This is a genomic window from Paenibacillus sp. FSL K6-1122 (assembly GCF_037977015.1).
Classification (GTDB): Bacteria; Bacillota; Bacilli; order Paenibacillales; family Paenibacillaceae; genus Paenibacillus; species Paenibacillus amylolyticus.
Map to the genome: position 1 here is coordinate 3682336 of NZ_CP150272.1, position 115343 is coordinate 3797678.

General features: G+C 44.0%; 91 protein-coding genes (2 of these 91 only partly in view). 68 read left to right on the top strand and 23 right to left on the bottom strand.

Annotated elements, in window-relative coordinates; translation table 11 throughout:
- The 5 genes from NSQ20_RS16730 to NSQ20_RS16750 form a co-directional block, all read left to right on the top strand.
- Positions 1-397 carry the end of an ABC transporter permease subunit gene (locus NSQ20_RS16730; RefSeq protein ID WP_036616097.1) on the top strand. Its footprint begins 488 nt before the window's first position, so 397 of the gene's 885 nt are visible here — the last part of the coding sequence; its start codon lies off the left edge, out of view; its stop codon occupies positions 395-397.
- Between the two features lie 18 nt (positions 398-415).
- Positions 416-1285, top strand: coding sequence for a carbohydrate ABC transporter permease (locus NSQ20_RS16735; RefSeq protein ID WP_017688372.1), 870 nt, complete (start codon positions 416-418; stop codon positions 1283-1285).
- 49 nt (positions 1286-1334) lie between these two features.
- Positions 1335-3020: a hypothetical protein gene (locus NSQ20_RS16740; RefSeq protein WP_340020418.1), complete on the top strand. Its 1686-nt coding sequence runs from the start codon at positions 1335-1337 to the stop codon at positions 3018-3020.
- Positions 3021-3091: 71 nt separating this feature from the next.
- Positions 3092-4810, top strand: coding sequence for a discoidin domain-containing protein (locus tag NSQ20_RS16745; RefSeq protein ID WP_340030370.1), 1719 nt, complete (start codon positions 3092-3094; stop codon positions 4808-4810).
- A 30-nt stretch (positions 4811-4840) separates the two neighbouring features.
- Entirely contained in the window at positions 4841-5782 is a 942-nt protein-coding gene (locus NSQ20_RS16750) for a family 43 glycosylhydrolase (RefSeq protein WP_340030371.1), read from the top strand.
- 78 nt (positions 5783-5860) lie between these two features.
- Here NSQ20_RS16750 and NSQ20_RS16755 read toward each other — a convergent pair whose 3' ends face one another.
- The 3 genes from NSQ20_RS16755 to NSQ20_RS16765 all read right to left on the bottom strand — a co-directional run bounded on the left by NSQ20_RS16755 (position 5861) and on the right by NSQ20_RS16765 (position 10106).
- Entirely contained in the window at positions 5861-6388 is a 528-nt protein-coding gene (locus NSQ20_RS16755) for a DinB family protein (RefSeq protein WP_340030372.1), read from the bottom strand.
- 146 nt (positions 6389-6534) lie between these two features.
- Entirely contained in the window at positions 6535-8556 is a 2022-nt protein-coding gene (locus NSQ20_RS16760) for an ATP-dependent DNA helicase (RefSeq protein WP_340030373.1), read from the bottom strand.
- A 59-nt stretch (positions 8557-8615) separates the two neighbouring features.
- Positions 8616-10106, bottom strand: a complete 1491-nt coding sequence (locus NSQ20_RS16765; RefSeq protein ID WP_340030374.1) for a PLP-dependent aminotransferase family protein — start codon at positions 10104-10106, stop codon at positions 8616-8618.
- 147 nt (positions 10107-10253) lie between these two features.
- On the opposite strand from NSQ20_RS16765, the gene pdxS reads away from it, so the two are divergent.
- The 4 genes from pdxS to NSQ20_RS16785 all read left to right on the top strand — a co-directional run bounded on the left by pdxS (position 10254) and on the right by NSQ20_RS16785 (position 14457).
- A complete protein-coding gene (gene pdxS / locus NSQ20_RS16770; RefSeq protein WP_200869424.1) occupies positions 10254-11138 on the top strand; it encodes a pyridoxal 5'-phosphate synthase lyase subunit PdxS in 885 nt (294 codons plus the stop codon).
- A 243-nt stretch (positions 11139-11381) separates the two neighbouring features.
- Positions 11382-12452, top strand: coding sequence for an ABC transporter substrate-binding protein (locus tag NSQ20_RS16775; protein ID WP_340030375.1), 1071 nt, complete (start codon positions 11382-11384; stop codon positions 12450-12452).
- Positions 12453-12664: 212 nt separating this feature from the next.
- Positions 12665-13324, top strand: a complete 660-nt coding sequence (locus NSQ20_RS16780) for a TetR/AcrR family transcriptional regulator (protein WP_339187214.1) — start codon at positions 12665-12667, stop codon at positions 13322-13324.
- Positions 13321-14457 carry a choline esterase gene (locus NSQ20_RS16785; RefSeq protein ID WP_340030376.1) on the top strand — a complete coding sequence of 379 codons (1137 nt, stop codon included), beginning with the start codon at positions 13321-13323 and terminating at the stop codon, positions 14455-14457. Before NSQ20_RS16780 ends, NSQ20_RS16785 begins: the two co-directional genes overlap by 4 nt.
- A gap of 144 nt (positions 14458-14601) precedes the next feature.
- Here the strand turns inward: NSQ20_RS16785 and NSQ20_RS16790 are convergent, their stop codons facing one another.
- Together NSQ20_RS16790 and NSQ20_RS16795 are read right to left on the bottom strand one after the other, a co-directional pair.
- The gene (locus NSQ20_RS16790) at positions 14602-14940 is read right to left on the bottom strand and encodes a cupin domain-containing protein (protein WP_074095159.1); all 339 of its coding nucleotides are present in this window, start codon (positions 14938-14940) and stop codon (positions 14602-14604) included.
- A 79-nt stretch (positions 14941-15019) separates the two neighbouring features.
- Positions 15020-15847: an AraC family transcriptional regulator gene (locus tag NSQ20_RS16795; RefSeq protein ID WP_307412605.1), complete on the bottom strand. Its 828-nt coding sequence runs from the start codon at positions 15845-15847 to the stop codon at positions 15020-15022.
- A gap of 203 nt (positions 15848-16050) precedes the next feature.
- Here NSQ20_RS16795 and NSQ20_RS16800 point away from each other — a divergent pair, with 203 nt between their 5' ends.
- From NSQ20_RS16800 to NSQ20_RS16825, 6 genes are all read left to right on the top strand, one after another.
- A complete protein-coding gene (locus NSQ20_RS16800) occupies positions 16051-17520 on the top strand; it encodes a HAMP domain-containing sensor histidine kinase (RefSeq protein WP_036671294.1) in 1470 nt (489 codons plus the stop codon).
- 6 nt (positions 17521-17526) lie between these two features.
- Entirely contained in the window at positions 17527-18219 is a 693-nt protein-coding gene (locus tag NSQ20_RS16805) for a response regulator transcription factor (RefSeq protein WP_036671296.1), read from the top strand.
- Between the two features lie 119 nt (positions 18220-18338).
- Positions 18339-19847 carry an S-layer homology domain-containing protein gene (locus NSQ20_RS16810; protein WP_340030377.1) on the top strand — a complete coding sequence of 503 codons (1509 nt, stop codon included), beginning with the start codon at positions 18339-18341 and terminating at the stop codon, positions 19845-19847.
- A 10-nt stretch (positions 19848-19857) separates the two neighbouring features.
- Complete coding sequence (locus tag NSQ20_RS16815; RefSeq protein WP_340030378.1) at positions 19858-20562, top strand: ankyrin repeat domain-containing protein; 705 nt, start codon at positions 19858-19860, stop codon at positions 20560-20562.
- Between the two features lie 312 nt (positions 20563-20874).
- Positions 20875-21588, top strand: a complete 714-nt coding sequence (locus NSQ20_RS16820; RefSeq protein ID WP_340033035.1) for a glycoside hydrolase family 16 protein — start codon at positions 20875-20877, stop codon at positions 21586-21588.
- 188 nt (positions 21589-21776) lie between these two features.
- The gene (locus tag NSQ20_RS16825; protein ID WP_340030380.1) at positions 21777-23462 is read left to right on the top strand and encodes an extracellular solute-binding protein; all 1686 of its coding nucleotides are present in this window, start codon (positions 21777-21779) and stop codon (positions 23460-23462) included.
- A gap of 156 nt (positions 23463-23618) precedes the next feature.
- Here the strand turns inward: NSQ20_RS16825 and NSQ20_RS16830 are convergent, their stop codons facing one another.
- Together NSQ20_RS16830 and NSQ20_RS16835 are read right to left on the bottom strand one after the other, a co-directional pair.
- Positions 23619-25259 carry a response regulator gene (locus NSQ20_RS16830; RefSeq protein ID WP_340030381.1) on the bottom strand — a complete coding sequence of 547 codons (1641 nt, stop codon included), beginning with the start codon at positions 25257-25259 and terminating at the stop codon, positions 23619-23621.
- An 11-nt stretch (positions 25260-25270) separates the two neighbouring features.
- On the bottom strand, positions 25271-26980 hold the full coding sequence (locus NSQ20_RS16835) for a sensor histidine kinase (protein WP_036615626.1): 1710 nt from the start codon (positions 26978-26980) through the stop codon (positions 25271-25273).
- A gap of 212 nt (positions 26981-27192) precedes the next feature.
- On the opposite strand from NSQ20_RS16835, the gene NSQ20_RS16840 reads away from it, so the two are divergent.
- From NSQ20_RS16840 to NSQ20_RS16875, 8 genes are all read left to right on the top strand, one after another.
- Entirely contained in the window at positions 27193-28077 is an 885-nt protein-coding gene (locus tag NSQ20_RS16840; protein WP_100527900.1) for an ABC transporter permease subunit, read from the top strand.
- A gap of 15 nt (positions 28078-28092) precedes the next feature.
- Positions 28093-28971 carry a carbohydrate ABC transporter permease gene (locus NSQ20_RS16845; protein WP_017688354.1) on the top strand — a complete coding sequence of 293 codons (879 nt, stop codon included), beginning with the start codon at positions 28093-28095 and terminating at the stop codon, positions 28969-28971.
- Positions 28972-29014: 43 nt separating this feature from the next.
- Complete coding sequence (locus NSQ20_RS16850) at positions 29015-33472, top strand: carbohydrate binding domain-containing protein (RefSeq protein ID WP_340030382.1); 4458 nt, start codon at positions 29015-29017, stop codon at positions 33470-33472.
- Positions 33473-33995: 523 nt separating this feature from the next.
- Positions 33996-35294 carry an NCS2 family permease gene (locus NSQ20_RS16855; protein ID WP_017688352.1) on the top strand — a complete coding sequence of 433 codons (1299 nt, stop codon included), beginning with the start codon at positions 33996-33998 and terminating at the stop codon, positions 35292-35294.
- A 165-nt stretch (positions 35295-35459) separates the two neighbouring features.
- A complete protein-coding gene (locus NSQ20_RS16860) occupies positions 35460-36437 on the top strand; it encodes an alpha/beta hydrolase (RefSeq protein ID WP_036671311.1) in 978 nt (325 codons plus the stop codon).
- Positions 36438-36578: 141 nt separating this feature from the next.
- Entirely contained in the window at positions 36579-37346 is a 768-nt protein-coding gene (locus NSQ20_RS16865; RefSeq protein WP_340030383.1) for a MerR family transcriptional regulator, read from the top strand.
- Between the two features lie 13 nt (positions 37347-37359).
- On the top strand, positions 37360-38004 hold the full coding sequence (locus tag NSQ20_RS16870; protein WP_339287002.1) for a GNAT family N-acetyltransferase: 645 nt from the start codon (positions 37360-37362) through the stop codon (positions 38002-38004).
- Positions 37997-39013 carry an alpha/beta hydrolase gene (locus NSQ20_RS16875; RefSeq protein WP_340030384.1) on the top strand — a complete coding sequence of 339 codons (1017 nt, stop codon included), beginning with the start codon at positions 37997-37999 and terminating at the stop codon, positions 39011-39013. Before NSQ20_RS16870 ends, NSQ20_RS16875 begins: the two co-directional genes overlap by 8 nt.
- A 110-nt stretch (positions 39014-39123) precedes the next feature.
- Here NSQ20_RS16875 and NSQ20_RS16880 read toward each other — a convergent pair whose 3' ends face one another.
- Positions 39124-40476, bottom strand: a complete 1353-nt coding sequence (locus tag NSQ20_RS16880; protein WP_340030385.1) for an MATE family efflux transporter — start codon at positions 40474-40476, stop codon at positions 39124-39126.
- A gap of 136 nt (positions 40477-40612) precedes the next feature.
- Between NSQ20_RS16880 and NSQ20_RS16885 the strand changes: the two genes are divergently transcribed.
- Complete coding sequence (locus NSQ20_RS16885) at positions 40613-41296, top strand: TetR/AcrR family transcriptional regulator C-terminal domain-containing protein (protein WP_340030387.1); 684 nt, start codon at positions 40613-40615, stop codon at positions 41294-41296.
- Between the two features lie 46 nt (positions 41297-41342).
- Here the strand turns inward: NSQ20_RS16885 and NSQ20_RS16890 are convergent, their stop codons facing one another.
- Positions 41343-42230 (bottom strand): LysR family transcriptional regulator, encoded by an 888-nt coding sequence (locus NSQ20_RS16890; protein WP_036615607.1) that lies wholly within the window; start codon positions 42228-42230, stop codon positions 41343-41345.
- Between the two features lie 139 nt (positions 42231-42369).
- On the opposite strand from NSQ20_RS16890, the gene NSQ20_RS16895 reads away from it, so the two are divergent.
- Both NSQ20_RS16895 and NSQ20_RS16900 read left to right on the top strand, forming a co-directional pair.
- Positions 42370-42738 (top strand): SDR family NAD(P)-dependent oxidoreductase, encoded by a 369-nt coding sequence (locus NSQ20_RS16895; RefSeq protein ID WP_340030388.1) that lies wholly within the window; start codon positions 42370-42372, stop codon positions 42736-42738.
- Positions 42728-43906 carry an MFS transporter gene (locus NSQ20_RS16900; RefSeq protein WP_076317832.1) on the top strand — a complete coding sequence of 393 codons (1179 nt, stop codon included), beginning with the start codon at positions 42728-42730 and terminating at the stop codon, positions 43904-43906. Before NSQ20_RS16895 ends, NSQ20_RS16900 begins: the two co-directional genes overlap by 11 nt.
- Positions 43907-43935: 29 nt before the next feature.
- On the opposite strand, the gene NSQ20_RS16905 is transcribed toward NSQ20_RS16900, so the two are convergent.
- Complete coding sequence (locus tag NSQ20_RS16905; protein ID WP_307536333.1) at positions 43936-44337, bottom strand: extradiol dioxygenase; 402 nt, start codon at positions 44335-44337, stop codon at positions 43936-43938.
- A gap of 200 nt (positions 44338-44537) precedes the next feature.
- A complete protein-coding gene (locus NSQ20_RS16910) occupies positions 44538-45197 on the bottom strand; it encodes a metalloregulator ArsR/SmtB family transcription factor (RefSeq protein WP_036671328.1) in 660 nt (219 codons plus the stop codon).
- Between the two features lie 165 nt (positions 45198-45362).
- Here NSQ20_RS16910 and NSQ20_RS16915 point away from each other — a divergent pair, with 165 nt between their 5' ends.
- From NSQ20_RS16915 to NSQ20_RS16940, 6 genes are all read left to right on the top strand, one after another.
- The gene (locus NSQ20_RS16915; RefSeq protein WP_340030390.1) at positions 45363-46721 is read left to right on the top strand and encodes an MFS transporter; all 1359 of its coding nucleotides are present in this window, start codon (positions 45363-45365) and stop codon (positions 46719-46721) included.
- A gap of 349 nt (positions 46722-47070) precedes the next feature.
- Positions 47071-47430 carry an iron-sulfur cluster assembly accessory protein gene (locus NSQ20_RS16920; RefSeq protein WP_017688344.1) on the top strand — a complete coding sequence of 120 codons (360 nt, stop codon included), beginning with the start codon at positions 47071-47073 and terminating at the stop codon, positions 47428-47430.
- Positions 47431-47453: 23 nt separating this feature from the next.
- Positions 47454-47741, top strand: coding sequence for a hypothetical protein (locus NSQ20_RS16925; RefSeq protein ID WP_076327548.1), 288 nt, complete (start codon positions 47454-47456; stop codon positions 47739-47741).
- Positions 47742-47937: 196 nt separating this feature from the next.
- Complete coding sequence (locus NSQ20_RS16930) at positions 47938-49302, top strand: MFS transporter (protein WP_076327547.1); 1365 nt, start codon at positions 47938-47940, stop codon at positions 49300-49302.
- A gap of 70 nt (positions 49303-49372) precedes the next feature.
- Entirely contained in the window at positions 49373-50593 is a 1221-nt protein-coding gene (locus NSQ20_RS16935) for a macrolide family glycosyltransferase (RefSeq protein WP_340030391.1), read from the top strand.
- A gap of 138 nt (positions 50594-50731) precedes the next feature.
- Complete coding sequence (locus NSQ20_RS16940) at positions 50732-51961, top strand: multidrug effflux MFS transporter (protein WP_036615585.1); 1230 nt, start codon at positions 50732-50734, stop codon at positions 51959-51961.
- A 167-nt stretch (positions 51962-52128) separates the two neighbouring features.
- Here the strand turns inward: NSQ20_RS16940 and NSQ20_RS16945 are convergent, their stop codons facing one another.
- Positions 52129-53103 carry an HTH domain-containing protein gene (locus NSQ20_RS16945; protein WP_340030392.1) on the bottom strand — a complete coding sequence of 325 codons (975 nt, stop codon included), beginning with the start codon at positions 53101-53103 and terminating at the stop codon, positions 52129-52131.
- A gap of 105 nt (positions 53104-53208) precedes the next feature.
- On the opposite strand from NSQ20_RS16945, the gene NSQ20_RS16950 reads away from it, so the two are divergent.
- From NSQ20_RS16950 to cls, 4 genes are all read left to right on the top strand, one after another.
- On the top strand, positions 53209-53688 hold the full coding sequence (locus NSQ20_RS16950; RefSeq protein WP_127548714.1) for a GyrI-like domain-containing protein: 480 nt from the start codon (positions 53209-53211) through the stop codon (positions 53686-53688).
- A gap of 177 nt (positions 53689-53865) precedes the next feature.
- Positions 53866-54213, top strand: a complete 348-nt coding sequence (locus NSQ20_RS16955) for an S-Ena type endospore appendage (RefSeq protein WP_076327543.1) — start codon at positions 53866-53868, stop codon at positions 54211-54213.
- A gap of 84 nt (positions 54214-54297) precedes the next feature.
- Entirely contained in the window at positions 54298-54642 is a 345-nt protein-coding gene (locus NSQ20_RS16960) for an S-Ena type endospore appendage (protein WP_339199872.1), read from the top strand.
- Positions 54643-54853: 211 nt separating this feature from the next.
- The gene (gene cls, locus NSQ20_RS16965; protein WP_282321342.1) at positions 54854-56293 is read left to right on the top strand and encodes a cardiolipin synthase; all 1440 of its coding nucleotides are present in this window, start codon (positions 54854-54856) and stop codon (positions 56291-56293) included.
- A 164-nt stretch (positions 56294-56457) separates the two neighbouring features.
- Here the strand turns inward: cls and NSQ20_RS16970 are convergent, their stop codons facing one another.
- The 3 genes from NSQ20_RS16970 to NSQ20_RS16980 are packed head-to-tail and all read right to left on the bottom strand — an operon-like array spanning position 56458 to position 60120.
- A complete protein-coding gene (locus tag NSQ20_RS16970; protein WP_340030393.1) occupies positions 56458-57579 on the bottom strand; it encodes a Ger(x)C family spore germination protein in 1122 nt (373 codons plus the stop codon).
- Positions 57576-58664, bottom strand: a complete 1089-nt coding sequence (locus NSQ20_RS16975; protein WP_340030394.1) for an endospore germination permease — start codon at positions 58662-58664, stop codon at positions 57576-57578. The genes NSQ20_RS16970 and NSQ20_RS16975 overlap by 4 nt, the downstream gene beginning before the upstream one ends.
- Positions 58657-60120: a spore germination protein gene (locus tag NSQ20_RS16980; RefSeq protein ID WP_340030395.1), complete on the bottom strand. Its 1464-nt coding sequence runs from the start codon at positions 60118-60120 to the stop codon at positions 58657-58659. The genes NSQ20_RS16975 and NSQ20_RS16980 overlap by 8 nt, the downstream gene beginning before the upstream one ends.
- Positions 60121-60352: 232 nt before the next feature.
- Here NSQ20_RS16980 and NSQ20_RS16985 point away from each other — a divergent pair, with 232 nt between their 5' ends.
- From NSQ20_RS16985 to NSQ20_RS17040, 12 genes are all read left to right on the top strand, one after another.
- Positions 60353-62653, top strand: coding sequence for a stalk domain-containing protein (locus NSQ20_RS16985; RefSeq protein WP_340017482.1), 2301 nt, complete (start codon positions 60353-60355; stop codon positions 62651-62653).
- A gap of 116 nt (positions 62654-62769) precedes the next feature.
- A complete protein-coding gene (locus NSQ20_RS16990) occupies positions 62770-65055 on the top strand; it encodes a DEAD/DEAH box helicase (protein WP_076317815.1) in 2286 nt (761 codons plus the stop codon).
- Between the two features lie 20 nt (positions 65056-65075).
- On the top strand, positions 65076-65831 hold the full coding sequence (locus NSQ20_RS16995) for a class I SAM-dependent methyltransferase (RefSeq protein ID WP_076317814.1): 756 nt from the start codon (positions 65076-65078) through the stop codon (positions 65829-65831).
- 200 nt (positions 65832-66031) lie between these two features.
- Positions 66032-66979 carry an ABC transporter permease subunit gene (locus tag NSQ20_RS17000; protein WP_036671347.1) on the top strand — a complete coding sequence of 316 codons (948 nt, stop codon included), beginning with the start codon at positions 66032-66034 and terminating at the stop codon, positions 66977-66979.
- A 13-nt stretch (positions 66980-66992) separates the two neighbouring features.
- Positions 66993-67862: a carbohydrate ABC transporter permease gene (locus tag NSQ20_RS17005; RefSeq protein ID WP_076210617.1), complete on the top strand. Its 870-nt coding sequence runs from the start codon at positions 66993-66995 to the stop codon at positions 67860-67862.
- 65 nt (positions 67863-67927) lie between these two features.
- Positions 67928-69514 (top strand): extracellular solute-binding protein, encoded by a 1587-nt coding sequence (locus NSQ20_RS17010; RefSeq protein ID WP_036671349.1) that lies wholly within the window; start codon positions 67928-67930, stop codon positions 69512-69514.
- 93 nt (positions 69515-69607) lie between these two features.
- A complete protein-coding gene (locus NSQ20_RS17015) occupies positions 69608-71347 on the top strand; it encodes a histidine kinase (RefSeq protein ID WP_076327535.1) in 1740 nt (579 codons plus the stop codon).
- On the top strand, positions 71347-72957 hold the full coding sequence (locus NSQ20_RS17020) for a response regulator (RefSeq protein WP_340030396.1): 1611 nt from the start codon (positions 71347-71349) through the stop codon (positions 72955-72957). The genes NSQ20_RS17015 and NSQ20_RS17020 overlap by 1 nt, the downstream gene beginning before the upstream one ends.
- A gap of 97 nt (positions 72958-73054) precedes the next feature.
- Positions 73055-75286, top strand: coding sequence for an FAD-dependent oxidoreductase (locus tag NSQ20_RS17025; RefSeq protein WP_340030397.1), 2232 nt, complete (start codon positions 73055-73057; stop codon positions 75284-75286).
- 17 nt (positions 75287-75303) lie between these two features.
- Positions 75304-76512 carry an SGNH/GDSL hydrolase family protein gene (locus NSQ20_RS17030; protein WP_076317810.1) on the top strand — a complete coding sequence of 403 codons (1209 nt, stop codon included), beginning with the start codon at positions 75304-75306 and terminating at the stop codon, positions 76510-76512.
- Between the two features lie 270 nt (positions 76513-76782).
- Complete coding sequence (locus tag NSQ20_RS17035; RefSeq protein ID WP_076327532.1) at positions 76783-81855, top strand: hypothetical protein; 5073 nt, start codon at positions 76783-76785, stop codon at positions 81853-81855.
- A gap of 329 nt (positions 81856-82184) precedes the next feature.
- Positions 82185-83072: a cation diffusion facilitator family transporter gene (locus NSQ20_RS17040; RefSeq protein WP_340030398.1), complete on the top strand. Its 888-nt coding sequence runs from the start codon at positions 82185-82187 to the stop codon at positions 83070-83072.
- A gap of 126 nt (positions 83073-83198) precedes the next feature.
- Here the strand turns inward: NSQ20_RS17040 and NSQ20_RS17045 are convergent, their stop codons facing one another.
- The 4 genes from NSQ20_RS17045 to NSQ20_RS17060 all read right to left on the bottom strand — a co-directional run bounded on the left by NSQ20_RS17045 (position 83199) and on the right by NSQ20_RS17060 (position 86966).
- Entirely contained in the window at positions 83199-83669 is a 471-nt protein-coding gene (locus NSQ20_RS17045; protein WP_036671366.1) for a ferritin-like domain-containing protein, read from the bottom strand.
- A gap of 106 nt (positions 83670-83775) precedes the next feature.
- Positions 83776-84216: a CBO0543 family protein gene (locus NSQ20_RS17050; RefSeq protein WP_036671368.1), complete on the bottom strand. Its 441-nt coding sequence runs from the start codon at positions 84214-84216 to the stop codon at positions 83776-83778.
- 250 nt (positions 84217-84466) lie between these two features.
- Positions 84467-85843 carry an MmgE/PrpD family protein gene (locus NSQ20_RS17055; RefSeq protein ID WP_179086460.1) on the bottom strand — a complete coding sequence of 459 codons (1377 nt, stop codon included), beginning with the start codon at positions 85841-85843 and terminating at the stop codon, positions 84467-84469.
- Between the two features lie 163 nt (positions 85844-86006).
- Entirely contained in the window at positions 86007-86966 is a 960-nt protein-coding gene (locus NSQ20_RS17060) for a LysR family transcriptional regulator (RefSeq protein WP_076327529.1), read from the bottom strand.
- 232 nt (positions 86967-87198) lie between these two features.
- Between NSQ20_RS17060 and NSQ20_RS17065 the strand changes: the two genes are divergently transcribed.
- From NSQ20_RS17065 to NSQ20_RS17080, 4 genes are read left to right on the top strand one after another with little or no spacing between them, the layout of a single operon-like run.
- Positions 87199-87756 (top strand): DJ-1 family glyoxalase III, encoded by a 558-nt coding sequence (locus NSQ20_RS17065; RefSeq protein ID WP_076327528.1) that lies wholly within the window; start codon positions 87199-87201, stop codon positions 87754-87756.
- Between the two features lie 12 nt (positions 87757-87768).
- Positions 87769-88323 carry a DJ-1 family glyoxalase III gene (locus NSQ20_RS17070; protein WP_076327527.1) on the top strand — a complete coding sequence of 185 codons (555 nt, stop codon included), beginning with the start codon at positions 87769-87771 and terminating at the stop codon, positions 88321-88323.
- 27 nt (positions 88324-88350) lie between these two features.
- Complete coding sequence (locus NSQ20_RS17075; protein ID WP_076327526.1) at positions 88351-90252, top strand: glucose PTS transporter subunit IIA; 1902 nt, start codon at positions 88351-88353, stop codon at positions 90250-90252.
- Between the two features lie 11 nt (positions 90253-90263).
- Complete coding sequence (locus NSQ20_RS17080) at positions 90264-91679, top strand: 6-phospho-beta-glucosidase (protein WP_076327525.1); 1416 nt, start codon at positions 90264-90266, stop codon at positions 91677-91679.
- A 114-nt stretch (positions 91680-91793) separates the two neighbouring features.
- Here NSQ20_RS17080 and NSQ20_RS17085 read toward each other — a convergent pair whose 3' ends face one another.
- Positions 91794-93155, bottom strand: a complete 1362-nt coding sequence (locus NSQ20_RS17085; protein ID WP_340033036.1) for an alkaline phosphatase — start codon at positions 93153-93155, stop codon at positions 91794-91796.
- Between the two features lie 354 nt (positions 93156-93509).
- On the opposite strand from NSQ20_RS17085, the gene NSQ20_RS17090 reads away from it, so the two are divergent.
- From NSQ20_RS17090 to NSQ20_RS17130, 9 genes are all read left to right on the top strand, one after another.
- Entirely contained in the window at positions 93510-95324 is a 1815-nt protein-coding gene (locus tag NSQ20_RS17090; RefSeq protein ID WP_340030399.1) for a family 43 glycosylhydrolase, read from the top strand.
- A 231-nt stretch (positions 95325-95555) separates the two neighbouring features.
- Positions 95556-95870, top strand: coding sequence for a metalloregulator ArsR/SmtB family transcription factor (locus NSQ20_RS17095; protein ID WP_036615511.1), 315 nt, complete (start codon positions 95556-95558; stop codon positions 95868-95870).
- The gene (locus NSQ20_RS17100; protein WP_340030400.1) at positions 95867-98323 is read left to right on the top strand and encodes an FAD-dependent oxidoreductase; all 2457 of its coding nucleotides are present in this window, start codon (positions 95867-95869) and stop codon (positions 98321-98323) included. Before NSQ20_RS17095 ends, NSQ20_RS17100 begins: the two co-directional genes overlap by 4 nt.
- 254 nt (positions 98324-98577) lie before the next feature.
- Entirely contained in the window at positions 98578-99396 is an 819-nt protein-coding gene (locus NSQ20_RS17105; protein ID WP_036616076.1) for a helix-turn-helix domain-containing protein, read from the top strand.
- Positions 99397-99420: 24 nt separating this feature from the next.
- Positions 99421-100593, top strand: coding sequence for an MFS transporter (locus NSQ20_RS17110; RefSeq protein ID WP_338706086.1), 1173 nt, complete (start codon positions 99421-99423; stop codon positions 100591-100593).
- A gap of 226 nt (positions 100594-100819) precedes the next feature.
- Positions 100820-101404 (top strand): TetR/AcrR family transcriptional regulator, encoded by a 585-nt coding sequence (locus NSQ20_RS17115; protein ID WP_235200832.1) that lies wholly within the window; start codon positions 100820-100822, stop codon positions 101402-101404.
- A 159-nt stretch (positions 101405-101563) separates the two neighbouring features.
- Positions 101564-102433 (top strand): NAD(P)-dependent oxidoreductase, encoded by an 870-nt coding sequence (locus tag NSQ20_RS17120; RefSeq protein WP_076317796.1) that lies wholly within the window; start codon positions 101564-101566, stop codon positions 102431-102433.
- 28 nt (positions 102434-102461) lie between these two features.
- Positions 102462-103514 carry an LLM class flavin-dependent oxidoreductase gene (locus tag NSQ20_RS17125; protein WP_036671403.1) on the top strand — a complete coding sequence of 351 codons (1053 nt, stop codon included), beginning with the start codon at positions 102462-102464 and terminating at the stop codon, positions 103512-103514.
- Positions 103515-103570: 56 nt separating this feature from the next.
- Complete coding sequence (locus NSQ20_RS17130) at positions 103571-104524, top strand: alpha/beta hydrolase (protein ID WP_338706087.1); 954 nt, start codon at positions 103571-103573, stop codon at positions 104522-104524.
- 139 nt (positions 104525-104663) lie between these two features.
- Here NSQ20_RS17130 and NSQ20_RS17135 read toward each other — a convergent pair whose 3' ends face one another.
- Entirely contained in the window at positions 104664-104816 is a 153-nt protein-coding gene (locus NSQ20_RS17135; protein ID WP_340033074.1) for a hypothetical protein, read from the bottom strand.
- Here NSQ20_RS17135 and NSQ20_RS17140 point away from each other — a divergent pair.
- Entirely contained in the window at positions 104745-104924 is a 180-nt protein-coding gene (locus NSQ20_RS17140) for an ROK family protein (protein ID WP_338708959.1), read from the top strand. The genes NSQ20_RS17135 and NSQ20_RS17140 overlap by 72 nt on opposite strands.
- Positions 104925-105119: 195 nt before the next feature.
- Here NSQ20_RS17140 and NSQ20_RS17145 read toward each other — a convergent pair whose 3' ends face one another.
- A complete protein-coding gene (locus NSQ20_RS17145) occupies positions 105120-105929 on the bottom strand; it encodes an AraC family transcriptional regulator (RefSeq protein ID WP_340030401.1) in 810 nt (269 codons plus the stop codon).
- 135 nt (positions 105930-106064) lie between these two features.
- Here NSQ20_RS17145 and NSQ20_RS17150 point away from each other — a divergent pair, with 135 nt between their 5' ends.
- Positions 106065-107486 (top strand): family 43 glycosylhydrolase, encoded by a 1422-nt coding sequence (locus NSQ20_RS17150; protein WP_340030402.1) that lies wholly within the window; start codon positions 106065-106067, stop codon positions 107484-107486.
- 122 nt (positions 107487-107608) lie between these two features.
- Here NSQ20_RS17150 and NSQ20_RS17155 read toward each other — a convergent pair whose 3' ends face one another.
- A complete protein-coding gene (locus tag NSQ20_RS17155) occupies positions 107609-108523 on the bottom strand; it encodes an AraC family transcriptional regulator (protein WP_036671411.1) in 915 nt (304 codons plus the stop codon).
- 216 nt (positions 108524-108739) lie between these two features.
- Between NSQ20_RS17155 and NSQ20_RS17160 the strand changes: the two genes are divergently transcribed.
- The 5 genes from NSQ20_RS17160 to NSQ20_RS17180 all read left to right on the top strand — a co-directional run.
- A complete protein-coding gene (locus NSQ20_RS17160; RefSeq protein WP_036671413.1) occupies positions 108740-109615 on the top strand; it encodes a fumarylacetoacetate hydrolase family protein in 876 nt (291 codons plus the stop codon).
- Positions 109616-109636: 21 nt separating this feature from the next.
- The gene (gucD, locus tag NSQ20_RS17165) at positions 109637-111103 is read left to right on the top strand and encodes an alpha-ketoglutaric semialdehyde dehydrogenase GucD (RefSeq protein ID WP_036671416.1); all 1467 of its coding nucleotides are present in this window, start codon (positions 109637-109639) and stop codon (positions 111101-111103) included.
- A 16-nt stretch (positions 111104-111119) separates the two neighbouring features.
- Positions 111120-113096 (top strand): YjhG/YagF family D-xylonate dehydratase, encoded by a 1977-nt coding sequence (locus NSQ20_RS17170; protein ID WP_036671418.1) that lies wholly within the window; start codon positions 111120-111122, stop codon positions 113094-113096.
- A gap of 62 nt (positions 113097-113158) precedes the next feature.
- Positions 113159-114775 (top strand): glycoside hydrolase family 43 protein, encoded by a 1617-nt coding sequence (locus tag NSQ20_RS17175; RefSeq protein ID WP_340030403.1) that lies wholly within the window; start codon positions 113159-113161, stop codon positions 114773-114775.
- A gap of 272 nt (positions 114776-115047) precedes the next feature.
- On the top strand, positions 115048-115343 hold the 5' end (the start) of the coding sequence (locus NSQ20_RS17180; RefSeq protein WP_036671421.1) for a sensor histidine kinase. Its footprint extends 928 nt past the window's final position; the window shows 296 of its 1224 coding nt (coding positions 1-296); its start codon is at positions 115048-115050; its stop codon lies beyond the right edge, outside the window.

Below are 115343 nucleotides of genomic sequence, written 5' to 3' on the forward strand. Positions count from 1 at the left end.
GTGGAAGAGCTTTGGCTTTGGCATGATTGTTTATCTGGCGACCATTGCGGGAATTAATCCATCTTATTACGAAGCGGCCGAGATCGATGGTGCCACACGCCGGCAGCAAATTCGATACGTAACTTTGCCTAGCATGTTGCCCATGATTATCGTCATTTCTACGCTGAGTCTGGGCAATATTCTGGACGCGGGCTTTGATCAGGTTTTCAATCTGTACAATCCGCTTGTCTACAGTACGGGAGATATCATTGACACCTATGTCTACCGTTCATCCTTGTTAAACGGGCAATACGGCTTCGGGACCGCTGTAGGACTGTTCAAATCGGGAATTAGCTTGATCTTGATCGTTGTCTCTTACAGGCTGGCCTATAAGTATGCCAATTACAAAATATTCTAACAAGGAGGGAGAGGGATCATGTACCATAAAACGACAGGTTATAGAGTATTCTCCTATTTTAATTACGCGTTCATGATACTGGCGGGTCTGGCGTGTTTTCTTCCACTGCTTCATCTGTTGGCGCAATCTCTAAGCAGCAAAGCGGCCATTAGCGGTAATATGGTTTCATTTTGGCCGGTGGGGTTCAACGTGGACGCCTATGTAAAAACGTTCAACAATTCTAATTTCAACGGTGCCATGCTAACATCCATCACTCGAACCGTATTGGGTACAACCATCAGCATGTTTATTCTTACCTGTGCAGGATATGCCCTGTCCAAGGAATTCCGGGGACGCAACGTGCTCATGTGGTTTTTTATCTTTACCATGCTCTTCTCGGGGGGATTGATACCTTCTTACATATTGATCACAGCCCTTGGATTAAAGGACACGATATGGGCTCTTGTGTTACCGGGCGCTTTTGGTGCTTATAATTTGATTCTTCTCGTCAATTTTTTCAAAACGATTCCCAAAGCCTTGGAAGAAGCAGCTTTCATTGACGGAGCGTCCTTTTTCGTAATTCTCAGCAAAATATATTTACCATTATCTCTGCCTGGCATAGCGACCGTATCCTTGTTCATTATGGTGGGGCACTGGAACTCCTGGTTTGACGGGATATTGTACATGTCGGATGCAAGTAAGTATCCGCTGGCTTCGTTCTTACAGACCGTTGTCGTGCAGAGCAATATGCAAAATATGGCGATGAGCCAGTCCGAGGTTGCCGCAATGTCCGAACAGAGCATCAAGGCAGCCCAAATTTTCGTAAGCACGCTTCCGATCATTTTGGTCTATCCTTTTTTACAACGATATTTCGTGAAGGGAATTGTACTAGGAGCCGTCAAAGAATAGTTGGTGTGACGACAAACAAATTGAGTATGAGTGAAGGGGGCATGTTTCCATGAAGAAAAGAACTGATTTATGGAAAATGGTAAGTATGGTTATGCTGTCGGCTGTTCTTATGGCTGGCTGTAGCAAAGGGGAGAGTGCTTCCGAGACCGCACCGGCATCGGTGCTTAAAGACGGAAAATATGATCCACCGTTTACAATCACCATCGCCAAACAACAGGATGAAAATGCTGGAAAGTACATCAACGGTGAGACGTTGAATGACAATGTATTGACTCGCTGGGGCGAACAAAATCTGGGTATCAAAATCCAAACCACCCTGCTGGGAGGTGATGCTTCACAATATAATACCAAGCTGCGGCTGGCGTTGACGGGTTCCGAGAAACTACCAGACGTTCTGCCTGTCTATGATACCATGCTGGTCAATGATCTGATCGAGTCGGGGCAGGTCAAGGAGATTACAGAAGACATCTCAACCTACATGCCTGACCGGATAAAAGAAATATACAAACAATACCCAACCACCTTCAATCCAGTGGTTAGGGAGGGTAAGGTCTACGGGATGGCGATTGCGCCGAATCTGACGGAAGGCGAAGTCATGTTGATCCGCCAGGACTGGTTGGACAGGTTGAATTTGAAAGCGCCAACAACGATTGATGAGTTTGAACAAGTCATCGCGGCGTTCACCAATGAGGACCCAGATGGGAACGGCAAGAAAGACACATACGGCTTTACTTTTTCAGGTAAAGATTCCTACAATACGGGCTGGGTCAGCGATCCGGTCATGATTTTCAGCGCATACACGGGCAAACATCTTCCAAGGCAATGGCATAACGACAATGGCAAACTCACCTATGGATCTGTGGCTCCTGGCAACAAAGAGGCACTTGCCAAGTTACGCGATTGGTATGTAAAAGGGTACTTGAACAAAGAATTGGCCACCCAAGGGGCCTGGGATGCTCTGTCCGATTTTACGGAGGGGAAAGCTGGTATCATCATTGGTCGTCCTTGGCTTTACGACAGTGTGAAGGACGTGGAGAAAAATGTGGAGGGTGCAAAAATTAGTGCTTATCCGACCATTCAAGGCGTGAACGGTGATAAGACCTATCAATCCGCCCAGTTGAACGATGGTGTGTTCATGTTTAACAAGGATTTTCAGAACATGGAAGCCTTCTTCTTGTACTACGATAAAATGTACGATGCGGCGTTCAGCACCGGGGATTTCAAGTACGGGTACGCTCAAGGATACGATTACGATATCGTTAACGATGAAGTCACTTTTGATCCAACGAAATTCAATGCACCATTAGAGGCTGTACAAGGCGTTGGAAAAATGGCATTTACCAAAAATACACCGAGTGTTGATGGTCCCGGCCAATCCTACTACGATCTGGCGAATGGAGTTAAAGCCGACACGGGTGTCCTCATTCAGAGCGCCTCGAAGGATCAAACAACACAGGATGGATATCGGATTTCGTATGAAAACAGAGATGTTTTACTGCCAAATGAGTTTAACGGTCCGCCAACGCCAACGATGCAAAATGTGTGGGAACAGTTGACCACCATGGAACAGGAGACGTTCACCAAAATCATATATGGCAATGAGCCACTTGAAGCATTTGATACCTTTGTGAAACAGTGGCATGAAAAAGGCGGAGACACCGTGATCGAAGAAGTTAACGAATGGTACAACCAAGCCAGCGAGACGGATGTAATGACACTGATGAATTTGAAATAAAGTCAAGTTTCACCTGGATCAGCCTTCCTACAACAGGAAGGTTGGTCTTCTAAAAAAGGAGATGATGAGACATGATCAAAGGTAAATCGTGGATGGCTATCGTCATTGCATTGATGTTGTTAACAGTGCATTTAACGTCCTCAGCTCAAACCGTTCACGCTGCTGCTGGTGAAGAGACCCATATTGCTGCAACACTGTTTGTGCTGAAGAATGAATCCGAAGTATCCAATGCCAAAATCCATTGGGCACCTGTCCAGGGAGCGACTGCATACGAGTTGTATAGATCCGAGAACGATGAACCCTATCAGTTATTACAGACCTTAACAGGTACAACGACGGATGATTATGACCTCAACATAGGTAACACATACAAGTATCAAGTGAAGGCATATGACGGAACTTCCTTGTTAACCTCCGCTGTCTCGCCAGAATATACCCCTTACAGCCTACCAGAGAACCTCACAACTTTTGATAATACAACGCAATCAACGCTTATGCTCCCGAATGAACTTAAAGTTGGAGACACCTACTACAGATTTAATTTCGTGCAAAAGTCATCAGGCGGTTTTGGCGAAATGATTCAACAGACATCAACGGATGACATCACCTACGGTAACGACAAAGTGGTCCTTTCCTACACGGATCATCCCGATCTGGCGAATTCTAAATTTGAGGGGATTAATATCCTCTACCATGCGCCTACGAACAAATTTGTTTTTTGGGCTCACTATGAAAACAGTACAGACTACACACTTGCCAGAGTATCGGTGGCTTCAGCCACGCCTGGAGAAGACTTTACATTTCACAAAAGCTTTCGACCGGAAGGGAACCAATCCCGGGATATCTCCATTTTCAAAGATGATGATGATTCGGCATATCTGATCTCTACGGCCAATAATAATTCGGACACCATCTTATATAAGTTAACCTCCGATTGGTTGGATGTGGATCATCAAGTTTCTGTTATCTATCAAAATCAACACAGGGAACTGCCCAAGATGATCAAAAAAGATGGCATTTATTATTTGTTCTCTTCCCAAGCGGCAGGTTGGTACCCAAGTATCCCCCTGTATTCATCAGCAACAAGCATAGACGGAGATTGGTCTGAATTGCGGACGATTGGCAACACGTCAACCTTCTCGGCGCAGTCGGGTTCCGTCATGCGGGTGAAGCCAGATACGGGCAACAACGTGGTTATGGTTGCGTATCGCTGGATGTTCGGCTGGGCAGGTACGCAAAATGGAACAACAGAGGAACGACTGCTTCCCGTTTGGTTCTCTGATGGTTACGCATTTTATGATTATTTTGATCAAGTCCTTTATAACACAAGCGATGATGTTGTCGTTCCCGTTCAGAATGGAAAACTGCTGTCACAAGGTAAACCGGCAACAGCCCAAACGGTTACTGGAACAAATCCGGCAAGTTATGCTAATGATGGCAACTATCAAACCGAATGGGTAGGCACAGGCAGTTCCTGGCCACATTGGTGGAAGGTCGACCTCGGCTCTGTTCAGCAATTGAATAATGTGCAAATCTCCTGGTGGATGCAAAAAGGCTCCGAAGGTTTTTACAAATACAAAATCGAGACCAGTACGGATAATGTAAACTGGACCGTGGCATTGGATCGAACCAATAATACATCTTACGGTTTCACATCAGATACGCTATCGAGCACTGCTGCCAGGTATGTACGAATTAATATACAAAATGCTGCACTTCATAACAATCCCAACAATTGGTACACGCCAAGACTATGGGAAGTGAAGGTATTTGGATCGGACACCAATTAATGTTGTTCTTAAAAGAAGAGAGGTAACGGTGTGAATAATCAATTAACAAATGGTGGCATCTGGAATGATTCAAGCGCTCAGCCGATCCATGCCCATGGTGGACATATGTTATTCCATGACGACTATTATTACTGGTATGGCGAAGATCGGAGGGACGATATATATGTTAATTGTTACCGCTCCAAAGATCTATTCAACTGGGAGTTTCGAAACCATATCTTGACGACCTCTACGCCAGCTGCACCCATTCGAGTTCGGACGAATCTGGCATTAGTGAACGATAAAGGTGGAAAGGTAAATCTCGAACGGCCTAAAGTACTTTTCAACGCGGTGACAAAGAAGTTCGTCCTTTGGGTTCACTATGAGAATGGTGAGAATTATAACGATGCCGCATGCGCCATTGCCACATCTGATTATCCGGATAGTCATTTCGTGTATCATGGCAGCTTTAATCCGTACGGGTATATGTCGCGTGACTGCACGCTCTTTCAGGACGAAGACGGGGCAGCGTATTTTATTTCGGCTGCCAGAGACAATGCGGACCTGCACATCTATCGTCTGCAGGAAGATTACCTTAATGTCGAAAGTCTTGTCGGAAAGCTGTGGCAGGGGGAATATCGGGAGGCGCCAGCCGTCTTCAAACGGAAAGGGAAGTATTATATGGTGACCTCATTTTGCACGGGTTGGGCTCCAAATCAAGGGAAATACGCGATGGCTAATACGATGGATGGACCATGGGGGATGCTCAGCGATTTTGGCGATGAAACGACGTACCAAACGCAACCAGCGTTTGTGCTGAAACGATCAGCGGAGGAGTATCTGTATTTTGCAGATCGCTGGAACGGATCGGATTATTTTCAGTCCAGCTATGTGGTACTGCCCATTGAATTCAATGGGGACATTCCGATTCTAAATGATTATTCCACATTATCTTTGCGAGAGGACGCACATCGGATTCATTTTGAACGATAATTTGAACGATAAAACGACTGATGAGAAAAGACTTTGATCCTACAGCGAATGCAGGTTCAAAGTCTTTTTGAATGAATTTTATAATTTCAAATCCAACGAATAACGATCGCGAAGTACTGAACAATGGTGGAGCTCATGCCCAGCCATAACAAATGCAATCGATCGAGCTGAAGCAGTGTTATCACTGACGATCCCTCTACAGAGCCATGCTTCCGGGGTGAGGCGACGAAGCATAAGAATGGTTGAGCGGCGTGTGACGGCATATTCTTCGCTCAAATCGGCCAGGGTATACGCATTAAAAGGGTGGGTCTGCATAAGCACGTCCTGATCGTAGCCGGGATGATTCGCTTGGTCACCTCTGGCGATGCGAAGCAATCGGCTGCTCATGATGCGTTCATTATCCAAAAGGTGTCCGATGACCTCTTTAACACTCCATTTGCCTTCGGCGTAACGATAATTTGCTTGCTCTTCTGTTAATGAAGAGAGCAAAGTTGGTACGATGTTGGCTTGCAGCTCTAAGCGTTCGATGATGTTCCCTTCAGGAACAAGCTGGATGTACCCTTCATAATAAGCTGCATATTCCTCTGTAGTTGGTCTTTCAACCATGGTAATGCCTCCTTTGTGATCATAGATCTGGAATATATTGTAGCATAAATCTTACTTCCAGCATCGAAATTGGCCCTTCCGCTTGATAGGTGGAAGGGCTGCTTCATGTAATTGGAACAGTCTTATAGCGTTTGGGTGTACCACTTCTAATCCGTACGTCGTATCCTTTTATTTTGAACAAATCTCTCTAAAACCTCAAAATCCTCCGTCACTTTTTTGAAAGGCAACGTGTCCAACACCTGTTCCCGGTAACTCTTTTTAGCCGTTGCGCTGAGACGGGAGTCAAGTATGCTGAGTATGCCAAGGTCCGTTTCACTGCGGATCAAGCGTCCAGTTCCTTGCCGTAATCGAAGAAGCATGTCCGGTACAAACACCTCCATGAACGGATTCTCTGTTACAGATGCCTTATATTCATAAACAGGATCCGATGGAACAGGGAAGGGCAGCCGGAAAATAATGACCTGTGACAGGTCAGACCCCTCGATATTCACACCTTCCCAGAATACACCAGTACCCAGGAGGACACCTTTGCTTTTCCTGAAATCGGCGATGACACTGTCCTGTGATGATCCCTCTTTTTGAACATGGAGTGCCCATGTGTATTCATTAGCCTTTGAGATCAACTTTTTGTGAATGTATTTCATGTCCTCTTTTGCTGAAAAAAGAACGATTGTTCTTCCCTGAGTTAGATTACAGAGTTGAACCACTTCGTTGTACGCTGCTTCAAGATAGTTTTCGCGCTGATCGTGGTGGTAATAGGGAACTTTGTTCGAAATATACATCATGGCATGGTTGGTGTAGTCAAAAGGGGAGGGTTGGCGCTCTAAGAAACCTCCCTTATAACCAAGGGAGTGCGTCATATAAGAATATTGTTCCTCCAGCGTATCCCCGCCTTGGCACAGCGTTGCTGATGTTAGGATTACAGGTACCTTACCATTAAATAAAGCGTATTTCAGAAATTGGCTTATATCTTTGGGACAGATGCTGATTGTGGTTACTCTAAGGGGACTGCTTGCCCATAAGAGACAGTTGTCCTCTATTTCAGATAAGACACTAATAAGGGTAATTAGCCCGTTGATGGCTTCAAAAGCGTCATCGATCTCCCGCTCGTGGCGTGAGGTCAAAATGGAAAGGCGCAGACTGAGATCTTTTAAATTGTTTAAGACTTGGTTTAACGGTATTCCTTTGATCTCCGACACTTTGATTCGGTCGTTATCCTGCTTGGCATGGTGGAGCAGATCCGCGTTTACCTGTTTGAAGATGCGCTCAGCGCAGTTTTTGATGAACTTGGATTGTGAGAAGAGACTTTTATCCCCGGACTGCTTCGTTAGAAGCTGCACCGTGGTATCCAGAATGCGGCAAATTCCCCGATAAGTGAACTCAAGTGTTCTGGCATCCCGAACTTTTGCTTCCAGATTATGCGCTTCATCAATGACGATCAGAGCAGGCTGTTCTGAGATGATGCTCTTGGTTCCTTCTTTTTTCTTCATCAGATCCCGTATGAGCAAGTCCTGGTTCACGATAATAAAATCAATCTCGTGAGCTTTTGCATTCAATTTCGCTCTCATATCGTAAAACAAACATGCAGTTTTGTGATGACAACGTTCAAATTTGCAATCATTCACGGAAACGTGGGACCATTCGGCATCACTAACTCCAGCTTTAATATCGGCTCTTTCATCAATTTCATAATCTAATATGCGCTGTGCGAGGGTAGATACGGAGGAGTTTGCATCATCAAGATTGATCCATTCCGCTGCTCTACTTCGGCAGGCATACTGCCCCATGCCTTTTCCCACCACGGAGCGAACCGTTGAGAATCCCAACCGGCTACCAATAATCCTTAAATCTTTATGTATCTGTTCCGAGAGCTGAATGGAGGATGTCGCTATAATGACTGGTTTCTGAGACATTTGATTCGTGAGCAGACTTGGGATCAGGTACGCAAAAGACTTACCGATTCCGACACCAGCTTCAATCATGGCATTATGCCCATGGATATAAGCATCGGCGATATCGAGAGACATTTCTTGCTGTCCAATTCGCTCTCTAAGGCCAATTCGGGGGAACCGGTCATATATTCGGAAGATGGCGTTAACCAAAGAACGTTCGATTTCCTTGTCCGGTTCCTGTTTATTAATTTTGTAGAGTTCATTTAACCAATTCATAACGATCGCCCCTCTTCCGAATGATGATCTTCTTGTACTCACTTTGGAGACGATTTACCTCACAATGCAGTTGTAACGGCATTTTTCAATCTGGATACGCCTTCCTGTAATTGTTCATCTGACAAATGTGCAAAAGACAAATAGATACCATACTTCATACCAACAGCCGTTGAACTGCTGACTTCTGAGTATACCACACCTTGTGACCGAGCTGATTCCCTAAAGGCCTCATAAGTGGTCACATTACCTCGCCACCAACCAAACACGTGTAGACCCGCTTCATTCTCCACCCAATCAAACCATGTAGAGAGCTGCTTGTTCAAAAGTTTGAGTAACAGATGGAATTTCCGACTGTATAATCGATTCATTCTGCGCAGATGACGTTCATATTGACCGCTTGTCATGAATGCAGCTAATGCCCGTTGTTCGATCAGGTTGACGGGTCTTGGCTCGTATAATGCTTGTGCCTTTCTAAAGGTGTCAGCCAAGGTAGGGGGAAGAACCACATAACCAAGTCGTACTTCTAAAGGCAAGGTTTTGGTAAAGCTACCCAGGTAGATTACACGTCCTGCTTTATCGAGTGTTTTCAGTGGTTCAACATGCATTCCGCGATATCGGAATTCACTATCATAATCATCCTCAACAATCATGGCATCATTTCGCTGTGCCCAGTCCAGCAAGGTTTGTCTGCGTTCCAGACTGAGCATTTCACCAGTAGGAAATTGTCGTGACGGCGTGACAAACAACATACGTGCTTCCCAGTCCTGGGGCACAACGCCCTGACCATCGAGATTAGCTTCAATCAACTTTGCACCCGCAGCCAATATGGCTTTAGAAATCCCGACATAACAAGGACTTTCTGTCACGACATAATCCCCAGGATCTGCAAGTAATTGAGTGAGTAGAGCTATAGCTTGCATGGAGCCTGCAGTTACTGCAATATGATCCGGATCAACTTGAATGCCCCGCATCCTACGCAGATAGGCAGCAATGGCTTCTCTCAATTTTGGATCCCCGGTTGAACTAACCATGGCAGAGGTTGTTTTCAGGTGATGCTCACGCTGCCTTATCTCTGCATACAATCGATTATTCCATTCATCGTAAGGAAACTTGGAGAAATCAGGTTGATATTTGCTAAAGTCGATCACTTCGTCGCTATTCATTCTGGAATCATGTGTATGAGCATTGGCTGGTGTATTTCTTTGAATCGACTGCTGTTCAAACTGCTGAATACGATTCCCCCAGGCGGATAAGTGATGGGTACAAGCTTTCTCGGTGGACGCATTATTGTTCAAATCCAACTGGTAAGCAACAAAGGTTCCTCTTCCATGCTCTGAATGAATGTAACCTTGTGCAGTCAACGTATCATAGACCTGATTCACGGTTCCTCTGGAAATGTGATACGTCGCGGCTAACTCTCGAGTAGAGGGTAATTTCTCGCCATGTATAAGATTACCTTCATGAATTGCATCACGAATGGCATGATAGAGAGCCTTCATCTTCGTATATTTTCGGTTCAAATATGAACTGTAAGCTACATGAAATTGCATAGGACCTCCAGATTTATAAATGAAGTGGTACAATAAAAACCAAAAATATTGGATCTTTTTATATGACCATTCTCATTCTATACTAAATCATAGATTAGAGCGATGCCTTTATTGAAAATCACCCAAAAGTTAATTAGGAGGACTACAATCATGCAAACAGGTACAGATCGTGTAAAAAGAGGAATGGCTGAAATGCAAAAAGGTGGCGTCATCATGGACGTTATGAATGCAGAGCAAGCTAAAATCGCTGAGGCGGCAGGGGCAACAGCTGTTATGGCTCTTGAACGGGTACCTTCCGATATTCGCGCTGCTGGCGGTGTAGCTCGTATGGCAGATCCAACCATCGTTGAAGAGGTTATGAAGGTTGTATCTATCCCAGTTATGGCCAAAGCACGTATCGGTCATTACATAGAAGCCAAAGTGCTTGAATCCCTAGGTGTGGACTATCTCGATGAAAGTGAAGTTCTTACGCCTGCAGACGAAGTGTTCCATATCGATAAACATGAGTTTACTGTACCATTTGTATGTGGAGCCAAAGATTTGGGAGAAGCTCTTCGCCGTATTGGTGAGGGTGCATCGATGATTCGTACAAAAGGTGAGCCTGGAACGGGCAACATTGTTGAGGCAGTTCGTCATATGCGTCTAATTAACAGCCAGCTCCGTAAAGTGCAAAACATGTCCAAAGACGAGCTGTACGCTGAAGCCAAAAATCTAGGTGTAGCTTATGAGTTGCTGCGCGAAGTTCATGAAAACGGAAAACTTCCTGTCGTTAACTTTGCAGCAGGCGGTGTAGCTACTCCGGCGGACGCAGCATTAATGATGCACCTGGGAGCAGACGGTGTGTTTGTAGGATCAGGTATTTTCAAATCCGATAGCCCTGAGAAATTCGCTCGTGCAATCGTTGAAGCTACAACACATTACACCGATTACAAACTGATTGCTGAAGTATCCAAAAACTTGGGCGCCCCGATGAAAGGGATCGAAATTTCTAAATTGGCTCCAGAAGAGCGCATGTCCAACCGCGGTTGGTAAGAGCAGATAGAACAACTGGAGTATGAATAGTGTCAAGCAAAGCCGATCATAAATTGGATCGGCTTTTTTGTTATTGTTGACGAAAGCACAAGAAAAAAACGGAGAGGAGAATGTCCTTTTTTTCATCAATTGAGAATGATTATAATTATCATTTACGAGATTCGACATTTGCTGTATACTGACAATAACTATTTTACATAATGCATAAATAGAAAATTAAGGATTCAAAAGGGAGAGAATTAAATGTCTACACGCTTTAAAAAAGGAATGTTATTTTGTTTTATTGCTGCACTTGTTGTTGTACTTGTAGCCTGCTCCAATAATAGTGATGTTAGCGATCAGGCAAACAATAGCTCGCAGCAAGCAGCGAAAAATGTTGCAACAGATGAGAAGACATCGGATGCAGAGACTTCAGCACCTGCTGAAACAACTTACCCGGTAACCGTTTCAAACTATACAACAGAGAACGGCACATGGGTGAAGAAGGATCAAACGTTTGACAAGGCACCTGAACGAGTAGTTGCCAATACCCAAGGTGCAGCCGAGCTGATGATTCGCCTTGGTTTGACAGACAAACTTGTAGGTGTAGCTGCGTTGTTTGGTAGTGTACCTGAAGATATTGCGGACGAGTTTAAACAAATTCCTGTGCTAGCTGAAGGCTATGTAGGCAAGGAAGTGACAATAGGGGCTACGCCTGACCTGGTTGTTGGTCGTGGTGGATTGTTTGAGGATGCGGACTGGGGTGTTGGTACAGTAAGCAGCTTGAATGATATGGGGATCAAAACATATGTACAAAGCACCAGTGTTCCTGATGCATCGTTAGATAGTCTGTATCAGGATATTACTGAATTAGGTGAGATATTCAACGTACAAGCCAATGCAGCGGCATATATTGAGACGCTTAAAGCACGCGAGAATGCCTTGTCAGCCCGAGCTAGCGCTGAAACGATTAACTATGTATCATTTTCGGATAATGGTGATGGAACCATTGGAATTTACAACGGAAATGGTGATACGTTTATTGAAAGTGCAATGTCATTAATCAATATGCATAATATGCTGATTAATGAAACTGGCACACTCAGTCTGGAGAAGTTAATCGAGATTAATCCGGATGCAATGATTATTTCGAGGTATGCAGGTGGTATTGATCCTGAGCAGACGATTGAAAAGCTGCTTGCCAACAAACAGGTACAAAACATTAACGCAGTTAAAAACAAAAAAATCTACATTATTGATTTCAACAACTTCTGGGGTTACGGGGATTCCATCTTCACAGGTGTTGAAGGACTCGCTGATGATGTGGGGTTGTAATGAAACCAAGGACAAAAACATAGTACCATTAAAAGTCGCTATTTTAGCGGCTTTTTTTGTTATCAGGGACCAAATTCCTGTCTAAAGCTGTTCCCGGTCAGCCTGAATGATAGCGAGAATGGAGTGAACACTCTATTTTAATACGATTTGACTTGTGAATGTATTATCGGTATAGTGTGAATCAGTTCACACTTCAAATTAAGGAGTAATCTATGCCAAAAAATACTTTCTTTCGTTTAGACGAAACAAGGCGCGAGGAAATATCTAGTAGCGCAATGCATCTTTTTGTTGATAATCTTTACGAGGATATAACTATGAAGATGGTTTTGGATAGTTTGTCCATGCACCCCGGAACATTTTATCGGTATTTTGAAGACAAAGATGACCTTTATTGTCACTTAATACGTAATGTGACCCAGAAAAGAGCTGCATACTTCAGTAACAGTAATGAAGATTCCCTTTACAGCTATTTCCTTACTGGCTTATTTGGTAACGTTAATGGCATGGTGACCGAGCCACTGAATGAGTTGGAAATCAAACTGACTAAAACATTTTCATATATTCCTGAGGACATTTTGCTGAAAGTATATGTGAATGTGTTAAAGGGCGAGTCATTCCCCATGATCAAGGACATTTTACGCCGAATGAGGGTTGATGGATATCTCCGACCGGATGTTGACGACGACCTGATTTCTTTTATGTTTGAGTCAATGCAGCTTAATTTAATCTTGTTTTTTAGGGAATTCGATATTAAGGACTCTGAGCTGCAACATAAGATCAGCAAGTACTTTGCTGAATTTATGGGTCATGGGCTGCTTGAAGATCATAAATATTCTGAAATGGTTAGCGATCTCAAGGGGGAAAGAAAATGAAAACCTATAATGCATTTCCAGAACCAATTGGTGGCTATACTGTCGGTCGAACCCAGATGGATTTTGAGTACACGGCATCAGATTACTCCAAAAGAGAACTGACCGCTTTTGTGTACTATCCGTCTGACAGTAGCGAAGGTAAGACTACATCAACGTACATGTTTCCTGAAGTCTACGAGATGTTTAATGAGCAGCCACTTGTCACTGCGTTGAAAGATGTTTTCTCTATAGATATCAAGACCCAGTGTTACGACGACCTTGCTCTTTCCGGGAAGGAAAAGCGCTATCCAGTGTTATTCTATGTTTGCGGCGGGGGCGGATCTCCAGAATGGGGTACAGTGCTCTGTACAGACTTGGCAAGCATGGGGTATGTTGTGGTAAGCATCGGCCATCAGAATAGCACGATGTATAAACGTAAAGATGGGCGCCTGTTTAATGTATCAAAGGACTTTTCGGATGTCATTACAGCCTTTGGTGAAGATCCGCAGATGCTGGCGTTGGCTGGTAAGATGGAGATGCGGCCTGACGATGAAACTGCCATTGAGATGTGCCGTAACGTGCTTGCACTGCCGATACTTTCCAAGATAACAGAGTATAGTGAATCACAGGCAGAAGATGTAAGGTATGTAGCCGATTATCTTTACAAACTGGACTCTGGAGAGCTGAATTCCATCTTTAAGGGCAGATTGTTGCTTGACATCGGCATGGGTATAGTCGGACATTCCTATGGAGGGCCTACGACGGCGATGGTTTGCCGGGATGACGACCGGTTCGCCTGCGGGATTGGCTTGGATAGCGGTGCGTTTGGACTTCTTGATAGCGATCTTAAGAAACCTTTCTTGTTCCTGTTTTGTGAACCTAACTATAATATGAATGCGGTTATTGGCGCTAACAATAGCATGGAAACCTATTATTTCTCAGTTGATCGTGTTGCACATTTGGATTACTGTGACATCGTGTTTACCAGTGTTAATGAGGAACTCAGAGGTGAACGGGATGTTATGGAGATGCGAAATCTTGTTACAGACTATGCGAAGAACTTTTTTGATCATTACATACTGCAGAAGGCAACAAGTGTGGAAAGCCTGGCATACGATGGTGTGGAATTGATCAAGAAGACCAGCAACAAGTGACATAACCGAGAGTTTGCTGATTAATATATGTCAATTAATGCATGTCGAAGAGCTAGCCGTACAGACGCAGAGCCGATAACCCTGTTACTGGGTTATCGGCTCTCTGATATTACAAATTAACTTCCTGGTTCCAATAATTGACGATTATTCCGCCTTAGTCCCGCCAGTGTTTACTTCGCTTCCAGGCTCCATCAACATGATATGACATTCCTTTTCAGCGGAAGGTTTGATCTCGACTCCTTTAGGCACAATATACATCTCGCCCTTGGAAATTTTCACTTGCCCATCACGAAAATCAATTATCATTTCCCCTTCGAGCACAAAAAATAACTTGTCAGTCTCCTCATGAACATGCCACTCAAAATCTCCAGCAATCTTAACGATCTTAAATTGATAGTCATTCATTTCACCAATAAGTTTCGGAGACCAAAGATCGTTTAATTTCGAAAATTCCTCATTTAATTTAATAGCTTGATAGTGCATCGTCATTCCTCCTGTGTATTAATCCTATATGTTCAGTATACTGATCTAAGCTTTGGTATAACATGGATGCCTATTGAAATCAGGATGGATTATTGATGAACTTCAGACGATACTCCGTAGGAGAAATACCACATTGTTTCTTAAACACTCTGCTAAAATAAAAGGGGTCAGCAATGCCAACGGTCTCGGCAATCTGTTGTACAGACGCATCACTTGCCAATAACATTTGCTGTGCCATGTTTATACGATATTTCAATACATATTCTGCTGGACCCATACCTGCATGTCTTCTAAACACGTAGGAAAGTCGATTTCGATTAACATTATTTTGTTCTGCAAGTGATGCGACAGTCAGATTTTGATCATAATATTCTTGGATATAGGTAGAGACCCGTTCGAATAAAACATCTGATTCACAACTATTTTGCCTATGATCAACACATATTAAGGTCTCATTCAGTACATCGCGAAACAACATCTCGGTCTGAAACTTTGAAATACCTCCGTGCTGATTATACACATGCCAAAGACGCGTGATTAATTCGATCAGACGTGGGGACTGACCCGTTGATAATTCAAAATGCTGATGGGAAAAGCTTGTCTCTTCGAGGTCCGAACTACATATCCGGTATAAAACGAGGATATATTCCCAGTCCGTTCTATGAAACACGGTTTGATCCAGTTTCATTTTCGCGCCCCCATGTACAACTTTTCCTGGTGAAAAAATATAGGGTGTACCATCAAATTGAAATTGTATTTTTCCTGTAAGAGGAAATACAAATCCAGGAAAAGAATCGGTATAGTCAGCCTGGGGAACCCCTGGATTTCTAGCATATCGATATACTCCTTCAACTTGAAAAGGAATGTGTGCAAAATGCGCTGCTAACTGATTAACGTCTACTTTCACATTACGTACCTCATTTCAAAAGTGTTTGCCGGTCATTCTAAGATAAATCGTTATGCACCTTACTCCAACATTATTGATAACGATTATCACTGTCAACATATATAATGAAAAAGAAAGCTCTTTTTTACATATGGGCAATAGAATCCATCTTGTGTTAACATGTGCACTAACTAATCCAATTGTTTGCTTGAGAAGGGGAACCCATGTCAATTCGAATAAAAATGCTGCTGTCCTTCACGGGCATGCTTGTTATAAGTCTACTGTTCATCCTGCTTACGGCAAGTCTGTATACGATTGCGGCTACGGGGGATCTACAGAGTTTCCGTGATATATACAAGGTACATTATCAGATCAACCCCCTGACTGAGCAGGGAGAATCGATCTTTCAAGAAATGAAGTTCCTGGCCAAAAATGACCCCGACGACCTGCAGAACAAGGTTTTGCTGCGTGAATATGACATGAAGCTTCGAGCTGAGAAGTCAGGGCTCTACATCAGACGAGAGAATAGTCAGATCTTCGAATCACTGACCTTCAACCAGCCAGAACTGAAGCAAGCACTTCCTGCCTATGATCTTAACAATTATCAGATTCGGAGCACCTTCAATATTGGTGAGCGATTTTACGCGTATGCAAAATTTGATTTTCAATATTCAGACGGGGAACGGGGGAGTATCTTTGTCATTCGTGAGAGAAGTCCCTTTGCGGAGCTTACTCGCAAGTTGCTGCCTGTGATGTCATTCCTGCTTATTGGCGTCCTCATCATTGCAAATCTGCTCTTGTTCCGCTGGATCACGCGCAGCTTCATTAAACCATTGAATCAACTACGAAGTTCAGCCGAACATATTAAGGATGGCAATCTATCCTTTAAACTTCAGCTAAACTCCAATGACGAGGTTGGTCAACTCAGCGAAGCGTTTGAGAGCATGCGGAATCAATTACAGCTCTCTTATGCGTTACGTCAGCAGGACGAAGTGAACCGCAAAGAGCTTATCTCCAACATTTCGCATGATCTCCGTACGCCGATTACCAATATCAAAGGCTATATTGAGGGTATTCGTGACGGTGTCGCTAATACTCCGGAGAAAATGGAGAGTTATGTTAATATCATTCACTCCAAAGCAGTTAGCATGGATAAGCTGGTGGATGAACTGTTTTTGTATTCCAAGCTCGACTTGAACCAAGAGCCTTTCCTGTTCAAGACAGTTGATCTCGCTGATTTCCTTGAAGATAGCATTGAAGAGCTGAGATATGATCTGGAGGATAAAGGTGTTGCCCTGGATTGGAATAACCAGGTGTCTGGTCCCGCTATGGCTGCTGTGGATCCGGAGAAGTTAAAACGTACCGTTGTTAATGTGGTGGATAATGCACTCAAATACATGGAGAATGAACATAAACGATTCGAGATTACACTTCAAGCTGATGAGAACTGGATTACGATGGCGTTTAAAGATAATGGCAGGGGAATACCTGAAGAGGCACTGCCTTATATATTTGAACGCTTCTATCGTGCAGAACAATCTCGGAATTCCTCAACGGGCGGAAGTGGGCTCGGGCTAGCAATTGCCCGCCAAATCATTGATGGACATGGGGGCTTTATCTGGGCAGAAAGCCAGCCCAATGATGGCACGAGCATATATATCAAGCTGAAACGGCTGAATGAAGAGAGGAACTAATGAGTAATGGCAAACATTTTGATCATTGAAGACGAAACAACGATTGCGGAACTGGAACGGGATTATTTTGAGCTCAACGGATTTTCCGTGGATCTCTGCCATACTGGAGATGATGGTCTGAAGCAGGCACTGGAGGGGGACTATAAACTGATCATTGTTGATCTGATGCTTCCGGGACTCGACGGCTTCGAATGTTGCAGGCGTATTCGCGAGGTAAAAGAGGTGCCCATCCTTGTCGTTTCCGCAAAAAAGGAAGAAATCGATAAGATCCGGACATTTAATCTGGGAGTGGATGATTTTATTACAAAACCGTTTAGCCCAAGTGAGTTGGTTGCACGAGCAAAGGCTCATTTGACCCGATACGAGAGACTACTTGGCAAAAACAAACCAGCTGAGCAGGATGAAATCCACATTCGCGGGCTTCACATTGATAAAGGATCACGGCGCGTTTTTGTTAATGGAGAAGAGGTGGCGATTACAACCAAGGAGTTCGAGTTACTTGTATTTCTTGCGAGTCATCCCAACCGTGTATTTAGCAAATCCGATCTGTTCGAGCGGATCTGGGGCATGGATTCCACCGGAGACATTGCAACGGTTACTGTCCATATTCGCAAACTGCGCGGCAAACTGGAGACAGACCCCAAAAATCCGGAGTATATTGAAACCGTCTGGGGTGCAGGCTACCGGTTTACTGCATAAGTTTCGTGAAAATTTAGAGCCAGTTTATATTTTGTTAATAACTTTAGCCTTGGGAGTTTCTTTTTGTCCTCTATTCTATAGATACAGGCAATTACAACCTATAGAGGAGGAATTCAACCATGAATTCTACAACCCGCAAAATCGCTACATTTCTAACCATAACTGCATTAGGTACAGCAGTGTTCCCGTTAACTGCGAATCAAGTACATGCAGCTACATACGTTACTAACATTGCGGCAACAACCACACAGCTTAATCAACAACAGATTGAAGCTGCTATCAAGGATCTGAATAGCTTGGGGATCATGAACGGGTATGCAGATCAATCTATGGGTGAACATCGAGCAATTACCCGTGCGGAGTTAGCTTCATTGGTTTTCAAAACGTTTAATTTGGAGAGCAAGACGGGAGAAACCGTAGAATTGACGGATGTGAATCCGAATGCATGGTATGCGCCATATGCGTCAAAGCTTGTTGAACTTGGCATCATGCAGGCTAACGATGGACAATTCAATCCGCAAACTCAAGTGTCGGATGCTGAACTCGAACAGGTCGTATCCAAAGCGATGCAACGTGATGTAAAGTCCGTTCACCATTGGATGAGCGAGTTCTACTCCGAGAACGGTACAGCAACGCGCGGCGAAACAGCAGTGCTGTTGCAAACTGCACACCAAGCTATTCCTTCGGAGCAAGCTCAAATCAAGAGCGTTAGATCACTGAATGCCATTACGTTAATTGTAACTTTTGACAAGCCGCTGACAGCAGCGAATGAAGCTTTTGCCAAGGCACAAACGGACTTTGCGTTTAGTGGCGGGTTGACGTTAACCAATATGCCCCGTTTGAAAACAGGGTCAATTGCGACTTACATCGTTCCAACGTCCGTACAAGATGCTGGTGAAGTGTACAACCTGACTTACAAAGGCCAAGACGCTGGTTCCTTTGAAGGCAGTGGTACGAAAATAAACATGACAACGGCTAATCAAGTAACGAATGATACATTCGAGATTGAAGCATTGCAAGTCAACAGTGTCGTGGATTATGGTTACATCATTTCAGCTTACAGTGGTGGTCGAGGAGCTAATGCATTTGTGCTGAATGATCAAGAGCAAGCAGGAGGCAAAACGTATCAAATCATCTCTTCCATGCAGGCAAGACAAGTTGTAATTACGCCAGAAGGTGGCGAGCCTATCGTTGCCAGATATGTTCCGTTCACGCAATCCACAGACGGTAAACAAGAACCGAAGTTCCGTTTGCCTGAGGGACAAACGCTGAAATCAGGTGTCACATATACGGTTTCTTCGGATTGGGCCAACATCGAAAATGCTTCATTTACGGCGAAATCGTTTGATCCACTAGTGGTTGCAAGTGCTCAAGCAGTGAGCGAAACCTCCATTGAAGTTACACTTGACCAGGACCCTGGAGATGAACTGTTCTCTGGTCGAAGTGTAACGTTAACTTCACCTAGCGGGGATGTTCTGACGGCCACTTATAAATATTCAAGTCGAAAAGGTGCGACGGGTGTATTCGACCTAACAAATGATGGAAAGTTGACTCCGGGTACTACGTATACAATAAACCCAGTTGGGGATTGGAGTATCGCTTCTTCGGTCACCTTGACACTGGAGTAAAGGAGGCAGTATGAGTAAAACGCTGATTATCGTTGTCCTGATAAGCAGTATGTTAATCGTTCAAGGCTGCGTGCCTGAAATGGGAAACGACTCTAACGTGGAGGAAAAGGCCATGACTTCAGCAGATGAACAGCTGTTCAAGGCAGTAGAGGACAGCGATACTGAACGCATCGATCAAATGATTCAAGCAGGTGCCAATATCAATGCTCAAGATCAGAGTGGACGAACCGCTACAATGATTGCAACCTACAATAATGATCCAACATCGGCTAAAGTGTTAATTAAAGCGGGGGCAGATGTGAATATACAGGACGATATGAAAAATACCCCGTTTCTGTATGCTGGCGCTGAAGGATACTTGGATATTTTGAAGCTGACAATCGAGGCGGGAGCGGACCCAGCGATAACGAATCGATATGGAGGGACAGCACTTATTCCAGCTTCGGAGCATGGATATGTGGATGTAGTGCAAGAACTACTGACTCAAACTTCGGTGGATGTGGACCATGTGAATCAATTGGGATGGACAGCACTACTCGAAGCGATCATTCTTAACGATGGCAATGCTCGGCAGCAGGAGACGATACAATTACTCATTGACCACGGAGCAGACGTAAACATATCGGACCGTGATGGGGTGTCACCACTCAGTCATGCGAAGAATAATGGCTTCAAAGAAATTGAAGACATTTTGGTACGAGCTGGTGCGAAATAGAACCCTTTTAGGGTGAATAAAGAAACAAACATGTTGAGATATATGTAAAAATGGTTTTCATGGAGCGCCTGATTCCTTCTATGCTGAAGGGCAGGCGCTTCATTCAATCCATCTTATGTGTATGAAACTGGCATAGTCTTAACATAACATGATTAGATACAAGAACGAAGATCTTAAAAATTGAATATCTCTGCTTTAAAGTTTGCTATAGTTTACCACCATGCTTCCGGATAAAATGGAAATACCAACCATGTAAGCGCTATCTATTATTGCGCTGATTATACATGTTGGAATCATTCATGGAGGTGTATGATGAAGAGGAAGTCTTGGTATACTTTGGCGGTAACTGGTGTCATCTCTTTGTTTTTTTCGGTAAGCGCTTTCGCGGGTTATGTGTTCTGGGAACCTCTAACCTATTTTAACGCAAGTACGTGGCAAAAAGCGGATGGGTATTCCAATGGGAACATGTTTAACTGTACGTGGAGGGCTAACAATGTTAATTTCACAAGTGACGGCAAGCTTAAGCTTGGTTTGACCAGCTCTGCACAGAACAAGTTTGATTGCGGAGAGTATCGTACCACGAATACGTATGGGTACGGCTTGTATGAAGTCAGTATGAAACCTGCCAAGAACACAGGTGTAGTTTCCTCATTTTTCACATACACAGGCCCTGCACATGGCACCCAATGGGATGAGATTGATATCGAATTTTTAGGAAAAGACACAACCAAAGTGCAGTTTAATTATTATACCAATGGGGTTGGTAATCATGAGAAGATTATCAATCTAGGGTTTGATGCATCCCAGGGCTTCCATACGTACGCATTTGACTGGCAGCCGGGACATATCAAATGGTATGTTGATGGTGTATTGAAACATACGGCAACCAGCAATATTCCTAAAACACCCGGAAAAATCATGATGAACCTGTGGAATGGAACAGGAGTAGATAGCTGGCTCGGTCCTTATAATGGGGCTAATCCGATCTATGCAGAGTACGATTGGGTTAAATATACGAGTAATTAAGCAGACTGAAGCAGCCGTTAGCGGCTGCTTTTTTCTATATTCAGGCATTGTATTTATTCAATATATGTATTCAATATCCAATATCCTAAATTAATGCAATAAATGTTGCAATATTAGTATGGGCATAAATATCAAAAATTCATTATGATTAACCTGTAAGCAACATTACATAGACTGGGGGAACGAAGTTGGACACAAGTAAAAAGAGACGAGTAGGCAGTTTGGTCATGATCGGAGTATTGGCCCTATCTGCAGCCCTGAGTGGGTGTAGTAACGGGAACGAAAAGAAAACTGAATCAAGTACACCAGCGACAACGTTGGAGCTCAAAAATGGGAAGTATGATCCACCAGTATCCATTACGTATTTACGACCATGGGGTCCAGACGTGAAGTTTAAGTCAGGCGAGGATCAGGATAACAACGTCCATACAAAATGGGCCAAGGAGAAACTCGGAATTGAGTTGAAAAACCAGTGGATATCTCCATCCACCAATAATGCATTTGAGACAAAACTGCGTCTATCGCTTGCTTCCAATGCGGACATGCCGGACATTATTTCGTATCGCGGCGAATTCAATCTGGTGCGTGAATTGATTGAGTCCGGAAAATTTGTCGATGCGGGCGAGTTGTTTGACAAATATGCCAGCGACACATGGAAAGCAGCCGTAAACGAAGATCCTTCCGTATGGTATCCATACATGCAAGATGGCAAAAAGATCGGTATTCCGATTCTGGACTATTCCTATAATGGTGATCCTGTCATGTGGATCCGTGAAGACTGGATGAAGAAATTCAATCTGGAAGCACCTAAAACGATAGATGATCTTGAAGTCATTATGGAAACGTTTACGAATCAAGATCCGGATGGCAATGGGAAGCAGGACACTTACGGACTCACCATTGGCTTCAAGAACTGGCTGAACACATGGATGTCTGAAGCTGGGTGGGTATTTGGCGCTTATGGTACAATGCCAAACCAATGGAATCTGACGGCAGACGGAAAACTTGAATACGGTTCCGTTACACCTGGTGCAAAACAGGCTTTGGCCAAATTACAGAGCTGGATGAGCAAAGGGTATATCCCAGAAGAAGCCGGCGTGTATGACGAGACAAAAGCAGCTGAAGAATTTACTGCCGGAAAAGCAGGTATTGTGGTTGGTCCTCACTGGATGCCATCCTGGCCGCTGGAGGATGTGAAGAAAAACAATCCTGAGGCTGAATACAAGGCGTATCCAATTCCTTCTGGTCCAAATGGTCAAGCAGGAAGACATGGTACGTCAAACGGAAATGGCGTAGTTCTAATTAACAAAGACATGAAAAATCCGGAAGCCTTTTTCACCTATCAGAACTATCTCTTTGATCACTATGCAAATCCTAAAGAGGGCGATGAGTTTGAGCATGGATTTGCGGAAGGATACGATTGGGTTATGGTAGATGGGAAACCATCAACCGATGCAAGTCTTACGGGTGGTTATGCTCCAGAGAAGTACACCTTAACGTTTGATGGAGCGCGTATTCCAAATCTAAGCATGACAACACTTGCCAAGCTCGCGAGCGGTGAAGAAGCAACTACACCATTTGAGAAGAAAATCAAATCAGGTGTACCAGTACCTATGCTTGATGCAGCCAAGATTGTTTTGGATCAAAAGGATATCGTGTTCAATCAAATGTTTACCGGTGCACCTTCAATGACGATGCAGATGAACAATGACATTTTGACAAAGATGGAGAAAGACACCTTCTCTCAAATTGTGTATGGCAAAACCTCTGTGGACGCGTTCGACTCATTTGTTGAGAAGTGGAAGTCTTCAGGTGGAGATCAGATTACGAAAGAAGTTAACGAGTGGTATGATTCCGTGAAAAACGGAAAATAGGATGACGCAGGGCTGGCTGAATTGAATCATCGCGGCCACATAAGCACCAAAAAGGCATTGCAGGAGAAGATCTCCGGCAATGCCTTTTTGTATTTGATATGGAGAAGGGGAAACCGGAGAGATTACTAGAACGTCAAGTCTGGTCTGTGTACTCTCTTAAACCGGCAGATTTTCCCGATATTCCTGCGGTGTAAGATCATAAAATTTCTTGAAAACTCGGATGAAATATGCGGTATTGTTGTAACCGACAAGTTCTGCAATCTCAAACACTTTGGCGGTTGATGTTCGCAAATGATAGGCTGCTTTCTCCATTCTTAACCGGTACACATAGGCAGTAAGTGCTTCACCTGTCTCCGCCTTGTATACCTTGGACAAGTAGACTGGGTGCAGATGCACATGGTCGGCAATTGCAGGCAGTGATACATCTCCAGCCAGATGAAGGTCGACAAAACTTTTGACGCTGCGCACAATGGTGCTGTGATTGTCTCTAAGCTCTTGTTCAGCATCATCTCGTATGTAATGAAGTGTACGCACGGACCAGTCCTGTAGCTGCTGCGCAGTGGAATAGCTGGGAGCTTGAAAGTAACGATAGGAATCTGCTGGTATCAAAGAAGAGATTTGTTTGCCATTTTTATGAATGATGTACGCAAACGCGCCCGCAATAGCAAAATACACCTCAAAAGTTGACTCAGCAATATCATGATGTTCATTGGAATGCAGCAGTTCCTCAAAAATGTGCTCGATTTTCTGTTCCACATCCTCAAAGCGACCAGCTTCGAGCAGGCTAATCAACGTTGGTGGCTGATACAGCGACCTGATCGTATGTAGAGGGTTGGCATCCGTTTCATCGGAAGCGGTGACAAACAAACCTTGCACCTGACCCATCCGTTTACGCATGGACATAACCGTTCGCTCATAGAGTTCTCCAATTTCATGGGGAAACTTGCCCCAACTGGAGACGGAAATGGAGATTGCACCTTTCAGGTATAACTGAACATTGGTTTGAATCTGGGCAGCATACTGCTCAAGCAATGTCTGAGGCGTCTCACTCCTGCTATAACTCATCGTTGTGGAATGTTTCATGCTTACCAGAACAACAATGTAATCATGAACGTCTCGTGTGTGCCAGATATGAAAATGATTATGCATCACTTCACTTATGATATTACATATCGCATATTCCATTAGGGCCAGGTCGCCGTGTGCCATATCGGATAGATGTTTCTCCATACGGATAATCAACATGCCGAGATCTTCTCCTACGGAGTAGGGAAGCTCCAGCAGATCAAGCTTGTCTGCCAGCGTCTTCTGATCATAGACTTTTCCAGTCAGCAACTCATGCAGCATCGTGGATTGAAGCAATGGCAGATGATCCTGAAAGGCGTGTAAGGCTCTTTGATGAGATGCTGCGGTTTCCCACTTTTCTTTAATTCGATGAACAAGACGTTGCACGGATTCGATCAGATCTTCATCACTAACGGGTTTCAGTAAGTAGTCAAAGCTTTCCTGCGCAATGGCCTGTTTCGCATATTCAAAGTCGGCGTGACCTGATAACAGAATCGTCTGCACATGAGGCCACTTTTCATGAATCGCTGTAATCAGTGCAATGCCTGACATTTCGGGCATACGTATATCCGTAATTACAATGTCAATGTCGTGGTTGTCCATAATTTCCAGCGCTACTGCACCGGATAATGCTTCATGAACTGTACCGATCCCGCAGCTTTCCCACGGAATGGTCTCTGCCAGCGTTTCCACGACGGAACGTTCATCGTCAACTAATAATATTTGCAGCATGGGTCGTTCACCTACTTGTCTGTATTGTCGTGCCACGTGATGTTAACTTTAATCCCACCCATTGAAGAATGATCATAAGATAGTCCAGATCCTTCACCGTACAGAAAAGATAAACGCTGATGGACATTCCATGTACCACATCCCATATTCTCATCCAGCGGTTTAAGAAGATTATCTCTCAGATGATCAAGTTGTTTCTCAGACATGCCAAGCCCGCTGTCCTCCACGATAATTGTGTACACATCATCCTCGCAGTCCGCATAGATTTTAATCTCACCATCTACCGATTTGGGCTCCAGACCATGAATAATAGCGTTCTCAATAATAGGCTGGAGGGTTAGTCTGGGAACTGTTTTATCTAAAATATCATGGGGCACGTCGATTGTAAAATGCATTCGTTCCAGACGAAGTGACTGGATTTCCAAATAATTTTTGACCATCGTCAGTTCTTCACGAAGCGTGGCTTGATCCTTTTCGGACCTGGTTATGTATCGGTAATACTCCCCCAGATTCAGTGCCATGGCTACCACGGCCTTTTCATTTTTCATTCGGGCCATGTTCTTGATATAGAACAGGCAGTTATATAGAAAATGCGGATTAATCTGCGATTGCAACTGTTTGAGCGTGGCTTCCCGACTTCTTAATTTCTCCTCATATACATTCTCGATTAATTCTTGAATTCGTTGAGCCATGATGTTGAAACGTGCAAATAACAGGCTGAACTCATTGCGTGCAGAATGATGCAGCCGAACGGAAAAGTCCCCGGTGGACAAGCGATTCGTCCCTTTCACCAACTGTAAGAGTGGAAGCTGCACACTTCGGTAGAGTGTATATAATACAACAACGCTCATCACGATCAGAACGGCAATTGAAGCGTAAAAAAGATTCCGGCTGCTCGTAATCGGTTTCAAAATTTGCTGCATAGGCACATAGTCAATATAATACCAGCCAAGGCTCTTGGATTGAATGTAGGAGACGTAATATTCCGTTTTGTTCAACGTTGTACTGAAGCCACCGCTGGCCTGCAGTTTTGCTTCTTTCAGGGAAGGCAGGATTGCGTTCAAGGTCTCCTTTCCAGAACTATTGCTGATTAATCCATAATCGGGATGGAACATGAACGGGTCGCCTTTATTATTTAACTTGTTTTGATTAAGAAGTGCAGTTAAGTGATGAACTGGAAAACTGATTTTGGTAATCAATCTGGCTTTGCCAGGTCTCGCCATCGCTGTCGTTGGATCGGTAGTGTACCAGATAAACTGATTGTCGGCATAGGTCCAGGATTGCGAGAGAGGCTCCTTAAATTCATCATCCCTGTACGGAATGTAAGCATAATAATCCGTTGATATCACTTTTTGCATCCTTGGGAAGTATAGTGTGATGGTCGAATGCCATTTGCTTGCTGCGTTGTACAGATTCATTTTCTCCAGAATGGCGCTTCCAACTTTCACACGTTCATAGGGAATGTCCTTATAGTCGGGACGTTGATATTCCTGAATACTCGAATCTTGCCCAATAGACATCCCATACAATGACAGTTGGTAAATATTGGATTCTACTGAATCAGCAAATGTCGAGAGATGATTCATCGTATTGTTCTGAATCTCGTGTTCGATAACACGCACGCTTTCCCGGTTCGAATATGTATAGAGAAACAGCACCAGAATAAGCAGCATCACAAACAACAGTGTAATTTTGGTAAAGACATTCAAGCGTGTGAACAAAGTCCAACCTCCTTAATCTTATTAAAATATTGATATCGTTGTTGCAATATTAGGATATAGATCACAAATTTCCATTGCTATAATTTTAATATACAAGTTCACGATGACTTGTAAAATACAAAATTTAGAACATGGGGGATGCAGGAGTGAAGGAACATACGTTAGAAACGCCGCATAAACGGCGCTCCACCAGGGTTAAACAGCGCTGGAATATGCAACGGAACTGGACCTTGCATATGATGCTCATTCCAGCTGTATTGCTGGCACTGGTGTTTCAGTACATACCGATGGGCGGCATTGTAATTGCTTTTCAGGATTTCAAACCATACTTGGGATTTTCTGAATCCAAATGGGTGGGTTGGGACAATTTCCGATATTTATTCTTATATCCGGACGTAGGTCAGGTGATCTGGAATACGCTGGTCATTGCATTTTTCAAAATCATCGCAGGACTATTCGCTCCATTCCTGTTTGCCATTTTGCTCAATGAAGTACGCTTGACGGCATTCAAGAGAGTAAGTCAAACGCTTGTGTATCTACCGCATTTCCTATCATGGGTTATTCTCGGTGGTATTCTGCTCGATATCCTGTCTCCTCAGGGCGGCATGGTCAACCAGCTTGTCGTAGCCTTTGGAGGAGAACCGATCTTCTTCCTGGGAGACGGTACATGGTTCCGAATAACGCTGATCCTCAGTGATGTGTGGAAAGAATTTGGTTTTGGTACGATCGTATTTCTGGCTTCTCTCTCAGGAATTAATCCTGCGCTCTACGAGGCTGCCGAGGTGGATGGGGCCAACCGATTTAAACAGACGCTGCACATTACGATTCCGGCATTAATGCCGATTACAATCGTACTGATGACACTCTCTATCGGCAATATCCTGAACGCCGGTTTTGATCAGGTGTTCAACTTGTACAATCCGCTTGTGTATGACAAAGGCGACATCATTGACACCTTTGTATATCGACTCGGGATTCTGAACGGGAAGATGAGTTTTGCCACAGCAGTAGGGTTGTTCAAATCTGTGGTTGCTACCATTTTGATAGTTATATCTTACAGAATGGCTTACAAACTAGCTAATTATCGAGTTTTCTAGAGAGGAGAAAAGGGCTTGTATTATAAAACAAAAGGATACCGCATATTCAGCATCGCTAACTATACTTTTCTTGGGATATTATCGATACTCTGCATTTTACCAATTATTCATATATTGGCTGTTTCATTCAGCAGTATGGCGCCAGCATCATCAAACCTGGTTACCTTCTGGCCCATCGGGTTCACAACCGACGCATATGTAAAAACATTCGGGAATTCAAACTTCATCAACTCCTTGATCGTGTCACTTAAGAGAACTGTAATTGCGACGATCATCGGTATGGTCATCATGCTCTTAACCGCATTTCCGTTGTCGAAGGAAGATATCAGTTTTAAAGGTCGCTCCTTATATACGTGGTTTTTCGTATTTACCATTTTGTTCAGCGGCGGTTTGATTCCAAGTTACATTCTGATCCAGAAGCTTGGCTTGATGAATACAATCTGGGCGCTTATTCTGCCTGGCGCACTGTCCGTGTGGAACGTTATTCTCATGATGAACTTCTTCCGCGGTCTGCCCAAAGAACTTGAGGAAGCAGCTTATTTGGATGGAGCAGGTCATATCAAAACGTTGATTCTGGTCTACGTACCGCTTTCACTTCCAGCTATCGCAACCTTGTCCTTATTTACGATGGTGTATCAGTGGAACTCCTGGTTCGACGGCATGATCTATATGTCTGATATTAAAAATTATCCACTTGCTTCTCTGTTACAGACCATTATCGTTCAGCAAGATCTCAGCAAAATCAACGTCGATCCTTCCATGTTGGAGAATATCTCGCAGCGAACTGTACGCGCAGCACAGATCTTTATCGGCGCGCTTCCGATCCTGATGGTATACCCGTTTTTACAACGTTTCTTCGTTAAGGGGATCGTTATTGGAGCAGTCAAGGAATAGGCTATGCAAATGCAAGGATAACTGAGCTGAGGGAGGAAGAAGGATGAGAAAAGGACTGGCATGTATGGTGGCATGGAGTTTAATGGCTTCTCTCGTTTATCCAGCAACTGCTGGAGCAGAAAGTGTACAGGGTCAAGCGGAGGTGGGAAATGTGCAGGCAAAAAGCCTGCACTTCTCTGTTCCCTATACAGACCTGACGGGGCATTGGTCACAATCTGCAGTTACACGTTTGCAAGACTTGAATTTATTGAAAGGTTATACGGACGGTACGTTCAAGCCCAGTCAGGTCATTAGCCGAGCTGAATTCGTCATGATTCTGGATCGGGCCTTTGGTTTCACCGGTAATGCGGCGACTGGTTCATATGCGGATATGACTTCAGACGATTGGTACTATGACGTGATGGTACGAGCGAATGGTTCTGGCATCATCGAAGGGACAGACCGTGAACATCTGTCACCACAACAACCGATTACACGCCAAGATGCAGCGGTTATGGTAGATCGAGCTTTTCAACTTTCAGCGGTTACAAATGAAGATAGTGAACAATTGAAATTTCAGGATGCAGATGATATTTCCGGTTATGCAAAGAAAGCGCTTACCTATCTGGTGAACGAAAATATTCTTAAAGGTTTCCAAGGCAAATTAAATCCCAAAGCCCCGATTACACGAGCGGAGACGGCAGAGTTACTGTCAGCGATGATTGCAGATGTAAAAAGCACTCCTGGAACATATGAGTCCCGGGTAGATGGCAACTTGATTATTAAATCGACGGATGTCACGTTGAAAAATATGATTGTTAATGGAAATCTGCTGCTGGCAGAAGGCATAGGCGAGGGATCTGTTGTTCTTCAGGGCGTAACTGTTACAGGAAGTGTCATCATTAAAGGCGGAGGCAGTCATTCCATCAACATTAACAACTCCAAGCTGAAGCGAGTAGTCGTTGACAAACGTGGGGAACCCGTCAGAATTGCCATTACGGAAGAAAGCAACATTCAGGAGATGCATGTAAAGCAGAAATCCATTCTGGAGATCTCTTCAAATAGCCTGATTGATTCCATGAATATTCATGCAGAAGCGAGTCAGACTCGAATGGACACCAAAGGTACGATCCAAAAATTGAGTGTAGATGCCGATGATGTTGTGATCAACGGAGAGAAAGTAAAACAAGGATTGCGCACATCCATGGTGGGTGAAACCCAACAACCTGCTTCATCGCAGCCTGGTGGTTCAACAAATGTGACAAGTACACCCACACCATCTTCTCCAGACGGGCAATCACCGTCTACACCATCAACACCAAGCAATCCTGCGGGCGAAAAACCGGTTCCAGCAACAACGATTCCGCATGATCAATGGGAGCTGGTCTGGAATGATGAGTTTAACGGCCCTTCGATTGATGCTTCCAAATGGAGCGTGCAGGATACAGGACTCGTTTATAACAATGAAATGCAATATTATAGCCCCGATAACACTCGCATTACAAAAGATCAGAATCGAAGCGTGTTGCAGATTGAAGCAAAAAAGGGTCCGAAAAACGGTAAAGATTACAGCTCTGGCAAACTGATCTCCATGGGAAAAGGCGACTGGACCTACGGTAAAGTAGTTGTACGTGCGAAGCTTCCGATTGAAGAAGGCATGTGGCCTGCCATATGGATGATGCCAACAGATGAAGCACATTATGGTGGATGGCCTGCCTCTGGAGAAATCGATATTATGGAGCTAATTGGTGGCAAAGAGAGTAATAACCAGGTATATAGCACATTGCATTATGACAGTGTGAAGCCTGACGGTTCCCATGGACATGATCAGGGAAGCCTTACTCTTCCGAAGGGAGAAACTTTTGCTGACGATTATCATGATTTCCAGGTGGAATGGTTGCCGGGTATGATTCGTTTCTATGTGGATGGAAAGCTACATCATGAAGTGACCAACTGGCAAACGAAGGCCGCGGGCCAACCCGAGTATTATACGTTCCCTGCACCATTTGATCGTCCATTCTATCTGATTCTGAATCTGGCAGTTGGAGGAGACTGGCCGGGGGCACCTGAAAGCAACTTCACTTCCGAAAAGATGAATGTTGACTTTGTGCGAGTATATTCTTACAAAAATCTAGACACGTGGCCTGATGTAACAACAAATCCCATCGAGCCTGCACAACAACGTGACCCACAAGCCGATGGCAATCAAATCTACAATGATCGTTTTTCGGAAGGGTCTGCAGACAATGGAGTTCCTCTTCAGTGGAAATTCATCACAAATGCTGATGGAGCTGGCAGTGTCAAAGTTGTAACGGATGAGCAGAAAGGGAAGGCAGCAGAAGTTACCATTGATGCATCGGGTACTGAAAACTACTCGGTTCAACTCACTCAGATGCCGATGTACATCAAGAAAAACAAAAAGTACAAGATACAATTTGATGCGAAAGCATCTGCTAACCGTACGATCATGTCCAAACTGAACCAATTTGAAAAAAGTTGGACCAATTATTCGGGTGATAACACCTTTGCACTCACGACAGATTGGCAATCCTATGACTATACCTTCAATATGCGGGATGGCACGGATAACAATGCCAGATTCGAATTTAATCTGGGGTTGGATGATACAACCGTTTGGTTTGCCAATGTCAGACTGATCGAGGTGGGTGAAGCTGATCCGTTAACTGTCGAACGAAACGCGCTACCTGATGGCAACTTTATTTACAATGGCACATTCGATCAAGGCAAGGAGCGTCTTGGATTCTGGTCAAGCAGCATTCAGGACAGTGCGGCAGCCAATATAAGTGTAAATAACTTTTCGAAATTCCCAATTATGGAGCGTCAACTGGTTGTTGAGGTTACTCAAACGAATAATGACCCACAACAAGTTTCGGTGAACCAACCGGATTTGAAACTGGAAGCGAATACAACGTATGGTTTCTCCTTAGATGCCAAGGCAGACACACCGCGAAGTATCGACATTGATGTTGTCAGCAGTAATGGGCATACAGTACAGGTTCATCAAGGGCAAAACCTCTCCTTGAACCAAGAAATGAAAACATTCACTGGTGAAATCATCATTGGAGATGGAGCATCAATCGCACAATCCGAGCTAAGAATGTTATTCGGCAGTTCTGAAGGTAAGGTATATGTGGACAATGTTCGTCTGACGAAACGCGGAAAACCTCAGTCAGTGAATGGCTACGCACATGTTCCTGCAACCGAAGCCTGGATGATGCAGGGCTTACAACTGGAGGACTCCGTAGAAGGAGGCAAACATGTCAGTTACATGGATCAGGGAGATCTGCTGCAATATAAAATCGATGTAGCTCACGACGGAGTATATGTTCTGTCTGCCCGAATGGCCAGTGGAAAAAGTGATTCCAAGGTTCAGTTCAGCATTCAGGATGAACAAGGTACAACCGTTGCACAATCAGACCTGAGTCTCGGAGACACGGGTGGATGGCAAGCATATCAAACGGTGTATTTCCCAGGGGTCAACTTGACAGCAGGCAAACCCTATTATGTGAATTTTGAAGGAGCAGATTATAATACACGTTGGGTGGATATTTCACAAAACAAAATTCAGAACAGTGAGCTAACAGCTGATCTGAATCATTGGGAGCTAACTCCTAATGATCTGACAGCCTCACATGAAGAGGGCGCAGGATTAACGATTAAATTGCCTGGTACAAGTGAACATTGGTGGGATGCTTTGTTGCAACAAGGTCAGATCAAACTTGATGCAAACAAAACGTACCGACTTACCTTCGAGGGATCTGCTTCCAGTCCTAAATCCATGCAAGCGGTTCTTTCTCAGAATGCAGGGGATTTTGTGAAGTATTTTGAAGAAGAAGTGGAATTAACCGCGGATCAAAAGTCGTATACTTACACCTTCACTATGGGGGATACCTCCGATTCGGCAGCCATGCTTGCATTTGGATTAGGATATCCGCTCTCTACAGGTGAACACTCGATTCACATCCATAACGTGCAGTTATATGAAGTTAATCCGAATGCAGATCAAGGAGGGCAGCCTGCTCATGTTAATCTTATTCCTAATGGAGACTTCTCCAAAGGTAAGGAAGGTTGGTTTACCCATGCGGACGGTAATGCAGCGGACCTTGAGATGCAAGTTAGCAATCAACAGCTTCAAGCCAAGATTGGTCATGCAGGACAGCATCCATGGGATCGTCAAGTCATCAATGAAGGATTCGGCATACAGCAAGGTTTTAAATATAAATTAACGTTTAAAGCCAAAGCGGAGAAGTCCAGGAAATTGGGTTTGGGGATTGGATGGGTCGATGCAGCTGCCAACTATGAATGGCATGGGTTTTTTGGGGCACGAGTTGATTTGACCCCAGAAGAACAGGAGTTCACGTTTACATTTGATGCAACAGAAGACAGCTATGCGAATACTCGAATTTCATTTGATCTGGGTAACATTGATGGTGAGCAAGATGGCAACACAACCGTCTCATTATCCGAGGTCAGCTTGATTAATCTGGGTCCTGCCAATTAACTTCTGAATTCTCTATAATTTGTCTTATATGCTTGCCTAATTCTCTTATTACCTATGCATACAGATAAAGTTGTCCAGGAATGACATCATCCCCATGGCAAAATCAAATCGCTTAAAGAATTATCCAGCGAATATGAAGAGAAACCTACTACGAATTAAGCAAGAGACTGTCAGTGAACATTGCTGGCAGTCTTTTCTTCATATATCGCAGACATTGAGCGATACGTACTTACTCTATTCTAAAAACGAATGAACACAAGATATAATGTCTGTATAGTTCGTAAATAACTGTGAACAAATCGTTAATTCATTGACATTGCATGTAATTTTAATTAAAATACGAAATGGACTTCAGGTTGAAAACAGATATGAGTATCTTTATGTTTAGTTTAGAGCTTAGCTGTTGAATCTTTAAATCCTAACAACGAATATAGGAGCGACAATATTACAATCCTATATGAAGATTAGGATTTTTTGTTTTTAGCTTTGGAGTATAATTTGAAAGTTGGAGGCTGGCTTTACCATGGACAAATGGTTCAAACTTAAAGAACGAGGCACGACTATCCCCACAGAAATTATTGCAGGGGTTACAACATTTTTCACAATGGTATACATAGTTATCGTAAACCCAGGAATACTCAGCAGCACAGGCATGGACTTTAACGGAGTATTCATAGCAACGGTACTTGCAAGTATTGTGGGAACTCTGATTATGGGAATATGGTCCAATTATCCAATCGTCATTGCGCCGGGTATGGGCCTGAATGCATTCTTTGCCTATAGCGTAGTTGCCGGGTATGGCGTATCTTGGCAGGTTGCATTGGGAGCCGTATTTATAGCAGGGATTTTGTTTATTATTTTATCACTGACTTCATTCCGTTACATGTTGCTAGATGCAATTCCTGCTAGCTTAAAACATGCCATAACCGCAGGGATCGGATTGTTTATTACAACGGTAGGTTTGCAAAATGCCGGGATTATTGCCGATTCAGAATCGAATTTGATTACGATCGGAAACTTGGCTGAGCCAATGGCTTATCTGACCATTATCGGATTGATTATTACCGTTGTGCTGATGGCTTATAATGTGAAAGGTTACCTGTTCATCGGAATGGTGGTAACAGCGATACTTGCCTGGATCATGGGACTATTCCAAATGCCGGAATCGATTGTATCCATGCCGCAAGGCCTCGCGTCAACGGCTTTGCAACTGGATCTGGCAGGTGTATTCTCGAATGGTTTATATACAATCATATTTACCTTCTTGTTGATCACGCTGTTTGATACGACAGGCACGATGCTCGGCGTTGCTGAACAAGCAGGATTGCTTAAGGATGGTAAATTCCCACGCTCGCGTGGCGCATTATTGGCAGATGCCGTAGGAACAACCTCAGGTGCTTTGCTCGGAACAAGTCCAACATCGGCTTACATCGAATCCAGCACAGGGGTAGCTGCAGGAGGAAGAACGGGACTGACAGCGGTAACGGTAAGTGTGCTGCTTGCGCTGACCTTGTTCTTCACACCAATCGTAAGTGTAATATCAAGCATTCCGGCGATTACTTCTCCGGCACTGATTATTGTTGGATACTTTATGATTAACGTTATCAGCAAAATCAAATGGGATGATCTCGAAGAAGCATTTCCTGCCTTCCTGATTATCATTCTTACTCCATTGACGCATAGTATTGCAACAGGCATCGGCGTAGGTTTCATCTTTTATCCGGTACTCAAGCTGCTTCGTGGAAAAGGTAAAGATGTTCATCCAATCTTCTACATTTTTGCGGTATTGTTCTTCATTCAGCTTGTGTTCCTGGACCACTAAAACTGTCTTATCCTATGGAGAACTGCTCTCAACAAGCAGCTCTCTTTTTTTATGTAGTTCATACTCCGTTCATATTCCCGTCACGAAGGGGACATCTTCCATGGTTACACTATACCTATGTCGCAAGAGCGGCTCTACAGATATAAACGACAGGAGAAGATGGAAATGGCAGAAGCAGTGGATGTAACAACAACGGGGACTAAGGGCCGTAAAAAACGGTACTTATGGTTGAAAATAATAGGTGGTATTGTCGGCGCGCTGGTGCTGTTCATGGGCATCACGTTTGTCGTTCATACGATAAGTAATGGGGCCGAGAAAAAGAAAATCGAATCGTACGGCCAACATGTCAATGTTGATGGGAAGAATATGAATGTATCCATTCAAGGTAGCGGCGAACAAACCATCGTGTTACTTCCCGGACAAGGAACACCGTCACCAGTACTTGATTTCAAATTGTTAATCGATGAATTAACTTCCGATTACAAAGTTGTGGCGATTGAGCCTTTCGGTTATGGGTTAAGTGACCAAACCGAAACGGAGAGAACCACCGAGAATATTGTTAGTGAAATTCATGAAGCTGTACAGCAGCTCGGTATAGATCGTTATATTCTGATGGGGCATTCCATCACGGGACTGTACGCGGCGACTTATGTGAACACGTATCCGGATGAAGTCTCTGCTTTTGTCGGGATCGATAGCAGTGTCCCGAATCAACCTGGCATGGATGTTAAATTACCTTTGAACTTAATGAAATTCTTTCAAAAATCAGGCTTAATGAGAGTACTCAATAAAGTGAGTGGTGATTCATATGCATCACTTGACTATGATGAACATACCAAAGAACAGATGAAGTTGATTTCGAATCAAGTCTCAACAAATCCGACATTAGTAAATGAGCTTAAACATCTGGGTTCCAATTTCAAAAATGGAGAAAAACTCACGTATCCTAGTGATCTGCCAGTGCTTCTCTTTGTTCAATCCAATAACGAGAAAAACCCGCAGTGGATTCCGTTACATGAAGCACAAGCCAAACAATCCGCGCAGGGCAAAATGATCCCAATGGAAGGTTCACATTACCTGCATCATACGAAATACAAAGAAATTGCCGAGGAATTCAAATCTTACATGAAACAAATCCAATAGGATGATTGATTAATAAACTGCGGTACCGAATCTGGTGCCGTGGTTTTTTGTTATCAGGAGAGGCTAAAATAAAGACTTGACCTTAGGTCAGACCTAAGGTTTATGCTTGTAATGTGAAAAACAGCAAAGGTGGTGAATTGGTTGAGTGATGAAATTACGATTAGTGAGCTGGCAAAGCTGATGAAAGTCTCTGTACATCAAATTCGATACTTCGAAGAAAAAGGGGTGTTACACCCTGCTTATATAGCAGAAAACCAATACAGGATGTATGGGGTAGATGAAATTTACCGTCTATCTCATATTTTGTTGCTTCGCAAAATGGGACTGTCTGTTCAAATGATCAAGGAATGTTTGAGTAATCTGACAACCATTCAAATCACATCATTATTTCGCCAAGCGTTAGCAGACACGGAAGCAGCCATCACTCAGCTTCAGCAAACAAAGCACCTTATCAGCAAGTTGCTGCAGGAGAAAGATCATATTCCACGTGATGAAGAACAAGTAACTTATTCTATTGTTACTCGTGAGGAGGTTCACTTATCCCTGTGGTTCCATATGGAAGCGCAAGGATATTTGCATGCAAGGAGACTGATCCAACACAACGGAAATATTCCCGATTTATTTGAAGCCGACATCCTTTATGCGTACGATGAGACGGACACCCTAGGAATTTATACACAAAAGGAGGGAGCGAACGATTTAGTTTTGCCTAGAGGAAAATATCTTTCTCGTCATGTATATGTACAAACTGAAGCTGAACTCAAAGAACATATCAACGAATTCTATGCTTATGCAGAACACCAGGGCTATCCGTATCACGGTCCACTTATTATGGTAGAAAAATCTTATTTATCTTTATTCACACCAGAAAAGCTTCATTATGAGCTATTGTTACAAATGATCGAGTAGGGGGAGGCACACAGTGACAACTTCCATTCAGATAGAACCCGTTTGTCCCCAGTTTCATCAAGCTGTTGCTGAACTCATGGCTTATGGTTTTGGACACAAATTTCAAAAGATCACTTCATTGTCCATAACTGATCTGGCTTATGTATTTGAACAGTTGCTCAATCATCCGCCCATAGAACAGAGTACTCTTCGAGTCATTGCTCGTGAAAATGAGGAGATTGTTGGCACCATGTGCTTGAAATGGAAGGAAGCAGATAACAGAGTAGCAATAACAAGCGTTCGTGCCAATCCTCATTGGTGGAGCCAGTGCAATAGAGTTGGCATGTGGAAACTGCTTCAGTTAATAACTGGTTTACATCTGCTGAAGCATACTCCTACATTAGGCGAATGTTATGTGGAAGATCTGGTTGTACATCCACAGCACCAAGGCAAGGGAATTGGTACGCAGTTGCTTCAATGGGCACAGAAATATATGTTGCAATCCAAATCAATGTCATCTCTTAGCTTGCATGTGGCAAGTCAGAATCATCAAGCGATACAGTTATATGAACGCTATCAATTTCGCAAGCAGTATAGCACAAACAGCTTTCTGACCGGCCTGCTCTTAGGCGAAAACCAATGGCATTACATGATTTACAAAGGAGATAGTTATGTTTAATTGGAAAAAACGATACATCTCAGTTATTGTGGCAATCTTACTGATGGTTGGTGCAGGACTGTACATAGTCAATCAAAGTGATTTTGACATGGAGGAACAAACCATTGAAATTCAAGCTCCACAGGGTAAGTTAACAGGTACGCTCACTTTACCCAGATACCATTCAGGCAAGTTAGGTCTAGTACTGTTTATTCACGGTGACGGTCCGATAGACTCTACTCATGGTGAGGGATACAAACCGTTATGGGAGCGACTGGCATCGATTGGGTATGCATCCTTGTCGCTAGATAAACGGGGAATCGGGGGTTCAGAGGGAAACTGGCTAGATCAAAGCATGGATGATCGTGTTGTGGAGGCACAACACGCAATTGCATGGGCGAAAGAACAATCCATCATTGATGATTCCAAAATAGGCGTATGGGGTGCCAGCCAAGCAGGCTGGGTGATTCCTAAGCTTGCTGGGAAAGAACATCTCGCCTTCAGTATCTTGGTATCACCAGCGATAAACTGGTTGGAACAGGGAGAATACAACACACGTAGCCAAATGGCGAAAGACGGTCATTCCACGGAGGAGATTCAAAATCAGGTCGATTATGAAAACCAGATTAAAGAGATTTTAAAGAAACATGGCACATATGAAGAGTACACCAAGATTGCTCGAGAGCATGATCTGATTTCCAAAGAACGCTGGAACTTCATAAAGAAAAATTTTGCTTCAGATGCCACGGCGGATTTACATCATTTCAAAACCCCTGTACTCCTTCTGCTTGGAGAAGATGATGTGAATGTGGACATTGTTGATACAGAGCAAGCATACCGTAAAGGAATTCAGCCATCTTCCTTGCTTCATGTGAAAATATTCTCTAATACAGAACATTCGATGTTACCAACCTCTATTGCAGGCTCGGAATGGAAACAATCACTACGATTTCTGTTTGCTCCGAGAAGCATTACAGTGGATGGGTATATGGATGAAATAGAACATATGTTGACCACTTCTTCCTTATAAAAGACGGTTTACGATCTCTTCGTATCACCAGATAGATATTTGTCATTTCGAAATGAAAGAGCAGGGTCAGGGAGCGCCCTTATCCTGCCTTTTTGCGTGTTATACGTTAACTACTGTGCCAAATGTTCCAGATCCGGCTGCAATTTGGTCCGCAAAACATATAATATAATGGCCCCAACTAGGAACGCCACGGCATCCGCAATAACGAGCGACCAGATCACTCCATGAAAGCCATTCATTTGATTAGCGATATACAATACAGGAATTAGTGTAATCCCTTGAATTATGGACATAACAAACGCGGCGGTTCCTTGGGCTGTTGCTTGGAAGATCCCCATAAACAAAGAAGTCATTCCTGTAATAAACAAGGATAAGAAGGTTACATGAAGAATGTAGCTACCCATTTCAATTAATTGCGGGTCAGTCGTAAATAAACCAATCAAGTGGTCAGAGATCAGATAAACAATAACACCGAACATGACGGCTAAGCCCAAAATAGCTTTGATCGTGAATCCAATCGTTTGTTTCATACGTAATTTGTTCGCTGTGAATGAGAAGGCAATCAACGGCACAACTCCCTCGCACAAGCCCATCAGAATAAATTCAGGGAATTGCAGTAAACGTGATGAGATTCCATACCCCGCAACGGCCTGATCGCCATATTCAACAAGAAAAAGGTTAAGAATAAGTGACATTGCACCCAAGAAGACACTCATAACAAAGACGGGAACACCGATTTTGAACACATTGCTCAGGATGTCCTTGGTCACCTTGAACCATTTCAGGGAGACGGTTAAGAATTGACTCTTATAACTCATATGGTAAGCGTAAAATGCACTCGCAACCAAGTTGGAGATGACGGTAGCAGATGCAACGCCAATCACACCCCAATGGAAGACAAAAATGAATAGTGCATCGAGGATAATATTTATAACAACACTGAGAATCATACCGGTCATAGAAGTCATTGCTGAACCTTCTGAGCGCACGATATTCTCCAGGGTGAAGAATAAGATGACGAAGGGTGAACCCATAAGCATAATCGTGACATACTCTTTCGTAAATCCGAAGGACTCTGGCGTTGCCCCCAGCCCATGAACGATTGGTTCAATCAGCGGGAGCCCAACGGCCATCACAATAATTCCGAGAACTAAACTGCTGTAAAAGGCAAATGAAGATACATGCTTCAGATCATCTACTTTTTTCTCTCCCAGCAAACGGGAGATGAATGTGCCGCTGCCTATACCAATTAAATTACCAAGGGCCATGATAACCGCGAATAAAGGTAAAGTTAATGCGAGTGCGGTTAACATTGCCGTATTACCCAGTGTGCCAAGGAAATAGGCATTCAAGATGGAGTAAATAACACTCATTGACGTGCCTAGCATCATTGGGACAGCAAAATGAGCTACGGCTTTGGCGATTGGTGCTTTTTCAAAGTAATGGAGGTTTTCTGCATCCATGTGGGTCACTACTTTCTTCGTTAATATTGATCTAATCTAACACCGTTAGATTGAACCTTACAGTGTTAGATGTTATCATGAACTTATGAACCTGTAAAGCATAAACTTACACTGTTAGATTAAAGGGCGGATACCGATGAAAAAACAACAGCCTCAGATTTCGGAAGATAAGATTTTGGAAATTTCGTGGGAGCTTCTCGGGGAAGAGGGCATCGAGAAATTCAGCATGAGACGCTTGGCAGACAAGTTGGGGATTCAGGCTCCATCTCTTTACTGGTACTTCAAGAGCAAGCAGACGCTCTACCAGCGTCTGGCCAACCAGATATCGAAAATTATTCTGGACGAGTTTCATACTGAAGGGGACTGGAAGGAGCAGATGGAGGGGCTTGCGGTGACGGTACGGAGTGTGCTCAGCAGATACCCGTGCTCCACACAGCTCATGATGATGACGCTGCCCCATGAACCGGACATGATCCGCTTCACCAACCGCATGTTGCTCTGCATGGAATCAACACCGCTAGAGCAAGAGCAGAAATTACAGGCCGTTCTTACACTGGTCAACTATGTATTCTATTTCGTACTCGACGATTATCAGCATCAGCGCAATATCTCTGCTGTTATTAAGGACCAGGAAGCACTTCAGGGTGAAGAGATGATACATCTTCTGGATTCTATGAGTGAGAAGGAAGCTGGACTCTTTAGCAGGATGTATAAGAACGGTCTGTTTGAAGTGATGGGAACCGACGGAGCTTTCGAGTTCGGCTTGAAGCTTATTTTGCTCGGGATTGAACAGATCATAAAGAAACCCACCGAGAATTAAACTCCGGTGGGTTTCTTCTTATACTAACGTTAATCCCTTTATCAGTCTAAAATTTAGCCTGAATTTCTTTTAAAAACAAATCCGCAGCAGTCGAAAAGACCTGATGTTTTTTCCAAACGATATTTAACCCAGATTCAAGTCTTGGCTCTAGAGGTCTGAAACAAAGATCGCTTTCACTGGACGTATTCACTATTTTATCAAGTGTTAATGCATAACCAATGCCTTCTTCAACCATAATGGCAGCATTATATGCAAGATTGTATGTAGTTACGACGTTTAATTTGTCAAAATCTTCACCAAACCAATCCGCAAACTCATTTTTCGAAAATGTCTGCTTCATCGACTGTCGTGAACAGATCAGTGGAACATGTAATAAGTCTGTAGATCGAATCGTATCTTTGGAGGCGAGTGGACTTTCTTTTCTCATGACCACTCCCCAAACATCCTTGTCGGAGAAATTGATATAGTTATATTTGGAAACATCCGCTGGCTGGATTAGAATACCGAAATCAAGGAGTCCCTTGTCAAGCCGCTCAGTTACATCATCTTCGTTGCCGCTGTATAGGTGATAGCGTATATTGGGATACTTATTCTGAACTTCTTTTGCCACTCTTGCAATCTGTTTCATGGCTTCCGTTTCTCCACCGCCTATATAAATATCTCCACTTATGGTTTCTTCCATTGATTCAAATTCTGCCTCTAATTTATCGACCATACCCACAATTTCTTCAGCCCTATTTCTTAAAAGCATACCTTCATCTGTGAGAATAATACTGTAACTACTGCGAATAAATAATTTCTTTCCCAACTCTTGCTCGAGGTCTTTCAATTGTCTGGACAAGGTGGGCTGCGTAACATGCAAGAAATCAGCAGCGCGTGTAATACTTCCTTCTCTGGCGACCGTAAGAAAATAACGCAATACTCTAATCTCCATCGTAACTCCTCCTTTATCCTTTATATTCTACAATAAACCTTACAGAAATGCCTTTCAAGCATAACTTGTTATAAGATATGAGTATTTGCTATGTGGTGTATAAACGCTAAACTAAAAAGCAAGGCAACTGGAGAAGAAAATGAAAGGAATGAATGATATGGATAAGACAAAAGTATGGTTTATCACTGGCGCTGGTCGAGGTATGGGCACAACTATTGCTAAGGCTGCTTTAAATGCTAGACACAAGGTTGTTGCTACCGGCCGGAATCCCGATGCAGTGGTTCGCGCGATTGGTGATTCCGAGAATGTAATGGTTGTCCCATTAGATGTTTGCGAGAATGCTGATGCACATGCCGCAGTAAAGGCGGCAATTGACGAGGCCCAACCGCCGCAACGCTTCATTGCAGGAGCCGACGCGATAGACATTGCAGAGCAGAAAATTGCCAACCTTCAGTTAGAGATCAATGCTTACCGGGATCTCTCTAAATCCATGGCATATGACAACTAAACGAAATCAACTGCTTGTATTCATTCTGACCTTTGGTGTATTCAGTATTTTAAATACGGAGATGGGCGTAATCGGAATCTTGCCTTTGATTGCAGAACATTACGAGGTCAGTATCTCAACCGCTGGTTTGATCGTGAGTCTTTTTGCGCTTGCGGTTGCTATATCTGGCCCCATTTTGCCCTTATTATTTTCGGGCATGAACCGCAAGCATGTCATGTTGTTTGTACTTGGCATTTTTATTGTGGGCAGCCTGGTCTCCGCCATCACATCAAACTTTACGGTATTGGTCATTGCACGTGTCGTTCCGGCTTTTTTCCATCCGGTCTATTGCTCATTGGCATTTACGGTCGCAGCGGCGTCAGTCCCCAAGGAAGAAGCGCCGAAGGCAGTGGCTAAAGTATTTGTAGGCGTGTCGGCAGGGATGGTACTTGGAGTACCCCTTTCGAGCTTGATTGCCACCAGCACATCGTTGTTCTATGCGATGTTGTTCTTTGCCGCCGTAACGATCGTTGCATTTGTAGCAACACTTCTTTTTGTGCCCTCAATGCCAGTTACGAAAAGAATCTCTATGGGTACTCATCTGTATGTATTGAGAAGATCCGTGATGTGGCTATCCATTGCTGGCGTGATTTTCATGAACGGAGCTGTATTTGGGGTCTATAGTTACCTTGCCGAGTTTCTGAAAACCGTGACAAGATATGACTGGAACACCGTCAGTGTGTTGTTATTTCTATATGGCTTGGCCAATATGGTTGGGAACATGATAGCAGGGAAACTGCTCGCTAATTTCCCTTTAAGAACGATCAAGATGTATCCCATTGCATTAATAACGGTATACATCTTGTTGTTCACCTTCGGACAATTTAGTGTGCCAACAGCCTTCCTTATTTTCATCTGGGGGATCATAGGAGGCATAGGAGGCAATATCACTCAATATTGGGTGGTATCGGCAGCACCAGAGGCACCCGAATTGTCGAATGGGATCTTTCTAACCTCTTCCAACCTGGGAACAACACTTGGTGCTAGTGTATGTGGACTAATCGTAACTGGAATAAGTACACAATATATTGTAGTTGGAGGAATCGTGTTCCTTATCTTTAGTATTGTAACGAATTACTTCAGAATCTCCATGACTGGCCGATTCGAGGGCTCCAAAGTTGAAGGATAAGAGGCGGATGTAGTGATAGCCGTTATACATTACCGTTTCGGCATTTTGCTCTCATCCATATACAACAAGTTCCAGCGGTGACCGTCCAGGTCGGCAAATCCCGCGCCGTACATCCAGCCGTCTATTTCACCCGGCTTGCCAAAGATGGTTCCTCCAGCTAACTCGACTTTTTTAATAAAAGCATCAACTTCTTCTCTGCTGTCAGCACCAATGGAAAATATCACTTCTGCGCTATGGGAAGTATCTGCGGTTTTGGCACCTGTAAATTTCTCAAATGTTGCATCCGGAAACAGAAGAATCGTTGTTGAGCCTATGACAAGCTGGGCTCTCTCGCTGCCAACATTCTCCCCATGGAATCCAATCTCATTGAAAAAGGTAGTGGATTTCACAACATCTTTCACTGGAAGGTTCATCCAGATTTTTTGTGACATGGCTGTAGCCTCCTAGAGTATATTTTCAACACTCTTACTATACTCTACCTCAATTCAAAATTACATAATCGTGTACATACGATTATGTAAGAGTTAGAAATAACTAATATAATGAAGGATGATTTAAAGAAATCTGCATCTTTCTAATCAGTTCAAAACCCAAACCAAAAGAGCAATCTCCAATGAGGTTGCTCTTTTGGTCATGGCTTATTATGTCTAACGGTGTATACGCAGTTTCTTCCTCCGGCTAGAATGTATTCTCCCCGTTCAATATGAACATTATCGCCTAGAACTGTTTTGAATAAATGTAACTCATTCTTGCATAACCCGGTACATACCGCGGCCGCTTCACAGATCGGACAATGCTTCTCAATGAATAAGAGACTACCATCATCCTGCTCCTTAACCTCGGCCATATAACCTTCATTGGTGCGAATTTCGGCCAATTTCTCCAATCTCTCTCTAACTCCTGATGAATCGCCAAGATGCTGAAGATATTGTTCTTGCATATTTTTATTTCGAACATCCAGCAGCTTGTCCAGCCCTTCAGTACCAAAAGCCTCTTTCATCGAATTGATGAGGCTGACGGATAGATCCGAATATCCACTTGGAAAAAAACGATTAGCCGCGGGAGTTAATATCCATAACTTGGTGGGACGACCCATGGGACGGGCCTCTTCCACAGTGGTGACCAATCCTTCTCCTTTTAGCGCATTCAGATGTTGACGAATAGCCATTCCGGATAACGAAAACTGAGAGGAGAGAGTGACAACATCCATTCCCCCGCGCTCTTTTAACAGATTGATAATTGCTCTCCGGGTACTGGTCGAGACATCCTTTTTAGTTTGATTTCCGCTCATGGTGCACCTCCTTGTGACGAACTGAATCTACATGACTAACTACATTTTAAACAAAAATGTTGACAAAGTCAAAGCCGAACTGTAGCTTAGACATTATAAACAAAAATGTTTACTAAGTATCCGGATACGATGTATACATACCAATTTTCTTGGAGGTCACATTTCATGTCGTCTAATCATCAAAGTATTTTCAGCCCGCGTTATTTTGCACTAACCATAGGGATTATTTTGTCAGTGATGGCCGTTGGATTCGAAGGTTTATCCGTCACCACCATTGCTCCTTCAATTGCTGGAGACTTGAACGGCCTTAGCCTGTTCGGATGGATATTCAGTACCTATCTGCTTGCGCAGATTATCGGAACGCTGGTCGTCGGTCGAATCATTGATAAAAGAGGACCTGCAGCACCGTTCACTTTTGCACTTCTGTTGTTTATCCTAGGGCTGATCGCTGCCGCAACCGCAGGCGACATGTATACCATGATAGGATCACGGGCTCTACAGGGTTTGGGTGCCGGAGCTATGATGACTTGTGTGTATACAGCTATATCGTTAAGTTACCCGGATGAGTTACGTGCCAAAATTCTTGGAGCATTTGGTACTGCCTATGTTCTTCCGTCCATGCTCGGTCCATATGTAGCAGGAGTTATCGCAGATCAGTGGTCCTGGCGCTTTGTTTTCTGGGGGATCTTACCTGTGCTGGTGGTTTCAGCATTGCTTAGTTTACCTGCCTTTAGGAAATTGAAAGTGCAGAAGACGGGAGGGGATACCGGATCTTCATCCACTTGGATGGCGTTACTCTTAACGTTGGGTACAGGGATTTTCCTGGTTGGTCTAAGTAGGCTTCCGAGCATTATGGGATTTGTTTTAGTCATAATTGGCTTCGTATTGATGATATTTCCTCTCCGTAAATTGCTACCGAAGGGAACACTTACGTTGCGCAGAGGAATGCCAGCTATTTTGGCGACACGTGGATTGTTCTTCGCTGCCTATACTAGTACACAGAATTTCCTGGTATTGGCTCTAATCGATGTGAAAGGAATTACACCTTCTCAGGCCGGATTAATTGTGGCGAGTGCTGCATTAAGTTGGTGTATCATTGCGTATCTGCAAGGACGGTGGGATGCGGCAGATCAGGGCAGTGGACGTCATATGAGAATTATTCTTGGCGTATTGTTACTTGCCATAGGGATTGCCATCGTATTTTGGGTACCTGTTGTGACCGTTACCATTGCAGTTATTGGTCAGATCATTGCAGGAGTTGGTATTGGATTGGCGCATCCAATTAGTGGTGTTGTCGCATTTTCCCAAACGGGGGAAGAAGGCGTGGGCCAAACCTCGGCAAATCTGCAATTTGCAGATTCTTTTACACCTGGTGTAGTGATCGGCATTGGTGGTTCCATTCTTGTCGTGTGTCAGGCTGGCGGTATGTCACTTCAATCCGGCTTAATTGTAGCCATGGGTTTCCATCTCTTGTTGATCGTCACGAGTATCATTGCCAGCACTCGGATCTCACCACGAAGATGAATAAGGAAGTGGGTGTACAGACCATTGCTCACTGAGGATCCGAATAAACTATTTACAGCTTATCGCATCATCGGAACGAAATGGACGATCCATATTTTATGTGCTCTGTCTCAAGGCCCGAAGAGATTTGGTGAAATATTCGATAACATTCCTTCCATTTCCGAAATGATCCTCTCCAGACGTTTAAAGGGTCTTCAACATGATCATTTGGTCAAAAGAACAATACGGACACGCCCTACACAAATTATTTATGAACTTACGCCAAAAGGAGCTGCTCTTGCAGCATTCATACCCTGTCTAATGGACTGGGATACCGAATTTCAAAATGATACCACCGGGAGGAATAAAGATGATCATTGAGGTCAGTGATACAGCATCGGACAAAATCGTTGAGATCTTATCAAGTGCGGATATCCAAAATGCCTTTCTTAGAGTAGGCGTTGATGAAGGGGGATGCAGTGGTTTATCTTATACCCTTATCGTGGATGAACAGCAGGCAGAAGAAGACATTGTGTTAAATAAAAAGCAATTTAAGATATTGGTTCACGCGAACAGTATTCCATATATTGATGGTCTTGAGATTGACTATGAAGAGAGCGGAATGTTAGGCGGATTCACCATGAATAATCCAAATGCCAAAGTTTCGTGTGGATGCGGGGCCAGTTTCAGAATGGCCAATTATCGTGGCGAAGTGAAAAAATGTGACTGAACTGAAGGAAGGAGTGCAGAGCAATGATCTCATTTGTAATATCTGACCAAGCAATCGATTCATTTAAGAATGAATGGGAATTAGAAGAGGACCAATATGTAAGGATTTACGCAAAATATGTCGGAGGAGGCTCCGATGCTTTTACAATTGGCATAAATGCGAGTGCTACACCGGTCGATCCCGCTTTGGTTCAATCCATTGGAGGATTTCATTTCTTTGTTGAAAAAACAGATGCCTGGATCCTGGAGGATGAACTTCTCCAAATTGACTGTAATGAAGATGGCATATTTTCAAGCAAAATCTCCTATTGAACATGGGGCACCTATTCTAGACCATAATCTTACTTTTTAAACATTTAACTTTACAAAGTATAACACTTCATGTATATTCAGGAAGTAAAAAGGTTTATTTTACCATAATATCCATCAAATTATGGAGGTGTAGAAGACAAACAACAATCAGATTGGGATTTTTGATGCTCAGTACAGGGCGCCTACAATTGGGATTATGCTGGTTCTGGCAACCGTAGCTTTTGAAGGACTGGCTATCACAACGATTGCCGCGAAAATGGCACAAAGTTTAGATGGCATTCATTTATACGGTTGGATCTTCAGCGCATTTTTGTTATCTCAGCTTATTGGAACTTTGGTTATGGGTCAGCAGATTGACAAGCGCGGTGTTTTTACATCTATGCTGATATCTTTTAGTGTTTTTGTATTAGGAACTGTGGTCTCCGCTATTTCTTTCGATATGCACATGCTTATTGCCGGAAGAGCCCTTCAAGGTTTTGGAGCAGGGGCCCTGATCACATGCGTTTATACCTGTGTGACGTTACATTATCCAGATACACTTCGTACTCAAATCCTGGCCGCATTCTCTATGGCATTTGTCCTACCAACCTTAATCGGACCTTATGCAGCAGGCCTTATTGCTTCCTACATCTCGTGGCGATATGTTTTCTGGATCGTTTTACCGTTGATTGGAATAGCGTTGAGTCTCACATTCCGTTCTTTCCGTAATTTGCAGCTTCAGCAAGATCTGTCAGGTCCAGCGCGAGCAACTGACTCAAAGATTATGTATGCGATTCTGCTTGCGGTTGGAACGGGGCTGTTACTCACAGGACTTGGTATGATAACCGATTGGAAAGGCATAGTACTCACTTTGGCTGGATTAGTCATCATGATCCAACCAATGCGTAAATTGCTGCCAGTAGGGACTTTTTCGGTAAAAAAAGGATTGCCTGCTACTTTGGTATCGAGAGGGCTATATGTTGCTTGTTATTTTACAACGGAAAGTTTTGTGATCTTGGCGCTAACCGAAGTGAAGGGGTTATCAGCTGACCTTGCTGGCCTCATCGTAGCAGCAGGTTCTCTGAGCTGGTCCGCCGCAGCGTGGTTACAAGCCAAGCTTGATGCACGAGATCAAGGTCGTGCCCGAAAGGGTAGGGTCATGACGGGCATTGGGATTATGATCGTTGGAACTGCACTTGTGATCCTGGCTCTTATTTTGACGGACGGCGGGATTATACTCATCCTTCTCTCACAAATGATTACAGGGTTCGGTGTTGGATTGGCCAACCCTACAACAGCAGCCATTGCTTTACAACATGCCTTGCCCAGGAAAGAGGGAGAAATGTCTGCGAATCTGCAATTTGTGGATTCCTTCTATATGGGCGTAAGCATTGGCGTTGGTGGCGCTCTGATTGCCTTGTCCGAAACGTTACAGTGGGGCATATCGACAGGTGTTTTGATCGTGTTAACACTGCAATTATTATGGGTCTTGTTAAGTTTCTTAGCATCACTACGAATTACCAAACTCGTTCATCAAGAACATCATCCAATCAACCAAGTGAAGGACAACATCTCCATGTAACGGATGACGACCGCGTCGTTAAATACATCACGAAGAACGGGGGGACTAATTGCATTGGGAGGTGGGTAAGATGGCACGTGTATTAGTAGTCATTACTCCAGCTGAAGGACATGTGAATCCATCATTAGGATTAGTTACTCAGTTGATAGACAATGGTGAGGAAGTCATCTATGTGTGCACGGAGGAGTACCGTTCCCGAATTGAACAAACCGGTGCCCAGATCATTACCTATCCGTTTCCACAAGATGCCTTCTCTCATGATCCGGTGTTGAAACCCCAGGAATACAAGCATCCGTATCAGTTCATTTATATGATGGTAAGTATTATTCGGAGGATCATCCCCAATGTGCTACAGGTTATCGAGGATCAAAAGTTTGATTATATGATCTTTGATTCCCTGATGGGATGGGGAGGGACTATTCTTGCAGAAAAACTGGGAATTCCTGCGGTGTGCTCGATTGCGTCCTTTGCTTTTGTGGAGCCTCTGGGGTCTAGCTCAGTTCTGAATGAGACGGAGACGAAGGAGCTTTATGAGGCTACGATGAAGATCACAACGAAGTTAGCTGAAGAGCTTCAAGTGAGTATTCCAGCCATGGAAGAGATTCCGGCACATGTAGGTCAGTTAAAGCTCGTGTACACCAGCCGTTATTTTCAGCCGCAGGCAGAAAAGCTGGATGATCGTTTTATTTTCACGGGTCCTTCGATCATAACACGTCAAGATGCTCCGACCTTCTCGTTTGAGGTGCTTCGTGAACGGTACCCGCAAACCGTGTACATTGCTATGGGTACGATTTTAAATAAAAATTTGGATTTCTATCAGCTTTGTTTTGAAGCATTAGGGGATCTACCCGTGAATGTTGTTTTATCTTCAGGAAAATACACGGATATGGAGCCGCTGGATGATCAAATACCTCCTAATTTTATCGTCAAGCCATACATTGCCCAGTTGGACATGCTGCAGCATACCGATGTTTTTATTACACATGCTGGAATGAACAGCACAAGTGAGGCGTTATATTACAACGTTCCGATGGTGATGATTCCATTAACATCGGATCAGCCTCTTGTCGCCAATCGGGTACAGGAGTTGGGCGCGGGTATTACTTTAAATAAACATAACCTCAATGCAACTGATTTGAGAGAGGCATTAACAGAAGTACTACACAATTCACTTTATAGACGGCAGGCTTACCTCATTGGTGAATCTTTAAGGCAGGCAGGCGGTTACAAGCGAGCTGCCGAAATGATCATGAGTCATATGGGTTCAGGCCGGGGGAGTTACACAATTTAAATGGTTTTCCATTCAAAGTCGCTTAATAAGCGGCTTTTTTTGGTTTTAATAGTCTTAAGACTTGACCTACAGTTAACTCTATGTCTTATACTCGATTAGGCTTGCAAATTATATAAGGAATTGGAGATTTTATTTATTATGGCGAAGAGCACGAATTGGAATGTTTTTGGACTGGCAATACTACTAGGTTTATTTTCTACATTAGGTCCATTTACGATTGATATGTATTTACCGGCTTTTCCGGAGATTGCACAAAATATGAATACAACGGCATCACTTGTACAATTTAGCCTTACTGCTTGTTTATTAGGACTGGGTGTAGGACAACTCGTTATGGGTCCTTTGAGTGACGCGTACGGTAGACGTAGACCATTGTTGATCTGTATGGCAGCCTACATTATTTGTTCCTTGGCATGTGCTTTTGCTCCGAATATCGGACTATTGATTTTGTTTCGTTTCACGCAAGGATTTGCGGCTTCAGCTGGAATTGTCATTTCCCGTGCGATAGCTAGAGATCTGTATAGTGGACATGAACTCACTAAATTTTTCTCTTTGCTTTTGCTTGTAGGGAATTTGGGGCCTTTGGCAGCACCCATCGCGGGAAGTGGGGTTCTTTCATTCACAACCTGGATTGGCGTGTTTATCTGCCTTTCATTCTTGGGAATTTTCTTATTAATCATGACAAAGTGGAGCTTAAAAGAAACACACCCCGTCGAAAGACGTATAGTTCCTGACTTCAAACAGCAATTGGGTAATTACAGAATGCTTCTTCGTGACCGCAAGTTTGTTGGTTACATGCTGGCACAGGGAATCATGACGGCAGGGGTCTTTGCTTATGTGGCCGGAACCCCATTCATTTACCAAAATATATATGGAGTTACACCCACAGTATTTGCTATATTATTTGCTTCAAACGGCATCAGCTTGATCATCGGATCTCAAATCGTGGGTCGATTGGCCAAACGTATCCCTGAGCAGACGCTACTATTATCTGGTCTATGGCTTGCTATAATAGCAAGTGTGGCTGCTTTGGTCGTAACCCTGGCTCATGGTCCACTTTTCGCATTGGTGATTCCATTGTTCTTCTTCGTATGCTCGATCGGCATTACGTCTACAGCGGCATTCCCACTTGCCATGGAGAGTCAAGCTAAGATGGCCGGCAGTGCAGCAGCACTGCTCGGCGTTGTTCCTTTTCTTCTGGGTGCACTGGTTGCTCCTCTGGTCGGCATCGCGGGTGAGGACACTGCCGTCCCGTTAGGACTCACTTTATTAATGACCAGTATCATTGCGATTGTTACTTATTTCCTACTCGTTAAAAACGTCCCGCAGCATACACCTAATCATGCCCAGTCTAATGCTGACTTCTAGTATAGAAGGAACAGCTCGCCAAGCATTGGCGTGAGACATGAATGAATATGATTCCATCACAAGTCGCTGCAATAGCGGCTTTTTTTTGGTTTTCCGTACTGAACCCTCAGCCTGAATTCAGGTAAGGCATTGTTAGATAATGGAGAGGCTAGGTAGGAGGGGGCTGCTCACTGCTTCATTTGATATAAGCTTAATCTATCTTGTACAGCATTCAGGGCTTCTTTCGGAATTTCCTTCACCTTGATATCTTCTCCTAGAAAAAGCAACCAATTGGTGATTTCGGTTAACTCTTCTGAGTTATGAACATTCATAAATGCCTTTAGGAGAGCCGTAGTCTGGTATGGATTCGTATAGGCAATTGAAAACTTTAAAGGATGGTATTTTTTGAATTGCGCAATCGCCTTTGGGCCAAGTTCCAGGACAAGGTTGATAACTTCTTCCTGCGTATTTCGTTTGAGTTGTTCTACAATCTTTTTTGTACTCAGTCTTTTTTTCGCCGGGTATGCTTCGACATGGATGAGGTTGTCAACGGATACGATTCGTCTTTTTTCTTCCTCCAGGTCAAAACCTTCAATGATCCAATGGCCTTTTTGATGATGAAGGTGCAAGAGAACGATGGGATAGGACTTTGTTTTCTTCTCTTCTTGGACAGTAACTAACAAATAACGTTCTATAAGAAGAATTTGGATGAGTTTTTCCAAGGTAGGGTGAGGCAGGTCTGATAGATCAAGCAAGTCTGGATTATGGGGATTGGTCCCTTCAAAAAGCAATATTTGATTCAAATGTACAAGGTCATCTTGCTGGTTTTCTGAGATAAGGCCCAATAATTTTTCAGTTAAAGATTGACGACTCTTTAGATAAGGAAGCTGTTGATTTCTTGTCGCCATAAAAGCAATGAATAACGCTTTGATTTCATTATCGGTAAACCGTACCGTGGGCAGGAGGGAGTTGTTCATGACAAAATAACCCCCGTCCCGCCCAACTTCAGCGACAAGTGGCATTCCCATGGCTTCAATTTCTCTGATATCTCGAATGGCTGTTGAACGAGAAATATTAAATTCTCGCATGATTTCAGAGATGGTGAAGTGTGCACGGTTATTGATATACCGCGTGATGGTATTAATGCGTTCAACTTTTTTCATTGGGCCCCCTAAACAGTATCATATTCTGACATGATTTAAGGTTATTATAAACCTATCAAGTGAAAACACAAATCAATTGAAAATTCAAAGAGGACGGTGTAAATCATGAGTAATTATCATTTTGAAGAAAAAGAGAGCTTTATCGTGTTAGGTATTGGAACGGATCTTAAGAGCGACTATACAGACTATGTTGGCATCAGCAAGGAGAAGGCGGATTTTTGGTCCACGGTGAAAGAGGATGGAAGCCTGGACAAACTAAAGTCTCTGGCAACAAACGACTACATTTTTGCTGTAAACGAAGCAGTGAATAACCAGATGATGCATTATGCTGGTGTCATGACAGCAGAAACTTTGCCAGAAGCAACGAGAGTAATCCAATTTCCTAAGGGAGAATACCTGGTTGTGAAGGGCGAAGCTGAAACGGCTGATGCGCTCAATAATATGCTTACTGGCATTGCCTTTGGTCAAGCCCTCCCCGTAGAAAAAGATTATGCCTATGTTGGCGGTCCAAATACAACAGTTGAAATGGGAGAGAAAAACGGTTTGGTATATGGTGAAATGTGGATTCCTGTTGTAAGGAACTAACGAGCAGGGGAGATTGGATAGTCGGTCGTATATCGTTTAAAGTCACGAACATAGTACTATTAAAAGCCGCTAATGTAGCGGTTTTTTTGTTGTTCATTAGGAGCATAATCATACATGAAAACAGCAGATCACTAATAAAATAGGTGAAAGGAAGAATTATGGAAGGGAGCAGTCTGAGTGAATACTCGTCTCGCTGAAACAACCATTTGTGGGGAGTTCCATATAAATTCAGCAACCATAACAGAGGTTTTAACCCTGTGGTCAGCATCTTCAACCTTAAAAGTACATGGTACAGTAAGTATTTATAATCATAAACAAAGTAATTCATCTGTCTTTTTGAACATAATACATAATGAAGGAACGTGTTCGCTTCCTGTTCTACCGGGTAACACCTGTGCTTTTAGCTGTGCCGGAATGCATCATATTGAAGTGGAGATTGAAAAGAGCTTAAACAATATTGCAAGCGGCACATTTGGAATAGATATATACTATCAAGTTCTAAATGAAGAAGAGGATGAGGAATAAATGGAAACAAAGTTGGAATAGCCCGAACCACTACTATCTCCCCACATATATTTATAGAAAGAGCATTTTTAAGGAGGTTCACAAATGGCTCAAATTGGTAATTGTAATAATACGGTTTCTCCAGCGGTGGTGAACGATGCCGTATGTACTACGATAAATTTGTCAGATACGGGAGGGACACCAACAATTATATACGAAAATTCCTCAACGTTTCTGATAAACGGAACTATTCTAATTGAGAATAACGGAGTGGGGGCTTCACCCACCGCTGCTTTGCTTATTGACGGTGTTCAAATTCCTGGTTTTGTCGTAGCCCCAGGTAGCAGTAGATCTTATACTGCACCAACAATTAATTCTATAAGTCTCATTGGAGCCGGTGCGGGAACAACAAGTATCAAAATTGCGTTCTCTTTGAATTACAGATTCTAAGTATAGGATATTCAATGTGAAAGAATCCCTTCTTTTATAGGAAGTGGATTCTTTTTTAGTTCAATGTCTAGTGATTATCATTTAATAGATTTAGTATTCCTCAAGTATGTTATCATATTCTTTGGGATGACGGCTTCATTCGAGAATAGCTAAGTAATAAGCATTTTTTATTATTTACATAAAGTCAATGGAAGGCAGGAGATATAGCAGTATGGTCACGCTGATACTTTCGCTCGTTATGATTATAAACATATTACTCTCAGCGGTATTTTTGTTTTTTGAAAGGAGAGACATTGGTTATACTTGGGCCTGGCTCATGATATTTTACTTCATTCCTATTTTAGGTTTTATCGTTTATCTCTTTCTGGGACGTAACCTCAAAAAGAAAAATTTCTACGGACTCTCAGCTGAAGAGAGAAACTCTCTAAAGTTAATTGTCGAGAACCAGTTAGTGACATTGAAGGAACAACGTAAGGAAAACAACCCACTGCTCATGAAATATGCTGACCTGATTCAATTGAATCTCACTTCATCCAATGCAATCCTAACCAATGACAATGAGATATTCATCTTCGATGATGGACAAGAGAAATTTGATTCATTATTTGCTGATATCAAGGAAGCCAAGAAAGAGATTAACATCCAATATTACATTATTCAACCGGATTCCTTAGGGAAGAAATTACGAGATGAATTAACTATAAAAGCTAAAGAAGGCGTAAAAGTGCGAGTTCTCTATGACGAAATTGGTTCAAAGAAACTTTCATTGAAGTTTTTCAGAGAACTGATCTCTGCCGGTGGAGAAGTAGAGGTCTTTTTCCCGTCACTGATTAGGCCATTAAATTTCCGTATGAATAATCGAAATCATCGAAAACTTTGTATTATTGATGGGGAGATTGCTTATATTGGCGGATTTAATCTGGGAAATGAGTATCTAGGCATGGATAAAAAGTTTGGATACTGGCGTGATACACATTTTAAAATGCACGGAGATGCCGTTAATCATATTCAAGGCAGGTTTATTTTGGATTGGAAACACGCCAGCAAATCCGATCAAGTAAGTTACGAACAATACTCCTTCAACACAGCAAGGCTTGATGGTTCAAGTCCAGTTCAGATTGTGTCTAGTGGTCCTAACTCACAGGTGGAACACCTGAAGAATATGTACATCAAGCTTATAGTAAATGCCAAAAAGAGTGTGTATATTCAAACGCCTTACTTTATTCCTGACAGCACTTTTATGGATGCATGTAAAATCGCACTGCTATCCGGGGTGGATCTGCGCATTATGATTCCCAATAAGCCCGATCACCCGTTTGTATATTGGGCGACTTGGGCGTATGCTGGTGAATTATTGGACTATGGAGCCAAGATTCTGTTGTATGATAATGGATTCTTACACGCAAAGACCATTGTAGTAGACGAAGAAGTCGCTTCAGTAGGGACGATGAATATTGATTCCCGGAGCTTTAGGTTGAATTTTGAGGTGAATGCAATTGTATATGACGAGCGAGTTGCGAAACAACTTCAAGAATTGTTTCATCAAGATAGCCAGTTAAGTACAGAACTTACTTCTGATCGTTATAGAAATAGGTCCCTTATTATAAAATTTAAAGAAGGAATATCACGTCTTCTTTCACCTATTTTATAGGTCAGCTTCACTGCCGATGTTATACTCAACCAGGCACGATAAAGCTTTTCACTGAAGTGCTTCTTAACGACTAGAGGTATTAGGAAATCCTTCTTTTTAAGTCAACGGTCAAAAGCTCTCTTCCAAATGGAAGAGAGCTTTCCCAATTGCACGACAGCATGTTATTAATTTAAAACGCCGCTGCCGACTATTGTAACCTTTACTTCCGGGTGAAAACGAACTTGGGCATATTCTTTATTCCAGTTTAGGGTTTTCCATAAGTCCGGGTAATGGGCAATTAAATGTCTGCCAATACCGAAGGAATCACAACCACTTTGCTGAAGTGTCTTGATAATTTGTTCTGCGTCCTGAGTCATGTCATCGGTTAACTTGCGGTTCAGACGTTCAATTGTGTCTTTTTCCTGAAGATGATTCATTGCATACTCAACGATCGTTACTGGAAGTTCGATACGGAGGTTCACATCAATTTGGCTATCACTTGCCACCTTTACCGCGAGTTTGCGCTTAATTTGTGCGATATTTGCTTCATAAGTGACATAGTTCCGCGGGTTGCTGGAAGGCCCTGGGTGGACCTTTTTGACAAAACGCGCTGTTTTATTCCATTTCCCACTCATAATAATGTATAGAGGAGCCTGTTCGGTCGTAAGACTGCCACTGAACCTTTGCCCATGAAACAGGGCGATTCCCCGAGCATCAATCTCCTCTCCATCCTTATATAGATAAGGCAGTGTAAAATCCTGTCCCGGATCCAGCATGGGAGGGAGAAGGGTCTCTAACGTCATTTCCGGAAAAATACATAATTCCTCCAGACTCTTAATTTTTTTTGTAATAAAATCACCAATCAATATGCTGCCAACTTTTTTTTGGTGTAACAGATCTCCGGCATCGCCATCCACAATAGCAATTTTCACATGTGATGTTGGGTAATCGGGTTCCCGATATAAGACGTCCAGGTAGGGGTAGATATCATTTTGTGCGAGTTTGTTGCCGTATAAGATCATCCCATATTTGAAAAACCGGATATCACCAGTCACTTTAGCGCGAATTCTATCCGTGCTTTGACGGACGGATCTCCCAGTACCTGAGTGGACTTCATTACCGCTGCTCCCTTGTTGACTCTCAGAATCATCGACAATTTCAAGCGTCTGTTTAATTTCACCCTCTGAGGTGATGTCAAACGCCGAAGCATTAGCCAGTCTTGCATCTTTTAAACTATCCTGATCCCAACATCCCGTCATCACCATGAGCAGGGTCAGCAGGATGAGGATTTTCCCCTGTTTACTCATATCATCTTCTCTTTTCGTTTCATTATATAAGATAGAACCAACAGGAGCAGAGGCAGGATCATGAGAAAAAAGTATGCCGATCTGTTGGCTATCGTACTAATTAACTCAAGTTTTTCCTTCTGTTGTGGCAGATAGGCAATTATGCAAGAAGCAAGAACGACATAAGGCACCGCTTTTTTATGGTGTTTTTGTTTGAAGAGATAACTTATACCATAGGATGCCGTATAGTAATAGCCACATATGGCCCCAAAAATTGAAATTAACCAGATAGGGAGGAACAGGAAATCGGCCCGATCCATTGTCCCGAGTGGGATAGAGCGGAGCAGATATATGACCGGTTCAGGCATTAAGTCAAGTTGCTGGGGGCTGAACGCCGTTGAACAAATGAACACGGTGAATGCATACAACACCACGACTACAGCACTTGCTAAAGCAACAGACTTGAGTTTGCCACCGCTGCTACCTTCAACCATAGGAAACACAACGAGAAAAAACTCGAATCCAAACATAGCCATTAATGTTTCGGTTGATCCACTAATAATATTGGGCCATCCTGCTTCGGTTAAAGGCAAAAGATATAACAGGTTGATTTCCTTGAGTCCATAACTGATCAATACCATCATGGGCAAGACCAAAAAGGAGATGAGCACAAGTACTCGGGCAATGATTCGTAATTTTTGTCGAACCAAATAGATGCTGCTGAACAAGAAGAGGGCTAATATAGCCCATCGAGGCGTATCCTGCAGCATCCAGCGGTTAATCACACTGTAGGCGTTCACCAGAACAGAAGTACCCATTAACAGGAAATATCCAACGTAGGCAATGATCAGCAACTTGCCAATCCATTTACCCGTAATCAGCGTTACGATGTGATAAATGGACGAACTAGGGAATCTTCGCATCAAAAGCCAGCACAACAATATGACAAGTTGGATCAGGAACCCTCCAAGGAATACAGAGATCCACCCACCGCCTTTAGAGAGAAGGTGTATACGGTAAGGGAGGGACAGGATATCTACACCAATTTCAAATTTCAAAATGAGCAAGAATAATTGTCCCCGAGTGATTGTTGTTTCCTTATTCACTTTTTTTCCAACTCCTAGAGAACTTCTGCTGATTCAGCCGCTGCGGGCGGGCATCATGAGGACGCCCGCGAAGCGCCCAGATGGGAAATCGAATCCATACATCCTTCATGTCAGCTAATCGGAAAGGGGCCACTGGAGCAAAATAAGGCGATCCGAAGTTTTCCATCTTGCAGAGGTGAATGGTTAGAATCACCAGACCAAATGCGATGCCGATATATCCAAAAAGCGCCGCTCCAATCATCATTGGAAAGCGGAGAATACGGACTGCCGAACTCATCTCATGCGAAGGCACCAAAAACGACGAGATAGCGGTTAGTGAAACCACAATAATCATTGTATAGGATACAAGCCCCGCACGAACGATAGCATCTCCGATAACCAAACCGCCAACGATGCCGATGGTCTGGCCCACTCGGCTGGGAAGTCGGACCCCGGCTTCTCTTAATACTTCAAAGATCAGTTCAAGCAACATTGCCTCTACAAGTGCAGGAAAGGGGATGTTCTGCAATGATTTCTTGATTGTGTGTGCCAGTTCGATCGGTAAAATAGCGGAGTGAAAAGAGATGGTTGCAATATAAACAGCAGGTAATGTAAAAGCAATGACAAAACTCATCATGCGAATTAAACGTAAAAAGGAACTGACAATCCAGCGACCATGGTAATCATCTGGACTTTGATAAAAAGCAAAAAACGTAACTGGAGCGATAAGAGCTGAAGGACTTCCTTCGGCAAGTATGGCGACACGTCCTTCCATCAAGTTGGCAATAACCCGGTCAGGTCTTTCTGTATTGAGCTGCTGGGGAAACAGAGAGAAGGGGTTATCCTCCATAAACTCTTCAATAAAACCTGGAGCGAGCACCATATCTGAAGATATGGACGTGATTCGCTCTTTTACTTCGTTCACCAACTCCGGATTGGCCAAGTCCTGAAGATATACAACTGCAATTTTGGTATGTGTCTTCTCGCCGACGTTAAAATATCGAACGATTAAGGATGGACTGATAATTTGTCTACGGATCAGATTCAAATTAACGGAAAGCTGCTCTACGAATCCATTGTGCGGACCTCGAATAACACCTTCGTTTTCAGGTTCGGTTGTGCTACGGACATACATTTTCTCGGTAGAAAGAATGTAAAACTCCGGGTGCCCGTCGATTATGTAAAGACACTTCCCTTGAATAAGTGAATCTATTCCACGTTGCAGATCCGTATCTTTTCGACTTTCTAAAGTGGTGAACGATGGGTAGATTTCCGAATGAGCTTGGCCATTCAGTGCTGTTAAGACATGTGTTTGAATGATCTCCTGATCTACAAGTGAATCGATATAGAGAAGCACACTCTGTACACCATTAAGTAGAAGCTGTTGTTGTTTCAAATCGTCAGTACAGTAGAGGGACTGTTCCACATAAGAAATATTCATTTTTAATACAGAGAAAGCCTGATTGGTTGGGGTCATTGATCCACCTCTTTATAAAATGCGACATGGATTATCTTGTGCAAAATCAAGACTATTATGCAATAGGCGCTTCTTATTCAAAGAACTTATAACCAAACATTGAAAAAATAGTTGCACAAAAATCCATAATTTACAATTCAATTAGAAACTTTTTCCTAAATCTAGCGTCTAATACTATGACTTTTTGAGGGGTTATACATTACTAGAGAGTAGAAGGAGCCAAAGACAACACATGAATATGAAGAAGAAATTATCCATTTTTACCGCTTTAGCCGTTTTCCAAGCATTTGCAGTCGGTTCTGTGAGTGCGCAATCAGCACCGCAAGGTGACACCGCGTCAGTAAACACAGCCAATGTAGAATCAGTTGAGGTGTTACAGCAAGAGCAGCCGATTGCAGAGCGTGAAGTGAAGACGGAGAGCAATAACAAATCTATCAATACTCCGCCCACTGAAGCCAAGGACACTCAAACCTCAACCGGCACTGAGGCAACACCCAAAACAGATATCGAGAAACCTGCATTGGATGGGGGAGAGACCCCTGCAAACGAAACGGGTACAAAACCTGTAGTTCAAGAGGAAACCCCTGAGAAGGTTGAAACGCCAGCTACGCCTGCTCAGATAGAGCAACCATCCGTTGATGGGACGTCTCCTGCAGTAGCAGGTGGAAATCTGACGTTGTACATGAATAGCAACAAAATGGAACAGGATGGAAAAACGTATCTTGCTGGACAGCCAATGGCTGTAAAAAATGGTGTATCCTATGTTGCAATCCGTGCGCTGGTTGACCGTGTGGGATATGGCGTCAAATATGATAACAAAACCAAGGAAACCATCATTATTAGTGGTGAAGATGAACTCCGATTCAAAACTAACAGCAAGGACTATACGGTAAATGGAGAGACCAGAACGATGAAAGGCCCTGCTTATCAGCAAAAAAGTACATTCATGGTGCCGTTAACTTCCATTACTCAAGCTCTGAACATCACCTATAAAGTGAATCAGTCGGCTAAAACGGTTGTTTTGAATCTTAATACAAAACCTGTTGCAAGCTTTACCATTTCCCAAAAGGAAATTTTTGCGGGTGATCAAGTAGACTACGTGACTTCTTCCAGTTCACCTAATGGAATGGATATCGTTGACGAACGCTGGACTGGTCGCCAGGATTCATTTGATCAAGCAGGTACATATACGATTTCATATCAAGTACAGGATTCCAATGGTCAATGGAGCGATCCCTATTCAACTACGATTGAAGTTTTGGCTCCTAATCTTCCTCCTGTAGCCATGTTCGCCACGGATAAAGAAGAGTATAAAATGGGCGAAAAAATAACATACACAGACCAAAGTACAGATGATGAAAATAATATTGTTAAAGCGGCGTGGGAGAACAATTCACTTGCGTTCTTTGAACCGGGTCCAAAAACCGTGACTCTTACGGTAACTGACAATCACGGTGCTACGAACACGTACTCCAAAGTCATCACCATAACCAATGAGACCTTATATTCATTTACCGATTTTAATTTACTCTTCACGCCGGTAGGACAGAAGTTCACCTTTAACGGCGGTGAAGTGACTACGATGGAGAAAGTGCCTTATACGTACATGGATGAGCCAAGTTTGCTGATCCGCAGTAACAGTCCGGAAACTGTGAATACGGAAGGCATTGTATATAAAGAATCATCTTCGGGGCAGACCCGTTTCATGATTCATCACGTGAACAATACAGGTAAAAGAGTAAAAATGTATGTGATTGCAACCAATAACAATCCAAATCCAGCGGTATTTGAACAACAGAATATGGGCTTTGCCGGACCTACTCCGTATGCTACCGTAGCTGGGAAATTGTCTATTGATAAATGGTTCAAGTCGATTCAGACTGGAGCGGATCAAAAGAAAGAGTACCTTCAACCTGGGGAAAGCAAACTGATTTTGACCGAACTTAATAAAACGCCGATGAAAGAAGGACAAGTCATCTCTCTCTATTCGGACGCTTATAGTGATTATTCCTTAGACTATAACGTTATCCTGGTGGAAGAAAATAAAGATCCGTTCGAAGCTCTGCCATTGCTACCTGTGCTTGATCGTGACGGAGTGCACAACCGTGGTACGTACCCGAATGCGACTCGCGTTATAAAGTACGATGAGCACGTGGGAATCAAACCTGCCCGTCTGCCACTTGGTGACAATTCAAGCGATCCCAATCTGGTAGGAACAGATCCGATGGCTTACACAGACGCATCCAATGCGGGTAATTTCGGCGTATTGTACAAAATCACGCTGACCAATGTTGCACCACGTACGCTTATCTCCTTTAACCCTCGTGGAGGGAAGTACTCCGGAGTAGCTCTGGTGAACAATCAGTTGGTATCGATTGCCGATGGTAACGTTGCGGTTGCCAATTCAAGTGAACAAAGCGTGCTTTACCGCACCGGGTCAACTGGAGAGAGCGTAACCATTCTATTCTCTGCCGCGCCGGGAAGCAACCTGCCGGTCAATCTGCTCTTTACACCACTCCCATCGGAGAAGTAATGTAGGTTTCTCTTATAACGAATGGTTTGGTGGCACTTTAATCATCGACAAAAAAGACTCCATATGGAGTCTTTTCTTTTCACAACTTATTTCTACTAAGGAGGAATCAAATTCCGATGAATGTAGTCGTCAAGTTGATACGTGAATTCAAAGAGCGAGATAACCGGCGTTTGTTGAAGGATTATCGAGACAAAGTGGAGCTTATCAGGAAACGGAACTTGGAAGTTTGGGATGATCAGCACCTGCAAGCGGAATCTCTTCGGCTGCAAGAAGAAGCAAGATCAGGCAAGCCTTTGGATGATCTGCTTGTTGATGCTTATGCTCTAGTCTGCGAGGTTGCGAAGAGAACACTCGGATTACAGCCTTATGATGTCCAGATTATGGCTGCTATCGCTTTGCACGAGAGATTTTTGATCGAGCAGCATACCGGTGAAGGAAAAACACTCTCTGCCGTTATGCCTGTTTATCTCAACGCTTTGACAGGCAAAGGCGTTCATGTGCTTACTTTTAACGATTACTTGGCAAATCGAGATGCGGCGTGGATGGGCCCGATCTATCGCTTCCTCGGGTTAACGGTAAGCTCGGTTCAATCGGGCATGAGCCTATTCGAGAAACGGGAAGCTTACGCCAAGGACATAACCTATGTTACAGCTAAAGAAGCAGGGTTCGATTATTTGCGCGACACAATCGCATTTAATGAAGCTGATACCGTGCATCGTCCTTTCCATTACGTCATCGTCGATGAAGCAGATTCATTGCTTCTTGATGAAGCACGAGTGCCGTTAGTCATTAGTGGCGATTCGAGTGCTTCCAAAAGTGATGGCGTTCTTTTCGCAGAAGTGGCCCGGCAGCTGCAGCCAGGAGAGCATTACGATTTTGACGAGTTCCAGCGGAACGTTTACTTGAATGAAGCGGGTGCTGCAAAAGCAGAGTTGCTGCTGGGATGTGGCAATTTGTACGATAGCCATAACAGTCATTGGTTAACGTCATTGAATTGTGCGCTGCATGTGGAATCGTTATTAAAAAAAGACGTTGATTACATCGTCAGGGACGGTGTAATCGAGCTAATCGAAGAACACACCGGACGCGTGGCCGAGAACAGGTATTTGCCAGACGGGCTACAAGCTGCGCTGGTGGCAAAAGAAGGGTTGCAGTGGAAGGCCGGTGGGAGAATTCTCGGCACGATCACTATTCAACATTTTATTAGCCTGTATTCGGGAATTTGCGGAATGACGGCTACGGCGCATGCTTCAGCAATGGAATTTGAGGATATCTATGCGCTGCAAGTCGTGCAAATACCGCCAAACCAGCCAAACATACGGATCGATCACAAACACCGAATTTACACCCATAAAGAAGCCAAATATAAGGCGCTTGTACAAGAAATCTCTTCCGTCCATAGGGTAGGACGCCCCATTCTTATTGGTACGTCAAGCGTCGAGGAATCTGATATGCTCGCGGAGGCGCTTACCATTGCTGGCGTACCTTGCCAGGTTCTGAATGCAAAAAACGATGCAAAAGAAGCCGAAATCATCGCTAAAGCGGGAGAAATAGGCGCGGTAACGGTATCTACGAATATGGCAGGGCGCGGCGTCGATATTCGTCTCGGTGGCGGTAATCCCGCACAGGCAGAAGTGGTTGCCAAACTGGGCGGATTATACGTGATAGGTACATATGTGAACGAAAGCATGCGGATTGACGACCAGTTGCGCGGACGTTGCGGCCGCCAAGGTGACCCTGGGTCTTCCGTATTTTATATTAGCCTGGAGGACGAGTTGATGCTTCGCTTTGGCATTCATAAACTGTTTCGCGCTCCAAATCAGGACGAGGTTCTTCATGATCCGGCGCTCCACAGCAAAATCGAGCATGTCCAGCGCGTTATTATAGGTCAAAACTTCGATATTCAGCGGGAATTGAACTGTTATTCGGATATGGTGGAGGATCAGAGGCGAATTCTATATGAAGAACGGCTCGGAATTTTGAAAGCTGAGAGACTGATGAGTCCATCGGAGCGGCGTGTACGGCTTTTTTATATCGACGAGTTCTGGGCTGACCATCTGGCATTTGTTTCTTACATTCGTGAAAGCATTCATCTCGAGAGCATTACCAGTCGTAACCCAATCGACGAGTTTCATACGCAAATCACCCAAGCATTCGAGCAAATTCCGGCTAAAATAGATCATGAGTCGGCAAATATGCTTAGAAAACTTGGAGGTTCGAATGATCCCGAGAAATGGGAACAGTTCGGTCTGAAGAGTCCTATTTCGACTCGAACCTATATGATCAACGATCAATACAGCCAAGATAAGCGCAGCTCATGGACCGGAACGACGGTATTTGCTTTTTGGGGCAGTAAGATTTTGAAGCTATTACTGAAGCCAGTATATAGGATGTCAAAATAGTGATGGGAGCGTGACGATCGATGAACAATAGAGAACGGTTTTCGAGCCGGGTCGATTCGTATTTGAAATACCGCCCGAGTTATCCAAAAGAGGCTATTGACTATTTGTACGACGTCGTTGGTTTACGTGTGAGCAGTAATATAGCAGACATCGGTTCAGGCACTGGCATCATCTCAAAACTACTTCTGGAACGCGGAAGCTATGTAATCGCGGTGGAGCCAAATCAGGCAATGCGGGAAGCCGCCGAGCAAATGTTAGAAAGTAATCCGAAATTTCAGAGTACATCAGGTTCTGCAGAATCTACAGGATTACCTGATCAGTCGGTTGATTTTATTGTCTGCGCTCAGGCATTTCACTGGTTTGATCGCTCCGCAGCCCAAATCGAGTTTCGCAGAATTCTACAGCCGGGTGGGAAAGTAATACTCATCTGGAATTCACGTCTTACTAACGGTACTCCATTTCGTGAAGAGTACAATCAACTGCTCCATACATATGGAACCGACTACGAAAAAGTTAATCATAAAAATATTTCTCAGGCGATGCTTCTCTCTTTTTTCATGGAAGGTTCAATGCATGAAATGCGATTCAAAATGAGTCAGGAGTTCGATTTCGAGGGATTGAAAGGCCGGTTGTTATCATCTTCTTACAGCCCTGTACCCGGGCATGCAAATTACGATCCAATGATGACAGAACTACGGAATTTATTTGATAAAAATAATCAAAATGGTCTTGTTGAATTCGATTATGAAACTGAGATTTTTTGGGGAGAAGTATAAATACGGCATTTGAAAGTCGCTATTATAGCGGCTTTTTTTTATTTTAGCAGAACAAGTTCTTGTCTCAGTTGCCGGGATTAGCTGTTGGAACGAGCCCTGGCACACTTCCTTAAAATCTTATAAGAAATTCTTGATATTTCAGAAATTTATCCGATAGGCGGGTGCTATTATACAAATACAAACAAAGACGAGGTGATGAAATGCAAGCAAAATTGGCAGCGGACGCCATTCCCATCTCCAAAAAGCGAAAGACATGGATAAGGACGATACAAAAGCACAAAGTGATGTATGCTCTCTTATTACCAGCTTTAATTTACTTTGCGGTATTCAAATACATTCCTATGGCGGGAATTATGATTGCTTTTAAAAACTACAACCTAGCTTTGGGACTATGGGATAGCCCATGGGTGGGATTCAAAAATTTTACCGATTTTATGAACGGCGTTTATTTCTGGGACATCATGAAAAATACGATCGTCATATCGTTGTATAAGCTATTGTTTGGTTTCTCCGCGCCCATCGTGCTTGCTTTACTCCTCAATGAAGTGTATAGCCAATGGTTTAAGAAAATCGTACAGACGATCACTTATTTGCCTCATTTTCTATCATGGGTCATTGTGTATGGAATTATGGTAGCATTACTAGCCCCAGGCGATGGTCTCTTTAACATGATTTTGAAGGATTTTGGTGTTGAACCCATCTCGTTTCTAACGGAACCTGCCTGGGGCAGAATGCTGATCATCTTATCTGAAGTATGGAAGGATATTGGATGGGGGGCGATTTTGTACCTTGCCGCCTTGGCAGGAATCGATCCAAGCTTATATGAAGCGGCTCGAATGGATGGTGCATCCAAATGGAGACAGCTTTGGCATATCACGTTACCTGGTATTCGAGGAGTCATTATTCTGATGCTGATTCTTAAATTAAGCCATATCCTGGATGCAGGTTTTGACCAAATATTCATGTTTGCCAACACCTTTAACCAAGAGAAGATCGATATTATCGACACATGGGTATACCGGGAAGGGTTGGAGCGTCTTAAGATTGGCTTGGCTACTGCTGTAGGATTGTTTAAAGCTGTCATCGGATTTGCTTTAGTGTTGGCAGCAAACAAGCTCGCCAAAAAATTCGATGGGCAAATCTGGTGAGGTGGTCTTTAGAATGATCCATATGACAATCGGTGAAAAAGTCTGGCAAACCGTCGTTTATGTAATTCTTATTTTGTTATCCCTACTGTGCGTGCTGCCCTTTCTATATGTGGTTGCTGTCTCCGTAACGCCAGAATCGGAAGTATTAAGAAGAGGGATTGTGATTATACCAGAATCCTTTACCTTTCTGGCCTATAAAGAAGTATTCATCTCGCATGGGATCTGGCAGGCGTATAAAATTACGTTATTTCGAACGATTGTAGGCACTGCGTTAAACGTGTTTTTTACGGTAATCGCGGCCTACCCGTTATCCAAAAAATATTTGCCCGGAAGAAGTCCATTTTTACTCTTCATTGTGTTTACCATGATGTTCAGTGGGGGTTTAATTCCGACATATTTACTAATCCGCTCTCTGGGATTGTTAAACAGTCCTTGGGTATTGATTATTCCAAATCTCATTAGTGCATTTAATCTGGTGATTATTAAAGGTTTTTTTGAGCAATTACCTGGTGAAATCGAGGAATCAGCGAGGGTAGACGGTGCCAGTGAACTTCAGACGTTATGGCGGATCATTTTACCCCTGTCCTTACCCGTCCTGTCCACCATTTCCTTATTTTACGCAGTCGGGCATTGGAACAGTTATTTTGATGCTATTGTATATATCAATGATTCCAACTACATGCCACTTCAAGTGATTTTGCGCAACATCCTGCTTAACGTCGCAACTCAAAGCGCTGATTCGCTCGCCAATTCCGGGGCTGTCAGTACGTTCGCTGTGCAGATGGCTACAGTAGTTGTAACTACAGTCCCGATATTGATCGTTTATCCATTTTTGCAAAAGCATTTTACCAAAGGTGTACTCCTGGGATCCGTTAAAGGATAAAAGGTGTTCCAACCTAACTTATTACGGGGAAACCGTGATAATATACAAGCAAAGGAGAGGTCAATATGCAGCGTAAAAAGATTTCATTTGCTATTCTGTCGGCAATCTTAGGACTTGGAACGCTTTTGTCAGGATGTGGGGGAAATGAAGAAGTTACATCGACAACTTCGAGTAATTCGCAAGGCCAGTCTGGCCAGTTTGCAACCAAAATGAAAATCTCAATGTTTAACCAAGGCACTTTTAATGCTGCTGCTCCGGTACCTCCACGTGATGAAGATATTCAACGCCAAATGTTGGAAGAAGAGATGAACATCGACTTGGAGATGATGATTCCTCAAGCGGGTCAAGCAACAACCAAACTGAATACACTCATTGCAGGCGGGGATATTCCAGACCTGATCTTCTTGAAAAGTCGTGCTGACCTTGCGCAATATTACGACCAAGGAGTTCTTGCGGATTTAACACCGTATATGGACCAATTCCCTGAACTACAGAAACGGTTTGGCACCGACTCATGGGAGGCAATGTCCTATCAAGGAAAAACCATTGGAGTTCCAGGCTATGATAATGTAAACGGTATCAGTCGAAGCTTCTTCATCCGAAACGATTGGCTGAAAAAGCTGAATATGGAGGTACCAACGACACCTGATGAGTTGTTTGAAGTTATGAAAGCCTTTACAGAGAAAGATCCGGACGGGAATGGCAAAAACGATACGTACGGATTCATCGGTGGTATGAATAAAGAAGGTAATCTGCAAACCTATGGCTTTGATAGCTTGATGTGGATGTTTGGCGTCAATCCTCCTTCAGCCGTTGAGATAAAAGATAATGAACCGGTATTTCTGTTTATCGATCCCAAAATGAAAGAGGCGCTTGCTTACATTAATAAAATGATGGCAGCCAAGGTGGTTGACCCGGACTGGGTGACGATGAATTCGCCTGATCTGTTGGACCAAAAGATGTTTAAGGGTAGAGTTGGCTTCATGATCAGAGATGCTCGCAGACTGGAGCCGGACTATCAGCAGAAAATGAAAGAAATTAGTGGCGAGGTGCCGGAATGGATCGTTATTCCTCCGATGAAAGGTCCTTACGGGGATCAAATTGTAGAGAGAAAATCGTTCCAGGGCAATTCATGGGCCATATCCGCAAAAGCGGACGAGGATAAAATCATTCGGATCTTGTCCATGCTGAATTATCTCTTTACGGATGAAGAAGCTTATCCAAACTTTGCATACGGAATCAAAGGCATCCATTGGGATGTTGTAGACGGCAAGATCAAAAATAAAACCTCCGAATTATCAAAGGAAATGAAAGAGAAGTACCTGTGGGTCGATCATTATAGAATGCCGCGCCGTGGTGATGATGCGGAGTACTTCAGCTTCCAGAATCCGAAGACAGCGGAAGCTTTCAAGGACAATCAGCAATATGTGGGGCCAACGCTGCCCGGAAATTTATTGACCCCTGACCCTAGCGATACCTTGGATGCTGACCGCACACGTTTCATTAATGAAAGCTTGGTTAAATTTATGACGGGCAAAGAGCCTCTTTCCAACTGGGACAATTTCCTCCAGACGCTGGATACCAAGTTTGACATGCAGAAATATAAGGAAACAGCAATCCAGCAATTTAAAGAAGCCGGCCTTATCAAGTAAAAATAAACGAAGAGAGAGTGGCTATTCGTAGCCCCTCTCTTTATTAGCATATGCTATTCTTAGTTTAAAACGGGACTAAAAGGAAGATGATGGATGCGAAGAAGAATCAGCTTGCCTTTAAAATTATTTTTTATCGTGTTTGCCTTTGTATTAGGCTGCATCATCTTGATAAGCCAATTGTCTTATCGCTATGTCCAAAAGGAAATAAGAACCAATGACATTTTTTACACCAATCAAATATTAGACAAGGTTGACCAGTATTTTACCGTTAATTTTTCCTCCTTCCAGACGATTCTCTTCTCAGTTGAAACATCAGTGAAAGCCAACATTAACAATACCGAAGTGATTAAAAAGCAATTAAGAGAGCTGTATGAACTCAACAGTATTTATGTCAGTAATATTTATTTGATCAAAAGTGATTTATCCATTCTGGGTGGAAGTACACCTACTCGAATATTCGATGAACCTTTATCTGAAAGAGCACCTTTATTTGATGCGGCTGACAAAAATAGAAGGACTACCTTTGTTAGTGAACCTTACAAATCGAAGTATTCTGGCTGGACCGTTACGATGGTTCGATATCTGAACGGTGCTCCGTTTCCTATGGCCATTGCGGTTGATTTGGATCTAAATGCCATTGAAGAAACCTTGTTCAAGATTAATAAACAGGAACAAATGAATCTGGCTCTGATCACTGCGTCAGGTAAGATCATTGCCGGATTTTCTGAAAATAAAGGACCTCTGAATATTCAAGATCATTCTTTTTCGATCGGAGAGACGTCAGCGGAAGAAATTCTGGATACGACAGAAACAAACCTTCAACTGTTTACCAACGATGGTATTCCGGTCTCCCTTTTGAAAAAACCAACGGAGAAATTCAACTGGACCATCATCTCGATCAACGATGAATCACGCTTAAAAGCAGCGTTGTCCAGATTGGAAACCTATTACCTCGAGTTGCTCGCTGCAGGTCTTCTTTTAAGTTTGTTCATTTCTTTTTTGGTTGCCAAATATATAAGAAAACCACTTTATACGCTCAAAACAAAAATGAAGCAGGTAGAGCAAGGCATCCTCACAACAACAATAACCATTAATCGAAACGATGAGTTTGGAGATCTTTCACGAGCATTCGATCGTATGTTACAGCAAATTGTGGAACTGATTCGCCGGGCCGAGCTTCATAATGAACTTGAGCGGAAGCTGGAAATCCAGGTGTTACAGTCTCAAATAAACCCACATTTTCTGTATAACACACTTGGTTCGATCAGCAATGTGATACGTCTCGGACAAATAGAGAAAGTAGATGTGGTGATCGGATCGCTCATTTCATTATTGGAGTACGGGATAGACGATGCTTCTGAGAAGGTTTCCCTACGCCAGGAATTACGCAATGTAGCGGACTATATCGAGATCCAGAACATTCGGTATAACCGAAACTTCCACTTGATTGAAGATATTGAAGCAGGACTGATGGATTTTCTGGTTTTCCGAATGCTGTTACAGCCCCTTGTGGAGAATAGTATCTTCCATGGTTATAACGGAGGGGGAATTGAGGGGCCAATTACGATTCATGCGTACAGGGAGGACGGCATCGTCATCATCGAAGTTATTGATCAAGGTGAGGGAATTCCAGCTGATAAAATAAAGCATATTTTAATCTCAGAACCGAGTGAAGAGGAAGTAAAAAGGAAACGAATCGGGCTGAACAATATTCATGGGCGAATAAGACTCCACTATGGAGATCAATTCGGGCTGGATATCATTAGCATACCTAAGGAAATAACCCGTATACGCGCTGTATTCCCGGCAGAATTGCCAAAAGGAGATGCATAATGGGGAGAGACTATACCTGCTTCATTGTTGACGATGAAGACCTGATCATTCAACGATTGGAATTGTTTTTTAATGAGCTCTCTCATAGGGATCGACGATTTGTTCTGGTGGGAAAAGCGAATAATGGGCTGAATGGGATCGAGGAGATCATAAAACTTAAACCGGATATCGTCATATCCGATATTGTAATGCCGCGTATGGATGGCATCTCCATGATTGAGCAGCTCAAGGCGGAGCTCCCCCATACCCAATACATACTTTTGACCGCCTATTCATCCTTCGAATACGCTCAGCGAGCGATTCAAGCCAACGTATTGGAGTACATTGTAAAGGTTCCGCTGAGGGAAGCCGATTTGAATCGAGCGTTGGATAAGGCAGCCGGAATTTTAAATGAGTTCGAGAAAAAAGAAGCGGAATTTCACTCATTAAACGTATCCGTGCTTGAAAATAAATACAGAGTCCGCAAGCAATTTTTTAACGAATTGATCCGAGGTGAAATTCCTTCTCATCGGGCATCGGATTTTGCCAATCGCATGCAGTTTCATTTCTTTCAATCCAACTATTGCTGCTTCATCGTTGAGATGAATACGTATGAAAGTTTTCGAAACGAATACGCGGCCTCAGATCAAAACATCTTGAAGTATGCGATAACAAATATCATCGAAGAAACGGTGATGAATGGTAGTAGTGGGGTAGCTGCGGATCTGTCGGATAATCGTTTTATTGGTTTTTTATCCTGGGAAAATAACCGCAGTGATATGGAAACGGAATATGCTTGCCTATCCTTGGGAGGGCAGATCATCTCTCATTTGCATCAATATTTGAATAAAAGGGTGTCTGTCGCTTTTGGAAGTCCGCATCGAGGCTGGGAATCGATCAAACAGGCGTACACGGAAGCTAAAAATGTGAGTGAAGACTTCTATTATCATACCGAAAAAGTCGTAAAAACACCGATGCATCGGTTCCAATATCATAATGACAAAAAAGCAGATTTTCAGCAGAAGCTGGCTGATTTTCTTATACGGCTGAAACGAAAGATTTCCAAGGAAGAGCTGGACAATGCACTTGCCGATCTGTCGCAATTTATTACGGACCATAAAATCCACAAGTCCATCATGGCGCCAATGATTAGAGATTTGTACAGAGACATTACCGTGAAATTTAAATCAGGGAATAAGATGGCCACGGAAGTTCCAGACTTCCCCATGGAATTTATGGCATTTCAGGAGCAGCTCGCCTATATTGGCGACTTCACATTTGAATACGTACACGCGGGCCAACTATTACATCGTGCTGAAATTATGAGTGCTATGCATTATATAGAGACAAACCTGAAACAACGTTTAACGTTGGAGGCAATTGCCGAGGAAGTGAATTTAGCACCATCGTATTTTAGTAGCTTATTCAAAAAAACAATGAATGAAGGCGTGATCAGCTACATTAACCGTAAAAAAATCCATCTCGCCCTCGAGTTGTTAAACGTTCGAGATTATTCATTATTGGAATTGTGCGAGGAAGTAGGCATCGTCAATGAAGGGTACTTTTGCAAACTTTTTAAAGAATATACGGGGGATACACCTAAGCAATATCGGATAAAAATGACACGGTAGGAATTCAAATAAGGATACAAAAAAATGTATGATTTTTTCGCAAAATCCTGTAAAAAAAAAGGGGTCAAAACCATTACCATGATAGGAGCATCTAATCATGGAGGTTATCAAAATGGAGCTTATGAAATCAGATGTAACCGTCATAGGTGGAGGAATTGCCGGGATATGTGCTGCCATTGCTGCCGCACGCCAAGGACTCCTGGTTTCACTTATCAATGATCGGCCGGTTCTGGGTGGAAATGCGAGCAGCGAGGTCAGAGTTCATATCAATGGGTCTGCATATCTCGGAAACAGTCCATCCTATTATGCTCGCGAGGGCGGGTTGGTGGAAGAACTCAAACTGAAGATCTTTCATTACAACCCGTTATACAACAAAAAACTTATGCTTTCACTTTCGGATACGGTGTTATTGGACATGGTTTATGATGAGCCCAACATTTCTCTATTCCTGAATACATGTGTGCATGAAACAGGCATGGAGAACGGCAGAATTCAATGGGTGGAGGGCCTTCAACTAGCTTCCGAAAGAAAATTTCGTTTTGAAAGCTCAACCTACATCGATTGCTCCGGGGATGGAATTGTTGGATACCAAGCAGGTGCTCACTTCCGATGGGGAAGAGAGGCGAAGCATGAATACCAGGAGGAGCTCGCTCCAGAAGTGGCGGATCATTACACCATGGGCGATACGATTCTGTTTCAAGCCCGTGACGTAAACTATGCCGTTCCTTACAAAAGGCCAGGCTTTGCGTATGATATTACGAAGCTGGAGTTTTTTGATAGTATCAGAAAAGGATTAAACCATCGGTCTTTTCCAAGGAAAATCAACGGGCTTGGCGGATTGTGGTGGCTGGAATACGGCGGACATATGGATATTATCAAGAATAATGAAGACATCGCCTTGGAACTGCGGAAATTGGTGTACGGGATCTGGGATTATATCAAAAATAGCGGTGAGTTTGATGATGTAGACAATCTCATCCTGGATTATGTATGCCCGATTCCGGGAAAGCGAGAGTCGAGACGGTTTATAGGTAAACACATGCTGTCTCAGAACGATCTTACAACAAAGACTCATTTCGAAGATGCGGTATCCGTCGGAGGCTGGTATATGGATCTGCATGCAAATAAAGGCATCTACGATGAAGGGCCGGCTACAGCATGGAATTTTGTGCCGGGATTGTATAATATCCCGTTTCGCAGCTTATTTTCACGCAATATTCCTAATCTCATGTTCGCTGGCCGTAATATAAGCGCTACACATGTGGCTTTTGGATCTACAAGGGTGATGGCAACCTGTGGTTGTATGGGGCAGGCGGTAGGAACGGCTGCTGCGTTATGCGTAAAATATGATACAGACCCCGCGGCCATCGTCAAAGCCCATATGGGTGAGCTTCAGGCGCAGCTGCTTCGAGACGGGCAAACAATTGTAGGGCTTCAAGAGCCGTTAGATCCTTATTTCGCAGACGGATTAACGATTCGTGCCTCGTCTCAGCGAAGCTATGAACAACTTCATACAACCGAAGAGATCTCCTTGGAGAACGCGTTATGTTTGGTCTTGCCGATTCAGACACCCGTGGTTGAAAGCGTGCAGATCAAAATCAAAAATAGATCCGAGCATTCGGAAACGTTGCAAGTGAAGCTGTTTGGTGGGGATCGAAAGGAAAACTATATTCCCACCAGCGAGCTGAAGGGCTACAACTTGGTGATTTCAGCGGGTCACGATGACTGGATTACACTGGACCTCAACTGCAAGAAGCCAGAAAACGACAAAATCTACATCGTATTGGAAGGTACAGCGAGCCTTGCCGTGTATGGCAATGAAGAGAAAATGACTGGAGCGGTGAGCTTCCTTTATAGACCGGAAGAGCCATCCAGGCTGAAGAAACTTAATAAGAGCATTTGCTTCAAGGATCTGCTACCATCCCAGGATATGTATAATCCCGCGAATGTCGTCAACGGCTTCTCCAGACCTTATGGTCTGCCGAACAGCTGGATTTCGGAACGTACGGAAGGACAGGAATGGTTGGAATTTGGTTTTGCAAGCCCCAAGAATCTGGATGAAATCCATCTTGTTTTCAATTCGCAGCTGAATTTGGAGCATTTCGATGATCCAATCGAGTCGTTGATCCAAGATTATGATGTGACTTTAACTTTAGAAGACGGAACCGAGAGTGTAACTAAAGTCCGTGGGAATTATCTTTCGTTGAACAAACATCAGGTGTTTGCACAAGGTGTAACCCACATCCGGTTTGATTTCTGTGCAACGTATGGTTCGCCTTATTATGAAGTGTTTGCTGTAAAACTTTATGCTCCTAATAACGCTAAGTGAGGGCGGGTGAAGTCGTGATGAAGGAATTTTTCCCACGAAGAGGGCTACCTAATGTCATTCAGAAGTTGGAAAATGGTGAAACCGTGACCATCGTTTATTTCGGCGGTAGTAATACACGTTCGAAAGGATATAGGGTCATGACGGCGGATTGGCTGCGAGGGCAATATCCCCATGCCGATATCCACGCTGTGAACGCAGGCATTGATGGGACAGGATCGGACCTCGGCTGCGCCCGTTTAGAGACAGATGTGCTTCGTCATCAGCCTGATCTCGTATTTGTTGAATTCGTTGGCAACGATGGCGGAGTGCCCGAATCCAAGGCGCGGATCGAAGGCATTGTCCGACAGATTCGCAAGCGCAGCCGGTTTATCGATATCCTGTTTGTATATACGATCAAGGAGCGGGATTTGACCTCATTTCAATCCGGCGAATACCAGAAGGGCGCTCTTATGCAAGAGGAAGTCGCCGACTATTACGGCATTCCTTCGATTCATCTGGGCGTAGCGGTCAGTCAATTGGTTTCGGATGGAAAGCTTATTTTTACTTCAAGGGCAGACGTATCCATCCCCGGAGCAGTTATTTTCACGCATGATTCGATCCATCCAACGATCCCCAAAGGACATCAGATTTACACCGATACAATCACCCGGTCGTTTGAGAAAATCAGAGAACTTCGAGATCACGTGGGAAAAGTCGAACATCACTTGCCGCAGGACCCCTTGGTCCCGGCCAATCCTTGGGAGTATGCAACCATGTTGCCACTGGATCGTCTTACTCATTTTTCCGCAGGGTGGTCTTACATGACCTCTGATGATTTTCCTTTAGTGCGTGAGTATGATTGGTTGTTCCCCGGATTATGGCGAGCAGTTGATGCCGGAGAGGCGATCACAGTGGAGTTTGAGGGAACCCACATCGGCTTATTTGATATCGGGGGGCCGGATTCTGGCCGATTGAAGGTGTCGGTGGATGGAGGAGAACCCTTCCTTATTGATCGATTCACGCTCTACAACGATCATAATAGAAATCAATATATTTTCTTGCCGGAGCTACCAAATGGGAAACATACAGTTCTCTTCGAGATCGATCACGAGAAAACTGACAAAGCGGCCGTGTTTGAGGCAAGTGGCAATGAACGAGGTATGGAACATGTTCGGCAACATCCAGCTTGGTATGATCAAACCGTCATTCAGCTTGGAAAGTTGTTATTGGTGCAGCCGCCTTTATAATTGATAAGTCCTCTTGCAACACTTGGAAGACCTATATTCTATCTGACTGCTACTGAGCAATCAATTAGGATGTAGGTTTCTTTTTTTACTTAAAATCGTATAAGAAATTCTTAAAATGAAAGAAATATCACCGTAATCTAACATGCTAAGATAAAAACGACAGAGCGGGATTAGGCAGAAGGGAAGGTTAAGTGCTTTTTTACGATCATTAGAGCAAAAGGTAACTCATTTTTGGAAGCGTTATCATTATGAGGAGAGGCTGTGAATTGTATGGTCAAAAGGAAGCTGTTTTTCTTCATCGTTTTCATGTTGACGGTCGTAGTTCCTTCCAGCCTGATCGGAATAAGGACCGCTTATGCGGAGACCTTACCTTATCAGACGATTATCATCGATGACGGGAGTATCAAGATCAATGATGTTGTGACACCTGATGCGGGTAACAAGAACAATGGATATGCGGCTCCGAATTGGACTACAAGCACAGGGGTGAAGGGGTATGATCTTTCCAGCACCAAATATACGAGTACAGCAGGCAGAACGATAACATGGAATCCACGCTTGGAAGCAGGAACGGCGAAAATATCGTTCTATAAGCTAGATTGGGCGGATAAGGCTGATAGCAATGTAAAAATCGAAATTGTTCATAATGGAACAACGGATGTAGTCTTTATGGATCTAAGACCCTCATCTGGCGCTCCAGCAGGGTGGGTTGATTTGGGAGAGTACTATTTTTCTGGAGTTGGTGAAGAATTCGTTCAATTGACCCGTTCTACCGGCACCACAAACACGATCCTTACACGCGCGGATGCGGTCAAGTTCGAAGGGAATATAACGCAGAAAGAGCCACATAAGACAATCATCATTGATGATGGAAGCCTCACAATTGATCATGTCGTTACGGTTGATTCCGGCAACGCTAATAACGGATTCTCTGCTCCATATTGGAGCACAAGCGCGGGAGTGAAGGGATACAATAATTCCAGTTCCAAATTTACAGACGCTGTAGGTAGAAGCATCACCTGGAATCCACGCTTGGAAGCAGGGACGGCGAGAATATCGTTCTATAAGCTGGATTGGGCGGATAAAGCAGATAGTAATGTGAAAATTGAGATTGTTCATAACGGGATTACGGATGTTAAGTTTATGGATCTAAGACCTTCGTCAGGTCCATCGGTTGGATGGGTAGATCTGGGGGAGTATGAGTTTAGTGGTAATGATAGCGAATTTGTCAGGCTGACTCGAACACAGCCTTCTACGGGTACAATTATTACGCGGGCTGATGCAGTCAAGTTCGAGGGGAATATCCGTCAACAGGCACCACCGTTGCCCCCGCTGCGGAGCCGCACATTAACAAATCTCAGTTACACAGAGAAAGGCAGCATCGAAAATGATAACTATAAGGCGACCTTCTATGAAGCGGCATGGGATGAAGGTAAATCCATCGTGCGTGACATGTTCTACAAAAACACAGAGACAGGGAACTGGGTTCCAATCAATAATGAATCGGAAAGACTTGAGGAACAATGGGTTTTATTGGACGGGAATGCGGGGAGCCGAACCAATTACTATGATACGATGAACAAACGCTGGATTACATTCGACGGGGTCCATTTTCCCGACAGCCACACGGCGGTATTGACCGATTCTACGCATGGCAGTGATTACGATTTTGAAGTGAACTGGTCCATGGCAGGGGATAAACCAGATGTTTCTTTTGCCTTTACGCCTCGCCGCGATGGCAATTATGTGATTGGATATCAGTCCTTCACAACAGAGGCAGTCTCGGGCATCAATGAAGTGTTAAATGGATTCCGGTCACATGCCAAAATGGTAGGTACAGTGGAATCAACAAGTTTAAGAGAGCTGAGCGCTCCGATGAGCCTGGTTGAGAAAAAAGATGGTTCGGGAAATCCATTAACGTATGGCGTATTTGTACCTTCGGCAGAGCTTCCGGTTGAATTTGAACCGACGGGAGGTGTGACGAAACAACGGCTTGGCATGAGCCTGGTCAACAACGAAGGCAGTGTGCAACCAATCCTGTATGCCCCTCAATTAGGGACTTATTCGCAAATGACCGCAGAAAGCACGTATCAATTTCATATGGGGCTAATCGCTCAAAAAAGCAATCTATATGAGTCCTACGTGGATATTCTTCGCAATGAGTACGATTATTCGGCATACCGGGAAAATGTGTCAGATCAGTCGCTTACTGACGCGATGTTTAATATGATTGATCTCCTTAAAATTGAGCCGCAAGGGGACGACTCTGTGAATTATGTCCCATCACCCAGCGGGTGGTGGAGCCGTGCCAAGGGTTTTATAGATATCGAAAACGAGGATAGCGTCCGAACAAGCTCAAATGCAGTTCTTTTGGGAGCTTATTATTTAACTGGGGATGACCAGCTATACGATACGAGAGCACTGCCGTCCGTCCAGTATGGCCTATCGCGAAATGGTATTGGTTGGTCGCCAACGCAGAAGAAAGTATACGGTGTGCCTTCCTTATGGAAAATGGCTACTCTGCCATTTGATGTTTCAAGCGTAGCGGCTGTTAATCAGATGATGGGCACTACAGCTGGTATTGGGGCGCTGGCACAGGAAGAATACCTCGTACGTGACCCGGATCAGAAAGACCGCGGGCCTGTCATTCAGCCCCTGATGATGTATCGGATGACGGGAGATGCACAGTATTTGCAAGCTGCGAAGGATGCAGCCGACAGTTATATCGCGCAACATATTGATACGCCTGCATCAGTCGATGTGAGTAAAAATGAGTTCATTTATTATTATAGCAAGCTGTGGATGGAGATCTTGGAGCTATATGAGGAAACTCAGGATCCCAAATACTTGGATGCCGCCTATAAAGAAGCCAAACGCTATGCGACCATGTTTGTTGCTCGTCCAGTTCCTGAAGGTAACGTTACAATTCCTCAGCCGGAGACATATAATTACGCCGAGTCGTTCCATTGGCCGGAAAGTGGTAAATTTCAATATCCGAGACTCAAGCTTCCCGAAGATATTGCCGGAGGTGTTCAAGCGGAGCGTTGGCTTATTTCACCGAGCGGATTGACGTTTGAAGCAGGAAGTACAACCGGCTATTATCGGATGAATGCTCAGGAAGCTCCGTTCATGCTGAGATTGTCGCTCTATACAGGGGATGAACTGCTGCAGGATATTGCTCATAATGCGGTTATTGGACGATATTCCAGTTATCCAGGTTATTATTATAAGGGTTTCGCCGTTAGTCAACTTGAACCAGACTTTCCTCTGGAAGGCCCCAGCGGGGCTACATCCATCTATTATCACCATATCCCGGGGCAGCTCGGGCAAACGATGGATTATTTGATCAGCGAACAATCATTGAAATCAAACGGCAGTATTACGTTTCCTTCCGTTTTTGAAACGAATTTTTTATGGTTTAAATATCACCTCTATGGGAATAAACCAGGTCAATTTTATGGTAACTCCGACGTTTGGCTATGGATGCCCAAGGGGATTATTAAGACCAACCATCCTCAATTGAATTGGATAACGGGTGAGAGCGGGGATAAATTTTACATCGGGCTAAGCAACGCATCGTCAGAAGAAGTTCAGACTCCAATTGAATTAAACGAACATATCATTGGATTCAATCCGGCGCAGGATTATACCGTAACGATCATCCGCGACAATGGCACACCAGAGCAAACGGTAATGAGTGGTGGAATCATTCAAGCCACGGTTTCAGGTAAGGGCATCACCGCGATCATTGTAGAAGGACTTAACATTAATGTGCCGCTACATCAGGTCAGAACGGCAGATACATCGGATGCAAGTTATTTCTTTGATACCCACAGTCCAATTGATGCGGTTAAAGGCATGCTCATCGTTAAGCCCGACGAAACGGTTTATGATGCTTATGTGCAGGCCAAAACGACAAAACCAGCGACAATCCATTATTCCTTGGATGGCGGGGCCACGTACACGACCATCCCAGATACGATCTATCCGATGGAATGGTCGATACGAGTGAATGATTTATCCCAAACTTTCACGTATTACGTGGAATCGGAGGGGAAACAGACCCGTAAGCGGACACTCTATCTGCCGGATCAGGTATCGGAAACTCCAGTTCAACCCGATGGGCAGGATAGCTCAACCATCATCGTGGATAATACGGAGGCGGAGACAGAAGGCGTCTGGATAAGGGATACGACGGCTAACGATTATTATTATGATAACTATGTGTATGCCAAATCTACGACCGGCACAGCGACAAGTAAAATGAGATGGCGGCCTGAGCTTCCAGAAAGTGTCACTTACAGTGTGTATTATAAGATTCCGCAAATCACGGCTGCGAGTGAAAATTGGGCAACAAATGTCTCATTTACCGTTTATCATAGCGGCGGCTCCGATACGGTGACAGTTGATGAGACAACAGCGAATGGTACTTGGGTGCACCTGGGGGATTATCCTTTTGCTGCAGGCGATAGCGGGTACGTGGAACTAACCAATAAGGCCAATAAGTCCAGAGTCGTTGCCGATGCAATCATGTGGGTGGACCCAAACAGGGTACCGCAATTGGAGTCTGCTGTGATCCTGTCCGATCGGAAGGAACTGCAGATGACTCAAACCGCACAACTGAGCGTAACCGGTTATTTGGATAACGGTTTGGTCGGTGATCTTACACAGGCCGATGTGCAGTATTTCGTTGATCGTACGGATCTGGCCGAAGTGAATAGCAGTGGGGTGTTGACCCTTCTTAATCTTGATGGAGACACGGATCACATTGAGGTATGGGCTACGGTTACGATTGACGGAGTGACCTTAACCACACCACCTTTGAACATCACGATCAGGGACCTAACGGTTATCGTGGACAGTACAAATACAACAGGGTTATACACGACAGAAGGTTCGTGGAGCCAAAGCAATTTAGCTGGATACAAAATTGGGGTTAAATCCCGCTATTCAACAGTTCAAGGCTCATCAGCAACGTGGAAAGGCGAGTTTCCAGAAGGTAAATATACGGTCTCGATCTATAAACTCGTCCATACGACAGCAAACGATAACAATGTCAAAGTGGAAGTGAAACATAAAGCGGGTACCGAGGTCACCTATATCGATGCAACGGTCGGCTCATCGGGTTGGGTTAATCTGGGGACGTTCGACTTTACGGGCGACGGTAGCGAGTATGTTCGATTAACCAGGGTTACGCCTACAACGGTAGACCCGCCAACGCTTCCTGCGGATATGATCTATACGAGGGTTGACGCAGTTATGTTCGAACGGCATTCAAATGATTCGGAGCCGCTTGCCAATGAAGCGCCAGTTGAACCGACACTTTCTGAATCAGAGCAGTGAATTATGAATGGAAGTGGAACAACGGTAAGTGATGTTATACAAATTATTGTAAAATAACGCTAAGAGCCGAGTGGATCAAAACGATCCATTTGGCTCTTTTTGTCTAAGTGCAAGAAAGTGTGTTTACAAGGGAAGGCAGTCGGCCACCTTCCTCTTACCACCCATTAATCACTTAAGTTTGCCAAATCCAACTTTTTTGGATTCTTGTAAAAAAATTGCCGCGTTCAGATTATGTTTCGTCACACTCAAAACGTTTCTCTAGACCCACACAAATCTTCAATGGTACCATCATACACGTGCTTGAATTGAAGATTGCAGGAGGATATCATGTGGATCAACTTAAATACGATAATCTAAAGCTGGGGGAGCGCGGAGCTATCATCAGCATTATCGCCTACATAGGTTTGACCGTATTAAAACTGATCGTTGGCAATATGGCCGGATCAGAAGCGCTCAAGGCGGATGGATTAAACAATGCCACCGATATTGTGGCCTCAATAGCTGTACTGATCGGTTTGAAGCTTGCCCAACGACCAGCCGACACAGATCATACATATGGTCACTGGAGAGCAGAGACCGTTGCGTCACTTGTTGCTTCTTTCATTATGATGGCAGTAGGTTTACAAGTACTGTTTCAAGCCATTGGTTCTGTGTTTCAGGGTAAACATGAATCTCCGGATATCATCGCTGGGTACACAGGCATTTTCTGCGCAGTTATCATGTATCTGGTCTATCGCTATAACAAGAGACTTGCTACTCGTATTAAAAGTCAGGCAGTCATGGCTGCAGCTCGAGATAATATCTCCGATGCCTGGGTGAGCACCGGTACGGTCATTGGGATCGTGGGTTCCCAGTTCGGCCTCCCATGGCTGGACCCTGTAACGGCTGTCATCGTAGGTTTCCTGATCTGCAAGACCGCTTGGGACATTTTCAAGGAAGCCACACATCATCTGACGGATGGTTTTGATGTTGAACTGATTCAGGAGTACAAAAAAACGATTGCCGGAATTGACAGCGTAGAGACAGTTAAAGACGTGAGAGCGCGGAACTATGGCAATAACGTTGTAGTAGACGTTGTCATAACAGTTGATGCTGAGCTGGATCTTCAACAAGCACACGATATCTGTACAGACGTGGAGAACGAGTTAATGGAGGAACATGACGTATACACCGTTCACGTTCATGTGGAACCTGATACGTTGGAAGAGTGCATTTAAACTCAGGATTATAAAAGAGCGACTCGGCAAAGCAAAAAAACCAGTGAGCTTTAATTATTCACTGGTTTTTGCTGATTTCAATTTTCATTTTTAAAAGAATACGCGCGTTGTTTATCCCATACATGACTATCTCGGCAAATTGTAGGTAATCAGATTGTTATATTTATCCGCATGTTTCTGTTCGTCCAGGATGATCCCCCACACCGTGTCTTTATATATGCCATAAGGGAGACCAAACCATATTTTTCTATACTTTTCCACGGCCGCCAATTCACCCTGAAACGCCTTTTGCAGTCCGGCAAGATAAGAGGTGACCGTTTCAACCGGCTCACTGCTTATGCCCGTAATCTCCTGACCTGTCAGATCCTTGTACATTTGGCGGAACATTTGATTATGTCCTCGTTCATCATTGCGGATGCTCGTGATGATGGCAGCCTGATTGGCATCGGGCGACAACTGAATCAGTGAATCATAGAACACCTCATCGTTTCGTTCTCCTTGCACAGCCGTTTTGATTAATTCAAGTGCTTCGGCTGATGATGTTGCCCATACCGGAGTAAAAGTGTACCTGTAACCATAAGGATATGCCACATACATTACGAATCCCTCCAAGACAAATATGAGTTAAGATATGCACGTATGCCCATCAGCGTTAACCCATATCATCTGTCCTGCCTTATTAGTGGAAAGCTTCAGTAAAACTTCACTTGGTATACCTCAATATTTTACTGTAACCATAAGCAAGAACAAATGGCAGGAGGTATGACACAAAGGTCCAAATTATGTTCCATCCATTAAAATAAATGACATGCCCCATCATTTTGGCAACCCATTCGATTAATGTCAGCGACAATGATGCAACAAGAATCGCCAACCATGGCTTGGCGCCTTTTTCTGAAATCATATACATCATCAGGCAACCAGCGATCGGATAGACTCCAAGATCCATTGGAAGAGCAGCCAAGGATTGATTATGAGTATTTGGCATAATATTCCAAAAGTAATTAAATCCGATATTGTTGATGGATGCTGAAATAGCCACACCAAGTGGATAATATAGAATAAGGATTGTAAAGTTCCGACGCAGAATCCATACACCCAATATAATGGGAATGACCATACCCAACAGAATGTTTCCTAACATGCCATTTTCCTCCAAAGCTTTGTTACTTCTGTAGTTTCACTATAAGCCGCATCAGCATTTATCGGATTTCTCTCACTTCAATACAAGTGGTGTTGTATAAGTTAACCAACTCCATGGGATATAATGCATATTAGCAAATTCGAAATAGGCTTGTGTGAGTCCAAACGTTAAAAAGGCCGCTTATCCAACAAGGGTAAGCGACCTTTTTTAGCGCATTTAGTAAACTTACATTAATGCAGTTTAAATTCGTTTAAAAACGGAGCAGCTTATCCACATGATTCATATGTTCCAGATTACGAATAAACTCGTATCGTTCTTGTTTTGTTCCATTAAATGGTGTTTCTAAAAGAAATTGATTGAATTTCTGTTCAAGCATATTCCAGCCAAACGGAGTTTCCATATCGCCTAGAGGTACAGGCATCCACCGTTCATATATATTGCCATCATGTGTTGTTATAACAACATGGGCAGCGCAAAAATGAGTTGGATGATCAGCCAGATATTGCTGCACTTCATCATCCAGGGTTACTGTAATTTTTTGCACCAGTTCCTGAACCTCCGGATCGGTAAAGCTATTGAATATTAATTCCTCTGAGTCCATACGACCGTATTTGAGAGCCACGGCTGAAGTGAATTGTGTGCTGGCCTGTGCTCCGATTGCGGTCTTAGGCTTAGGATTCGTCAGACGATATACAAATGAAGAGGTCCTCACATCAACAGACTTGATCTTGGATGGTGTTAAACTATAGTCTTCGCGAAGTTCCAACATAGCATCCAGAGTGGCGTGTAATCCACGCTGGCAGGCATGACGTTTGAAATAAATGTAAGTCACTTTAAAATCAGTTCCCAGTCCTTCCAGCACATGACTTGTGTCACAATGCCCGCTTGTTCCTTTGAAGGCCTGGAAGAATCCATATTTTCCTTCCAAAGCTGCATCAGGACCCGTGAAACCACAGGATGCCAGTCTCACGGCCCTTAATCCGGTCAATGCCGCCCAGCCACTGCATAAAATTTTCCCTGAAGTTCCATCATTCTGATATTCAATCAAACCTCCTGTGAACAGAGAAGCAATCCCCATCGCATCCTTGGTCTGCTTGGCATCTGCATTTGTTAATTTACTTACCAAGGCCGCTGCTGCGACAGCGCCGCATACCCCGGTAGCATCAAATCCTCTTTCCCGGTACATAAATGGATTGATCGCTTCGCCTAACCTAGCATATACGTCATAAGCCGCAACAATGGCGGTGATCATCTGTTTCCCATCGTTTCGGTGGAGCTGAGCCATACTTAGCAGGAGCGGAACAAGCACAGATCCAGGGTGGCCCATGGCGTGGCGATAGCCGTCATCCAGGTCTGCACAACGTGCCATCATGGTATGAATGAAGACAGCATGATCTGTGCTAGTGCGGACATCCTGTTCACCAATCAATGAGACCAAGTCTTCATTTTTAATAATAGAGTCTGCCAATCTTGCGTATTCCAAAATACGTTCACTTGTTTCAGAGTATCGACCAAATACCATATTACCGTAAGAGTCCAGTATTACCTGTTTACCTACTTCGATAGCCCTCTCGGAGAGATCATCAAATTGAAGACGGGTTATGTAGTTGGCAAGTTCTACATTCATATGATTCACAACAGTTCACCTCGTTATTTTGACTTCAATCCGCAAATACACGGGAAGTTTACATAACAGAAATATAAAGTTGTCATGATGTTGAACTCAAGCACAAGTTAACTGCACTAACTCAACTTTTGTATGCACATAAGTAATTGAACGCCAATATGATTCAATTGCTTTGATGTAATGAAGGGGTGCAATAACGTTTGACTATTTTTTTAAAATCCTCTACGTAAGAGGGGAAAATTTTAGATTTGTGATAGATCAATGCGAGCGGGTGAAGATAGGAAAAATCAGCGATTGGAAATACATGAAGGTGAGAATTCGTATGATTAGACTCATTTAATGCATGAATCCCTGAAAGATACATCGTTAATGAAAAACTGGCCGCGTAATCCTCAGCACACAAAAGGTGATGGATATCCGGTTGCGTCAATTCGTTAATACAATGCAGGGATATGTTACGTTCAGCGAGATGTTTATCGAGCAAAATACGGGAATTGAAGTTTTTCTTATTCAGAACAAAGGGGACATGTTGAAACAGACTCAAATCCGCGCCCTGATTAAATGTTTCGATGCACTCGGGATATTGATCAGGGAAATACTGCTTGAGCAAATTGTCCGAGATCACCATGTACATCTGCTCAAGCAGAATCGTTTCATACTTTACATTTTGCGTTACGATATTGTCCACACCCGAGAGGAACAGATCCAGTGAATTGTTTAACACCATCTCCTGCATTTGCGGTGAGGTTGTACGATGAATTTTAAGCTCCACTTTGGGATGCAGGGCATAAAATTCTTTTAATAATTTCGGCACGATAATGGGATAGCGCCCTTCGGTAACGCCAAAATGAATCGTGCCTGACTTATCCTCTTTAAGATCAGTAAGTTGATTCTCCATGTTTTGATCCAGCAGCTCAATTTGACGAAGCGTATCTTGCATAATTTTCCCCGCTGCTGTCAGCGCAATTTTAGGTTTTCTTTCGAAGAACGCAACACCATGTTTTTCTTCCAAGCTTTTTAGGTATTTGCTGAGTGATTGATGGGAAATATATAGTCGTTTCGCTGCATTGGAAATGTTTAACTCTTCGGACAGAACCAAAAAATATTTATAGTTATTAAGCATGCATACCTCCTGAGGTAATCTTCTGTGTGACTCTGATGTAAACACTATAGATGCAACACGGTTAAAGATCATCATACTGCAACTATTAGTTACATACAAGCAATCTAAATGTGCTTTGGGGTTGCGAATATCTATGATAAATTATGAATGTATTCACGATGTCCATAGCGGTGTAAGCGTGAGCAATATGCAAATGTCTGCTCCAAAATATAATTAACAGGAGGTTATGTGCGTGAGTAAAGTTGCAGTTCTATTAGCAGAAGGATTTGAAGAAAGTGAGACCCTGACGATTGTTGATATTTTGAGAAGAGCACATATCGAATGTCACATGATTAGTACAGCGGGTGAAATGGTTTGTGGTAGTCATGACATCGTGGTCAAGGCTGATGCGCTTATCAGTGAAGATGTTAAAACTTACGATATGATCGTACTTCCTGGAGGAATGCCTGGGGCCGCTAATCTTCGTGATGATGACCGTGTAATTCAACTTATTCAGGAAATGAATCAGTCCGGCAAATATGTAGCAGCCATGTGTGCAGCACCTCTTGCACTAGGCAAAGCAGGTGTGTTGGAGAACAAAAATTTTACCGCTTATGTAGGTTATGATCAGAAAATTGAAACGAGCGGTACTTTTAAAGAAGATATTGTTGTTAAAGATGGAAATCTGATTACAAGCCGTGGCCCTGCGACGTCTTATGCTTTCGCTTTTGCATTAGTGGATGCCTTAGGCGGAGACAGTATGGCTGTCAAAAATCGTATGGTTTATTTCAATGCATTTGATGCTGAATAGGAGGGAACTGAAATGACGAATAAAGTAGCAGTATTGATGGCGGAAGGTTACGAAGAGGGAGAAACGCTGACGATTGTTGATATTTTGAGAAGAGCTGGATTAACCTGTGACACGTTTTATTTTGGCGATAAGCTGGTTAAGGGCATGCACGGCATCTTTGTAGAAGCAGACAAACCTTTTGGCGAAGAAGTAAAGCAGTATGACATGATCGTTCTGCCGGGAGGCCGCCCAGGTGGACAAAACCTGAAGGTAAATCCGGATGTGATTGACATGGTGCAGTACTTCAATCAGAACAATAAGTACATTGGCGCAATGTGTTCCGGTACGGTGGTACTGTCCGATGCAAAGGTCATTGAGGGCAAACAGGTAACAGGTTATGTAGGGTACGCTGAGAAATTGATTGGCGGCATCTTCAAGGATGAAGTCGTCGTAGCTGACCAGAATCTCGTTACAAGCCAAGGGCCTGCAACACCTTATCCATTTGCATACAAAATTGCAGAAATCTTCGGCAAAGATACATCAGGCCTACGTGAAAAGATGTTATACAACTTTGCCGGAGGCAAGTAAAGACAGCTAAGAGGGCGGGGGAATCATATGAAAACAGAGGAATTGGCTAAGGAGATTATCGCTAACATTGGACAGGATAATATTACGTATGCCACGCATTGTGCAACCAGATTGAGATTCAACGTAAAAGATGAGTCTCAGGTTAACTTGAAAGCGCTTGATCGACTGGAAGGTGTCCTGCGAGCCCAGTTTAACAGCGGTCAGTTACAGATCATCATTGGCGCAAAAGTGAAAAGCGTTTTTGACGCAGTAAGTGAAAAGCTTGACTTGGAAAATCAGGACATTGAAGTGAAAGCAGTACAACAAAAAAAGAATGTGATTTCCCGAGTCGTGGAAACGGTGGCAGGTATATTCGGGCCAGTCATTCCAGTGTTGATTGGGTGCGGTATGGTGAAGTCTGTGCTTGCAATCCTGACGACAATGAATCTTCTTGAGACAACAAGTGGTGCGTACCAAACCTTTAGTCTGATTAGCGATCTTATTTTCTATTTTTTCCCCTTCTTCCTTGCAGTCAGCGCGGCCAAGAAGTTCAAAACCAACGAATATCTGGCTGTGGCCCTTGCCGGGGCTTACATGTATCCCACCATTATGGAAGGTGCAGCAAAAGTGGCAGAGACGGGTGTTACCAGTTTAAGCTTTTTCGGCCTTCCATTATTGCTCGTGAACTATAAATCAACGATCATTCCGATTATTATTTCGGTTTGGGTGATGAGCTACGTTTACCGGTTTGTTAATAAGCGAATACCCGATATGTTTAAAATTTTGTTTGTGCCGATGATTGTGTTGTTCATTATGGTTCCACTTGGATTAATTGTTTTCGGACCTTTAGGAACCTACTTCGGCAGTGGAGTTGCTCAAATTGTAACGTATTTGTATACGGTGAATGGCGTCATTGGTGCATTTTTATTTGGAACATTCAGACCCCTTCTAATTATATTTGGCATGCATTACGCGATTACTCCAATTAACAGCCAGCTGATTGCTGAATATGGATACTCGGTAATTTCACCTGCGAACTTGACTGGAAATCTGGCTCAAGCCGGGGCATGTATTGGTGTATTCCTCTTATTGAAACATAAAGCGAGCAAATCCAGTGCTTTATCCAGTGGTGTAACGGCGATGTTTGGTATTACCGAACCGGCTATCTTCGGATTCAACCTTAAGTACAAGCGTCCTTTTATCTGTGCGATGCTTGCAGGAGGTATCGGAGCAGCTTACATCAATTTCTGGGGTGGAGGAGCAACGGCTCTGATTCTGCCAGGTATCCTGGCCTTGCCAACCTATATCGCTGACAGTTATATACACATCATTATCGGGATAGCAATCAGCATTACGCTTGCACTGGTTGCCGTCTTGATCTGGGGAATTGAAGAAGAGATTCCAGCTCCAGTTACTGCAAGTGTTGGCAATGGAACAGATGCTTCTGCTGCCGCTAATGTGATTACGTCGACCTCAGAATCCCATGCTTTGACTCGACCAACCGGAACACTAATCATTGGCTCTCCGATTAACGGGATAGTTAAAAATATAACTGAAATCGACGATCCCATCTTTGCTCTGGGGAGCGGTGCTGCAGTTGAATCAATCGATGGCAAAGTATACGCGCCATTTGACGGTAAAGTTGTATCGCTGTTCCCAACCAAACATGCCATTGGACTGATGTCGAATGAGGGTGTGGAAATGCTTGTTCATGTAGGGATAAATACAGTCAAGTTGAAAGGAAAGCATTTCACGGCTTATGTGCAGCAGGATCAGGTGATTAAGCAAGGAGATCTGCTGATCGAATATGATCATGAAGCTATTCGGGCAGCAGGATTTGATACGGTCGTGCCCATCATTATATCGAATACTTTTGAATATCAGAGTGTTGAGCAGATTGCTGAGGATCGGGTTGTCCAAAACGAAGCACTGTTACGCATTCACGCTTAGAGGTGGTAAATATGAGTAAATTATCTGAAGACTTTCTTTGGGGAGGCGCTGCAGCGGCCAACCAGTTAGAAGGTGGATGGAATGAGCGCGGCAAAGGAGTCAGTGTTGCAGATGTCATGACAGCAGCAACACATGGCTTGGAGCGAAGAATTACACAGGGAATTGAGGAGAATGTATATTACCCTAGTCATCAGGCTAGTGATTTTTATACAAGATACAAGGAAGATATTCAGTTGTTTCATGAGATGGGATTCAAATGCTTTCGAACCAGCATCGCGTGGACACGGATATTTCCAAACGGAGATGAGACGGAACCGAATGAGGAAGGTCTGCAATTCTATGATGACTTGTTTGACAGCTGTTTGGCATACGGGATTCAGCCAGTAGTCACCATATCTCACTTCGAAATGCCATATCATCTAGTGACGGAATATGGGGGATGGCGCAATCGTAAATTGATTGACTTTTATTTAAACTTCTGCGAAGCAGTCTACACCAGATATCGGACAAAGGTTAAGTACTGGATGACGTTTAACGAAATCAATATGATTGTGCGCAAGCCATGGAAGCCAGGAGGCATTCAGTGGAACGATGGGGAAAACAAACTTCAGACCATGTACCAGGCTGCGCATTATATGCTGATAGCCAGTGCCAAAGCAGTCAAGCTTGGTAAAGAGATCAACCCGGACTTTATGATCGGCGGCATGTTCCTTCATCCAACATCATACGCAGCTACATGCGACCCTGATGATGTGCTTGCCCAGGTCAAAAAACTTCAACAAGCTTACTTCTTTCTCGATGTACATGTCAGAGGCAAATATCCACGCTCATATTATGGGTTCCTGAAGCAGCATCAATTGGAAATTGAAACTGCTCCTGAGGATGAATTGATTCTGAGAGAAGGAACCGTAGATTATATCGGATTCAGTTATTACTCCAGCTCTGTCGTTATGGCTAATCCAACCGATCAGGACAAGAGTGAGGGGAATGAAATAAGCGGTTATAAAAATCCGCTCTTGCCTGCCAGTGAATGGGGATGGCAAATTGATCCGGTAGGTCTCCGGATTACATTAAACTGGCTGTATGATAAGTATCAGATCCCGCTATTTATTGTAGAGAATGGTTTAGGCGCAGTGGATACGCTCGAAGAGGATGGGTCAGTGCATGATCCGTATCGGATTGATTACCTTAGACAGCATGTGAGTGAGATGAAAAAAGCCATTCTGGAAGACGGGGTCGAAGTGATAGGTTACACTCCTTGGGGTTGCATTGACCTTGTCAGTGCCGGAACAGGAGAGATGAAAAAGAGATATGGCTTAATCTATGTCGATAAAGACAATGATGGGAAGGGTTCATTAAAGCGAGTTAAAAAAGATTCTTTCTACTGGTATAAAGAATGTATTAAAAGTCAAGGGAAGATAATATAACACTTCGTCAAGTACACGAATGATCAATTAAAAGCCCTTGTCTCCATCGGCAACAACTGGAGACAAGGGCTTAAGCTTTTTCAAAGTTTTACCGAAATTTATTAGGGATTTTTTTTACTGGTGCTTGCTGAGAATATCAAATATGATCTTGGCATTATCTGTGTTGTCGATCAAACCGGCGAAGCGGTGACTTGCCGGACCGTAGGCATAGACCGGAACATCTTCACCTGTATGTCCACCTGTTGTCCAGCCGGTATATGAACTGTTATCAATAATCGCTTCAATAGCATTATCAATCTTTGTTACATCCGCACTTTTGGCTGCTTCGTTCACCGATTGAATCTCTTCAGGTTTCAACTCCAGTTTGAGATAACTTTTCAGTGTTTCTTCAACCGAAGCACCTTTTGCAATTTGTGCTGCCATGAAGTCAGGTGTGCGCAGTGCAGCTTTGATTGGGTCTACGAAGAAGTTGTATTCTCCGTCTTTTCCAAGCGTAAGTCCACCCGTGGAGTGGTCGGCAGTAGCTACGACAAGTGTTTCACCGTCTTTTTTGGCAAAATCAATAGCTGCCTGAAATGCTGCTGCGAAATCATCCATTTCACTCATCGCGCCAACGATATCATTATCATGTCCTGCCCAGTCGATCTGGCTGCCTTCGACCATTAGAAAGAATCCTTTGTCGTTCGAACTGAGGCGATCAATTGCTGTATTGGTCATCTCAGCTAATGATGGAGTTGCAGCAGTACGATCAATCAACTTGTCCAGCCCTCCGTCCGCAAACAGTCCAAGAACTTGTTGATTCTTATCCGCAAGGAGAGAGGAACGATCCGTCACATAGCTGAATCCGGCCTTCTGGAACTCCTTCGTCAGATCACGACCCTCGCGTACAAAATTGGATTTCCCTCCACCCAGAAGTACATCCACCTTATGCTTGCCATTAATCAACTCATCATAATAATCGTCCGCAATTGCATCCATATTTTTTCGACTGATATCATGGGCACCAAATGCAGCTGGTGTGGCATGAGTGATCTCCGATGTAGCCACGAGTCCGGTGGACTTGCCGTTTTCTTTGGCCTGCTCAAGTACGGTTTTGACTTCCTTCTGCTCAGGGTCAACCGCAATGGCCGCATTGTATGTTTTTACACCCGCCGACATAGCCGTTGCTGCGGAAGCGGAATCCGTTACATTTTGTTTATCATCATCCGGATAGGTCATTTGTGCCCCAACAAGATAAGGGTCGAATACGGTTTTATCCATGCCCTTCGTCGAAGGATCATCTTTCATATAACGGTAGGCGGAAGTATAAGAGGTCCCCATGCCATCCCCAATGAGGAAGATGATGTTCTTGATTTGTTTTTTCTCCACACTTACAGCTTGAACGGCACTTGCTTGTCCGCCGGACAAGAGAGTAGAAGCCGATACAGCCAGAGTCAGCGCTACCGCTGGTAATACTCTTTTGGATAATTTCACAATGATTCCTCCTCGTAATATCTCAACAACAAAAATGAATGCATGAATCTATATTCATTTGTTCATCATTAAGAAGATTAGCATTTATATGTAAATGAACACCAAGAACTTTGTATACTTGAGGTAAAATAAACAAATACGGCGATAACTTTAATTTCTTTGCATGAGGAGCAAGTCAAACATTCCAATCAGGGCAATATATTTCCTGCGAAAGATTCACATGATCTTCTACATACGAGATTACAAAATATACTCATTCCGCTGTTTTTGAAGTATGATACAACATAAGTAGAACGCTTTCATTTTTATATTACTGTTAGTATACAATCAATTTCATTTTCAGGAGGCTCTTTACCATTGATCAAAACAACTCCAAATTATGATGGGTATCTCTTTGTACATTTTATTGGCGAACAACCAGACGGAGAGCAGGTTTATTTCTCCTATAGCGAGGATGGTCTTCACTGGAAGGACCTTAATGGCGGATCGCCTGTGCTGTTTTCCGACCTTGGAGAAAAGGGGGTACGGGACCCGTTTCTGGTTCGTTCAGTCAAGGATAATAAATTTTATCTGATTGCTACGGATCTCCGCATCGCAAGCGGCAAAGGATGGACTCATGCCGTTAATGCCGGGAGCCGTGACGTAATTATATGGGAATCCAGCAATCTCGTGAACTGGTCATCCCCATGGAACGTTACACTAGGTGTTGAGGGCGCTGGATGTGTCTGGGCACCAGAAGCTGTGTATGATGAAATGGCAGATGAGTTTCTTGTATTCTGGGCTTCTGCGACGCAGGAACCACAGGAGCAAGAACGAAAACAAAAAATATACAGTGCTCGCACAAAAGACTTTCGTACGTTCTCTGCATCGGAAAAATACATTGAGCGGGATAATCATATTATTGATACAACGATTCTTCCTGCGGATGGCTCTTATTATCGATACTCCAAGGATGAAACAACCAAAAACATACGGGTAGAAAAAGGAGACTCTCTCGACAAAGGGGCATTTGTTACACTTCAAGCTCCGGTACTGGAGGCTATGGCAGGTGTGGAGGGACCTCAAATCTTTAAATTCAATGACCGGGAGGAATGGTGTCTGATTGTTGATCGATTTGCTGAAGGCAAGGGTTATCTTCCTCTGCTGACTACAGATCTGGGAAGTGGAGAATTCCGAATCGTCCCTGATGGTGAATTCGATATGGGAACGACTCAAAAGCGGCATGGAAGTGTCCTGCCAATCACAGCTGAGGAGTGCAGCCGGCTTCTCGCGGCTTTTGGGGATGGTCATCAGGTGCTTCCCGGACAATATGCCGATCCTGATGTCGCACAGTTTGGGGATCGTTACTATATGTATCCGACAACAGATGGCTTCGAGGGGTGGTCAGGGACACAGTTCAAAGTGTTTTCTTCTTCAGACCTGAAGCATTGGCAAGACGAAGGTGTTATCCTTGATCTGGGAACAGAGGATGTCGCCTGGGCAACCGGTAATGCCTGGGCACCGGCAATTGCCAGCCGTAACGAAAAGTTCTATTTTTATTTCTGTGGCAAAATGCTGAACGACGAGAGTGCCATTGGCGTTGCTGTAGCAGATACACCGATTGGTCCATTTCTGGCCGAGTCGCAGCCTTTAATCACAATGGAGCAATTGAAACGTCTGGGCATTACTATGGGCCAAGCTATTGATCCCTCCATCTATGTCGAAGATGATGGAAGACCGTATCTGCTATTTGGCAATGGACATGGTGCTATTGTGGAGCTTGGTGAAGACATGATAAGTGTCGTTGAGGACACAATGAGCAATCTGGCGGGCTTGCATGATTTTCGTGAGGCGGTAACCGTGTTGAAGCAGGGTGGACTATACCATTTTACGTGGTCCTGTGATGACACAGGCAGTGAAGACTATCATGTGAATTACGGTACGGCAGAGCAGTTATATGGTCCAATTACCTATCGATACCCAATCCTGAGCAAAAATGTGGAGAAGGGCATGCTGGGAACAGGTCATCACTGTATCTTTAATGAAAATGAAACCGGTCAACTACGGATTGCCTATCACCGTTTTGTAACACCACTGTCCAGATTCTCCTCTGGAAAGGGGTATCACCGCGAAATATGTATGGACCCGCTTCTTTTTGGTAAGGACGGACTGATTCAGCCTGTTATACTCTAAAATAAGCAATTCAATTGAATCGCTATTTAATGAAGGCTTGATACAGCATGAATGCCTGTCAAATGTCGCTTTTAGCGGTTTTGGCAGGCATTTTTATCATCCACCTGGAACAAGCAAAGCCGTAGGGTTGAGCGGGTATGCGACTTATTAAACGCATTAATTCCAGAATACATTTGACAGGCGAATCAATAAATCGTATTATTACGATATAACGATTTAGGAGGAATACTTTTGAACACTCCCGCTTTTGACAGCAATAACATTAAACAGTTCGATGAACCTGCTAATCTGCTGAAAGCTCTGTCTCACCCCATTCGTTTATGCATTGTGCGGGGACTGATGATGAAAAAAAAATGTAATGTTTCTTATATGCAGGAATGTCTGGATCTTCCCCAATCAACAGTCTCACAACATCTCCAGAAACTTCGCAGTGCAGGTATTGTTGCTACGGAGCGGAATGGTCTTGAAGTGAACTATGTGCTTGCCGATCAACGGGTTGAACAGATTATTAAAACTTTATTTGAAAAGGATGATTGTGAATCATGAGCAAAAAAGTACTCATTGTTGGCGGTGTAGCTGGAGGTGCTTCTGCAGCTGCACGTCTTCGCCGTCTGGATGAACATGCCGAAATTATTATCTTTGAGAAAGGGCCCTATATCTCATTTGCCAATTGTGGTTTGCCTTATTATATAGGTGGCTCAATCGATGATCGAGAGCGTCTGCTGGTGCAAACGCCAAAAGGGATGGCAGATCGCTTTCGTATCGATGTGCGTACAAGAAGTGAGGTTGTAGCTATCGATTCGCAGAAGCGAGTTGTTAAGATACAGTCCCAGGAGCGCGGAGCATATGAAGAAAGTTATGACGAGTTGATATTGTCACCAGGTGCTAAACCGATCATTCCCGATCTGCCGGGCAAGGACAATCCACTAATTTATACCGTACGAAGTATTCCAGATATTGATCGGATCAAAGACCAAGTAAGTTCGTCTAACAACAAGTCTTCGATTGTCATAGGCGGTGGATTTATAGGTGTGGAAATGGCTGAGAATTTAAAGGAAGCTGGTCTGGATGTAACGCTGATTGAGGGGAACGCACAAGTACTCACACCCTATGATACCGAGTTAGCAGCCGCATTAGCACAGGAAATGGAGAATCATGGTGTAAACCTGCTGTTTTCCAAACGTGTTCAGGGATTTCATTCCCTAGAGCAGGGCATAGGGGTTGAACTTGCCGATGGTCATGTGTTGACAGCTGACATGGTTATTCTTGCGATAGGCGTAACGCCGGATACCTATTTTTTGAAAGATAGCGGTGTTTCGCTGGGTGCACGTGGACATATTATCGTAAATGAAGCCTTGGAAAGTAGTGTGCCACATATCTATGCTGTTGGGGATGCCATCGAAGTAACGGAAACCATTCATGGTACGAAGGCAACGATACCACTTGCCGGACCTGCCAACAAACAAGGCCGTATTGTTGCCGACCGTATCGCAGGGCTTCCTTCTACCTACAAAGGAACACAAGGTACGTCCATTATCAAAGTATTTGGAATGACCGCAGCCACGACAGGCAGTAATGAGAAAACACTACAGCGTCTCGGCGTGGAATATCAAACCGTTATCGTACACCCTGCTTCTCATGCATCGTATTATCCGGGTTCAAGTGCAATTACTCTTAAACTGCTGTTTACTCCGGAAGGCAAAATTTTAGGCGCACAAGCAGTCGGTTATGATGGAGTGGATAAACGAATTGATGATATTGCTGTAGCCATTCATTTTGGAGGACATGTCCGGGATTTAACAGAGCTTGAACTGAGTTACGCGCCTCCTTATTCGTCTGCCAAAGATCCCGTGAATATGGCTGGATATGCAGCAGAGAATATGATTACCGGACGTGTTCAGACGTTCACCTATAATCAACTGGCTGATCGTCAGCCGGGGCAGTCGATACTTCTGGATGTACGCAGTGAAATTGAGCATCAAAATGGTCATATTCCGGACTCAATCTCTATTCCAGTTGATGAGCTTCGTCAACGTTTAGATGAATTAGACCCATCCAAAGAAATTTGGCTATACTGTCAAGTCGGCTTACGTGGTTACACTGCTTCGCAAATTTTGCGTCAGCATGGTTTTAGTGTAAAAAACTTGAGTGGTGGTTATAAAACATACCGTCAAGCCCAGTTTAAGCCTGCTACATTTACTGCTGCAAAAAAAGACCGTCCTGAACCTGTGGAAAAGGAGTCTATTCCCACTGACTCAACACAGCCGCAACGTATTGATCATGAGTTGAACGTGTGCGGATTAAGTTGTCCTGGTCCGCTAATTCAGGTTAAGCAGAAAATGGATCAACTCTCGAACGGGGAAACACTTCGCGTGAAAGCTTCCGATCCAGGATTCTATGAAGATGTCAAAGCATGGGCGACAATGTCGGGTTCCACAATCTTGCAGTTGGAAAGACTGAAAGGCGGTACGATTGAGTCTGTCATTGCTAAAAATACAGCACAACCCGTATCCGATGCCCCAATCAGCGATCCTGCCAGCACGATGGTTGTTTTTAGTGGTGATCTGGACAAAGCGATCGCTTCACTCATTATTGCAAATGGGGCAGCAGCCAGTGGACGGAAAGTAACCCTATTTTTCACTTTTTGGGGATTGAGTATTATTTGCAAGCAGCAGTCGCAGAAGTTATCCAAAAATATGATCGGCCGTATGTTTGATATGATGTTACCTCGCGGGAGCCAGAAGCTTGGCATGTCTAAAATGAATATGCTTGGAGCAGGCCCGAAAATGATCCGTGGTTTGATGAAAAAACATCATGTGCCGTCGTTGGAGGAATTGATTGAGAGCGCAATTGCACAAGGAGTAGAGATCGTTGCCTGCCAAATGTCCATGGATTTAATGGGAATTCAGCGTGAAGAATTAATAGACCAAGTCAAAATTGGTGGCGTAGGTTACTATCTTGGACAAGCATCACAAGCCAATCATAATCTGTTTATTTAAAAAAATTAGTAATGCTGAGCAGGATAATTGAATGCGTACCGAGAGAATGCCACGATGAGTGGCATTTTTTTGTTCAATAAAAATGAACGTTTCATTCAAAAACGGTTCTTTGACTTACCCATAACAGCAACATAGAGTGATGACAAGGACGGTGGTTGATTTAGCTATAAAAATGAGAATCATATACACCCTTGACTTTCCCCTGTACGGGAAACTATATACTCGCATTATGTTAAAAGATTGGAGATGATATGTTGTTCAAAATCAGTGCGTTTTCCAAGCTAAGTAGGGTCTCATTAAAAACACTGCGTTATTATGACCAAATTGGCATACTTAAGCCGAGAAAGGTAGATCACGATACGGGTTACCGTTACTATTCCGCAGATCAGCTTCTCGAGCTTAACCGAATCTTCATTTATAAAGAATTGGGGTTCACGTTGCCACAAATCACACAGCTGTTACAGGAACATATTACGTTGGAGAATATTCAAGGCATGTTTAAGCTGAAAAGAAGCGAAATTCAGCAGATTATCGATACGGAACAAGCCAAACTTGTCCGGATTGAGGAACGCATGCAGCTTATAGAGGAAGAGGGGCACGTCGAAACTGGACAAGAAATTCGAATCAAAGAGGAGGGTGCTCGGCAGTTTCTTTTTCAGACAGGGTGCGGGAGGGAAGAGGATATCCCGAGTTTATTTCATCAGTTTGATCAATCATTAACAAAAGAAATGCGCCAACTGATCGACGGACCTCAGGTTGTTTTGTGGAAAGAAATCGCAGGACAAGAGGAAGAGTTCGAGTTTGAAATAGGTTACTTCTTAACCTGTGAGCTGCGATCACCTCCCGACCCATTTCAACAGCGGACTCTTCCTGCCGAGCCCATGATGGCCACCATAGCTTATCGTTCCAATGCCATCTTTGCCTGTAAAGCCTGTGTTCATCTAGCTACATGGATTGAGAATAATAACTATCAGATCAAGGAGAACGGAGCTGGTAGGGAATTATATTTACCCTTATCTCAAGAACAAGATGTACAGTTTATAGAAATACAAATTCCAATACTAAATAGATAACTAGAGAAGACGGAGTGGATTAAAGTGAAAAATAAATGGATTATATATATCTTGGCATTGGCTGTTTTTCTGATTGGAACCCTTGAATACATTATTACAGGAGTCATTGAAATGATCGCCTCAGACTTGAGCGTATCTACTTCCGAAGTGGGTTTACTGGTGACTGTATTTGCTCTGGCAGCGGCCATTATCGCTCCGATTCTCATTGCAATTACAATAAATATGGATCGCAAGAAGTTACTGTTGTCCGCCCTCAGTGTGTTTATTGCCAGCAACGGACTTATGCTTGTTGACCTTTCTTATGAAACTTTACTATGGGTGCGAATTATTCAAGGGGCTAGCGGAGGAGTGGCTACCGTAGTAGCGATGGCCGTATCGACACGACTGGTTGAAAAAGAAAAAAGGGGCAATGCCATCGGCATCATTTTGATGGGGCTAAGCAGTTCGCTAGTGCTCGGTGTCCCATTGGGCACATTTTTTAGTGAAATGTTTGGATGGAGAGTTCTATTTATATTCATTGGATTGTTAAGTGTTCTTCCATTACTTATTATCTACAAAAAGGTTCCGGCAATCAAAGAGGAAGAAAAGATCACCCTCAGAATGCAGCTCTCCATTTTAAAAAATCCACTCATTCTGACTGCCTTGCTTATTACATTATTGTATATCGGCGGCTATTCGACACTGTTCACGTATATTACGCCTTTCTTGCAAGCCACATCCACTCTTACTATGACCGAGATAAGCGGTGTTCTGTTTCTCGCGGGAATTTGCAGCTTTGTCGGATCAAAAGTGGGCGGACAATTGGCAGACGCAAAGGGATCAAAGTTTACAATTTGTCTAGGCCTTCTGTTACAAGGCGTAACTCTGCTTTTGTTTGCTCTAGCTGGAGTTAATCTTATGATGTTAATCTTGGTTTTAATGATTTTTATGTTAGCAACGTGGAGCATATCTCCGGCCCAGCAACTATATCTGGTTACACTGGCACCTCGTAATCCCGACATTGCCCTTAGCGTAAATACGTCATTTATCCAGTTTGGTTTTGCACTGGGATCTGGATTAGGTGGGATTGTGATCAGTCGTACATCTGTCCTGTACTTAAATTGGTTGGGGTTTGGAGCTGTAGGAATTGCTTTACTTCTTGCCATACTGCTATTTAAGAAATCGAGAAGCAGAACTGGAACTCCAGATCCAGTGTAATTTCAGTGATGGGTAATTCTTGCTTATAAGTAAAATAAAAAGATCTCTTCAGCATTCACTGCTCAAGAGATCTTTTTGGTGTATAACAAAGTTAATATTTTTGGAGTTAGATGTAAAATATAGCTCATATATTATTCAATGGATAAATTTTTAATAACGATTAACAACCGGCAAGATTCTTTTCTGGACTGATCAGTTCAGATATGTTATATTTCTGAAACGGGAGGTGTTACTTATCGCCAGGACTAAAGAATTTGACAAAAATCAAGCGTTACACGAAGCGATGCTGTTGTTTTGGAAAAAAGGATACGAGGCTGCTAGTATACCGGATTTACTGGAAGTGATGGGCATTAGCCGATCCAGCCTTTATGATACTTTTTCCGACAAGCAAACCTTGTATAGAGATGCCCTGGAGCATTATAAAAAAGGGAGTTCCAATAAACAGACCATTCTTGAACAAGCGTCCAACGTTAGAGAAGGAATTCTTCAATTTTTTGAGTATCATATTGCTTCAGCATACGATACCAGCCTACCGGGCGGATGTTTTGTAACAAATACAGCAACAACATTGGAGTCACCAGATGAACAGATAAATGTCTTGATACAGACTAGTTTTTCGGATTTGGAACAAGCATTTTGCGAGCTTTTGGAAAAGGGCCAACAATCGGGAGAGATAGATAAAACAACAGATATCAAAACATTGTCTTATTTATTGCTGAATTTACATCAAAGCATAAATATTATGGCCAAAACAGGTCAAAATCCAGAACGTGCAAAAGAGATGATTAGCTTTGTAATTGCAGGGATATAATTTTTTTTAGCAATATTGGAATGATTGTTCCGTTATTATATTCCTCATATTTTGAAGGTGCCATTTGAAAAGTATCTGCAAGACCATAATTTTTTTAATCATTCTGGAACATTCATTCCGTTATCGAAACATTCCATCAACAATAAGGAGATGCAACCAATGAAGGTATCGTTTATTGGACTTGGTAATATGGGGCTTCCAATGGCACAAAACCTGTTGAACGCGGGGTATGAATTAGTCATCTTTAATCGGACCCCTGAAAAAGCTGAACCATTAATAAAACAGGGAGCACGGTATGTCCAAACACCTCTAGAGGCAGCGAAAGAAAGCAATCTTGTAATTACCATGTTATCTGATGATGCTGCTTTGAGAGAGATTGTCGAGGGACCACATGGAGTTCTGAACGGATTATCTGAAAATGGAATTCACGTATCTGCCAGTACGATCAGCGTAGATCTGGCTCGAAAATTATCCGCTTTGCATGCGGAGAGACACCAGCACTTTGTGTCTGCCACCGTAATGGGGCGCCCGGATGCCGCTAAAGCAGCTACATTGCGCATTATTTTAGCTGGTCCGGAACATGCAAGACAACGAGTACTTCCCATGTTAACAGTACTAAGTCAAGAGATATTTGAGATTGGGGATCATGGCGAAGAAGGTAACATTGTCAAAATAGGCGTTAACTTTCTAATTGCTTCAATGCTGGAAGCTTTGTCGGAAGCGCAGCTCATGGTTGAAAAGCACGGTATTAAGCCGTCCCGATATATCGATGTTGTGAATGCTCTTTTTCAATCTCCGGTATATCAGAACTATGGCGCGATCATGACCGAACAGCGGTTTGAACCAGCCGGTTTTAATATGAAGCTCGGGTTAAAGGATGTTGCATTAGCTATCGAGGCAGCCAAGTCAGTTCAAGCTCCACTACCTTTAGGTCAGCTTATTCATCAACACCTCTCTGAAGGAATTACCCATGGTTATGGTGAGTTGGATTGGACGGCTTTAATCCGTTGTCTTGAGCATTCCTCTTAAGGAAAGAAAATCTAAGGAGAGATTAATTATGGAAATAGGTGTTACTTCATTCGTAGAAACAAAGCCTGATACTAAGACCGGAGTTGTGATGAGTCACGCACAGCGATTGCGAGAAGTCGTGGAAGAAATCGTCCTTGCAGATCAGGTAGGACTTGATGTGTTTGGCATAGGTGAGCATCATCGTGATGATTATGCAGCATCTTCACCAGCAATGGTGTTGTCCGCTGCCGCGCCCCTCACAAAACGGATTCGATTGACAAGTGCTGTGACGGTCCTATCTTCAGCAGATCCTGTCCGTGTGTTTCAGGATTTTGCCACGCTTGACGGTCTCTCCAATGGACGTGCCGAGATTATAGCGGGTCGAGGTTCCTTCATTGAGTCCTTTCCACTGTTTGGTTATAACCTGCATGACTACGAGGATTTATTTAATGAAAACATTGAATTGCTTCTTAAATTACGGGAATCCGAGAAAGTAACATGGAATGGAGGCCATCGACCAGCGATACATAATCTGGGGGTATACCCGCGTCCTGTTCAGAATTCTATACCTGTATGGATTGGTAGCGGAGGTACTCAGGAGTCTGCCATACGTGCTGGAATTCTAGGTCTGCCACTAGTTCTGGCAATTATCGGTGGTAATCCAACGAAATTTGCGCCACTTGTAGAACTGTATAAAAAGGCGGCAACTCATGCTGGTCATGATGTATCACAGCTTCGGGTAGGTTCACATTCTATCGGATTTGTTGCAGAAGATACAGAAAAGGCCGCAGAACTCTTTTTCCCGTCCACTCAGTACGGCATGAATAAACTCGGCAAAGAGCGGGGGTGGGCATATTACGATCGTTCCAGCTATGACGCTGCCCGCAGCTCTGATGGTGCGTTGTATGTAGGGGATCCGGAAACAGTTGCTCAAAAAATTATTCATCTGCGCAAGCATGTAGGAATTACACGTTTCATGATGTATGTTCCCTTAAGCACGATGCCACATGAGTTGGTAATGCAGGCTATAGAACTGCTCGGTAAAGAGGTTGCACCGCGAGTACGAGAGGAAATTTCCAAGTGGGAAGCTGAAATGAGATAAGGATTAACTAAAAAACATAAATGAACGAATTCATTATTATATTTGGAGGAATTATCATGAGTATTGAGACACGTATATTACCAGAATTAAGAGAGGTATATTCACAATTTCCAGGGTTTGAATTGGAGAAAAATTTAGAGTGGAGCAGAAACTTAGTATCGGCTGCATCGGTGAAAAAATCAGAGCATGTAAACACAACTAGCCGGAAAATTCCGAGGGATGGAGGTGAGATGCTGGTCAAAATTTATGAGCCAGCCGAACGAACGAATGATTTACTACCAGCCATGTTATGGATTCATGGGGGTGGGTACGTGTTAGGACATCCAGATATGGACGACAAATTGTGCGAACGTTTTGTTCAGACAGCAGAATGTATTGTCGTATCAGTCGATTATAGGCTCGCTCCTGAGCACCCTTATCCTGCGGGGATTGAAGATTGTTATGCTGGATTGGTATGGATGACGGAGGAAGCAGCAATGCTTGGCATTGATGTGAATCGGGTTGCGATTGCCGGTGCTAGCGGTGGCGGAGGACTGACAGCAGCACTCGCGCTGATGGCACGTGATAAAGGAGGTCCGTCTATTATCTTCCAAATGCCATTGTATCCGATGTTAGATAATCGTAACATCACGCCATCTAGTCATGAGATTACAGAAGAGGGTTCAATCTGGAACCGAACGGACAACGTGGCTGCTTGGAATATGTACCTTGGTGAGGAGAACGATATCAGTGGAAGTTCTTCTTATGCAATACCTTCGAGAGCAGAGAGCTTGGCCGGATTGCCACCAGCCTATACTTGTGTAGGTCAGCTCGATCTATTCCGAGACGAGACGATGGAGTATGTGGCACGATTAGCACAAGCAGGTGTGGATGTAGAATTTCACCTCTATCCAGGTTGCTTCCACCTTTTCGAAATTCTTGCTCCAGAAACAGAAGTGAGTCAACGTACTGTTAAGGGTTATATGGATGCAATGGCTCGTGCTCTTCATCCCAATAGAACCCTTAATTAAGGATTGATGAATCAGAACCTTTTAAGTTAAAGAAAATTTATAATAGGAAACTTTATGTCAGAAGAAGTCACTAAATTAGTGACTTCTTTTGTTTGGAGACATAAGTATAGATAAATAATCCAAAAAGTTCGAAATGGGGTTAAGCTGCAGGATTCCAATCAGGAAGATTCTTGGATTTGGTCTTTCCAATGTAATCAATCTGTTCAATCCAGAAGTGATTATTGTTGGTGGAGGAATGTCGGCAGCCGGTGACCGCTTGCTGAATACAGTACGTGACACGGTTAAAAATCATGCATTGCATCTCTCATCCGGTGTATGTCCTATCGTACAAGCAAAGTTAGGTGGGCAAGCAGGAACGATCGGCGCGGCTGCATATGCAAAAAATAAGATGCCATTATAAGGTATCACAATATGATAATTGATCAATCATGCTTGAGAATATGTCATTGCATCATACAGTCTAAAACCTTAACTTAAAATGACAGCAGAGAACGCTAACAACCTCGATGACGTTTATACCGATTAAATGGCTAAAGTATGTAAACGCCCATTGGACAGAGTGGGAATTTTTCCATTGATCTAAAGCACATCCCCCTTAAAAGTGAGATTTATATCCCAACTCTGTTAAGTCAGCCGGGACACCTTCACGTCGTTTATGAAACTGTTTAGGCGAGGAACCGGTCATTTGTTTGAACTGCCTGCAAAAATGCTCGACATTACGGTAACCGCATCGATCGGCAATCTCTGCAACCGTATACAAATGATGTCTAAGATATTCTTTGGCCAAACGTATTCTGCTATGAATAACATCCTCCATACACGAGAGGCCAAACGATTTCTTGTACATCAACTGCAAGTACCCCGGACTGACGTTTATGATCTTCGCCATTTCTGATATTGTCCAAGGATGGCTGGGATGGTTATGAATTGCCGTTCGAAGCTTCAACAGAGGATAGTGTTGAGGACTAATATCCTCTTGGACACAAGACTCAAGCAATTTATTGAACAAGGTTCGCAGCAGGCAATTGATGGATGATTCCCGGTAATCGTTCTGAAAAGAATGCTCTGCAACAAGCAATTGGAACAGCTTATGACAGTATTCCGGATCATCCAGCGGGAAAGGTGTGCCTGGCGGAAGGGAGGTATCGGTTACAAACGGTTCATCACTTTCAAAACGAATCCAATCATTTATATAGCGCTCTGAACAAGCCCGATAATATATTTTTTGATACGGTTTGAAAAGTACAGCACAATGAGCCGGGTATTCCTTAAGTTGTCCATTAACCCAAAACTGGGCAGGGGTCTGTGTAATGACTAATAACCAGGCATCATGCCCTTCAGGGATATCAAAAACAAAATGATTCTGATGTACCGCGTCACATTCAACGTAAAAAATAGATGTCATGGTTCTTCCCCTTTATCTTTAAGTTGTAGAAAAGAATAACCCATACACTACTTAAGCTATTTTCTATTATACGAGAGTTATCTTTATTTCATAGAACGAATGTACTATTACAATTATATGAGGAGTGTAGCTGGAATGAACAAGCAGGGGTTCAACCCATATCTTCCATCCTGGGAGTACGTACCTGATAGTGAGCCTTATGTATTCAATGAAAGAGTGTATGTGTATGGTTCACATGACCGTTTTAACGGACATGCCTTCTGTCTGAACGATTATGTATGCTGGTCTGCACCCGTGAATGACCTGGGGAATTGGAGAAATGAAGGGGTGATCTACCGAAAAACAGATGACCCGCTGAATCCGAATGGCCATATGTGTTTGTATGCGCCAGATGTTACGCTAGGTCCCGATGGGCGGTATTATCTGTATTATGTGCTGGATAAGGTACCCGTTGTTTCGGTGGCTGTATGTGATGCACCTGCCGGTAAATATGAATTCTATGGTTATGTACAATATGACGACGGCACTCGTCTGGGCGAAAGAGAAGGGGACGAGCCCCAGTTCGATCCCGGCGTGATGACTGAAGGACAGCACACTTATCTGTATACCGGCTTCTGTGCGGCCGGAGACCAATCAAGACATGGCGCGATGGCCACGATGCTAGGTCCGGATATGCTGACGATTGTGGAAGAACCTGTATTCGTAGCACCAAGCGAGCCTTACAGTGAGGGCAGCGGTTATGAGGGCCATGAATTTTTTGAGGCGCCTTCCATTCGGAAGAGAGGTAATACCTACTATCTGGTGTATTCCTCCATCGTTATGCATGAATTATGTTATGCCACCAGCCGATTTCCAAATAAAGGATTTACATATCAGGGCGTCATCGTAAGCAACTGTGATCTCCATATCAACTCCTACAAACCTGCTGACAAACCCATGTATTATGGAGGCAATAACCATGGCAGCATTGTGGAGATCAACGGAGACTGGTATGTCTTCTATCACCGTCATACCAATGGGGACGCATTCAACCGGCAGGGCTGTATTGAGAAGATATCTTTTGAAGAGGACGGCAGCATTCCTCAGGTGGAAATGACCTCCTCTGGTCCAAGTGGGAGACCGCTTGAAGGAAAAGGCGAGTACCCCGCATATCTTGCATGTAATCTTTTGACCAAAGATGATCAGAAGTACACTGGAGGTTTCGGGGCAGGAGCCTGGCTGGACAGCCGCTTTCCAAAGATCACCCAGGATGGTAGAGACGGTGATGAAGAGGTCGGATATATCGCCAATATGGTTGAATCCGCAACGGCAGGTTTTAAATACTTTGATTGCCGAGGAATTCGCCAGGTCTCAATCAAGGTACGGGGATATTGTCACGGGGTATTTGAGGTCAAAACCGCATGGAACGGTCCTGTCCTGGGTACAATCCCGGTACATTTCACCAATCATTGGAAACCCTATTCAGTCGAGATGACCATTCCAGATGGTATACAAGCTTTGTATTTTACGTACAGAGGTTCTGGAAGTGCAAGCCTTGCATCATTTATTTTAGCGTAATCCTCAAACACATGATCTGAGCAATCCAGACAAAACAAAGCAGCTGCTGGTCATCCAGTAGCTGTTTTGTTGACCGATCAGCCTATGCGGCTCAGACAATTGGGGTTTTTATGATTAAACTTTTAGTCATCCACAACGTTGGCTTCTCCTGCCTGCTGCGAATGGCTACGATATTCGCTTGGCGCGATGCCTGTCCACCGCTTGAATTGGCGGCTAAAATGCGCATTGGTCTTATACCCCAGCATCATCGCAATATGATCTATGTTCAGGTCGGTTTGCTTTAACAGCCGCTGCGCTTCGTTCAGAAGGGTTTCGGATAGAAACTTACGCGGAGCGATGCCGTATACCTGCCGAAATATACGATTAACCTGTGACGGGCTAATGCTCAGCGATTTGGCAATATCCTGAATCCAGGTTCGCTCACTCTCCTGAATTTCCCCGTGAAGATGGATATACCTTACCGAATCCTCAATGTGCTCAGCAATCTGATGGGCAATGGTTTCTTTTCTCGACAACGTAACGGATGCTTGCTGAGATAACTGACCGACCAGGGAACCGAGCAGTTCAAACACGGCGGCATGTACCTTCATTTGTTTGGAGGAAGATAGTGAGCTAGACATATGCTCTGTGGACAGGCCATACAAAGTAGACAGGGAAGGGGAAAGCCCCAGAGCCAAATTCGAATTTGCCGGATAATAGATGTCTTTGCAACGGTTAAGTTCTCTGCAAAAGGATGTATCGTGTATGCTGAAATGCACGGAAAAATAAGTGAACCCCTCCGGTCCGGCTCCGGTGCAAGAGTGGGTCATACCAGGCCGGATGAACAGAAGGTCGCCAACCGACTGCCGATAAGACTGCCCGTTGACAACCATGTTCATCTGCCCGTCCATCATCCAGTGCACTTCATACATTGAATGTTCATGAGACGGATAAGTCCAGCTTGAATCTACTTTTCTTGCATGCAGCCCCAATAATTGAAAAGACATGCGAACATCGGGTAGACGACCTAAATACACAGCATCCGAAAGCTTGGTCACAGCAAACCAACCCCCTTGTACTATTCTATATACCAACATCCTGTCATCGGATTGTCCTCGTAAATTATCTTTAGTTTAATGGATCTAACCTCATCTTAACAGAAAAAAATGCGTGAAAAGGGTAAATCGTCGGAGTGATTAGAACATCGTCATGTACCATAGCGGGTGCTATGGTAGTATTATCAACCCGATGGGGAAAAATGGAGGCAAGCTTGAATGAGAATTATTCGATTTCTGGACGGACAACAGAAGTGGCTGGCAGCCGTTACGGATGATGAACAAGCGTATCGTTTGCCACAAGCAGATTTTATGACTTTGATCTATCAAGCAAGAAAGCAGGGGGTTTCTCCAGTTCAACTTGTTGAAAGCGCTTTTAAACCGTTAAACAAGTTAACTGACGATTGGACTTCCTTACATCTAATCACTCCATTGGAAGCTCCGGAAGTATGGGCGGCGGGTGTGACTTATCAGCGCAGCCGGGAAGCGCGAAATTATGAAGCGACGGAAGGCAAGCTGGATGCAAAGACCTTTTACGATAAAGTTTATGATGCCGAAAGGCCGGAGATCTTTTTTAAATCTACAGCAGCCCGCACCATCGGGCCCAATGAGGCTGTCACACTTCGCAGCGATTCCAATTGGCAGATCCCGGAGCCTGAGCTGGGGTTGGTGCTTGCCGCGGATGGCAGCATTGTGGGATACATCGTTGGTAATGACATGAGCTGCCGCGATATTGAAGGGGAGAATCCGCTGTATCTACCGCAAGCAAAAATGTGGCGCAATTCCTGCTCGATAGGGCCAGCCATTCGTCTAGCGGAAACGGTGCAAAATCCATATGCGTTCAACATCGTCTGCGAGATATATCGCGAAGGTGAAGTAGTTGTCAAAAGCGAAGCAAGCACAAGTGAGTTAAACCGAAAACTCGATGAACTGGTCTCTTTTCTGGCCAGAGATAACGATCTGTTTGACGGTACGGTGTTATTGACAGGAACTAGCATTGTGCCACCTAATGATTTTACACTTGCACCCGGGGACCGCATTGAAATATCCATTAGCGATATCGGGACACTTATTAATCCAGTCATTTCAAACTAATGTACAAGGAGGATGAATGCGATGACCACATTTCAGGTAGAGCAGACATACAGCAATTACATTAACGGAGAATGGGTGAAGGCGACGTCCGGTGAAACCGAACCGAGCATCAACCCGGCGAATCGGAAGGAGGTAGTTGGCTACGTACCCACCTCAGGCGTAGAGGACCTGAACCGGGCTGTTGCAGCCGCGAAGGAAGCAGCAAAAGATTGGCGGAGGTTATCGGGCGCGGAACGCGGAAACTATCTATTTCAGGCAGCCAATGTGTTGGAACGCCGGGCCGATGAGGTTGCAGAGGCGATGACCAGGGAAATGGGCAAAACACTCCCAGAAGCCAAAGGAGAGACACTGCGCGGTGTCGCGATCTTAAGGTATTACGCTGGAGAAGGCATGCGAAAAACCGGTGATGTCATTCCATCAACGGACAGCGAAGCGCTGATGTTTACGACCCGCGTACCCCTTGGCGTTGTTGGGGTTATTGCTCCTTGGAATTTCCCAGTAGCCATTCCGATTTGGAAAACGGCTCCGGCCTTGATCTACGGTAATACGGTTGTGTTGAAGCCTGCTCAGGAAACTGCGGTCACTGCGGCTAAAGTAATGGAATGTTTTGAAGAGGCGGGCATTCCGGCAGGTGTTCTTAATCTGGTATGCGGCAGAGGCTCAGTGATCGGATCTGCACTTGCTGAGCATCCGGATGTGGGCGGAATAACGTTCACAGGCTCTAATGAAGTGGGCAAACGGGTCGGCGGCGCAGCACTGGCACGTGGGGCCAAGTATCAACTTGAAATGGGTGGGAAAAACCCGATTATTATCGCGGCTGACGCCGACCTGGATTTGGCTGTGGAAGCCACGATCAGCGGTGGGTTGAAATCGACCGGGCAAAAATGTACGGCCACCAGCAAGGTCATTATTGAACGAAAAGTATACGATGCCTTCAAAGAAAAGCTGCTTTCGCAAATCCAGGAAATTCGGCTGGGTGACGGCATGTCTTCTGGAAGCTGGATGGGTCCATGTGCAAGCGAAGGACAGCTCAATACCGTGCTGAGTTATATTCAAAAAGGCCAAGATGAAGGTGCCGTTCTGCTCACTGGTGGAAAAAGAGGGGACGGTCCGGGACTAGAAGAGGGATTCTATGTGCAGCCGACCGTATTTGAAGGGGTCGAATCCCATATGTCCATCGCCCGGGAAGAAATCTTTGGCCCGGTTCTGGCCTTGATTGCGGTAGATTCCCTGGAGGAAGCCATCGAAGCGGCTAATGATAGCGATTATGGCTTGAGTGCTTCCATCTATACACAGAACGTCGGAGCCATGTTGTCTTTCATCCGGGACATGGATGCAGGACTGGTCAGAATTAATGCAGAAACAGCCGGCGTAGAGCTGCAGGCTCCGTTTGGCGGAATGAAGATGTCAAGTTCACACTCCAGAGAACAGGGGCAAGCGGCTATCGAGTTTTTCACGGCCATCAAAACGGTCTTTGTGAAGTCATAAACTGTGGGAGGCTATCATGTACGAACAAATTACGTCGATTATGGGAGAGACCGCGTCCAACTGCTTCGATATCATAGCACATGCTCCAGGGGCTACCGGACGTCTGCCTTTAACGGATGATTTGCTGCGGAATGCTCCAAGCGGCGACTTGTTCGGCATGTCCCAGAATGTTGGAATGGGCTGGAAGCCCGGGGAATTGAACGGAAAACAATTTCTGATCTTGAGTACACAAGGTGGCATACGCAATGAAGACGGCAGCCCGGCAGCACTCGGTTACCATACGGGCCACTGGGAGGTCGGCCTGCTGATGAAGGCTGCCGCAGAAGAACTGTCAAGCCGGGGAGGAATCCCGTTTGCTGGATATGTCAGCGATCCGTGTGACGGTAGATCACAGGGGACAACCGGCATGTTTGACTCGCTTCCGTACCGGAACGATGCCGCTATGGTATTTCGCAGACTGATTCGCTCGCTGCCAACACGTAAAGGCGTGCTTGGTGTGGCCACTTGTGACAAAGGCCTTCCAGCGATGATGCTCGCACTTGCCGGCATGCCGCAATTGCCTAGTGTAATCGTTCCCGGTGGCGTCACACTTCCGCCTACCGATGGAGAGGATGCCGGTAAAATTCAGACCATCGGTGCACGGTACGTCAACGGGGAACTTTCTCTGGAAATGGCTTCGGATTTAGGATGTCGAGCTTGTGCTACACCGGGAGGAGGCTGTCAGTTTCTAGGTACCGCGGCTACGGCCCAGGTTGTAGCAGAGGCACTGGGTATGACAGTGCCACATGCCGCGCTTGCACCTTCCGGGCAGCCCATCTGGTTTGAAATGGCGCGCCAATCGTCACGTGCACTCATCCATATGGAGTCACAGGGGATGCGGATGGCAGACATTGTCACCGATGCATCCATTCGCAATGCGATGACCGTTCATGCCGCGTTTGGCGGATCGACCAATCTGCTTCTTCACATACCGGCGATTGCCCATGCCGCCGGTTTAACCATACCCGCGGTACAGGACTGGATACAGGTCAACAAAAATGTTCCAAGGCTGGTTAGCGCCCTACCAAACGGACCGATCTTTTATCCGACCATACGTGTCTTTCAGGCAGGAGGTGTACCGGAGGTCATGCTACACCTCAGACAGCTTGGTCTGTTAGATGAGTCTGTACCAACGGTTACAGGTACTTCATTGGGTCAGGTACTGGACTGGTGGGAATCGTCGGAACGCCGTCATCTCATGCGGAAGCAGTTAAAAGAGCAGGACGGCATCGATCCAGACAGTGTCATCATGAGTGTAGAACACGCTCAGCGGCTTGGAATCTCATCGACCGTAACATTTCCAACCGGGAATATCGCTCCGGAAGGTTCAGTCATCAAATCCACCTCTATTGATCCTGCTGTATTGGATGAACATGGCGTATATCGTCATCGTGGAAGAGCAAAGGTTTTTACCACTGAACGTGAGGCGATCCATGCGATTAAGACCGGAGGTATTCTGGCTGGAGACGTTGTTGTGCTTCTTGGGCGAGGTCCATCGGGAACCGGAATGGAGGAGACGTACCAGCTTACATCTGCGCTTAAACATTTGCCTTTTGGCAAATACGTGTCACTGATTACGGATGCCCGGTTCTCCGGTGTTTCCACCGGAGCGTGTATTGGTCATGTTGGCCCCGAAGCGCTGGCAGGCGGACCGATTGGCAAGCTGCGGAACGGAGACCTGATTGACATCGCGGTTGATCGTAACACGCTGGAGGGCAGCGTTAACTTTGTCGGAGAAGGCGATCTGGAGTTTTCACCGGAAGAAGGCGCTCTCATCCTGGCACAAAGGCCCTTCCACCCGGATATGAGACCTGATGAAGCTTTGCCGGATGATACAAAGCTCTGGGCTGCATTGCAATCGGTCAGCGGTGGGACTTGGAGAGGGAATGTATATGATGTAGAGCGGATCGTAACCGCCCTGGAAGCCGGCAAAAAAGCGCTAGGCTGGTACTAATATCTACCTTTCGTGAATCTGCTGTTGTACAGATCATTACTTTCATACCGGAGGTTTCTTCCATGAATAAGATCCAGAAAATGATCACCAATCCCATCCTGCCCGGTTTCCATCCCGATCCGTCCATCTGCCGAGCAGGGGAGGATTATTATATCGCCACTTCCACCTTTGAATGGTTCCCTGGTGTACGAATTCACCATTCCCGGGATCTGGTTCATTGGCGGCCCATCGCTTCTCCGCTGACTCGTGTAACGCAGTTGAACATGGAGGGCAACATTAATTCCGGAGGCGTATGGGCACCCTGTCTTAGTTACAACAACGGTGTGTTTTACCTGATCTACACCGATGTCAAAAGCCGGGTAGGCGCTTTTAAAGATACCCATAATTACCTTGTGACAGCAACGGATATCGAGGGCCCTTGGTCCGATCCGGTGTATCTGAACAGCAGCGGTTTTGATCCTTCCCTGTTTCATGATGAAGACGGGCGTAAGTGGCTGGTCAATATGATATGGGATCACCGTAAGGGCAAAAATCGGTTTGCAGGCATCGTTCTTCAGGAATATTCCGTCCAGGAACATAAGCTGATCGGACCGGCCATGAACATATTTAAGGGAACAGAATTAGGCCTGACCGAAGCACCCCACCTGTATAAACACAAGGACTATTATTATCTCATTACGGCTGAAGGTGGAACCGGTTATGAGCATGCGGTTACCTCAGCACGTTCCCGTACGTTACAAGGTCCTTATGAGGTCGATCCTGCCAATCCGATCCTCACTTCATACGGCAGACCGGATTTAGCTCTGCAAAAGGCAGGCCACGGTAGTCTGGTCGAAACGCATACCGGCGAATGGTACATGGCTCATCTGGTCGGACGACCCGTTCAGCACAAATATTGCATTCTTGGACGTGAGACCGCACTTCAGCCATGTACGTGGAGTGAGGACGGCTGGCTGAGACTTGCGAGCGGTGACCGATATCCGGAGGTTCAGGTGCCTGCACCGATGATCCAGTCCCATCCGTTTGAGCCGATTGCTGAAATGGATGACTTTGATCACTTTGAGCTTCGGCATGATTGGAATACACTTCGCATTCCACCCGATTCGACTTGGCTCAGCTTGACGGAACGTCCCGGTTACATACGATTGCACGGCATGGAGTCGATGAGTTCAACGCACAGGCAAAGCATGATCGCACGGAGACTTCAGGCCTTGAAGTGTGAAGCCGAGACGTGTCTGGAATTTGCGCCGGACCATCCACAGCAAATGGCTGGATTGATTTTGTACTACGATACCCAGGACTATCTCTACTTACGTGTAACTTATCATGAGGAGAAAGGGCTCTGCCTGGGGATCATTCAGTCCAAATACGGGGTATACGACGAACTGCTGGAGGATATTCCGCTAGAGTTGGTGAGCACGCTCCGTTTAAAGGTTGTGGTGGATCAAGATCGCGCCCGCTTTTATTATGCGTTAAATACTGATTCATCCTGGAATACTGCAGGCGGGTGGGTTGATATCACACATCTGTCCGATGAATCTCCAGAGTATATCCGGTTTACGGGAACTTATATCGGTCTTTGTGTGCAGGATCTAGGTGGAACCCGAAAACATGCCGATTTTGATTACTTTAAATATAAAGAAACAAAGCATGTAGCTGGTGTATTGGAAAACATGTGATGGTCTTTTTGGAAGGAGCAGAGGACCATGAAATGAAATTGGGTAGTATAGCAGCAGAATAGAGGAATACATGCTCACAGAAGAAATGGATGATGGGATAGTGCGGGGCGGTAAGGCTGCGTGGAATTGTGACGATTCTGCTGGGGCTGGACTTCGAGACACTTCGTACATTAACATAGATGGAGTGAGTCAAAGATCGGTACAGTAATGTACCGTTTTTTTTGTGTTTAGAGAGATTGTTTTGAGATAGTACTTGATAGAGGTGATCAAGCATGAGTGATTATTCGAAAGACAAACCGTATACAAGCTCCCGATCTGATATTCAAAATGTTCTGCGTGATTCTCGTCTGCCTGCTTTGATCTGGGGTATTCTGATTTATTTTTCTGCATTGTACTCCCAGCTACCGATGTTGCCCACATGGTTTGAATTTATGATGTTTACAGCTCTCATTCTGGTTCACGTTCTGCTGCATTGGTATGCAGGATACGTTGTCGATCGAAGACCCTGGATTTATTTTGTGACACAAGGATGTATTGTCTGGGGGTGTGCGTTATTCATGCCTAATGC

Coding starts and splice junctions, on each gene's coding strand:
- NSQ20_RS16755 (WP_340030372.1), bottom strand. CDS start 6,388: ATGGTTGAAAGACCAACTACAGAGGAATATGCAGCTTATTATGAAGGG.
- NSQ20_RS16930 (WP_076327547.1), top strand. CDS start 47,938: ATGCTGGTTCTGGCAACCGTAGCTTTTGAAGGACTGGCTATCACAACG.
- NSQ20_RS16740 (WP_340020418.1), top strand. CDS start 1,335: ATGAAGAAAAGAACTGATTTATGGAAAATGGTAAGTATGGTTATGCTG.
- NSQ20_RS16805 (WP_036671296.1), top strand. CDS start 17,527: ATGGCAAACATTTTGATCATTGAAGACGAAACAACGATTGCGGAACTG.
- NSQ20_RS17145 (WP_340030401.1), bottom strand. CDS start 105,929: ATGACATCTATTTTTTACGTTGAATGTGACGCGGTACATCAGAATCAT.
- NSQ20_RS16775 (WP_340030375.1), top strand. CDS start 11,382: ATGTCTACACGCTTTAAAAAAGGAATGTTATTTTGTTTTATTGCTGCA.
- NSQ20_RS17150 (WP_340030402.1), top strand. CDS start 106,065: ATGAACAAGCAGGGGTTCAACCCATATCTTCCATCCTGGGAGTACGTA.
- NSQ20_RS16765 (WP_340030374.1), bottom strand. CDS start 10,106: ATGCAATTTCATGTAGCTTACAGTTCATATTTGAACCGAAAATATACG.
- NSQ20_RS16800 (WP_036671294.1), top strand. CDS start 16,051: ATGTCAATTCGAATAAAAATGCTGCTGTCCTTCACGGGCATGCTTGTT.
- NSQ20_RS16855 (WP_017688352.1), top strand. CDS start 33,996: ATGGACAAATGGTTCAAACTTAAAGAACGAGGCACGACTATCCCCACA.
- NSQ20_RS17030 (WP_076317810.1), top strand. CDS start 75,304: ATGAAGGAATTTTTCCCACGAAGAGGGCTACCTAATGTCATTCAGAAG.
- NSQ20_RS17060 (WP_076327529.1), bottom strand. CDS start 86,966: ATGCTTAATAACTATAAATATTTTTTGGTTCTGTCCGAAGAGTTAAAC.
- NSQ20_RS17135 (WP_340033074.1), bottom strand. CDS start 104,816: ATGATTTTTAACCGTGTCACGTACTGTATTCAGCAAGCGGTCACCGGC.
- NSQ20_RS17055 (WP_179086460.1), bottom strand. CDS start 85,843: ATGAATGTAGAACTTGCCAACTACATAACCCGTCTTCAATTTGATGAT.
- NSQ20_RS16980 (WP_340030395.1), bottom strand. CDS start 60,120: ATGACCCCAACCAATCAGGCTTTCTCTGTATTAAAAATGAATATTTCT.
- NSQ20_RS16840 (WP_100527900.1), top strand. CDS start 27,193: ATGCAACGGAACTGGACCTTGCATATGATGCTCATTCCAGCTGTATTG.
- NSQ20_RS17000 (WP_036671347.1), top strand. CDS start 66,032: ATGCAAGCAAAATTGGCAGCGGACGCCATTCCCATCTCCAAAAAGCGA.
- NSQ20_RS17070 (WP_076327527.1), top strand. CDS start 87,769: ATGACGAATAAAGTAGCAGTATTGATGGCGGAAGGTTACGAAGAGGGA.
- NSQ20_RS17025 (WP_340030397.1), top strand. CDS start 73,055: ATGGAGGTTATCAAAATGGAGCTTATGAAATCAGATGTAACCGTCATA.
- NSQ20_RS16970 (WP_340030393.1), bottom strand. CDS start 57,579: ATGAGTAAACAGGGGAAAATCCTCATCCTGCTGACCCTGCTCATGGTG.
- NSQ20_RS16985 (WP_340017482.1), top strand. CDS start 60,353: ATGAATATGAAGAAGAAATTATCCATTTTTACCGCTTTAGCCGTTTTC.
- NSQ20_RS16960 (WP_339199872.1), top strand. CDS start 54,298: ATGGCTCAAATTGGTAATTGTAATAATACGGTTTCTCCAGCGGTGGTG.
- NSQ20_RS16945 (WP_340030392.1), bottom strand. CDS start 53,103: ATGAAAAAAGTTGAACGCATTAATACCATCACGCGGTATATCAATAAC.
- NSQ20_RS16900 (WP_076317832.1), top strand. CDS start 42,728: ATGACAACTAAACGAAATCAACTGCTTGTATTCATTCTGACCTTTGGT.
- NSQ20_RS17005 (WP_076210617.1), top strand. CDS start 66,993: ATGATCCATATGACAATCGGTGAAAAAGTCTGGCAAACCGTCGTTTAT.
- NSQ20_RS17050 (WP_036671368.1), bottom strand. CDS start 84,216: ATGTTAGGAAACATTCTGTTGGGTATGGTCATTCCCATTATATTGGGT.
- NSQ20_RS17175 (WP_340030403.1), top strand. CDS start 113,159: ATGAATAAGATCCAGAAAATGATCACCAATCCCATCCTGCCCGGTTTC.
- NSQ20_RS17010 (WP_036671349.1), top strand. CDS start 67,928: ATGCAGCGTAAAAAGATTTCATTTGCTATTCTGTCGGCAATCTTAGGA.
- NSQ20_RS17045 (WP_036671366.1), bottom strand. CDS start 83,669: ATGTATGTGGCATATCCTTATGGTTACAGGTACACTTTTACTCCGGTA.
- NSQ20_RS16790 (WP_074095159.1), bottom strand. CDS start 14,940: ATGCACTATCAAGCTATTAAATTAAATGAGGAATTTTCGAAATTAAAC.
- NSQ20_RS16880 (WP_340030385.1), bottom strand. CDS start 40,476: ATGGATGCAGAAAACCTCCATTACTTTGAAAAAGCACCAATCGCCAAA.
- NSQ20_RS16735 (WP_017688372.1), top strand. CDS start 416: ATGTACCATAAAACGACAGGTTATAGAGTATTCTCCTATTTTAATTAC.
- NSQ20_RS17160 (WP_036671413.1), top strand. CDS start 108,740: ATGAGAATTATTCGATTTCTGGACGGACAACAGAAGTGGCTGGCAGCC.
- NSQ20_RS17015 (WP_076327535.1), top strand. CDS start 69,608: ATGCGAAGAAGAATCAGCTTGCCTTTAAAATTATTTTTTATCGTGTTT.
- NSQ20_RS16925 (WP_076327548.1), top strand. CDS start 47,454: ATGATCTCATTTGTAATATCTGACCAAGCAATCGATTCATTTAAGAAT.
- NSQ20_RS16915 (WP_340030390.1), top strand. CDS start 45,363: ATGTCGTCTAATCATCAAAGTATTTTCAGCCCGCGTTATTTTGCACTA.
- NSQ20_RS16905 (WP_307536333.1), bottom strand. CDS start 44,337: ATGTCACAAAAAATCTGGATGAACCTTCCAGTGAAAGATGTTGTGAAA.
- NSQ20_RS16810 (WP_340030377.1), top strand. CDS start 18,339: ATGAATTCTACAACCCGCAAAATCGCTACATTTCTAACCATAACTGCA.
- NSQ20_RS16760 (WP_340030373.1), bottom strand. CDS start 8,556: ATGAATTGGTTAAATGAACTCTACAAAATTAATAAACAGGAACCGGAC.
- NSQ20_RS16995 (WP_076317814.1), top strand. CDS start 65,076: ATGAACAATAGAGAACGGTTTTCGAGCCGGGTCGATTCGTATTTGAAA.
- NSQ20_RS16920 (WP_017688344.1), top strand. CDS start 47,071: ATGATCATTGAGGTCAGTGATACAGCATCGGACAAAATCGTTGAGATC.
- NSQ20_RS17075 (WP_076327526.1), top strand. CDS start 88,351: ATGAAAACAGAGGAATTGGCTAAGGAGATTATCGCTAACATTGGACAG.
- NSQ20_RS17120 (WP_076317796.1), top strand. CDS start 101,564: ATGAAGGTATCGTTTATTGGACTTGGTAATATGGGGCTTCCAATGGCA.
- NSQ20_RS16860 (WP_036671311.1), top strand. CDS start 35,460: ATGGCAGAAGCAGTGGATGTAACAACAACGGGGACTAAGGGCCGTAAA.
- NSQ20_RS17130 (WP_338706087.1), top strand. CDS start 103,571: ATGAGTATTGAGACACGTATATTACCAGAATTAAGAGAGGTATATTCA.
- NSQ20_RS16780 (WP_339187214.1), top strand. CDS start 12,665: ATGCCAAAAAATACTTTCTTTCGTTTAGACGAAACAAGGCGCGAGGAA.
- NSQ20_RS16885 (WP_340030387.1), top strand. CDS start 40,613: ATGAAAAAACAACAGCCTCAGATTTCGGAAGATAAGATTTTGGAAATT.
- NSQ20_RS16785 (WP_340030376.1), top strand. CDS start 13,321: ATGAAAACCTATAATGCATTTCCAGAACCAATTGGTGGCTATACTGTC.
- NSQ20_RS16745 (WP_340030370.1), top strand. CDS start 3,092: ATGATCAAAGGTAAATCGTGGATGGCTATCGTCATTGCATTGATGTTG.
- NSQ20_RS16910 (WP_036671328.1), bottom strand. CDS start 45,197: ATGAGCGGAAATCAAACTAAAAAGGATGTCTCGACCAGTACCCGGAGA.
- NSQ20_RS17125 (WP_036671403.1), top strand. CDS start 102,462: ATGGAAATAGGTGTTACTTCATTCGTAGAAACAAAGCCTGATACTAAG.
- NSQ20_RS17170 (WP_036671418.1), top strand. CDS start 111,120: ATGTACGAACAAATTACGTCGATTATGGGAGAGACCGCGTCCAACTGC.
- gucD (WP_036671416.1), top strand. CDS start 109,637: ATGACCACATTTCAGGTAGAGCAGACATACAGCAATTACATTAACGGA.
- NSQ20_RS17035 (WP_076327532.1), top strand. CDS start 76,783: ATGGTCAAAAGGAAGCTGTTTTTCTTCATCGTTTTCATGTTGACGGTC.
- NSQ20_RS17080 (WP_076327525.1), top strand. CDS start 90,264: ATGAGTAAATTATCTGAAGACTTTCTTTGGGGAGGCGCTGCAGCGGCC.
- NSQ20_RS16820 (WP_340033035.1), top strand. CDS start 20,875: ATGAAGAGGAAGTCTTGGTATACTTTGGCGGTAACTGGTGTCATCTCT.
- NSQ20_RS16890 (WP_036615607.1), bottom strand. CDS start 42,230: ATGGAGATTAGAGTATTGCGTTATTTTCTTACGGTCGCCAGAGAAGGA.
- NSQ20_RS16940 (WP_036615585.1), top strand. CDS start 50,732: ATGGCGAAGAGCACGAATTGGAATGTTTTTGGACTGGCAATACTACTA.
- NSQ20_RS17020 (WP_340030396.1), top strand. CDS start 71,347: ATGGGGAGAGACTATACCTGCTTCATTGTTGACGATGAAGACCTGATC.
- NSQ20_RS16830 (WP_340030381.1), bottom strand. CDS start 25,259: ATGCTGCAAATATTATTAGTTGACGATGAACGTTCCGTCGTGGAAACG.
- NSQ20_RS16815 (WP_340030378.1), top strand. CDS start 19,858: ATGAGTAAAACGCTGATTATCGTTGTCCTGATAAGCAGTATGTTAATC.
- NSQ20_RS17100 (WP_340030400.1), top strand. CDS start 95,867: ATGAGCAAAAAAGTACTCATTGTTGGCGGTGTAGCTGGAGGTGCTTCT.
- cls (WP_282321342.1), top strand. CDS start 54,854: ATGGTCACGCTGATACTTTCGCTCGTTATGATTATAAACATATTACTC.
- NSQ20_RS16895 (WP_340030388.1), top strand. CDS start 42,370: ATGAAAGGAATGAATGATATGGATAAGACAAAAGTATGGTTTATCACT.
- NSQ20_RS16950 (WP_127548714.1), top strand. CDS start 53,209: ATGAGTAATTATCATTTTGAAGAAAAAGAGAGCTTTATCGTGTTAGGT.
- NSQ20_RS16935 (WP_340030391.1), top strand. CDS start 49,373: ATGGCACGTGTATTAGTAGTCATTACTCCAGCTGAAGGACATGTGAAT.
- NSQ20_RS16875 (WP_340030384.1), top strand. CDS start 37,997: ATGTTTAATTGGAAAAAACGATACATCTCAGTTATTGTGGCAATCTTA.
- NSQ20_RS16990 (WP_076317815.1), top strand. CDS start 62,770: ATGAATGTAGTCGTCAAGTTGATACGTGAATTCAAAGAGCGAGATAAC.
- NSQ20_RS16850 (WP_340030382.1), top strand. CDS start 29,015: ATGAGAAAAGGACTGGCATGTATGGTGGCATGGAGTTTAATGGCTTCT.